85 protein-coding genes (2 of these 85 only partly in view) are annotated in these 115,343 nt (G+C 71.5%); 46 read left to right on the plus strand and 39 right to left on the minus strand.

All coding sequences use genetic code 11. From position 1 onward, the window contains the following. From Pla133_RS20185 to Pla133_RS20210, 6 genes are all read left to right on the plus strand, one after another. Window positions 1-1,133: the 3' portion of an aspartate aminotransferase family protein gene (locus Pla133_RS20185; protein ID WP_419191765.1), read on the plus strand. Its footprint begins 61 nt before the window's first position; the window shows 1,133 of its 1,194 coding nt (coding positions 62-1,194); its start codon lies beyond the left edge, outside the window; its stop codon occupies window positions 1,131-1,133. Further along, window positions 1,121-2,101, plus strand: coding sequence for an ornithine carbamoyltransferase (gene argF / locus Pla133_RS20190; protein WP_145068598.1), 981 nt, complete (start codon window positions 1,121-1,123; stop codon window positions 2,099-2,101). The genes Pla133_RS20185 and argF overlap by 13 nt, the downstream gene beginning before the upstream one ends. 42 nt (window positions 2,102-2,143) lie before the next feature. Next, window positions 2,144-3,367: an argininosuccinate synthase gene (locus Pla133_RS20195; protein ID WP_145068600.1), complete on the plus strand. Its 1,224-nt coding sequence runs from the start codon at window positions 2,144-2,146 to the stop codon at window positions 3,365-3,367. 47 nt (window positions 3,368-3,414) lie between these two features. After that, window positions 3,415-4,839, plus strand: a complete 1,425-nt coding sequence (argH, locus tag Pla133_RS20200) for an argininosuccinate lyase (RefSeq protein ID WP_145071009.1) — start codon at window positions 3,415-3,417, stop codon at window positions 4,837-4,839. A 2-nt stretch (window positions 4,840-4,841) separates the two neighbouring features. Continuing rightward, window positions 4,842-6,023 (plus strand): bifunctional glutamate N-acetyltransferase/amino-acid acetyltransferase ArgJ, encoded by a 1,182-nt coding sequence (gene argJ / locus Pla133_RS20205; protein WP_145068602.1) that lies wholly within the window; start codon window positions 4,842-4,844, stop codon window positions 6,021-6,023. 130 nt (window positions 6,024-6,153) lie between these two features. Continuing rightward, complete coding sequence (locus Pla133_RS20210; RefSeq protein WP_145068605.1) at window positions 6,154-7,305, plus strand: hypothetical protein; 1,152 nt, start codon at window positions 6,154-6,156, stop codon at window positions 7,303-7,305. On the opposite strand, the gene Pla133_RS20215 is transcribed toward Pla133_RS20210, so the two are convergent. Then, on the minus strand, window positions 7,272-10,118 hold the full coding sequence (locus Pla133_RS20215) for a YfhO family protein (RefSeq protein WP_145068607.1): 2,847 nt from the start codon (window positions 10,116-10,118) through the stop codon (window positions 7,272-7,274). The genes Pla133_RS20210 and Pla133_RS20215 overlap by 34 nt on opposite strands. A gap of 753 nt (window positions 10,119-10,871) precedes the next feature. On the opposite strand from Pla133_RS20215, the gene Pla133_RS26595 reads away from it, so the two are divergent. The 8 genes from Pla133_RS26595 (at window position 10,872) to Pla133_RS20255 (ending at window position 19,570) form a co-directional block, all read left to right on the plus strand. Continuing rightward, complete coding sequence (locus Pla133_RS26595) at window positions 10,872-11,738, plus strand: dolichyl-phosphate beta-glucosyltransferase (RefSeq protein WP_419191766.1); 867 nt, start codon at window positions 10,872-10,874, stop codon at window positions 11,736-11,738. A gap of 19 nt (window positions 11,739-11,757) precedes the next feature. Then, window positions 11,758-12,483, plus strand: coding sequence for a glycosyltransferase family 2 protein (locus Pla133_RS20225; RefSeq protein WP_145068611.1), 726 nt, complete (start codon window positions 11,758-11,760; stop codon window positions 12,481-12,483). Between the two features lie 304 nt (window positions 12,484-12,787). Further along, window positions 12,788-13,507: a response regulator transcription factor gene (locus Pla133_RS20230; RefSeq protein ID WP_145068613.1), complete on the plus strand. Its 720-nt coding sequence runs from the start codon at window positions 12,788-12,790 to the stop codon at window positions 13,505-13,507. A 149-nt stretch (window positions 13,508-13,656) separates the two neighbouring features. Continuing rightward, window positions 13,657-15,525 carry a sensor histidine kinase gene (locus tag Pla133_RS20235; protein WP_145068615.1) on the plus strand — a complete coding sequence of 623 codons (1,869 nt, stop codon included), beginning with the start codon at window positions 13,657-13,659 and terminating at the stop codon, window positions 15,523-15,525. Between the two features lie 246 nt (window positions 15,526-15,771). Beyond that, window positions 15,772-17,175: an FAD-dependent oxidoreductase gene (locus tag Pla133_RS20240; protein WP_145068617.1), complete on the plus strand. Its 1,404-nt coding sequence runs from the start codon at window positions 15,772-15,774 to the stop codon at window positions 17,173-17,175. Next, entirely contained in the window at window positions 17,172-18,095 is a 924-nt protein-coding gene (locus tag Pla133_RS20245; protein WP_145068619.1) for a class I SAM-dependent methyltransferase, read from the plus strand. Before Pla133_RS20240 ends, Pla133_RS20245 begins: the two co-directional genes overlap by 4 nt. Before the next feature lie 7 nt (window positions 18,096-18,102). Beyond that, on the plus strand, window positions 18,103-18,861 hold the full coding sequence (locus Pla133_RS20250; protein WP_145068621.1) for a class I SAM-dependent methyltransferase: 759 nt from the start codon (window positions 18,103-18,105) through the stop codon (window positions 18,859-18,861). A gap of 169 nt (window positions 18,862-19,030) precedes the next feature. Then, on the plus strand, window positions 19,031-19,570 hold the full coding sequence (locus Pla133_RS20255; protein WP_145068623.1) for a hypothetical protein: 540 nt from the start codon (window positions 19,031-19,033) through the stop codon (window positions 19,568-19,570). Between the two features lie 117 nt (window positions 19,571-19,687). Here Pla133_RS20255 and Pla133_RS20260 read toward each other — a convergent pair whose 3' ends face one another. The 13 genes from Pla133_RS20260 to Pla133_RS20320 form a co-directional block, all read right to left on the minus strand. Next, on the minus strand, window positions 19,688-21,577 hold the full coding sequence (locus Pla133_RS20260; RefSeq protein WP_145068625.1) for a hypothetical protein: 1,890 nt from the start codon (window positions 21,575-21,577) through the stop codon (window positions 19,688-19,690). 629 nt (window positions 21,578-22,206) lie between these two features. Next, on the minus strand, window positions 22,207-23,325 hold the full coding sequence (gene scpB / locus Pla133_RS20265) for an SMC-Scp complex subunit ScpB (protein WP_145068628.1): 1,119 nt from the start codon (window positions 23,323-23,325) through the stop codon (window positions 22,207-22,209). Between the two features lie 86 nt (window positions 23,326-23,411). Further along, window positions 23,412-24,437, minus strand: coding sequence for a peptidylprolyl isomerase (locus Pla133_RS20270; RefSeq protein WP_145068630.1), 1,026 nt, complete (start codon window positions 24,435-24,437; stop codon window positions 23,412-23,414). Then, a complete protein-coding gene (locus tag Pla133_RS20275) occupies window positions 24,437-26,083 on the minus strand; it encodes a hypothetical protein (RefSeq protein ID WP_145068632.1) in 1,647 nt (548 codons plus the stop codon). The genes Pla133_RS20270 and Pla133_RS20275 overlap by 1 nt, the downstream gene beginning before the upstream one ends. A 58-nt stretch (window positions 26,084-26,141) precedes the next feature. Continuing rightward, complete coding sequence (locus Pla133_RS20280; protein WP_145068633.1) at window positions 26,142-26,630, minus strand: type IV pilus modification PilV family protein; 489 nt, start codon at window positions 26,628-26,630, stop codon at window positions 26,142-26,144. Next, the gene (locus tag Pla133_RS20285; protein WP_145068635.1) at window positions 26,627-27,730 is read right to left on the minus strand and encodes a PulJ/GspJ family protein; all 1,104 of its coding nucleotides are present in this window, start codon (window positions 27,728-27,730) and stop codon (window positions 26,627-26,629) included. The genes Pla133_RS20280 and Pla133_RS20285 overlap by 4 nt, the downstream gene beginning before the upstream one ends. Beyond that, on the minus strand, window positions 27,730-32,985 hold the full coding sequence (locus tag Pla133_RS20290; RefSeq protein ID WP_145068637.1) for a hypothetical protein: 5,256 nt from the start codon (window positions 32,983-32,985) through the stop codon (window positions 27,730-27,732). The genes Pla133_RS20285 and Pla133_RS20290 overlap by 1 nt, the downstream gene beginning before the upstream one ends. A 128-nt stretch (window positions 32,986-33,113) precedes the next feature. Further along, window positions 33,114-34,154, minus strand: a complete 1,041-nt coding sequence (locus tag Pla133_RS20295; RefSeq protein WP_419191767.1) for a prepilin-type N-terminal cleavage/methylation domain-containing protein — start codon at window positions 34,152-34,154, stop codon at window positions 33,114-33,116. Between the two features lie 10 nt (window positions 34,155-34,164). Then, complete coding sequence (locus tag Pla133_RS20300; protein WP_145068643.1) at window positions 34,165-34,797, minus strand: type II secretion system protein; 633 nt, start codon at window positions 34,795-34,797, stop codon at window positions 34,165-34,167. A gap of 50 nt (window positions 34,798-34,847) precedes the next feature. Further along, the gene (locus Pla133_RS20305) at window positions 34,848-37,712 is read right to left on the minus strand and encodes a tetratricopeptide repeat protein (RefSeq protein WP_145068645.1); all 2,865 of its coding nucleotides are present in this window, start codon (window positions 37,710-37,712) and stop codon (window positions 34,848-34,850) included. Window positions 37,713-37,715: 3 nt separating this feature from the next. Beyond that, window positions 37,716-38,489, minus strand: a complete 774-nt coding sequence (locus tag Pla133_RS20310; protein ID WP_145068646.1) for a hypothetical protein — start codon at window positions 38,487-38,489, stop codon at window positions 37,716-37,718. Between the two features lie 9 nt (window positions 38,490-38,498). Beyond that, entirely contained in the window at window positions 38,499-40,157 is a 1,659-nt protein-coding gene (gene pilM, locus Pla133_RS20315) for a pilus assembly protein PilM (protein WP_145068648.1), read from the minus strand. Between the two features lie 207 nt (window positions 40,158-40,364). Next, entirely contained in the window at window positions 40,365-42,590 is a 2,226-nt protein-coding gene (locus tag Pla133_RS20320; RefSeq protein WP_419191768.1) for an FHA domain-containing protein, read from the minus strand. Between the two features lie 219 nt (window positions 42,591-42,809). Here Pla133_RS20320 and Pla133_RS20325 point away from each other — a divergent pair, with 219 nt between their 5' ends. Then, window positions 42,810-43,565 (plus strand): RsmE family RNA methyltransferase, encoded by a 756-nt coding sequence (locus tag Pla133_RS20325; protein ID WP_419191769.1) that lies wholly within the window; start codon window positions 42,810-42,812, stop codon window positions 43,563-43,565. A 592-nt stretch (window positions 43,566-44,157) separates the two neighbouring features. On the opposite strand, the gene Pla133_RS26600 is transcribed toward Pla133_RS20325, so the two are convergent. From Pla133_RS26600 to Pla133_RS20350, 5 genes are all read right to left on the minus strand, one after another. Next, window positions 44,158-44,871, minus strand: a complete 714-nt coding sequence (locus tag Pla133_RS26600) for a JAB domain-containing protein (protein ID WP_419191770.1) — start codon at window positions 44,869-44,871, stop codon at window positions 44,158-44,160. A 1,135-nt stretch (window positions 44,872-46,006) separates the two neighbouring features. Next, window positions 46,007-47,200, minus strand: a complete 1,194-nt coding sequence (locus Pla133_RS20335; protein ID WP_145068656.1) for a peptidase MA family metallohydrolase — start codon at window positions 47,198-47,200, stop codon at window positions 46,007-46,009. 9 nt (window positions 47,201-47,209) lie between these two features. After that, window positions 47,210-48,076 (minus strand): YkgJ family cysteine cluster protein, encoded by an 867-nt coding sequence (locus Pla133_RS20340; protein WP_145068658.1) that lies wholly within the window; start codon window positions 48,074-48,076, stop codon window positions 47,210-47,212. Then, window positions 48,073-49,134: a serine/threonine-protein kinase gene (locus Pla133_RS20345; RefSeq protein ID WP_419191771.1), complete on the minus strand. Its 1,062-nt coding sequence runs from the start codon at window positions 49,132-49,134 to the stop codon at window positions 48,073-48,075. Before Pla133_RS20345 ends, Pla133_RS20340 begins: the two co-directional genes overlap by 4 nt. A 244-nt stretch (window positions 49,135-49,378) precedes the next feature. Then, window positions 49,379-49,663: a DUF427 domain-containing protein gene (locus Pla133_RS20350; protein ID WP_145068662.1), complete on the minus strand. Its 285-nt coding sequence runs from the start codon at window positions 49,661-49,663 to the stop codon at window positions 49,379-49,381. A 267-nt stretch (window positions 49,664-49,930) separates the two neighbouring features. Here Pla133_RS20350 and Pla133_RS20355 point away from each other — a divergent pair, with 267 nt between their 5' ends. The 6 genes from Pla133_RS20355 to Pla133_RS20380 all read left to right on the plus strand — a co-directional run bounded on the left by Pla133_RS20355 (window position 49,931) and on the right by Pla133_RS20380 (window position 54,560). After that, window positions 49,931-51,295 carry a peptidylprolyl isomerase gene (locus Pla133_RS20355; protein ID WP_145068664.1) on the plus strand — a complete coding sequence of 455 codons (1,365 nt, stop codon included), beginning with the start codon at window positions 49,931-49,933 and terminating at the stop codon, window positions 51,293-51,295. Between the two features lie 211 nt (window positions 51,296-51,506). Then, window positions 51,507-52,088 carry a hypothetical protein gene (locus Pla133_RS20360; protein WP_145068666.1) on the plus strand — a complete coding sequence of 194 codons (582 nt, stop codon included), beginning with the start codon at window positions 51,507-51,509 and terminating at the stop codon, window positions 52,086-52,088. Between the two features lie 87 nt (window positions 52,089-52,175). Next, complete coding sequence (locus Pla133_RS20365) at window positions 52,176-52,469, plus strand: EutN/CcmL family microcompartment protein (RefSeq protein ID WP_145068668.1); 294 nt, start codon at window positions 52,176-52,178, stop codon at window positions 52,467-52,469. Between the two features lie 4 nt (window positions 52,470-52,473). Further along, on the plus strand, window positions 52,474-52,773 hold the full coding sequence (locus Pla133_RS20370; RefSeq protein ID WP_145068670.1) for a EutN/CcmL family microcompartment protein: 300 nt from the start codon (window positions 52,474-52,476) through the stop codon (window positions 52,771-52,773). After that, a complete protein-coding gene (locus tag Pla133_RS20375; protein ID WP_145068672.1) occupies window positions 52,773-53,093 on the plus strand; it encodes a EutN/CcmL family microcompartment protein in 321 nt (106 codons plus the stop codon). Before Pla133_RS20370 ends, Pla133_RS20375 begins: the two co-directional genes overlap by 1 nt. Window positions 53,094-53,459: 366 nt before the next feature. Then, window positions 53,460-54,560: a hypothetical protein gene (locus Pla133_RS20380; RefSeq protein ID WP_145068674.1), complete on the plus strand. Its 1,101-nt coding sequence runs from the start codon at window positions 53,460-53,462 to the stop codon at window positions 54,558-54,560. Window positions 54,561-54,592: 32 nt separating this feature from the next. On the opposite strand, the gene Pla133_RS20385 is transcribed toward Pla133_RS20380, so the two are convergent. Then, window positions 54,593-57,250: a bifunctional serine/threonine-protein kinase/formylglycine-generating enzyme family protein gene (locus tag Pla133_RS20385; RefSeq protein ID WP_145068677.1), complete on the minus strand. Its 2,658-nt coding sequence runs from the start codon at window positions 57,248-57,250 to the stop codon at window positions 54,593-54,595. Window positions 57,251-57,324: 74 nt separating this feature from the next. Between Pla133_RS20385 and Pla133_RS20390 the strand changes: the two genes are divergently transcribed. The 4 genes from Pla133_RS20390 (at window position 57,325) to Pla133_RS20405 (ending at window position 63,792) form a co-directional block, all read left to right on the plus strand. Continuing rightward, window positions 57,325-59,016: a M1 family metallopeptidase gene (locus tag Pla133_RS20390; protein WP_419191772.1), complete on the plus strand. Its 1,692-nt coding sequence runs from the start codon at window positions 57,325-57,327 to the stop codon at window positions 59,014-59,016. Between the two features lie 840 nt (window positions 59,017-59,856). Next, entirely contained in the window at window positions 59,857-60,594 is a 738-nt protein-coding gene (locus Pla133_RS20395; protein ID WP_145068681.1) for a class II aldolase/adducin family protein, read from the plus strand. A 3-nt stretch (window positions 60,595-60,597) separates the two neighbouring features. Then, window positions 60,598-61,341 (plus strand): hypothetical protein, encoded by a 744-nt coding sequence (locus Pla133_RS20400; protein ID WP_145068683.1) that lies wholly within the window; start codon window positions 60,598-60,600, stop codon window positions 61,339-61,341. Between the two features lie 9 nt (window positions 61,342-61,350). Continuing rightward, window positions 61,351-63,792: a sulfatase gene (locus Pla133_RS20405; RefSeq protein ID WP_145068685.1), complete on the plus strand. Its 2,442-nt coding sequence runs from the start codon at window positions 61,351-61,353 to the stop codon at window positions 63,790-63,792. A gap of 24 nt (window positions 63,793-63,816) precedes the next feature. On the opposite strand, the gene Pla133_RS20410 is transcribed toward Pla133_RS20405, so the two are convergent. From Pla133_RS20410 to Pla133_RS20430, 5 genes are all read right to left on the minus strand, one after another. Beyond that, window positions 63,817-64,101: a hypothetical protein gene (locus tag Pla133_RS20410; RefSeq protein ID WP_145068687.1), complete on the minus strand. Its 285-nt coding sequence runs from the start codon at window positions 64,099-64,101 to the stop codon at window positions 63,817-63,819. Next, entirely contained in the window at window positions 64,094-64,483 is a 390-nt protein-coding gene (locus Pla133_RS20415) for a hypothetical protein (protein WP_145068689.1), read from the minus strand. Before Pla133_RS20415 ends, Pla133_RS20410 begins: the two co-directional genes overlap by 8 nt. 7 nt (window positions 64,484-64,490) lie before the next feature. Further along, window positions 64,491-65,882: a glucose-6-phosphate isomerase gene (locus Pla133_RS20420; protein WP_145068691.1), complete on the minus strand. Its 1,392-nt coding sequence runs from the start codon at window positions 65,880-65,882 to the stop codon at window positions 64,491-64,493. 150 nt (window positions 65,883-66,032) lie between these two features. Continuing rightward, window positions 66,033-66,740: a zinc metallopeptidase gene (locus Pla133_RS20425; protein ID WP_145068693.1), complete on the minus strand. Its 708-nt coding sequence runs from the start codon at window positions 66,738-66,740 to the stop codon at window positions 66,033-66,035. Between the two features lie 254 nt (window positions 66,741-66,994). After that, entirely contained in the window at window positions 66,995-68,680 is a 1,686-nt protein-coding gene (locus Pla133_RS20430; RefSeq protein WP_145068695.1) for a formate--tetrahydrofolate ligase, read from the minus strand. Window positions 68,681-68,924: 244 nt separating this feature from the next. Here Pla133_RS20430 and Pla133_RS20435 point away from each other — a divergent pair, with 244 nt between their 5' ends. The 5 genes from Pla133_RS20435 (at window position 68,925) to Pla133_RS20450 (ending at window position 75,591) form a co-directional block, all read left to right on the plus strand. Next, entirely contained in the window at window positions 68,925-69,398 is a 474-nt protein-coding gene (locus Pla133_RS20435; RefSeq protein WP_419191773.1) for a helix-turn-helix domain-containing protein, read from the plus strand. A 220-nt stretch (window positions 69,399-69,618) separates the two neighbouring features. Then, on the plus strand, window positions 69,619-70,797 hold the full coding sequence (locus Pla133_RS20440) for a cysteine desulfurase family protein (RefSeq protein WP_145068700.1): 1,179 nt from the start codon (window positions 69,619-69,621) through the stop codon (window positions 70,795-70,797). Between the two features lie 112 nt (window positions 70,798-70,909). Beyond that, entirely contained in the window at window positions 70,910-71,467 is a 558-nt protein-coding gene (locus Pla133_RS26605) for a hypothetical protein (protein ID WP_419191774.1), read from the plus strand. 478 nt (window positions 71,468-71,945) lie between these two features. Beyond that, window positions 71,946-73,943 carry a carboxypeptidase-like regulatory domain-containing protein gene (locus Pla133_RS20445; protein ID WP_419191775.1) on the plus strand — a complete coding sequence of 666 codons (1,998 nt, stop codon included), beginning with the start codon at window positions 71,946-71,948 and terminating at the stop codon, window positions 73,941-73,943. A gap of 7 nt (window positions 73,944-73,950) precedes the next feature. Further along, window positions 73,951-75,591 (plus strand): carboxypeptidase-like regulatory domain-containing protein, encoded by a 1,641-nt coding sequence (locus Pla133_RS20450; RefSeq protein WP_145068703.1) that lies wholly within the window; start codon window positions 73,951-73,953, stop codon window positions 75,589-75,591. An 83-nt stretch (window positions 75,592-75,674) separates the two neighbouring features. On the opposite strand, the gene Pla133_RS20455 is transcribed toward Pla133_RS20450, so the two are convergent. Next, complete coding sequence (locus tag Pla133_RS20455; RefSeq protein ID WP_145068705.1) at window positions 75,675-77,246, minus strand: Kelch repeat-containing protein; 1,572 nt, start codon at window positions 77,244-77,246, stop codon at window positions 75,675-75,677. A 173-nt stretch (window positions 77,247-77,419) separates the two neighbouring features. Here Pla133_RS20455 and Pla133_RS20460 point away from each other — a divergent pair, with 173 nt between their 5' ends. Beyond that, on the plus strand, window positions 77,420-78,271 hold the full coding sequence (locus Pla133_RS20460; RefSeq protein ID WP_145068708.1) for a M48 family metalloprotease: 852 nt from the start codon (window positions 77,420-77,422) through the stop codon (window positions 78,269-78,271). 4 nt (window positions 78,272-78,275) lie between these two features. Here the strand turns inward: Pla133_RS20460 and Pla133_RS20465 are convergent, their stop codons facing one another. From Pla133_RS20465 to Pla133_RS20480, 4 genes are read right to left on the minus strand one after another with little or no spacing between them, the layout of a single operon-like run. After that, a complete protein-coding gene (locus Pla133_RS20465; protein ID WP_145068711.1) occupies window positions 78,276-79,064 on the minus strand; it encodes a sterol desaturase family protein in 789 nt (262 codons plus the stop codon). A 14-nt stretch (window positions 79,065-79,078) separates the two neighbouring features. Continuing rightward, complete coding sequence (locus Pla133_RS20470) at window positions 79,079-80,041, minus strand: rhodanese-like domain-containing protein (protein ID WP_145068713.1); 963 nt, start codon at window positions 80,039-80,041, stop codon at window positions 79,079-79,081. Window positions 80,042-80,091: 50 nt separating this feature from the next. Next, on the minus strand, window positions 80,092-81,495 hold the full coding sequence (locus Pla133_RS20475; protein WP_145068715.1) for a DUF1501 domain-containing protein: 1,404 nt from the start codon (window positions 81,493-81,495) through the stop codon (window positions 80,092-80,094). A 2-nt stretch (window positions 81,496-81,497) separates the two neighbouring features. Then, entirely contained in the window at window positions 81,498-85,007 is a 3,510-nt protein-coding gene (locus Pla133_RS20480) for a PSD1 and planctomycete cytochrome C domain-containing protein (protein ID WP_145068717.1), read from the minus strand. 185 nt (window positions 85,008-85,192) lie between these two features. On the opposite strand from Pla133_RS20480, the gene Pla133_RS20485 reads away from it, so the two are divergent. Continuing rightward, window positions 85,193-85,648 (plus strand): nuclear transport factor 2 family protein, encoded by a 456-nt coding sequence (locus Pla133_RS20485; RefSeq protein WP_145068719.1) that lies wholly within the window; start codon window positions 85,193-85,195, stop codon window positions 85,646-85,648. Window positions 85,649-85,678: 30 nt separating this feature from the next. On the opposite strand, the gene Pla133_RS20490 is transcribed toward Pla133_RS20485, so the two are convergent. From Pla133_RS20490 to Pla133_RS20505, 4 genes are all read right to left on the minus strand, one after another. Continuing rightward, on the minus strand, window positions 85,679-85,948 hold the full coding sequence (locus Pla133_RS20490; RefSeq protein ID WP_145068721.1) for a DUF4175 domain-containing protein: 270 nt from the start codon (window positions 85,946-85,948) through the stop codon (window positions 85,679-85,681). Window positions 85,949-86,062: 114 nt separating this feature from the next. After that, complete coding sequence (locus Pla133_RS26610; protein WP_419191776.1) at window positions 86,063-86,233, minus strand: hypothetical protein; 171 nt, start codon at window positions 86,231-86,233, stop codon at window positions 86,063-86,065. A gap of 278 nt (window positions 86,234-86,511) precedes the next feature. Then, on the minus strand, window positions 86,512-87,237 hold the full coding sequence (locus Pla133_RS20500; protein WP_145068723.1) for a CpsD/CapB family tyrosine-protein kinase: 726 nt from the start codon (window positions 87,235-87,237) through the stop codon (window positions 86,512-86,514). A gap of 113 nt (window positions 87,238-87,350) precedes the next feature. Further along, on the minus strand, window positions 87,351-89,477 hold the full coding sequence (locus Pla133_RS20505) for a hypothetical protein (RefSeq protein ID WP_145068725.1): 2,127 nt from the start codon (window positions 89,475-89,477) through the stop codon (window positions 87,351-87,353). A gap of 144 nt (window positions 89,478-89,621) precedes the next feature. Here Pla133_RS20505 and Pla133_RS20510 point away from each other — a divergent pair, with 144 nt between their 5' ends. The 5 genes from Pla133_RS20510 to Pla133_RS20530 are packed head-to-tail and all read left to right on the plus strand — an operon-like array spanning window position 89,622 to window position 95,285. Continuing rightward, a complete protein-coding gene (locus Pla133_RS20510; protein WP_145068727.1) occupies window positions 89,622-90,965 on the plus strand; it encodes an acetyl-CoA carboxylase biotin carboxylase subunit in 1,344 nt (447 codons plus the stop codon). Window positions 90,966-90,974: 9 nt separating this feature from the next. Then, the gene (locus Pla133_RS20515) at window positions 90,975-92,702 is read left to right on the plus strand and encodes an acyl-CoA carboxylase subunit beta (RefSeq protein WP_145068729.1); all 1,728 of its coding nucleotides are present in this window, start codon (window positions 90,975-90,977) and stop codon (window positions 92,700-92,702) included. Window positions 92,703-92,705: 3 nt separating this feature from the next. Continuing rightward, window positions 92,706-93,281 (plus strand): biotin/lipoyl attachment domain-containing protein, encoded by a 576-nt coding sequence (locus Pla133_RS20520; protein ID WP_145068731.1) that lies wholly within the window; start codon window positions 92,706-92,708, stop codon window positions 93,279-93,281. A 20-nt stretch (window positions 93,282-93,301) separates the two neighbouring features. Then, a complete protein-coding gene (locus Pla133_RS20525) occupies window positions 93,302-93,979 on the plus strand; it encodes a phosphoribosylanthranilate isomerase (protein WP_145068733.1) in 678 nt (225 codons plus the stop codon). Between the two features lie 19 nt (window positions 93,980-93,998). After that, window positions 93,999-95,285, plus strand: coding sequence for an alpha/beta hydrolase-fold protein (locus Pla133_RS20530; protein ID WP_419191777.1), 1,287 nt, complete (start codon window positions 93,999-94,001; stop codon window positions 95,283-95,285). A gap of 32 nt (window positions 95,286-95,317) precedes the next feature. Here the strand turns inward: Pla133_RS20530 and Pla133_RS20535 are convergent, their stop codons facing one another. The 3 genes from Pla133_RS20535 to Pla133_RS20545 form a co-directional block, all read right to left on the minus strand. Next, window positions 95,318-97,129, minus strand: coding sequence for a hypothetical protein (locus tag Pla133_RS20535; protein ID WP_145068737.1), 1,812 nt, complete (start codon window positions 97,127-97,129; stop codon window positions 95,318-95,320). A 147-nt stretch (window positions 97,130-97,276) separates the two neighbouring features. Then, a complete protein-coding gene (locus Pla133_RS20540; RefSeq protein ID WP_145068739.1) occupies window positions 97,277-98,722 on the minus strand; it encodes a TIGR01777 family oxidoreductase in 1,446 nt (481 codons plus the stop codon). A gap of 4 nt (window positions 98,723-98,726) precedes the next feature. Beyond that, window positions 98,727-99,470: an SDR family NAD(P)-dependent oxidoreductase gene (locus Pla133_RS20545; RefSeq protein WP_145068741.1), complete on the minus strand. Its 744-nt coding sequence runs from the start codon at window positions 99,468-99,470 to the stop codon at window positions 98,727-98,729. Window positions 99,471-99,559: 89 nt separating this feature from the next. Here Pla133_RS20545 and truD point away from each other — a divergent pair, with 89 nt between their 5' ends. From truD to acpS, 3 genes are all read left to right on the plus strand, one after another. Further along, window positions 99,560-100,822, plus strand: a complete 1,263-nt coding sequence (truD, locus tag Pla133_RS20550; RefSeq protein ID WP_145068743.1) for a tRNA pseudouridine(13) synthase TruD — start codon at window positions 99,560-99,562, stop codon at window positions 100,820-100,822. Window positions 100,823-100,958: 136 nt separating this feature from the next. After that, a complete protein-coding gene (locus Pla133_RS20555) occupies window positions 100,959-103,673 on the plus strand; it encodes a ThuA domain-containing protein (RefSeq protein WP_145068744.1) in 2,715 nt (904 codons plus the stop codon). A 5-nt stretch (window positions 103,674-103,678) separates the two neighbouring features. Continuing rightward, window positions 103,679-104,065, plus strand: a complete 387-nt coding sequence (acpS, locus tag Pla133_RS20560) for a holo-ACP synthase (RefSeq protein WP_419191778.1) — start codon at window positions 103,679-103,681, stop codon at window positions 104,063-104,065. A 39-nt stretch (window positions 104,066-104,104) separates the two neighbouring features. Here acpS and Pla133_RS20565 read toward each other — a convergent pair whose 3' ends face one another. Then, a complete protein-coding gene (locus Pla133_RS20565) occupies window positions 104,105-104,488 on the minus strand; it encodes a CoA-binding protein (protein WP_145068746.1) in 384 nt (127 codons plus the stop codon). Window positions 104,489-104,522: 34 nt separating this feature from the next. Here Pla133_RS20565 and nth point away from each other — a divergent pair, with 34 nt between their 5' ends. Both nth and Pla133_RS20575 read left to right on the plus strand, forming a co-directional pair. After that, window positions 104,523-105,224: an endonuclease III gene (nth, locus tag Pla133_RS20570; protein ID WP_145068748.1), complete on the plus strand. Its 702-nt coding sequence runs from the start codon at window positions 104,523-104,525 to the stop codon at window positions 105,222-105,224. Window positions 105,225-105,366: 142 nt separating this feature from the next. Next, window positions 105,367-105,813 carry a universal stress protein gene (locus tag Pla133_RS20575; RefSeq protein WP_145068750.1) on the plus strand — a complete coding sequence of 149 codons (447 nt, stop codon included), beginning with the start codon at window positions 105,367-105,369 and terminating at the stop codon, window positions 105,811-105,813. 36 nt (window positions 105,814-105,849) lie between these two features. Here the strand turns inward: Pla133_RS20575 and Pla133_RS20580 are convergent, their stop codons facing one another. Continuing rightward, window positions 105,850-107,763 (minus strand): hypothetical protein, encoded by a 1,914-nt coding sequence (locus tag Pla133_RS20580; protein ID WP_145068752.1) that lies wholly within the window; start codon window positions 107,761-107,763, stop codon window positions 105,850-105,852. Window positions 107,764-108,433: 670 nt separating this feature from the next. On the opposite strand from Pla133_RS20580, the gene Pla133_RS20585 reads away from it, so the two are divergent. The 4 genes from Pla133_RS20585 to Pla133_RS20600 form a co-directional block, all read left to right on the plus strand. After that, complete coding sequence (locus tag Pla133_RS20585) at window positions 108,434-109,936, plus strand: sulfatase (protein ID WP_419191779.1); 1,503 nt, start codon at window positions 108,434-108,436, stop codon at window positions 109,934-109,936. A 1-nt stretch (window position 109,937) separates the two neighbouring features. Beyond that, a complete protein-coding gene (locus Pla133_RS20590; RefSeq protein WP_145068756.1) occupies window positions 109,938-110,747 on the plus strand; it encodes a metallopeptidase family protein in 810 nt (269 codons plus the stop codon). A gap of 112 nt (window positions 110,748-110,859) precedes the next feature. Next, on the plus strand, window positions 110,860-113,364 hold the full coding sequence (locus tag Pla133_RS20595) for a beta-propeller fold lactonase family protein (protein ID WP_145068758.1): 2,505 nt from the start codon (window positions 110,860-110,862) through the stop codon (window positions 113,362-113,364). A gap of 61 nt (window positions 113,365-113,425) precedes the next feature. Next, a protein-coding gene (locus Pla133_RS20600) for a beta-propeller fold lactonase family protein (RefSeq protein ID WP_145068759.1) crosses the window boundary here: on the plus strand, window positions 113,426-115,343 show its 5' portion. Its footprint extends 485 nt past the window's final position; the window shows 1,918 of its 2,403 coding nt (coding positions 1-1,918); its start codon is at window positions 113,426-113,428; its stop codon lies off the right edge, out of view.

A 115,343-nucleotide genomic window follows, 5' to 3' on the forward strand; every position in this document is an offset into this window, starting at 1 on the left:
GCGCGCGGCTGGTGGACGGGCAGGGGCGCGAGTACATCGACCTGATGGGTGGCATCGCCGTGTCCGCCCTCGGCCACGCCCACCCGGCGCTGGTCGCGGCCCTCACCGACCAAATCGGGCGGGTGCTGCACACCTGCAACCTCTATCGCCACCCGTACACCGAGCAGGTGGCCGGGCTGCTCGCCAAGCACACGGGCCTGGAGGCGGCGTTCTTCTCGAACAGCGGCACCGAGGCCAACGAGTGCGCCCTGAAGGCCGCGCGGGCCCACCACCACCGCTTGGCGCAAGCGGCGGGAACGGCCCCGCGCACAGCCTTCCTGGCCTTGGAAGGCAGCTTCCACGGGCGGACCCTCGGCGCCCTCTCGGTGACCTGGACCGAGCGCTACCGGGCGCCGTTCGAACCCCTGATCCCGGGCTGCCACTTCGTGCCGGCCGGTGACGTCGACGCCTTGCAAGCGGCCCTCGAGCGCTTGCAGCCGGCGGCGCTGATCCTGGAGCCGATCCAGGGCGAGAGCGGCCTGCGGCCCCTGCCGGACGCGTACCTGCGGCGCGCGCGCGAGCTCTGCACGGCGACCGGAACGATCCTGATCCACGACGAGGTGCAGAGCGGCTGCGGGCGCACGGGCAGCTTCCTCGCGGCCCAGTCCGCGGGCGTCACGCCGGACATCGTGACCCTGGCCAAGCCCCTGGGCGCCGGCCTGCCGATCGGCGCGACGGTCGTGGCCGAGCACCTGGCCTGTTCCCTGGTCCCCGGCGACCACGGCTCGACCTTCGGCGGCGGGCCCCTGGCCCTGCGCGCCGCCCTGACCTTCCTGGAGCTGTGGGACGCGGGCGAGCTCGCCGCCGACGTCGCGGCCCGCGGCGCCGAACTGACGGCCGGCCTCGACCGCCTGGTCGCGCGCTTCGACCACGTCATCGAGCGGCGCGGCCGCGGCCTGATGCAAGGCCTGCGAATGGCCACGCCCGCGGGCGAGCTGAGCGCCCTCCTGCACCAGCGCGGCGTGCTGACCTGCACCGCCGGGGACAACGTGCTGCGCCTGTTGCCGCCCTACGTGATCGCGCCGACCGACCTCTCACTCGGCCTCGAGACCCTCGAAGCCTGCCTCACCGAGACGCAAACATGCCTGACCTGACTACGGCGACCCCGACTACGGCGACCCTCCCCACCGGAGACCTGATCTCCACCGCTCCGCTAGGCCCCGGCGACGTGGCCCGCATCTTCGACGTGGCCGCGCAGCTCAAGGCCGACCGCACCGGCTTCGGACACGTGCTGGCCGGAAAGAAGCTCGGCATGTTGTTCGAGAAGGAGAGCCTGCGCACGCGCTTCACCTTCGACATCGGCATGCAGGAGCTGGGCGGCAGCGCCGTCTTCCTGGACCACCGCCACGCGCGGCTGGGCTCGCGCGAGGCCATCAGCGACCTGGGTCGCAACCTCGAGCGTTGGGTCGACGGCGCCGTGCTGCGGGTCTACAAGCACCGCCACGTGGAGGAGTTCGCCGAGGCCTGCTCGGCGCCGGTGATCAACGGTCTGTCGGACCTCCTGCACCCGTGCCAGGCGCTGTCGGACTTCTTCACCCTGCGTGAACACTGGGGCACCCTCGCCGGTCGCAAGCTGGCCTACGTGGGCGACGGCAACAACACCTGCCACTCCCTGCTGCAGACCGGCGCGCGCCTGGGCGTGCACGTGACCGTGTGCTCGCCCGAGGGCTTCGAGCCCAACTCGCGGATCCTGAACGACGCCATGATCGCCGCCCGCGAGACCGGCGCCGAGATCCGCATCGTCGAGAACGCCCACGAGGGCGTGGCCGGGGCCGACGCGGTCTACACCGACGTGTGGGCCTCCATGGGCCAGGAGGACGAGATCGAGGAGCGCGCGGCGATCTTCAGCGCCTACCGCGTGGATCCGGAGATGATGGAGCGCGCGGCGCCCGACGCCCTGTTCATGCACTGCCTGCCCGCCCACCGGGGTGCCGAGGTGACCGCGGAGGTGATCGACGGACCGCGCTCGATCGTGTTCGACATCGCCGAGAACCGCCTGCACGTGCAGAAGGCGATCATGGCCATGCTGATGGCGCCCGACGCCGTCGCCGCCCTGGGCTGAGCGCCCCCCCCACCGACACTGCCCCTCTCGAAGACGACCCCCATGGACAAGCTCGTACTCGCATACTCCGGCGGACTGGACACCTCGATCGCTATCCCGTGGCTGCGTGAGCACTACGGGGTCGAGGTCCACGCGATCTGCGGCGACGTGGGTCAAGGCGAGGAGGAACTCGTCGGCCTGGAAGAGAAGGCCCTGGCCAGCGGCGCCGCCTCGGCGCGGGTGGTCGACCTGCGCGAGCGCTTCGTGACCCACTGCGTGTGGCCCGCCCTGCGCGCCCTGGCCACCTACGAAGGTCGCTACCTCTTGGGCACCAGCCTCGCGCGGCCAGTCCTGGCCGAGGCCCAGGTGGCCTTCGCCAAGGAGCTCGGCGCGCGCTACGTCTCCCACGGCTGCACGGGCAAGGGCAACGACCAGGTGCGCTTCGAGCTGGGCTTCATGACCCTGGGCCCGGAGCTCGAGATCATCGCCCCCTGGCGCGAGTGGGAGATCGAGAGCCGCGAGGACGCGATCGACTACGCCGAGAAGGCCGGCATCCCGATCACCGCCTCGCGCACCAAGATCTACAGCCGCGACCGCAACCTGTGGCACATCAGCCACGAGGGCGGGTCGCTCGAGGATCCCGGCACGGCGCCGCCGGACGACGTGTGGACCTGGACGGTCGACCCGCGCCAGGCTCCCGACGCGCCGCAGCGCGTGATGATCGACTTCGAGGCCGGGGTGCCCGTGGGCGCCTTCGGCGGGCAACTGGGCCCGGTCGCGCTGATCGAGCGCCTCAACGCCGTCGGTGCCGCCCACGGTGTGGGTCGCGTCGACATCGTCGAGAACCGCCTGGTCGGCATGAAGTCGCGCGGCGTCTACGAGACCCCGGGCGGCACGATTCTGTACGAGGCCCTGCGCAGCCTGCGCGCGTTGACCATGGAGCGTGACCTGTCGCGCACCTGCGAGCGGCTGGCCCTGGAGTACGCGGACGTGGTCTACACCGGCCGTTGGTTCCACCCCCTGCGCGAGTCCCTGGACGCCTTCTTCACCGCGGCCAACCGCGACGTGAGCGGGAGCGTCACGGTCGAGCTCTACAAGGGCCGCGCCACCACCGTCGCCTGCACCAGCACCAAGAGCCTCTATTCGGAGGACCTGGCCACCTTCGGTGTTGGCACCGGCTACGACCGGGTCGACAGCAAGGGCTTCGTGCGTCTGTACGGCCTGCCCGGTCAGGTCGCCGCGCGGGTGCACGGCACCGACTCCGAGCTGGACACGGTCCGGTCGTGAGCATGGACATCGGCATCGAATCCGGCGAGGGCCTGGCCGGCAGCCAAGTGGGCCTGTGGGGCGGGCGCTTCGCCAGCGGCCAGGACCCGCGTTTCCTGGCCTTCCAGGAGAGCCTCTCGATCGATCGGCGGCTGATCTTCGAAGACCTCGAGGTCAGTCGGGTCTGGGCCCGGGCGCTCGTGCCCGCGGGCGTGCTGGACGAGAACGAGGCCGAGAAGTTGGTCGCGGGCCTGGACGCCATCGAGCGCGAGGTGCGCGCCGATCCCCAGGTGCTGCTGCGCTCGGCCGCCGAGGACGTCCACTCCTTCGTCGAGGCGCGCCTGAACGCGGCCCTGGGCGATCTGGGGCGCCGGCTGCATACCGGACGCTCGCGCAACGATCAGGTCGCCACCGGCGTGCGGATGCACCTGCGCCGGGTCAGCGCCGGCCTGCAGGCGCGCCTGGGCGCCCTGCAGTTGGCCCTGGCGGAGTTGGCCGAGGGCACGAGCGACCTGGCCCTGCCCGGCTACACCCACATGCAGCGCGCCCAGCCGATCACGGCCGGCCACCACAGCCTGGCCTACGTGGAGATGTTCGAGCGCGACGCCCAGCGCCTGGGCGACGCCGCCGCGCGCATGGACCGCTGCCCCCTGGGCTGCGGCGCCCTCGCCGGCACGGCGTTCGAGATCGACCGCGAGGCCGTGGCCCGCGACCTGGGCTTCGGCGGAGGACCCTGTCGCAACAGCATCGACGCCGTCAGCGACCGCGACCACCTGTGCGAGCTGGTCTTCGCCGCCAGTCTGATCTCGGTACACCTCTCGCGCCTGGCCGAGGACTGGATCTTCTTCGCCACCAACGAAGCGGGCTTCCTCGAGCTCGACGACGCCGTGTGCACGGGCTCGAGCCTGATGCCGCAGAAGAAGAACCCGGACGCGTTGGAGTTGATCCGCGGTAAGTGCGGGCACGTGACCGGCGCGCTGCAGGCCCTGTTGACGATGCTGAAGGGCACGCCCCTGGCCTACAACCGCGACCTGCAGGAGGACAAGCGCGCCCTGTTCCTGGCCCTGGACGAGACCGCGGCCTGCCTCGAAGTGGCCGAGCTGTGCGTGCGCGGCGCCCGCTACGACGCCGAGCGCTGCCGTTCCGCCGCCACGACCGGCTACCTGAACGCGACCGACCTGGCCGACCTGCTGGTACGGGCGGGCGTGCCCTTCCGCACGGCCCACGAGCGCGCTGGCGTCGCGGTGCGTCGCGCGCTCGAGCTCGGCGTCGAACTCGAGGACCTGCCCGCGGCCCTGCGAACCCAGCTCCTGCCCGAGTTGGGCGAGGACCTGTCCGAAGCCCTCTCGATCGACGCCGTGCTCGCGCGGCGCTCCGTCGTCGGTGGCACCGCACCCGTGCGCGTGCACGCCGAGGCCGAGCGTTGGAAGACCGAGCTCGGAACGCGACTGCCCCAAGACCCGTCCCCCACCACCACCTCCGACCGAGCCTGACCATGCCGATGCCCAACGAAGACGATCTGCCGAGCGGCTTGCGCGCCGCCGCGGTCCAGTGCGGGATCCGCGCGCGCAAGAACTGCCTGGACCTGGGACTGCTGGTGACGGACGAGGCCCGGCCGGCGGCAGCGATCTACACCAAGAGCCTGCTGCTGGGTGCACACGTGAGCGTCTGTCGCGACCACCTGAGCCGCTCCGGCGGCCTCGTGCGCGCGGTGCTGGTCAACAGCGGCAACGCCAACTGCTCCACGGGCACGGCCGGGATCGAGGACAACCGTCGGGTGTGCGCGGCCCTGGCCGAGCTGATCGGCTGCCCGCCCGAGCAGGTGCTGTTCCTTTCGACCGGCGTGATCGGCGAGCGGCTGCCCGTGGACCGCGTGATGGATGCCCTGCCCCTTCTGACCTCGGCGGACGCCCAACACGGCGGCCACGCCTTCGCCCAGTCGATCCTGACCACCGACCTGGTGCCCAAGATCGTGCGCCGCGAGCTGCCCGGCGGCAGCCAAGTGGTCGGCATCGCCAAGGGCTCGGGGATGATCCATCCGAACATGGCGACCATGTTCGGGTTCCTCTTGACCGACGCGCCCCTGGGCAACGAACCCCTGAAGCTCCTGCGTCAGGTCAACGACCGCAGCTTCCAGCGCCTGACCGTCGACGGCGACACCTCGCCCAACGACACCGTCCTTCTGTGGAGCACCGCCGCCGACCAGGGCGCGCCCCGCGACCCGCAGCTGGCGGTCGTGCTCGAGGACGTGGCCGAGCGCCTGGCGCGCAAGATCGCGGTGGACGGCGAGGGCGCCACGCGCCTGGTGACCGTGCGCGTGATGGGCGCGCCGGACGAGGAGGCGGCCGTGGTGGTCGGGCGAACCATCGCGACCAGCCCCCTGACCAAGACCGCCGTGCACGGGCGCGACCCCAATTGGGGCCGCATCCTGGCCGCCGCCGCGCGCTCGGGGGTCGCCTTCGACCCGGCCCAGGCCCGCGTCACGATCGGGCGCGCCGAGGTCTACGCCAAGGGTCGGCCCCAGCCCGAGAACGAGGGCGAGGCCCACCGCCACATGCTCGAGGACAAGGAGATCCTGCTGGCCATCGATCTGGCGGCCGGGCCCGCCGAGGCCGACGTCTGGACCTGTGACCTGTCCGCGGACTACGTCCGGATCAACGCCGACTATCGCACTTGAGGTCGGACTCGAGGAGCGCGCCCGGGGCGCGCTCCTCGAGGGCTGCGCCCCGGGGACGCGCGCCAGATCGGCGCCAGAGGCGCCAAGATCGGCGGGCGGGGCGGCGTTGTGCCTGCGGAGGATTCCCACGATGCCGCTCGAAGCCATGTCCACCGCCCGCTTACGTCGATCCGAAATCCGCGCCGTGCGGATCTGCGCCCTCCTGCTGGTCGGAGTGGTTCCGCTCACGGGCTGCCGCTCCCACGGGGCCGAGCCGGCCCAGCTCGAAGCCCAAGCTAGCTCCCTGGCCTTCAGTGAGTTCGTGGTCGGGCCGGAGGTGCCCCTCGATCCGGCTCGCAACACGCTCTGGTCGGGCTCGATCAAGCTCGCGTGGGACGCCCTGGGCGACGAGTTGGGGAGGCCGCTCCAGGTCGTGGGCTCTGCCCCCTGGGCAGCGATCCTGGCGACGACCGAGTTCGACGCCGGCGACGTGGATCCGGACAGCGTGGTGGTACTGGCCGGACGGGCGGGGCCGTCCCTGGGCAGCGCGGTGACGCGCGCCCTGGCCGAGCGCGGCAGTCCGCCCGACCCCGAGTTCGACCAGGCCCTGGCCGACGCGCCCGCCGGGGCCCTGTTCGCCTACGCCGAGATCGCCAAGACCCTGGCCTTCGAGACGCGCTTCGACGACCTGGCCTCGGCGCCGCTGCCCTTCCAGGGTGCCGCCGAGGAGCAGCCGACCCTGGTCGACGCCTTCGGCATCGGCTCCTTCGACTGGCAGGACGCCAACCACAAGCGGCTGCACGAGATCCTGCGCTACCACGAGTCGCCCGATCGCGCCGAGTTCTGCGTGGTGCTCGAACCGAAGTCTGCGCGCGACCGGATCGTGCTCGCGCGCGTCGCGCCGGGCGCGACCCTGGGCGCGACTTGGGAGCGGGCCTGGGCCCTGATCGAGGGCAACCCGACGCACTCGCTCTCCGCCGGCGACCGCTTCGCCGCGCCGGAGATCGACTTCGATCTGAGCCACCGCTTCCGCGAGCTCGAGGGCCTGCCCTTGCTCTCGCCCGACGGCTCCCAGACCCCGCTGACCAACGTGCAACAGCGCCTGCGGCTCAAGCTCGACGAGGCCGGCATGGTGTTGCGTAGCCGCGCCTTCATGGGCGTCGGCTCGGCGGCGATCATCCAGCCCCGCGAGCTGGTCTTCGACCGGCCCTTCCTACTGGCCGCCTACGAGGAGGGCGCGGATGCGCCGTACCTCTTGGCCTGGATCGCTCACCCCGAGTTGCTGCTGCCGGCCGCGCCGTAGCGCGCGCGCAGTGCCAACGCCGTGGCGATGACCGCGGCCAGGGCCGTCAGGGCCAGACCGACGCTCAAGCTGCGCGGCTGGTAGCTGAAACGCACCAGTCGATCGCCGGCGCGCAGCCGAACCCCGCGGAAGATCGCGTCGACACGTTCGATCTCGCGCTCCTCCCCGTCGACTTCGCAGGTCCAGCCGGGGAAGAACTGGTCGGTCAACACCAGCAGTCCGTCGCCGTCGAGCTCGACCTCCACGTCGACCCCGTTGTTGGAGCTGGCGACGATCTGCGCGCGCGCGAGGCGAGCCGGCTCGTTCGGTACCCAATCGCCCTCGTAGATGGCCGTGGTGCGGGGGTCCCAGCCCGCGCCGCCGGCGGCGTCGAAGACCTCCGGTCGGATCGTGCTCGTGGCCACGAAGGCGCGCGGGAAGGGTTCGCGCGCGCGGTAGACGAAGGCCTCGGCGAACTGCGGCGCGCCCTCGCGCGGGCCGGCCACCAGCTCCCAGCCGGGATGCTCGAGCGGTGCGCCAAGCACCAGGTGCCCCACCCCGAGCAGCGCCCAAGCGGCTGAGTCCAGGTCGACCCCGCGCGCGTTCCAGGCGAGCAGCGCGTTCAGACCCGGCCGCATGGCGAAGTAGCGGTAGGCGTTGTACTCGGCCGGATCCATGCCGTCGTAGCCGTCCAGCGCACGCAGACCGCGCACCAGGCCCGTGTCGGGCACGAGCACGCCCGGATCGCCGAAGAAGCGCGACTGGCCCTGGGCGGCGAGCACGATGCGCTCGGTAGCCGTGGGCGGAAAGAGCTCCGCCGCCGGAACGACGGGGTTCACGCCCCGCGAGAACCACAGGCCGTGGGCGGCGGCGAGGGCTGGCACGAGCCAGGTCAGGCGACGCGGCAGGGGGATCAGAACCAGGAGCACCGCCAGGCCAATGAAGATCCAACTCGCCGGCCGGGCCGACCAGGGGCGCGTGACCTCGCTGACCGAGGCGAGTCGCACCTGGGCCGCGGTGGCCGAGCCGGGCAGGTACACGTGGGCCTCGAAGCGCCAGTAGCCCACCTCCAGTCGATTGACCTGCAGGTAGTTGGAGCGGAACCAACGCGCACCCGTGGGCGCGGCCGCCACGGCGGCGGGATCGCGTTGGAGCGCGACGCTCGAGGCTTCGGAGAAGAGCTCGGTCGGCACCTCGAGGGCCGCACCCGCGGTCTGGTCCTGGGGCGCGGCGACGATCGATATGCGCTCTACCGGAAGACCAGGGGCGATCCAGCCCTCGAGCCAGGTACCCGTGCGAGCCAGGCGCTCGTCCGGCGTGACCACGAAGGTGAGTTGCGAATCGGACTCGGGTCCGATGCGGTTCTGCCCGGACAGGGGCGCGGACGCCGCGGGCCGGCCCACGACCGCGGCCAGGGCCAGCGCCAACACCACTGCTGCCCGTCGCGCACGAGCCGGCGCCTGGTCCAGGGCCGAGCCGGCCGCGAGCGAGAGGGCCAGGGCGCTGACCGCTGCAAGCCGCACCGTTGCTCCCAAGCCCACCACCGGCAGGGTTCGCTTGAGTTCCAACAGGCCGGGAACCCGCAGCACCAGGGCCAGGGCCCCGAAGCCCAGGCACAGGCACAGCCCCCGTCGGCGCATGGCTCCGCGCGGCGAGAAGAGCGCGGCCAGGGCCGAGAGCAGCACCAGGGCGGGCAGCCAACTGCTGGCCTCCTCGGTGTAGGCCCGCGGCCCGATCCACCCGGCGAGGCCGTCGCCGGGCCGCCCGAAGCGGTCCGGGACGAGCGCCAGGAGCGCCGTGGCCGGCAGGCCGCTGTCGCGCAACAGGACCGCGCCCACGACGACCAGCGCCATGCCCGCCGCCGCGCGCCACATGGCGGTGACGTCGGTCGCCGCCCCGACCACAATCCGGCGCAGCCAAGCGATACCGCCCACGAGCAACCCGACTGCCAGCAGCGGCACGAGTTCGATCGACCCCCGCTCCACCGACGCCTCGCGCACCTCCTGGGCGCCCGAGCGCGACAGGTACTCGACGAACGGCAGCAGCACCGGCGCCGCCGCGAGGGAACCCAGGGCCAGTCCGCCCAGGGCGTGGAGCCCGGCGCGCCGGTCCTCGCGCAGGACGGCGAGGGCCCAGATGCCGGCGGCGGCGCCCACGTAGAAGGCCGTCTCCGGGTGTCCGCCCGCGATGGCTCCGAGCATCGCCGCGGCCGTGCCCAGACAGGCGCGCACCGGACGGGGACCGCGCGTGCCCTCGACGCCCAGCAGCACCCAGGGCAGAAAGGGCGTCACGTGGCCGAGGCTGTGGTTGAGCCACAACACGAGGTAGCCCGAGAGACCGAAGCCCACCGCCGCCAGGGCGGCCCCTGTCCAGCGCAGCCCGAGCACGCGCGCGAGCAGGTAGGCGCCCAGTCCCGCCAGGGCCAGCCGCGCCCAGGCCAAGAGGTCGATCGCGGCGTGGAAGCCCCGGGGTCCGCCCACGGCCTCGGCCAAAGCGAGGGCCGCCACCTGGGGATCGAGCACCCCCGCCTGGGGATTGCCCACCGCCGGCGCGCCGCAATAGACCAGCGGGCACCAAAGGGGCGCGTCCCCGGCCAGCCAGGAGCGCACGACCCAGCGATGGAAAGGATAGAAGACCAGCCCCTGGTCGGAGAGCTCCGGATTGCGCGGCCGCGTCAGGCTCGGGCCCGCGCCCGACGCGGACTCCGACGCCTCGACCGCCTGCCTCCACGGAGCCACCGCCGAGCCCGTGTCCACCGCCATGGCCACGGCATCCCCACCGGCCAAGAGACCCCCCCGCAACGGCCAGGCCGAAACGAGCAGGCAGGCGAGCACCGCGAGCAGGATCTCACGGGCGCGGAGAGGGGGCGGTGCAGGCAGGGCGGAGATGGGGGCTGGCCGGGCGAGCGGGCTCTCGCCAACTCGCTCCTGGGTCGGGTTTTCGGGCGATAGAGCGTAACCACCCGGCCCCGCGGACGGTCTTCTTCGGGTGCCCACCCGGGCGGGTGGGGGCGGTGGCTGGACAGGAGCTGCGGGGCGGAACCCGCGCGACTGGGGATGAGGACCGGGCCGGTGAAGAGGATCGTCGGAGCGGGCCGGCGGAGCCGAACGGCGGGACCGGCCAGCGGGGGCCGGCGAGGGGGGGCGGGGCGGCGGGACCGAACGGCGGAGCGGCACTTGCGGACCTGGACCGTAGGTCGGATCAGCCGTCGGATCTGCCGGTCGGGGCCGGCAGAGCTGAATCCGCGGAGCCGGGCTGCGGCACGGCACCCTCGAGAAGTGACCGCACCTTCGAGAAGTAGCCGCGGAGCGAGCGCAGCCGGAGGGACGCGCTGGATCAGCACCTCCCGACGGTCGGACGCCGCTCGATCGGTCTCGCGATCCACCACGGCTGGATCGAGGCGAGTCCGGCGCGACCGCGGAGGACGGTCGCAACACTCGAGCGCCGGGGACGCAACGCACCGGTCGACGAAAGCTCCAGTCGCCTCCGTCCGATGCAGGTCTGGTGTCCGCCCTCCGCGCGCGCGCGACGGAAACGCATCAACCGGGGCCGACGCCGGTGCCTCGGGCGGGCAGACTATCGGGGTCATGGCCGCCCAGGAGTCCGATGCCAGCGACGGCAACCCCGCCACGACCCCCTCTGCGGGGGGCGGTGCAGCCCGTGGGGCCGGTCCCTCGCGGGCACGACTGCGCGCGGTGCCGGCTGACGGCGAAGCGGCGCCCGATCCCGCCGAGCCGGCCCTGAGCGTGGTCCTGCCGATCTACCAGGAAGAGCCCGTGCTGGACGGCACGCTGACCGCCCTGGTGGCCTTCCTCGAGGACCTCGGTCGCAGCTTCGAGATCGTCGGGGTCGACGATGGCTCGCGCGATCGGTCCCTCGAGATCCTGCGGCGCTGGGCCGCGCGCGACCATCGCATTCGCGCGGAGGCGCTGCCCGTCAACCGCGGCAAGGGCGCAGCGGTGCGGGCCGGCGTGCTCGCCAGCCGCGGGCGGGCGGTGCTCTTCATGGACGCCGACCTCTCCACGCCGCTGGAGGAGATGCACGGCTTCCTCGGGGCGCTCGACTCCGGCTACGACGTGGTGCTCGGCAACCGCCGCGCGCCGGGGTCGAACATCGAGCGCCACCAACCGTGGATCCGCGAACTCTTGGGCAAGGGCTTCACCTTCGTGACGCGCCACCTGCTCGCGCCGGGAGTCCAGGACTTCACCTGTGGCTTCAAGGCCTTCAGGCGCGAGGCAGCCGAGCAGATCTTCGAGCGCTCGACCCTCGACGGCTGGGCCTTCGACGCCGAGCTGGTCGTGATCGCGAGCGCCAAGGGCTACAAGCTGGCCCAGGTCCCCGTGCGTTGGAGACACGACGACGACACCAAGGTCCGTCTCCTGCACGCGGTGTTCGGCTCGGCGCGCGAGCTGGTCGTGATCTTCTGGCGACGCCTGCGCGGCGAATACCGCTGAACCCTCCCCGCCCCGCCCCATGTTCCGCGGACACCGAGTAACCGTCGTGGTGCCGGCCTACAACGAGGAGGCGACCATCGCCGAGGTCGTGGCTGAGTTCCTGGCGCCCGAGTGCGTCGATCGGGTCCTGGTCGTCGACAACAACAGCCGCGACCGCACGGCCCAGCTCGCGGCGTCCGCCGGAGCCGACGTCATCGCGGAATCGGCGCCTGGCTACGGCTGCGCGATCCGTGCGGGGCTCGACCACTCCGTCGAATGCAGCGCCGACATCCTGGTGATCACCGAGGCCGACGGCTCCTTCCGCGGGGAGGACGTGTGGAAGTTGCTCTACTACCTGGTCGACTGCCAGATGGTGCTGGGCACGCGCACGACGCGGCAGATGGTCGAGCAGGGCGCGAACATGGACAAGAAGCTGCGTTGGGGCAACGTGGCCATGGCCAAGCTGCTGGAGCTGTTCTGGTACCTGCCGCACGAGCCGCGCCTGACCGACGTGGGCTGCACCTTCCGCGCCCTGTGGGCGGACTCGTGGCGCTCGATTCGGGCCGGGACCCGTGAACCGGGGCCCTCCTTCAGCCCCGAGATGATCTGCGCCGCCTACCAGCGCGGGATGCGCGTGATCGAGGTTCCGGTGCACTACGGCGCGCGCTTGGGCGGCGAGTCCAAGCACTCGGCCTCCCTGGCGAAGGTCTCCAAGACTGCCCTTGGCATGTTCAAGGCGATCTGCCGCAAGCGCTTCAGGGGTTGAGGGGCGCAGGCCGACGGAGACCCTCGGCCGGCTCGCCACTGGAAGCCGAAGTCCTGCGCATCCCCCGGACCCCGGTCGTCGCCCCGGAATCGGATGACGGGTAAGGGAAGTGCACGGGCGGCAGCCGAGTCCGGGCCGAGACCGGGGCCAGGCCCGGCACACTTGACGCCTCTCTTACGACGGCCACACTGGTCCGACCAGCGGGACAGTCGGAGCCCGTGCTAGGCTCCGTTCTGACCCGTCCCATCGCCTGTCACGCCGTCTCACATGCCCCCGCGCCGGAGCGGCTGTCACCGGGATACACATGACCGACACGACCAATGCCACGACGACCACCACCGGTCGCATCCTCATTGTCGAGGACGAGAAGGCCCTGGCCCTTGGGCTGCGTGACGCGCTCGCCCACTCCGGACACGAAGTCGAGATCTGTCACGACGGACTGACTGCCCTCGAGCAGCTCGCGAAGGCCGACTACGACCTGATGGTCCTCGACCTGATGCTGCCCGGAAAGAGCGGGCTCGACGTGCTGCGTGAGCTGCGCGACCGGGACTCGGACGTGCGCGTTCTGATCCTCACGGCCCTGGCCGACGAGGAGAGCCTGCTGATGGGTTTCCAGTTGGGCGCGGACGACTACGTCGCCAAGCCCTTCTCGGCCCGCGAGCTGGTGGCCCGCATCGAGGCCCAGTTCCGACGCCGGCAGATGGACCGCTCGCCGCCGAAACAGCTCGATCTGGCCGAGGGCATCACGGTCGACCTGTCGCGCCTGGAGGTCCATCGCGACGGCGAGATCGTGGCGCTCACGCCGCGCGAGGGTGACATCCTCGAGTACCTGATCCGCAACCACGAGCGCGTGGTGACCCGCGAGGACCTCCTGCTGCACGTGTGGCACTACCAGAACGCCAACGTGGAGACGCGCACGGTCGACATCCACATCGTCGGCCTGCGCCGCAAGGTGGAGCCCGATCCGGCCAAGCCGAGCCTGATCCAGACGGTCCGCGGCCGCGGCTACCGCTGGCATTCGTGAGGCTCCGCGGGGCATTCGAGGAGATCCTCCCCTGACATCGCGAGCAGCGCAGACCGGAGCCCACGAGCGCGTGGGTTCGCTGGACGGCGAGCACGCGAATCCAGGCTCACTCCGACGAGGGTCAGCAAACCGTATGTCCCTTGGTTGACATGCGAACTCCGAGTGCCTCGCGGCGTGCGCCGTACCTGCTGGGGGCCGTCACCTTCGCCGCCGTGGGAGGCCTGGCGTTGGTGCTCGGCGTGGCACTGGCCCGCTTTCACCGCGCCGACGTCGCGGCCGCGCGCCAGCACCCGATCGACGTCGCCAGGACCATCCGCGAGGAGTGGGGCGCACGCTTTCACGCTGCCCTCGCCCGGGAGCAGGCCCGCAGTCCTTTCGTGTTCGCGCCCGAGGTCCTGGCGCCGGTAGATCCCGACCACGCGATCGAACAGGACATCAGCCCCCTGGACTCGGCCGTCGGCGAGCCGGGGATCCTCGCCTATTTCGGCGAGGAGTTCCTGTCGCGCGACGTCGACGCCACCGCGCCGCGGTACTTCTTGGCGTCGCCGCACAGTGCGCCGAGTCGTCTGTCGGGCCTGCAGGCGGTCGCTGCCGGGCTGGTGTGGCGTTGGGCCAGCGCCAGCCCCGAGAGTCGCAAGCTCAACATGTCCCCCATGTCCGAGCACTCCGAGCGTGTGGTCGACGTGGCGACCTTCCTGGGCCAGAGCGGGCGGGCCGATGCGCGACAGATGCTGAGCGAACTCGAGCGGGCACGCAAGTCGACCTCGGGCGCAGGACTCACCAGCGGGCGCCTGATCCTGCGCCGCGGCCCTTCTCGCCTCGAGCTGCTGCCCAGCTCCGACGATGATTGGTACCCGACCTGCTGGTGGCAGATCAGGATCCGGCCCCCCGTGGGCGCGAGCGAGGGCCTCTCCGGCTTGAACGAACTGCGCAGCGCACTCACGCCGGACGGCGTCGATTTAATCCAAGGCGTGCTCTTCGACCTCGACTGGTGGGTCACCGACGGCCTCCTCGCCGTGTCCGAAGGGCTGTTGGACGAGGACGAGTCCCTACGCTTCGCGCCGGCCGAGCTGCCCGAGGACTCGGTTCACCAGGAACTCGACCTGCTGGCCGCGATGGACTGCGAGCGTCCGCCCGATGCCGCACCGGACACCGGCCGCGTGACCCTGGTCCGCGACCTCGGCCCGATGCGGCGAGCCCATCGGACCCAATGGACGCTGTACGCGGCCGGTCTCCTGGGAACTCTCGGGCTGGTCGGAGCCGTGATCGTGCCGACCACCCGCCGGCTCCAGCGCGACCTGCGCCGCGCCCAACGGACGGGGGACTTCGTGGCGGCCGTGACCCACGAGCTGCGGACTCCGATCTCGACCATCGCCCTGCATATCGAGATGCTGCTGGACGGCTGGGTCGAGGATCCGGATACCCGCGCCGAGTACTACCGGCGCATCGACGCCGAGACGGCGCGCCTGGCGCGGCTGGTCGAGCGGATCCTGGAGCAGAGTCGCCTGACCCGTGGCCGAACCGAAGCGCCGGGCACCGAGCCGGAGCCGGGCGACCTGTCCGAGGCGGTGCGGCGGCAGGTCTCGAGCCTCGAGGCGGGGGCGCCCGCCGGTGTGCCCGACCTCACCTTCGAGTTGGCCCAGGACCTGCCCGCCGTTCTGCTCAGCGATGAGGCGGTCGAGAGCGTGGTCACGAACCTGGTCGAGAACGCCCGCAAGTACGCGCCCTTCGACCCTGCGCTCGGCCCGCAGGGCCGCATCCTGGTCCGAACCAAGCATCAGGCGGGCGCCGTGGTGCTGGAGGTCTCCGACCGCGGCCCCGGGATCCCCGCCGGCGAGCAGGAGCGGATCTTCGAGGCCTTCTACCGCGTGGGGTCGGAGGCCACCCGCACGACGACCGGAACTGGCTTGGGCCTGCACCTGGTGGACCTCCAGGTTCGCAGTTTGGGTGGGCGCGTCGAAGCCCTCCCGCGCGAGGGCGGCGGCGCGGTCCTGCGCGTCACGCTCCCCGCCGTGTGAATCCGGCGCAAGGGCTCCCCCGCACGGTAGACTTGTGCGCTCGCCACGGGCTTCTGCCCCCCCCCCGCCGGCCTCAATCGCTTCGGGAGTCCGAAGCATGTCTCCGGGAGCCCCAAGGCAGCCCCGCGCGGCCGCGCCCCCTGGCGCGCGCCGCACGCACGTCCCCGATGGGCCAGCACCACCGGGGGGGGCCGCCCTGGCGGGGCGCACTCCACCCCCTCGACTCTCCCCCAGCTCCTCGCCCCGATGCACGTCGTTGTCCTCGGCGCCGGCCTTGCCGGCCTCGCCACCGCCTTTGAACTCAGCAAGGTGGGCATCAAGTGCACGGTCGTCGAACGTGACGACTTCGCAGGCGGCATGGCTTGCAGTTGGGAGAAGAACGGCTTCTGGCTCGACCACGGCCCGCACCGCTTCCACAGCCGTGACGAGGAGCTGATCCAGCACATCTACGAGGTGCTCGACAACGAGGTCGTGATCCGCGACCGCATGTCGCGCATCTACATGCAGGGCAAGTTCTTCGACTACCCGCTCAAGGCGATGAACGTCTTGAAGAGCCTGCCGCCGACGCTCTTGGTCAAGGCCATCGCGGACTACATGTGGATCCGGCTGCGTCAGGTCTTCAAGCCGATCCCGGACGACAACTTCGAGAACTGGGTGCTCAAGCGCTTCGGGCGCACGCTCTACGAGATGTTCTTCGGCACCTACACGTCCAAGGCGTGGAAGATGCCCTGCACCGAGATCAGCGCCGACTGGGCCAGCCAGCGCATCAGCCAGGCCAACCTGTTCGACACGATCAAGAAGACCCTCAACCCGCCGCGCGAGGGCGAGGTGCGCTCGCTCGTGAGCGAGTTCTGGTACCCGGCCAACGGCGGCATCGGTCAGATCGGTCGCAAGTACGCCGAGAAGATCCGCGAGATGGGCAACGAGGTCGCGCTCGAGACGCCCGTGGAGCGCATCGAGGTCGAGGACGGCGTGGCCAAGCGCGTCATCTGCCGCCAGGCCGACGGCAGCGAGCGCACGATCGAGTGCGACGAGATCGTCAACACCATCCCCCTCTCGCGCCTGCTCGAGTGCATGCGTCCGGAGATCGGGCCCGACGTCGTCGACGCCATCTCGAAGCTGCGCTACATCGGCATCGTCTTCGTCTACCTCGAGATCGACGAGCCGACGGTCTCGCCCGACCACTGGGTCTACCTGCCCGAGAAGCACCTCACGATCCACCGCATCAGCGAGTTCAAGAACTTCTCGGACGCCTCGGCGCCGGGCGACAAGACCGTGGTGTGCTGCGAGATCACCTGCAACGTCGGTGACGAGGACTGGAACATGGACCTCGAGCAGGGTGCCAAGGTCGCGATCGACGACCTGGTCACGGTCGGCCTGCTCAAGCCGGGCACGGCGCGCGGGATCGATCTGCACAAGCTGCCCTACGCTTACCCGGTCTACGACCTGACCTACAAAGAGAACCTCGACACGCTCAAGAAGGCGGTCAAGCAGGTCAAGAACATCCGCACCACCGGGCGCCAGGGGTTGTACCGCTACAACAACATGGACCACTCCATCGCCATGGGCCGCCGCACGGCGAAGACGGTGGCGAAGGGGGTCGATGCGCGCGCCGACGAGGTTGCGGCCGGCCAGGAGTACTTCGGTTGATCGAGCTTCCGGGGCTCGCACGCTCGATCCCCGAGACGGCCCTCCAGGACGTCCCCTGCGGACTTTGCGGCAGCGCGGCGCGCGAGACCAAGTTCACCGACGGCCCCTTCTCGGTGGTCACCTGTAGCGACTGCGGCCTGACCTACGTGACCCCCAGGCTCGCCGATGGCGCGTTGATCGACGAGGTCTACAACGAGGGCTACTGGTCCTCGTCGGCGGCCAAGGACCGCGGCTACACCGACTACCGCTCCGACGCGCCGCTGTACCTGCGTACCTACCGCAAGCGCTTGTCGGTCATCCGGCGACACTTCGCCAGGCCGGGCCGGGTGCTCGACGTGGGCTGCGCGGCGGGCTACTTCCTGTCGGTGATGCAGTCAGAGGGCTGGGACGTGACCGGCCTCGAGCCCTCGGACGCGATCCGGCCCCAGGCCGCCGAGCGGATCGGCGCGCAGAACGTTCGCGCGGGCCTCTTGGGTCAGGTGGACCTGCCCAAGGGCCACTACGACCTGATCACCTTCTGGGACGTGATCGAGCACATCCCCGACGTGGTCGGCGCCCTGAAGGTGGCGCGCGAGCACCTGGCCCCGGGCGGCAAGCTGCTGATCGAGACCCAGAACGTCGACAGCCGCGCGGCGGCAATGCTCGGCAAGGCCTGGCAGCACTACAAGCACGCCGAGCACATCTACCACTTCAACCCCAAGACCCTGGGGCGAGTGATGGACGAGGCCGGCTTCCAGGTGCTCGAGAACACGCCGCGATTGGGCGGCAAGTACGTGAGCCTGGGCTTCGTGGTGGAGCGCTCCCAGCGCCTGCACCCGGCCCTGTCCTTCGTGCTCAGCCCGCTCAAGCTGGTGGCGAAGTCGGCCGTCTACGTGAACCTGTTCGACGAGATGATCGTCGTCGCCGAACCGGCGAGCTGAGGGCCGCGTGGACGCCAAGGCCTACAGCCAGTTCCTGGAGCTGGAGCGCGACCACTGGTGGTTCCGCGGCCGCCGCTCGGTCTACTTCGGGCTCCTCTCCCACCACTTGCGGGGCCAGCGGCCGCAACGCGTCCTGGACCTTGGTTGCGGCATGGGCGGCTTCCTCGAGGGTCTGTCGGAGCTCGGCGGCGAGGTCTTTCCGTCGGACATCTCGATCGAAAGCCTCGACCGATGCCGCGAGCGCGGGTTCCCGGACGGCGTGGCCTCGAGCGGCTACTCCCTGCCCTACCGGGACGCGAGCTTCGACCTGGTCTGCATGTTCGACGCGATCGAACACATCCCCGACGACGAACGCGTGATGCGCGAGGTGGCGCGGGTCCTGAAGCCCGGTGGACGCATCTTCGTCTCGGTCCCCGCCTACCAGTTCCTCTACGCCAACAACGACCGCGTGGCCCAGCACGAGCGGCGCTACACCCGCGGCCGATTGGCTCGGGTCTTCCGTCAGGCCGGGCTCACGGTCGAGCGCAACACGCACTCGAACATCTTCCTGTTCCCGGTGATCCTCCCGGCGGTCCTCGCGATCAAGCTGCTCGAGACGATTACCGGCAAGGAAGCGGACTCGAACCACACCAACCTCTCCTGGCCGATCCCGCGCTTCGTGCACTCGATCTTCGCCGGGATCTTTGCCGCCGAACTGCCCTTCTCGAAGCGCTTCGACTGGCCCGTGGGCCATTCGATCGCCGCCATCGCCAAGCGGCCCGAGTGAGCGCGGCGGCGGCCCGGGCGCTCGGAAACCGTGCGATCGATCGTCGAAGGCGACCGCTGACCCGGGGCCTCACCGAAGGCCGAGAGGGCGGCGCCGCCCAAGGGGCCGGGCGGTCAGCACCTACCCCGGCAACCGGCGATCGCTCTATCCGAGTCGGTAGGATCTTGGGGTGACGACCGACGATCAATCGAGGAGGGAGCGCCGCCATTGGCTCGCACGCAACCCGGTCTTGGCCAGTTGCCTGGGCTGCGGCTGCATGGGCGCACTGCTCTTGGCTGGCCTCCTGGCCCTGGCCCCTATGGCATTCGATGACTCCACGATGCCCCCGATTGGAGTGGTTGGGGGCAGCGGCATCTCGGCCGAGACCCTGGCCGGGATCGAGTCGGTGGTGCCGCTCGAGCCGGGCGAGCGAGTGCTCTTCTTCTACTCCGCCGGCCTCTTCTCATACGGAGAGGACGGGAACCTGCTCACCGATCGTCGCGTGGTTTCCTGGACCGAAGAGGATGGCCAGCCACAGGTCGTGGCCTACCCCTGGAACGAGCTCATGGCCGTCGCCGTCGAGGACGAGGGCAACTGGCTGATGGATGCGATCTTCGCCGTGGAGGCCTTCGACGGCACGATCTTCTACCTCGCCTTCGCAGCGGACGAAGGCCTTCAGGAGGATGCGCTGCGAGAGCTGCGCTCGAGAATCGACGCGGCCAAGAAGTAGCCCCTGCCACCTTGGCGCTGCCAGCTCGCCCCCTCGAACAAGCCAGCCCGAACGCACGCGGGGCGTCGCGATTGCTCGCGACGCCCCGTGTTGCGTTGGTCGAATCCGCGCTGGAGCTCAGGGCTCGACGGACTCGTCCTTCTTCTTGTCGTCGTCGGTGATCAGCCAGAGCTTGTTGCGCTCGCGCAGGTTCTCGATCGACAGGGGATCGTTGATCTGCTTGTAGAAGCGCGCCATCTGCTTCTGCTGCTCCAGCAGTTGCTGGAACTGCTTGGCGGTCATCGCCGAGAGGTCGGGATCGCGCACGGAGTCGAGTCGCACCAGGTAGACGCGCTCGCCGTCGAAGCCCTTCAGCGGCTCGGAGACCTGGCCTGCCTCGAAGGTCGCGAACTCGCTGCGCGTGCGCAGGAAACGCTGGGCCGGATCCTCGTCCTCGATGTCGGTGAAGTCCGCGCTGCGATCCAAATCGCTCACGCGCTCGAGCGGCAGACCCGCCGTCTTGACCGCGTCCGAGAAGGTCTCGAAGTCGGCCGTCGCAACCTGGTCCTCACCGATGAGCCCAGTCATCGTGTCGCGCACCGCGTCCAAGGTCTCGGACGCCAACTCGACCGCGCGGGCGTCGGCCCAGGCCTCGAGGACCTTGCCGCGGATCTCCGCCAGGGGCGGAACGGTGGGCTCGACCAGCTCCAACATGCGCGCGACGGTCAGGGCCGTGGCGCCGATCGTCACCTCGGGAGTGAAGGCTCCGGGCGTCTTCATCTGCGCCAGGGCGCCGGCGATGTAGACCCCGCCGAGACCGTCCAGCTCACGCTGCTCGGTCTGGGTCAGGGGCTGCTCGGGAGCCAGGTAGTCCAGGCCCAGAAGCTCCGCCTCGGCGGCCAGGTCGATCTCCTCGCCGATCGCGACGCGCGCGTCGATGTCGGCGCGCCAGCCCATCAGGGCGTTCTTGATCGCGGCCTCCCGCAGACACTCCTCGCGCACATCCTCGAAAGGGAAGTAGATGCGGTTGGCGAAGTCCTCGGTCGAGCCATCCTCCGGCGGATCGAGCGGCACGGGCCGCTTGAAGCGCGCGAAGTAGGAGCGGTTGTAGTACTCCTGGGCGCGCGCCTCGAGGTCCGCGTCCTCGGCGTCCGGGTAGGCCGCGAGCAGGGCGTCGAAGTTGCGCGTGGGGTCGGTCAGGACCGCGCCGATCAGCTCGACCTTCTGGCGCTGGGGGCTGCGGTACTGGTTGCGCTCGAAGTCGGGGCGCTCGTCGAACCAGGCCTGCAGCGTGGCGTCGTCGGGATCCTCGCCGAAGGCGCGCTGACGCTCGTCCTCGATCGAAGTGTAGGTGTAGTCGAAGGTCCGCAGCTGGTGGCGATCCATCCAGGTGCGCTCGAGCTCCTCGACGTCGGGCATCGAGTCCATCGACGACAGGAGTGCGCGGTAGCGCTGCTGACGCAGCATCTTGCGCACGGTCTCCTCGAAGGCCTTGATGCCTCCGGGGATGCCGATCGAGTCGATCTGACGGCGGTACTGGGTCATCCCACCCAGGCCCTGGATCATCGTGACGAGTTGCTCGCGCAGCTCGGCGTCGCTGACCGCGATGCCCGCCGCCTCGGCCAGGGAGTCGGCCACCATGAAGCTGGCGACCTGCTCGGGCTCCATGTCGCGCTGCCCGGCGGTTACGGCCAGCGTCCGGCTCATGCGCTCGAAGTCGACCAGCTTGACCTTCTGGGGGCCGTCGATGGGGTGCTCCCAGCGCATGACGACGTTGGTCCCGCCGCCGCCGGAACGCATGGCGTAGAACGCGTCCGCGGCGAGGAACACGACCAGGAGGAAGATCAGCAGGAAGATCAGGAAGGCGTAGGTCAGGGGCGAGCGCCCCTTCGGCGTCTTCAACAGCTCTTCCGCCTCGAGGAAGTCCTGTTCGGACGGCTCGTGGTGTTCGCTGCCGTCGTCGGCCTTGGCCCGGGGGAGGACCTGCTGTTCCTTGCGCGGCGGCTGATTGCGCGACTTGCTGGACATGAAAGGCGACGTCGGCTCAAGCGACGTCGTGGGGCTGTCGTCGGAGTGGGGCCGCCGTCGCCCGAAGGACCCGGCCGAGTGCGCCACGGGGGCGAGCGGCGCGGGCCGATCCGGGGTGGGACGGCGCTTGATCGATCGCGGACGCAGGGGTCCGCCCGCCACGTCGGTCGAGGCTCTGACGCGCGCCCGTGGTCGGCGCAGGGCGCCCCCGCGGGGTCGGCGCCGGAGAGGATCTCTCGCGGCGGAAAGGGCGAGGAGTGTAGCCGGATACGCCGTGGCGGTCACGGCCCCTGGGGTCCTGGGGCGGGGTGGCCCGTGCCTACGACCCAGAGACATGAACCACCGCGGTCCCCCGCCCACCCCGGGGACGGTCGGCGCGGACAATGGTTACGCCCGAGCTGGCAGAAGTTCCGCGGCCGAGTCCGGGGCGAGGGGCCGCCGGTGCCGCCGGGGGGAGAGGTCGAGCCCGGAGGGATCGGATCGTCGAGCTTCAGCGCGGGCCGGGTTGCCCGCCTGGTCGGCAAGTCCCGGCTGCAGGGCCCAATTGCGGGCCCACGGAGCGGTCTGCACCAGACAGCCCTCGGCCGAATGCCCCGGGCAATGCCCGGGGGCCTCCCGGCGGGGCTGGCTCAGTCGCGAGCCAGCTCGGCGTCGCGGGGTAGCTCCTTCAGCCCGGACAGGCCGAAGCGATCGAGGAACTCGGACGTCGTCCCGTAGAGCAGGGGCGCGCCCGGTTGGTCGGCCCGGCCGGCGACGCGCACCAGGCGGCGGTCGACCAGGGTTCGCAGCATGGGGCCGGCCTGGACGCCGCGGATGGCCTCGATCTCGGCCTTCGTGACCGGCTGGCGGTAGGAGACGATCGCCAGGGTCTCGAGGGCCGCTTGGCTGATGCGCTCGGCCTTGCGGGCCTTCGCCAGGCGTTGGACCACCTCGGCCAGGGCCGGCTCCGTGAACAGGCGCCAGCCGCCGGCCACATCGCGACAGACGAAGGGCAGGCCGGCCGCCTCGAGACGGGCCTGGAGTTGACCCACGGCCGCGCGAATCTCGTCCTTGCCGACCTCCTCCACGAGTTCGCGCAGGCGATTCTCCGACAGGGGGTCGGGGGAGGCGAAGAGCAGGGCCGCAACCGAGCGGACGTTGGCGTCCAGCTGCTCGTCCTCGAGGAAGGGCACCAGCTCGGCCGCCGGAACCGGCTCGCCGGGCTGCTCGACGGCGCTGGCGACGTCCTCTTCGGCCTCGGCGTCGGGCAACTCCGCGCCCTCAGCGGCCTCGTCCCAGGCCTCGTCGGCGGAGCCGTCCCCGGCTGCACCATCGGCACCGGCTGCCGCCGTCAGAGCCTCGTCCCAGTCGGTCGCCGAGTCGGAATCGGCGTCTTGCTCGGTCTGCGCTCCCAGGTCGTCGTCGTCGTCGGTGTCGAACTCGTCGTCGGCGCCCTCCGTGTCAGCGCCGGCCTGCGCTGCCGGCGCCTCGTCGAGGTCGCTCTCATCGGCATCACCACCGTCGGAGTCGCTCTCCTGGAAGTCGCCGTCCTCGACAGGGCCGTCCTCGAGAGCGCCGTCCTCGACAGCACCGTCCTCGACAGCACCGTCCTCGACAGCGCCGTCCTCGACAGCGCCGTCACCCGCGACCTCCTCGTCCCCGGCACTCGCCTCCGCCTCCGCGGCGGCCTCGGCGTCTGCCCAGGGGTCGGTGGTGAGCTCTTGGTCGGCCTCGGGCTGGTCCGCTTCGTCCTTGGGGTCACCGCTCATGTTGCCGGCAGCATCGCCCCCGCCCACGGCCTCGGTCAAGCGCGCGGCCCCGCGCGGGCGCAAATGCCCGGCCGCGGCGCCACCGATCAGCGCAGGGGCTCGCGGACGAATTCGTGGAACGGCCGCACGTCCACACCGTGACGCCCTTCCATGGCGAGTTGCCAGACCAGGAACTCCTCCTCGGAGACCGGCTCGGCGAACAGGCTCTGCTCCACCGCCAGGCCGACGTCAGCCCAGGTTCCGCGCAGGGGTTGGGGACGATCTTCGACCTTCAAGAGCACCTTGGCCCCTTCCAGCTCGAGGGGTCCGCCGACCGCGCCGATCGGCGTCTGAAAGGCGAGGCGCGACAGGGGCGCGCGCTCGGCACGCGCCAGGAAGGGCACCAGCCCGCCCTGCTCGGCGGTGGCGTCGAGGCTGCGCTCGGTGGCCAGCTCCGCGAAGTCGCGGCCGGCCAGCAGCTCGGCCTGCACCGCTTCCACGGACGCGTCGTCGGCCAGGACGATCAGCCGCACGCGGGCGTACTCCGACCCCAAGGACCAGGCGCGGACCACGCGCTCGGTGACCAGCTCGCGCAGGGTGTCGGCCCGCAGGCGTTCGACAAACCGATCGGGGTCCAGGTCCAGGCCCATGCGCACGAACTGCTCGAAGGTCTCGCCCTCGCGCAGGTACGCCGCGCGAAAGCCCTCGAGGTGCTCGGCCGAGCGCTCCGCCACCAGTTCCGGGGGCAGGCGCAGGCCCAGGCGATCGGCCTCCATCTGGGCCAGGCGCGCGCCGATCAGCAGGTTGAGCGAGCGCTTGAGGGCCGGACTGTCGCGCTGCAGGAGGTTCTCGAGCAGGTCCGAAGCGGTGACTTCCCGTCCGCCGACCCAGGCCATCACCGGATCGGCGGACACTGCCGCCTGGGCGGCATCGTCCTGCCCGGCCGGGACCGACGCGGGGGGCTCGGCGGTGGCATCGCGCCCACCAGCGGTGACCGTCCCCTCGAGCAGGGGCGGCGGCCCCGGTGTCCGGTCGGTCGTGCGCGCCACCGGCGGGCTGGCGCAGCTCCAGAGCCCGAGGGCGGGCAGCAACAACGCCGCCGCCATCGGTCCGCGCAGGTGGGTCCGCCCCATCAGCGGTAGCTCACGCGTCGCGTCACGGCGACACCCGCGCACAGGGGGCATTCGATCAGGCGCGTGGAGTTGTTGCCCGAGCCGCTGCCGCCCATGTTCGCGTGCTCGTGGTAGCCGACGCCGCCGCACTCGCGACAGGGCCGCACGGTGGCGCGCGTCACGGTCATGTCCCCGCTCTGCTCGGCGTAGAACGACACGATCCACTGTGCGCGGCTGGCTCCGGTCCAGTTCTGCCAGAAGAGCTGGGGATCCTTGCCCTCCTCGGCGCCGCCGCCGGCCGATGCGACCTCCTGGTTGCGGAGGTAGCGCTGGATGCGGTCCTCGATCTTCTTGCGCTCTTCGCTGCGCGGATCGGTGGTGCTCTTGTCGTCCTCCGTGGTCTCCAGGCCGGCCCGCGCGCCCTCGCGACCGAGCAGCCAGGTCCCGGCGCCGTAGGTCGCCCGCTTGTTGCGCCGCGCCGCCCGCTCGCCCCACAGCTCGCGGATGCGCTCCGGGGAGACGTCGGTCTCGAAGCGCTGCAGGTCCTCGGTGACCCTGGCCACCACCTCCTGGGTCATGCCCTCCTCCATCCAGGCGAGCACGGCCTCGTAGTTGGTCTCGCGCCCCTTGTCCCGCGCCACCCGCAGGACCGCGTTGTGCCAGCGATCCTCGACCTCGGAGACCATGTCGCGCTCCCGATCGCGCAGGACCGACTTCTGCAGGTCGATCAGGTCCTCCGTCAGCGGGCTGTCGGGATACAGCTGCGGGAAGCGCCCGAGCAGCTCGACCGCCGCCGGGTACAGGTCCCGGGCGCGCAGTCGGTCGATCTCGTCCAGCATGTCGGCCTGCTCCTGGGCCTCCGCCCGCCGCGCGGCGCGGGCCAAGGAGGCTTCGAGGTCAGGGTGCTCGAAGGTGGGATCGACCTCGGCGATGGCCATGTAGTGCAGGTGCGCCCGGCGGAAGTCGAAGATCCGCTCGCAGTAGCGCGCCAGCTCGAAGTGCGCTTTGGCCGCCTCACTGCCACCGGTCAGGATGGCCGAGGCGTAGCGCCGTGCCTCGAGCTCGTACAACTCGTCACGGGTGTAGATCTGCCGTGCCGGCACCTGTTCTTGCAGGATCGTGCCCGCCAGGTTGGTGACCGGAACCTGCAGCAGACCGTTCGCGTTCTTGACCTCGATGTACTGGTCGGAGCGCGAGGTCATCATGCCTACCAACTCCTCGCCCGTCCGCAGCGGGATGCGCGAGGCGGTGACCATGACTTCCTGGTCGGAGAGGTCCACGTAGCCGAACAGGTCCTTCAGCTCGCCCTCCTGCCGCGGATCGAGGTAGCCCCAGGGCAGCACCACCTGGCCGCCATGGTCCAGGCGCTGCACCGTCAGCGCGTCGGGGTCGTGCTCGAGGATCCAACCCCAGACGATGCGCCCGTCGCGCATCCGCAGCTGGGTGACCGGCTCCGCGGGCACCGCGGGCGGCGCCAGCACGTTGTCTTGGTCGAGACCCTGCAGGGTGCTGGGTCGCCCATCGACCCGGTCGCCCGCGCTGGCCAGGCCCGCCTGCGACGTGGCTGATCCGGCCAGGATCGGCAGTCCGAGGGTCACACAGGCCAAGAGCCTGGCTGCGGCCCGTCGAGGGGAGTTGGTGTCGCCGGTTGCGTGGTGGTGGTCCATCGCTGAATCGATCTTCGGTTTGGTCTCGGTCGCGAACACGGGTTGGGGCTTTCAGAGGCTACGGACCCTGACCGCCCTGCGGGACGGCCGGCGGTCCGCTGCTGCCGAGCAGGGCCTGTCGCAGTCGTTCACCGAAGGGCACCTGTCGGGGCATGAGGGTCGCGAACGACAGCACTCGCTCGGAGCCACCGCGGCTCCAGGCAACGTCGATGTCGACCCGGTAGAGGATCGCGGCGGGCCCCTCGTGGTTCGGCTCCGGCACGGCGCTGGCGCTGTAGACCAGGCGATCGCTGCCGGGCACCGGGGCGTTCTCGATCGTGATCGGGGGCCCCACCGAGCCGTCTTCGAGGATGGGGAACAGGCGCTCCTCCAGGTCGGCCACGATGAACTCGAGCGAGCCCGCGGCCTCGGCGCGCCGCATGGCGTTCGACCCCAGACCGGCTCCGAAGGACAGGAGGCCCAACACCACGGACATCCCGATCAGCAGGATGCCCATGGCGAACACGACCTCGAGGATCGTGAAGCCGCCCTTGCGCGTGGTCTTCACAGGCTCCAATCCTCGCGGTGCATGGGGACCAGGACCTCGCGCACGAAGGTCCGTGAGAAACGCAGTTGCTCGCCCGCCTTGTGTGGCACCGGTCGCGTGCCCCGTTGGCCGCGCTCGACGGAGACGCGCGAACCATTGCTGGCCTTGACGCGCATCCACTCCTCGCCGAGCAGGACCAACTCGCCGTCGTTCGGCAGGTGATCGGGTTCCATCACGTCCAACTCGAGGTCGTCGGCGGCGACCGAGCTGGCCAGGCTGGTCCGACGGCGTGCGTCGTCGGGACGCTCGAACTCGAACTCGAAACGCATCCGCCGCGGCAGGAGCGGATCGCCGTCGTAGGACGGCATCCCGGGCCAGGCGCGGTTCTGGGGCGAGCGCTCGGCGTCGGGGCGCTGGAGGTTGCGCGCGTCCCAGCAGATCGCGGCGTCGCGCAGGTCGTCCCCCGCCTTCCAGCCGTCGCGCAGCACGGTGGTCTGGCCGGCGAACAGGAGCCGCCAATCGAGCACCCCCGCGGCCACCAGCTCGAGCTGGTCCGTGCGCGGGTAGCCGTTGCCGGCGAAGAACGTGCGGTCGAAGAACGAGGCCGAGCTCTGGTCCCCGAGCAGGCGCTCGCCGCGCAAGAGGCGCAGGGCGCCGTCGGCCAGCGCGCCCTCGGGCCGGTCGATCGGCACCAGGCACCAGACCACCTCGACCAGGGGCGTGGCCCCGCGCGGCGCCGCGCCGACCTCGCCCGCCTCGTCGAGGGGCGTGCGCAGCCCCAGTCGCAAGAGGTCCTCGGCGCTGGCGCGACGCACGAGCCGCAACCTGGGCAGGGGGCGATTGGCGATGCCGTCCCCGTCCACGTCGAACATGGCCCAGTCGTACAGGAGGTCGCCGTCGGAACCACCGGCCAGGTAGTCGAGGTCGCGCAAGAGCCATTCGGCAACGGACGTCTCGACCTCCATGCGTTCGCGGCCACGCTCGGCGTCCTGCCAGATCGAGAGGGTCGCATCCAAGACCTGGACCAGGGCCACCGAGAGCACCGCGAAGAGGCCCAGGGCGAGCACCAGCTCGACCAGGGTCAGACCGCGGCGCGCGGCACTCGCGAGCGGGGCCGCCATCACAGGTCGCTCCTCTCGAAGACCCGTCCGGGGGCGATGTAGTCGATCGCCACCTGCTCGATGACGGGCACGTCCTTCCAGCCCTGGGAGCCGGAGAGGGGGTCGAAGGCACCCTGCTCGAACTGGTGGAACAGTCGCAGCTCGACCCGACTGGCCTGGGCCCGCACCGGCGCCGGGCGGCCGGCGAGCTGATCGAGCCAGTAGCGCTTCAGCCCCGGGGTCTTCTCCGGATCGGCGTCCCAGGCCACGGTCGGGTCGGTGCGGATCATGAGCCCGGTCCGCACGCCACCGAAGGACGGCTCGGTCTGCTCGACCAACACCGAGCGCACCCAGGCGTCGGGCTGGGGCAGATCCAGCCCCAGGAACTGCAACTCGGGTGCGTCGCTGTCGTCGGGGTAGCGATCCCAGTAGCGCGTCTGGAAGTGGATCACGGGCGCACCTTCGGGGTGCGCGTCGGGCTCGGTGCCGAAGCGGCCGCGGAACAGGCCGGCCCCCTTGCCGTCCTGGGCGCCTGGCTCGGTCGAGCGCGCCGGCATCCCCAGGCCGTCGATCTTGTTGGTGTGGTGCAGCAGCTCCTCGCCGATCAGCACCGTGCCCTCGCGCGGCATGTCGGAGTTGTCGGAGACGAAGATGTCGGCGTCGTCGGCCGACATCGAAGAGGTCAGCTTGGAGACGCTGATGTGGTCGAGGAAGTGCACCGGCTCGCCGGGCACGTGGGCCTGGGCCTCGGTGCCGAGCAGACCGCGACCGAGCCCTTCGACCGAGAGCAGGAGCGACCCCTCCTCGGTCATGTCGGTGTAGGCCACGATCTCCGAGCCGATCCGCATCAGGCCGGCGTCCGTGTCGAAGCCCGAACCGCTGCCGAAGAGCCCGGTCCCCGGCACGTGACCGCGCACCGCGCGCAGACGGCTGACCGAGAGCAGCATCGCATCGTCCCCGTCGTCGAGCCCGGCGGACAGGATGTACGCCGCCCCGCGCAGGCTCTGCCCGGCCTGGACCTCCGTGCGCCGACGGAAGACCTCGTCCACCAACATCGCGACGGGATCCTCCGACTGGGCTACGTCGCCGCCGAGCGCGACCTGGGTCGCCAGGCGGGGCATCTCACCGGAGGGGAACTTGACCAGGCGCGAGATCCGGCGCGGGTCGACGCGGTCGGCGTTGGCGGGGTTGCCGTTGGGACCGAAGTCGGCCGAGGGCGCGCCGAAGACGCCCAGGGGCTCGCGCATGGCCACGTAACAGGGCCCGCTCAGGAAGCCCTCGTCGCTACGCAACAAGGGGGTGTCGGCGGTCACCGTCAGGTTGGGCCCGTCCTCCCAGGCGTACCGCAGGTAGCCGGCCGGGCGCACCGCGCGGTGGATCGTGCCCGGCGAGCCGATGTCCTCCACGTCCTCGTCGACCAGGAACACCGGGTCGCCGGCGCCGGGCCAACCCCAGCTGGGCTGGATGTGCTGCAGCTCGTCGACCTCACCGGCGACAGTGCGCCGATCGAAGACGCGGAAGACGGGCAGCACGTCGACGTCGGCGCTGTGCTCGAAGGAGTAGGTCCCGAGCACGCCGCGGTGCTGGAAGCCGGTGCGCACCGCGCGGGTGTAGACCAGGTCGTCCGCGATCTCGACCGCCTCGCTGCCACCGTGCTCGGGAGCCCAGAAGACGCCCGAGGAGATCTGCGCGGCCGACGGCGCGGGTTCGATAATCGCGGGTTCCGGCACCGCAGGCACCGTCGCCGCGAGCGGCTCGAGGGGCGCCGGCTCCGGCACGAAAGGACCGCCCACGCCCCCTTGGAGACTGCCGACCAGGCGCTCCTCGATGAACGTGATCTGGTTGAGCGCGGCGCTGAACAGTTCCAAGAGACCGAGGGGAGCGCTGCGTACGAGGTCGATGCCGCTGCCCGAGGTCTTGATCTCGTCATAGCGCACCCATTCGGACTTGCCACTGTCGACGCCCGTCTCGGTGATCTGGACGAACTCCGACTGGAAGGGCTGCGGCGGCAGCAGCGACTGGGCCGTTCCGGTCACGCCGATCGAGATCGGAGCGACGATCGTCTGCCACTCGATGCTCCGGTTGTGACGATTCGAGACGCTGTCGAAGCCCACGCTCGGGAAGCCCTGCGCGCCCAGGACCAGCTCCCAGTCGACGATGAAGGCCTTGGGCCCGCCGATCTTGCCCAGGAGGTCCACGGCCTGGTCTCCGAGCCGTGCAAGCTCGCTGGAGTCGACTCCGAAGCCGCCCTGGGGAATGGTCAGCACGTCACCGTCCACCCCCGAGTAGCGCACGATCTCGAGACCGCCCACGGGCGTCATCGTGTCGATCAGCTCGAGGAACTCCGGGTCTTCGATGGCCTCGTCGACGAAGTTCGTGACCCAGATGCGCTGCATCACGGCGGCGTAGCCGCCGTCGGGGCTGAAGGCGCTCATGACGTCGCCGGTGGATTGGCCGGCGTCCACCGGCGCCAGGCGCAGCCCGGTCACGTCGTTGTCGGCACTGTCCCAGCCGCGCCCGAACTGGAGCGCACCGGTCACGAACCCGCCCCCGGGCAGGGTCAACTCGATCTCGGCCGACAACAGGTCCCCCAGGGGGTTGCTGGTGCCCTCGAGGCCCACCACCCGACCGGCGGCGAAGGCGCCCAGGTCGCCGCGCAGCCGCAGTCCGCCCGCGGGCACGTTGCTGTCGATCGGCAGGCTGTAGCCGTACACGTGCACCGGCGTGCCGGCCGGGTAGCTCGTGTCCTTGAACAGTCCCTCGTTGTCGTAGGTGCCCGTGGCGGTCGGCGGAGCGATCTCGCGCGCCAGTCGGCCGCCGAAGCCGGCCAGCTCGCCGGAGTCGGTGAAGGCCACCTGCAGGGTGTCGTCGTCGAGCACGGTGGCCTCGATCACCTCGTCGCCGATGCGGATCGGCCCGAAGGGCGGGAAGCCCTCGGTCGACTCGACCTGGATCAGGCTGGCGTCGGTTCCCAGGGCCGAGGTCAGGCGCGTCATCCCCGGGGTGCGCGCCTTGGAAAAGCCGTCCACGCGCAGCAGCAGCTGGTCGGGGCGCGTGCCACTGACGGTCGCCTCCACGTGGGACCAGGTGTCGGCCGGCAGCGCGCCGGAATCCCCCAGCTCCAGGCGCGCCTCGGTGTACTCGGGGAAGGCGGTCGCGGGGTGGTCGCCGGGGCCGTCGAGGACCCGCAGCACGAGCTCGTTCGACTCCTCCTCCACGAACAGGGTCACGCGGTCGCCGTTGGGATCGTCGCCAGCGACGTCGAGCAGTCGCCCGGCGGTGGTCCCTGTCGGCTTGGCCCAGAAGGAGAGGGTGAAGGGCGCCAGGAGCCCGGCGTCGAACAGGCCCAGGGCGCTGGCGGAGCGTTGCCAGGGCTCTTCGGAGGTGTCGTGTCCCTCGAGGGCGGTCTCGTCCAGGTCGAAGTGGGTCACCGCGCCAGCCCGCGGCCCCTCTTCGTCCAGGCGCACGTGCCAGGGCTTGGCGAAGCCGCTCTCGTCGCGCGAGGGGAACAGGCTGCGCGCGAAGGGCACGGCCTGGTCGTCACCCAGGTCGAGCTCGCCGGTCATGAACTGCACCCGCGAACGCGGCGGGGGCGTCGAACCGTAGCCGGTGTCGTGCAGCGTGGTCGTGATCGGGCCCGTGCCCCAACCGGGGGCGGCGCGGCCCAGGCGCAGGGACTCGTCGAAGTCCTCCTGGGCCGTCCAAAGGCGCAAGAGATCCGTCTGCGGCGCGACCCACTCGATCTGGCGGCGACGACCGGCCAGGCGCTGCACGCCGCTGGGCGCGTTGACCGAGGCGCGCAGCTCGATGTCGTAGGTGTCGCGCGACGAGAAGGAGAAGGGCGCGGTCGAGAACTCGAGCGAGACGTCGGTGGCGCAGACGGCGTTGGTGTAGAGGGCCCGCGCGTCGTCCTGGCTGAGGAAGGGCGGATCGCGCTCTTCGAGCCGGGCCAGGAAACGCTCGAGGGCGGCCTGCTTCTGTTCCTCGCCGACGGCTGTCGACAGGGGCTTGACCTCGTCCCAGGAAGCGATCCCCGCGGCCGGTAGGACGATCCGCTGCAGGAAGTCCTCGAAGCCGACGAAGGGCCGTTGGGTCATGACCCGCACGGCCAGCTCCTCGGCCTCGGCGCGGGAGATGCGCTGGTTGACCCCCACCAGCTTCAGGTTCTCGAACAGCGCGCTGAGCACCTCGGGCGAAGCCGAGTTGATGTTGACCGGTCGCCGCGCGAGCACCAGCACCTCCGCCTCGCCAGCGTCGTAGCTGTTGACCACGGTCTCGGTCAGCACCGCGGCCCCACCGCCGGCGCCCCGCACCAGGCCCAGCTCACTGGTCCCGCCCTGGCGGATCATCACCGTGGTCCCGGGGTTCACCCACCGGCCGTCGGAGAGCAGCAGCCTGCAGTCCGTCCCCGCGTTCAGGTCGTTGAGCAGGCGCACGGGATACTGCCAACGATCCCCAGCGGCCACGCCCCCGTGCAGGGTCGTGGTACGCCCCAGGGTCGCGGTCAGGTCAGACAGCACGCGATCCTCGAGCACCGCCTGCAGATCGGGCTGGCCCAAGGACGGGTCCGACTCGGCCAGGGCTGCGGGGATGAAGGCCGGCAGCTCGCGGGCGATGTCACCCACGGTCAGCCCGCGCGCGTCCTGCATGCCGCGCGACATGCGCCACTGGGCCAGGCCCCAACCGTCGTAGCCGGTCACGACCGCGCCGGCCCCGTGGCCGGAGGCCAGCCAGAAACCGCAGGGCTCGGCGGTCCCGAACAACCCGCGAGTCATCCCGCCCAGCTTCGAGCCCTCGCGCGAGGTGTAGTTCACGAGCTCGCCCCCGATCCGCAACAGACCCGAGGAACGCAGGCCGCGACCTCCGGCCAGGTCGAACTCTTGCTTGCCGGCGTCGATCGGTTGGGTCAGGTAGCCGGCTTGACCGAGCAGATTCGCCAGCAGTAGGGGCGACGCGCTGTTCAGGTCGACCAGACCGGAGAGGTCGGTGACCTCGTGGCCCCACATGACCCCGTTGCGATCCGCCGCGTCCAGCAGCTCCGCCACGTCGCGGTCGTCCGGGTTCAGCTCTTCCGGCCCGTCGCTGAAGCGCGTCGAGTCGAGGGCCGGATGGGAGCGACCCAGGGCGTGACGCGCGTGTCGCGCCGCGGTGTCGAGGGCGATCCGCGTCTGCGTCTCGGACAAGAGCCGCGCGCTGGTCCGGTCCGTGTTGCTGGCGGTCCACAGGAACGGCGTGCACAGCACCAGCAGGGACACCAGCACGAGCAAGACGGTCACCAGGGCATAGCCGCCCCGGGCTCTCGCGTGTCCTGCCCTTGTCACTGGACCGTTCATGGAATGCTTCACGTCCGTCCTCTCGCCCCCGGCGCGGCCGAGCCTCGAAGTCAGCGCACTGGCTCGCACGCTCATTCGATCGCTCCGTAGGCCGAGACCTTGATCGAGTGCTGCTCACCGTCGGCGGTGATCACGGCCCACACCAACTCCCGCCCGTGGATCCGGCGATCGAGGCCGCCGTCGGCCTCGAAGCGCGCCGCGCTCGGGATGGCACCGACCCAGGTCGTGCCGTGGGGCAGGTCGAGGGGCTCTCCACGCTCATAGACCGCGAAGACCAACTCATCCACCATCCCCTGCAACGGGCGCGGCTTGCCGCCCACGACCAGGGGGCCCTTGATCTGCGGCAGGGCGTCCCCGAGCGGCAGGATCCCGACCGGGAAGCCGTCCACCAGCACGCGGAACTCGAAGCGGTCGTAGAGCAGGTCGACCCGGGTCCAGCGGTCGAAGGGCACACTGCCCGGCGGCAGGCGCAGGTCGACGCGGCCACCGCGCCGGCGCCCGCTGGGATCGTCGGCCACGCCGGGGACCAACCAGGCGGAGAGGCGGCCGCCGCGCTCGTACTCGAGCCCGGCCACGTCGCCCAGCCGCCAGATGGTCGCGTCCAGGTCGTCCGTGGGCCGGATCGCGACGCCGATCGAGAAGCCCTCGGTCACGTCGTACTCGCCGGAATCGTGGACCGGGATCACGAAGGCCGATTCGCCGCCCGTGCCCTGGAAGTCGAGGCCCTGGCCCAGGAAGCCGGGGGCGCTCTGGGGCGCGCCGACGCGGTACCCGAGCGGCTGGGTCGAGGGGCCGACTTCGTCTCCGTCCAGGAAGCCGCGCTCCATGTGCCAGCTCCCGCGCACGCGCGGCGTGTGGAGCACCAGCGCGGTGCCGCCGGCCTCGACCCGCAGCGCCGCTGGCAAGCCCTCCAGCTGGGCCGAGGTCTGGGCTGCGCGCATACCGCTGCGCAGGGCCGACTCGACCAAGGCACCGTCGTTGTTCGCCGTGGCGAAGACCCCCAGCCCCGCGCCGAAGATCATCGCCATGATCGCCATCACGAGCAGCAGCTCGAGCAGGGTCACCCCTGCCCGCGCGCGCGCGCCACTCCCGTGATGGTCGACCTGGATCAAGATCTGCGGCTCAGTTGCGACTGAAGGTCGTGATGTTGTCCTCGGGCGTCATGAAGCGCCCGTCGGGACCGGCCGAGATGAGCTGGTACTTGTTGTGCTGGAAGTAGCGCCGAGTGGTCTCGTTCTTGAACGCGCGAACCTCGTCGTCGAGCAGCTCGCCCGTCTCCTGGTCTTCCACCGTGTAACGCTGGGGCCGCTCGTAGTCGCGGTTGTGGAAGTAGGCGATGGGGTTGCCCCACTGGTCGGCGACCTCGAACAACTGACGGTCGGGGAAATCGGTGAACTGCTTCTTGCTGGAGTCGGCGTCCAGGTTGACCAGCTCGTCGGGGTCCAAGTCACCGCCGCCCTCCCAGCCGTTCGACCACAGGGACGCAACCAGCGCTTCGATCCCAACGTTGACGGCGTTGGCGCCGCCGGCGCTCTCCGGCAGGGTGCTGGCCGGGTAGCCGCCGAACTCCCGTTCGTAGGCATCGATGGCGGCGCTGAGTTGGGTCATCGAGACCTTCGTCAAGCGCACCTTGGCACTCTCCTCCGCGCCGCCCAGGGCGGTCACGAGCAGGCCGATCAGGATCCCGAGGATCACCACCACTGCCATCAGCTCCAGAAGCGTGAAGCCGGCGCGGTCGATTGTCTTGGTTGCCATGGGTCGTGGGTTGCCCGCCCGGCCCCGCGCGACGCGGGGCCGGAGCCGGGTCAGGTTCCGTGGATGCGTACGATCTCGACGTCGTCCATCGAGACCTCGACCCGCCGACCGGTGTCGCCCTCGGCGAACAACCCGATCAAAAGGGGCGAGTTGCCGCGCGCCAGGTTGGTCATGGGCACGTCCTCGAGCACGGGGATGCCGTCCATGAAGATCGTCACCACGGTGTCGGCCCCTTCGCCGGAGCGCTCGATCCGCAGGCGCACCCACTGGTCGGCGGGGAAGGGAAAGTCCTGGGCCGAGAGGTCGCGCCAGTCCGTCTGGCTGATGCCGGGGACTTCGGTCTTGATCTGACCCACCCCGTCGCGCGAGCGCGCCACGCCGGCGTAGGCCTGGACCCTGCGGCGCGCGCCCTCGCCCTGCTCGCGGGAGACGAAGATGCCAGCGCGCGCGTTGCTGTCGGCCGAGACCTTGATCGAAGCCTCGATGGCGATGAATTCGGAGGCCGCGTAGTCGCGGTAGAAGGTGGCCTCGCCGCTGGGGGTCTTGAAGTTGCCCGAGAGCACCAGCGTCCCGCCGCGCAGGGCCGCGGTCGGACCGGCGGACTCCTTGCGGCGCCAGCCGTTGCCCACGGTCGAGTACTCGAAGCCGTCGCTCCACACGTCCTTGGCCACGTGCTCGGCCAGGGCCGCCAGACGCTCGCGGGACCAGACCCGCACCGGGTCGTCCTCGGGCCGCGCGCGCAGGGCGTCGTCGATCGAGCGCAGTTGGATCAGCGCCTCCTCCACGTCGCCCAGGCGGTAGATCGTCCAGGCCCGGCCGCCCAGGGCCACGGGATCGGAGGGCGAGGCCGCGAGCGCGGCGTTGAAGGTGTCGCGCGCCCGCAGGAAGGCGCCCAGCTCGAGCAGGTTGATTCCGCGCAGGCCGAGCACGTCGGCCCGCGGATCGGCACCCAGGTGCGCCACGTCGGCCCCGAGAGCCACCCGCGCCAGACGCTCGTCAGCCAGCAGCATGGCGCGCTCGAAGTAGAGCTCGGCCGCGCCCGTGTTGCCCTCGCGCCAGTCGGCGATGCCCAGGCCCACCAGGGCGTCCTCGAGGTCCGACTCCAGCTCGAGCGCGCGCCGGAAGGTCGCCGCGGCCTCGAGGGTGTCGAAGCGCTCGAGCAACAGGCGCCCGCGCTGGTAAAGGGCCCAGACGTTCTCCGGGTCGGCCGACAGGGCCATCTCCGCGAAGTTCAGGGACTCGTCCCGATCCCCGGCGCGCTCGGCCACCCAGGACAGGGCGCAGCTCGCTTCGGCCACCCGCAGGGGATCCGCCTCGAGCGCCGCCGCCAGGTCACCCAAGGCCCGCTCCAGGTCGCCAGCCTCGGCCGCCAGCAGGCCACCAGCGAGGAGCAGATCGAAACCCAGGCTCTCGAAGCCCTCGGCCAGGTTCGCGTCGCCGTCCAGCAGCCAATCGGGCAGGGACAGGCGCGCCTCGTCGTTGCCGAGTAGGGCGCAGGAGGCCAAGCCGGCCAGGGCCTCCTGGGACTCTGGATCCGCACGCCAGGCGTCGCCGTAGACCTCGGTCGCCGTGGACACCTCACCCAGGGCCACCAGCACCGCCCCGTAGTCCAGGCGCACGCGCAGGCGCTCGCTGGCCAGGCGTGGGTCCTGGGGCAGGCGGGTGAATGCGTTGGCCAAGGCTTCGCGGGCTCCGACCAGGTCGCCGCGCTCGAGCAGGAACGAGCCCAGGGCCGCGTGGCCGAGCCACGAGCCGCGTTCGACCGCGACGGCGCTACGCAGGCGCGCCTCGGCCTCGTCGAACAGGCGGAAGCGAGCCTCGAGCCGTGCCAGACCCACGCGAACTTCCGCACGGTGGCCAAAGCGCTCCATCAGGGCCTCGTACTGTTCGAAGGCGCGCTCGAACTCGAAGCCCGCCTCGAAGACACGCGCCAGGCCCAGGCCGGCCCGCGGATCCTCGGTCAGGAACCCGGCGAGCCGCGTGTAGACGTCCTCGGCCATCTCGAGCGCGCCGTCGACCTCGAGCCGCAGGTCGATGCAGTCCGCGCCCAGGGCCAGCATCGGCTCGACCGACGCGGGCGTGGGCTGTTCGGGTAGGTCGTGGAAGCGCTGGTGCAGGTCGTTGGTGTCGTTGCGCGCCAGCTGGAAGTCGGTCAGGCGCTCGCGCTCGTACTCGATCGGCGGCGACCCGGGGAAACGCGGCACGCCGCGGTCGGCCTCGTACTCGACGAACTGGATCGGCTCTGAACGGCGATCGGCGTCGCGCAAACCGTAGGGGTACTCGTTCTCGATGCGCCCGAACTGCAGGTCCGCGCCCCCGTCGCGTCGGATCCAGTCGTAGAGCGACATGTAGGTCTGCTCCCGCAGACGGCGCTCCTCGGCATCGAGGAACTGGCTCTCGATCTTCTCGACCACGCCCTTGCCGGGCACGTCGAGGTAGCCGAGCTGGGCCAGCTGACCCAAGGTCTCGTCGTCCAGGTCCCCGCCGAAGGAGGACTCACCGAACCCGCCACTGAACCCGTCGGGCTCGAACTCGTCGACGGAGACGTCGAACAGCCCCTCGACCTCGGTCACCACCGGGTAGGTCGGCAACAGGCGCGAATAGACCCTCGGCGAAGGCCCCACTGGACCGGCCGGAGCCAGGGCACGCAGGGGCGGCAGCGGCGGCGGCTGGAAGCCGAGGGGATCCAAGGGTCGCGTGTCGCGCGGCGGCGAGAAGAGAGCGCGACGGAGGTCGTCCGCACCCCGCGCCAGGGAGGCGGAGGCCACGTCCGGCGACGTGAAACGCACCAGGTCGGGCGCTTCTGCGCCCCTGTCCCTCGAAGGGCGCGGCGGCGCATCCCGGGTCAGCACCAGGGCCCCGACGAGCGCGAGCGCGACACCGAAGACGATTTGCTCTTGGCGAATTTCGGCCATGGTTCAGCCCTCCCCGCGATCGGCGGTGTCGATGACCACGCGCGGCACCAGGTAGGTCACCTGGGCGCGGCACTGGTCCGAAGTGCCGCGCAGCGGCTCCATCTCGATCTCGTCCAGGACCAGCGCACGCCCCGTGCCGCTGCCGGCGTCTTCGAGCACCCGCAGCACGGCCAGGTCGTTCCCGCGCAGGTCGAACTGGACTCGCGTGCGCTCGATCGCCCCCGCGCCGTCCTTCGAACCCAGGCGCGGGTCGAGTCGGATGCGGACGTTGCGGACTTCGCCGACGCCCTCCTCGATGGCCCGCGACAGGACCCGCTCGACCAGGTCCAGCCCGTCCAGGTAGCGCTCCAGCTCGTCCTCGCGCGTGGGCGAGATCTCGGGCAGGCCGAAGCTCGGATCGAGCTCGACGTTGGCGCGACCCGCCGCCGGCAGCAGCTCGCCGCGCACGCGCGCCACCGCGTTGAGGTAGCGCTCGGGCGTGGTGGGCTCGTTCGGGTCGCGGAACTCGGGCCGGCCGCTGAAGCGCACGGCCGCGCTGAGCTGCTCGACCGCCCCGCGCAGGGCCTCGTTGTCCTCGCGTGCCAGGTCGCGATCCGCGGGAGAGTAGGCGGGCGCGCTGAGCTTGGCCTGCTGGCTCTTGCGCGAGGTCTGCGCCCGCTTCACGTCGGCGCCGACCGTCTTGGACACGATGGCCAAGCCGATCAGGAACGCCACCAGGCCGGCGGCCACCTGACCGACGAAGCCCTTGTTTTCCTGCCAGTAGTCGTCGAAGTCCATGGGATCAGCTCACCCGCCCTGGACGTTCTCGTCGTCGGGCTCGGTCGTGGCGTCGTCTTCGCGCTCGGCGAGCAGCGAGAGGGTCAGGTTGAAGCGGCGCTGATCGGGCGACAGGCCACCGCGCACGACAGCCGTGGGAAAGCCCACCTGGAGCGCGCCGAGCAGGCGCTGGAAGCGCGCCGTGTTGGGCTCGACGCCCTCCTCGGCCCGGCCCTCGATCGAGAGCACCGGGATCTTCTCGCCGCGGTCCGCGCCGAACTCCTCGTCGGTGGCGAAGGTGCTGGTCAGGTCCGTGATCCAGAAGCCATCGGGCAGGTGCCGGTCAAGCAGCCGCAGGGTGCGCGCCAACTGGGTACCTGAGGCGGCCATGCCGTAGAGCTCCCCGGCAACCGCCGCCAGCTCCTCGTTCTCGGCCATCAACTGCTCGGTCTCGCTGTTGACCCGCTCGCGGCTGCGAACCTGGGTCGACAGACGACTGATCTGCCCGCGCAGGTCGGTCAGCTCGGCTCGCTTCTCCACCACGGACCAGCCGATGTAGGCCAGGCCCACCACGGCAGCGGCGATCAGGAACGCCTTGCGCCCGAGGAACTCGCGCTTGCGCTGCAGCGCGGCCGGGACGATCTCGACCGAGTAGGCCTCGGGATCGCTGCCGGCGTGGGCCAGGCCCAGGGCGACCACCGACTCCAGCTCGTGCGCCTCGAGCGCGCGCTGGGCCTCCGGCGACAGCTTCGAGACGTCCACGACGGTGAACGGCTCGAAGGGCGCGACCGGCACCGACATGGCGCTCGACAGGTAGCGGTCGAGGCCCTTGAGCCGCGCACCCCCGCCGCAGATGAAGACCCGGTCCAGCTTGAGCGACGAAATCTTCACCTGGCTCTTGGCGAAGGCCAGGGTCGACTGAAGCAGGCCCAGGATCTGCCCGGCGGGCGCGAGCCCGGCGCGCGAGACCTTCTCCGCCGTCGAGTCCAGGTAGCGCGCGCCCGGCGTCAGGTCGACGGACTCCTGCTTGATCTTCTCGGCCCGCGCGGCGTCGCAGTTCAGACGGCTCGCGATGGCGTCGTCGAACAACTTCGAGCCGCCCGAGAGGTTGCGCGCGAAGACCAGGTCCGCGCCGCGCACCAGCACGACGTCGGTGTTCTCGTGGCCGATGTTCGCGAGCAGCACCGTGTCGTCCATGACCACGCCGAAGCGCAGCCAGGCGTTGTAGAGCGCCACCGCGTTGGGAGTGAAGGCGTCGAGCCTGCCGCCGACCGCGGCCAGGCCCTCCTCGTGGGCCTCGAGCAGGCTCTCCCGCGCCATCGCCAGGAGGACCACGTCCTCGCCCTCGATCTCGGGCATCTCCGGCAGGACGTTGAAGTCCGCCGCGACCTGGGCGTCGGAGGAGCCGCCGACCTCCTCCACCTCGAAGCGCATCAGCTTGCGAAGTTGCCAGTCCGCCAGGCGCGGGACGCGGCTGTAGCGCAGGTTGACCTCGCGGCCGGTGATGCCGACGCGGGCGCCGGTGGGCTTGAAGTCGGGCGCGGCCTGCTCCCAGGCACTGGCGACGTCGTCGGACCGATGGGTGCCGAAGGCGTAGTCGGTCGCCACGAAGGTGTTCCCCTTGGCGTGGCCGCGGAGGAACACCGCCGAGCGGTGGCCGATGTCGACGCCGGTCGAGGTGCGGGGCATGGTCGGTTGGATGGGTGTGGTGGCGCCGTGGGGCGGCAGGGGGCGAGTCGGCGGGGAGGATGTCCGGCGCCCTGCTCGGGTCTGGTGTTGCGCTCGGGCTGGGTTCCAGTCCGGGCCTGCGGGTCAGTCCCGCGCGGCGGGTGCGGTCACCCGTGCGGCGGGAAGGTGGGGATCGGGGGCCGTGGCGTCGCGCATGGGGTCCATCCCTCAGCCGTCGACGGCGTCGCGCACGCGGGCCGCGAGCTTCTCGAACTCGTGGCGCTCGAGCCAGCCGAGGATCGCCCGCTGACGCTCGGGCTCGCTTCCGGCGGCGGTCTCGAGGGCCGTGCGCTCGGCGCGGATTGCCGTCAGGAGGGCGTCGGCGCGCTCGAAGACCTCGCTCGCCTCGCGTCCTTCGCTGGGCCGATAGCGATCGGCCACGGCGCGGACGTCGCGTTCACAGCGCTCGTAGATGCCGGGCAGGGCGAAGAAGCGCGCGCGCTCGACCTCGTCGTCGACCGCTCGCAATTCTTCGAGTCCCTGGCCGATGATCTCGGCACGCGCCGCGTCGGCTTCGCGCACGAGACCCTGTTCGAAGGGGTAGTCGCGCAGCAGCTCGCCCCACAGGGCCAGCACGTCACCCAGTCGTCCGTCACGACCTGCGGCGCGAGCCCGCGTGGCGAGCTCGGTGGCGCCTTCGAGCTCGGCCTGGAAGGAGAGTTGCAGGGTGAAACCGCCGGCGCCGGCCAGGTCGATCTCGAGCCGCTGACGTCCGCCGCGCTCGCTCGCGCGCACGTCGACGGGTCGGTCGAACAGAAGGCGCGTGAGCTGCACGCCGCCGCCCAGGAGTACGGAGTCGACCCCGCTCGAGTCGAAGTCCCCCGAGCGCGCGCGATAGCCGTCGACGCCGGTCGTCGCCAGGGCGCGCCCGTCTTCGCCGATCAGCTCGGCCCGCGCCTCGATCCAGAGCTTGCCCGCCCCGCTGGCGTCGACCCGCACGCGCCCGTTGCCGTCGGACCGCAGCTGCATCGTCGCGCTGCTGGCGAGCGGGCTCTCACCCCTGCCGATGCGCGCGGTGAGCAGGATCTCGGCGATGTGCTGCAGGCGGAGCTCGGCGTTCCCGGGCGCGGCGGTGCCGAGCACGAAGTCCCCCACCGCGATCTCCACGGCGGCGGGCTCCGAGCTGACCACGATCGCCAGGTCGTCCACGGCGACCTCGCCGACATCCGAGTCCTCGTCGGTCGAGGGATCGGCGCTGCCGTCGCCGGCCGCAATGGTCAGTCGAGCCCGGTCGTAGCCGGCCGGAACCGCTGCGCGCACCTCGAGGCGTTCGTCGACGTCGACTTCGGGCGCCCCGCTCCAGATCGTGAAGGGGCTCTTGAGCCCGCTGGAATCGGAGATCTCGAGGCCCACGCGCGCCGTGGCCGATTCGGTCACGCGCACCGCAGCCGACGCGGCCAGGGTTCGACCGGCGAGGGCTCGTACCGGGGCCGTGGACGCGCGCACGCTGGCGCCACCGCTGGCGACGAAGCCCAAGCCGGACTGCCCGCTGGAGGCGTAGGCCCGGTCGGCCAGAAAGCGCCCTGCGCCGTCGGACTCGAGCAGGGACTCGGCGTCGTCGCCCTCGAGGTCGCCCCCCACGATCAGGTTGTCGGCGATCGCCAGGGGCTCCGCGCCGCCGGCACCGTCGTCCGCTTGGCCACCCGGATCGAGCAGCAGGAAAGCCGCCACGCCGATCCCGCCGAGCAACAGCGCGCCGACCGCGATCGTGACCAACGGAGAGCCGCGCTCGCGCCGGGAGCGCTCCAGGGCCGACTCGTCGATCGAGTGCAACTCGCCGGCCGAGGTGGGCGGGACCGATCGGGCCGCCGACGCGTCGGTCGGGAAGGTCTCCGGCGAGGGGCTCCCCGCACGGGCGGTGGGCTGGCCGGCGGGCTGGCCGGTGGGCGCCGCGGTTCGAGCCGGCAGGCTGGCCGCGGGCATGGACCGGCCGAGGGGTTCGGCGACCGGGATGGCGGGGATCGAAGGGGCTGAGCCGCCAAGGTCGATCTCGTCCTCGAGCATCGGCCCGCCGTCGTCGCCACCCAGGTCGATCTCGAGATCGATCTCGCCGGATCGGGGCCCGGCTGCCGGTGGCGCTGCCGACACCGCAGCCGACTCGGCGTCCGCCACGCTCAGCTCGACCTTTCCGATCCGCAGGGCCTGGCCCGGGGACACATGGCCGCGCTCGATGCGCTTGCCTTCGATCAGCGTGCCGTTGGTGCTGCCGAGGTCCTCGACCGCCAGGCCGTCGCCGTCGGGCCGCACGAGGGCATGGCGCCCCGAGACCGACGGATCGGCGATCACGAGGTCGTTGCCGTCGCGCCGCCCGATGAGCAGGCCGGAGCGGGGAACGGGGACGGACTCACCGCGGCGGTCGCCGCTCTCGAAGCGCAGGTTGAAGCGTTCAGTCATCGACTGTTGCGGCCGGATCGAAGGCCCCGGACTGGGGCCCATGACAATACAACCGCGCCCGCCCTCGGTTACGGCGGCGCGGTGCGTGCGTCCCAGGTTAGTGCAGGCCGCTCGCGCCGTCACGGCCCGGACGCCGGTCCGGGACTGGCCCCGGAGGCGAGGAAGGGGCAGGATCCGTCCGTGGCGCGCCGGGATTCGACGCAGCGGGGTCCCCGCGACTTGGGCCGATTCTTCGTGGAGTCGGCCACAGCCGGCCCCGCTGCCGACGGGAGCGTTCCGCGGCTCGAGGGGCAGGAAGTCGAGCACGCCTTGCGTGTCCTGCGCGCGCAGCCAGGCGATCTCCTGACCGGCCTCGACGGACGCGGCCACCGCTGGCCCCTGCGAGTGGTCCGCGCCGAGCGGCGCGATCTGGTCCTGGAGCCCGCCGGGGAGCCCGAACGGGAACCGGGTCCCGGAGAGCCGGGGGCCCCCTTGCCACCGATTCACGTCGCCGTGGCGCTGCCCCGCAGCGGTCGCCTGGAGCCCATGCTGGACCGCCTGACCCAACTCGGGGTCGCCCGCATCGAGCCCCTGCGATGCGCCTGGACCGGACCCGGCGAGCGCTGGCCCCGGCCGGAGCGCTTGACGCGGGTCCTGCGCGAGGCCACCAAGCAGTCTGGCCGCGCCTGGTTGCCAGAGCTTGCGGAGCCCGCGGAGGTCGAGCGCTGGCAGCCCCCGGGCGGGAGCGCCTGTGCCGTCCTGCACCCGACGGCCGAGCAGCCGCTCTTGTCCTGGGCCAGGGGGCTGACCGCGGCACCCGGCGACCCCATCTGCCTGGTCATCGGGCCCGAGGGCGGCTTCCAGACCCAGGAGCTGGAGGCGCTGGCGGCCTCCGGTGCCGCGCCGGTCCGCCTCGGCCCCCACGTGCTGCGGATCGAGACCGCTGCCGAGGCCGCTGCCAGCGTATTGATCGCCTGCCTGCTGGCCCCGGGCTGAGGCCGACGAGCGGCCGCCGCACGGCCGTCAGGACCAGAGGATCGGGCGGGACTTCCAGAAAAAGGAGAGGGCCAGCGCCCCCCAGCGCTGGCCCTCGCGTCCCGTACCCACGTTGGAGAGGAGCTTTCGATCCCCTCGCACAGGTGAGAGCCCCATCCGCCGGGGAACCGAACGATCGGAAGCCGAAGTCCCCCAAAGTAGCCCCGAGAATTCGCGAGCGGACCGGCCTCGAGTGCCCAGGCAGCCCCCAGGGGCCCCGTGAGACCGGTCCGAGTCCGGAATTCCTCTCCACTGTTCCCGCCCGATTGGCGGATCGCAGGGGATCCGGCGCCATGCTGCGGATGGAACGCCAGCCTCCCGAATGGGATGGGGCCGGCGCCCCCCGGCACCGGCCCCGATCACGTCCCAAACCCACGACAGAAGAGGCTTTCGCTGGTGGTTAGGCCGGCGGGCCTCGTTCCGTCAAAGGGCCCAGCCGGAGATCGTCGAGGTCCGAACGCGGGGTTCCGTGAACTCCTGGAAATTCTTGCCGGCGCGGGATCCGGTTGGGCCCGACTACTCCTTCGCGCCCCGAAACCGGCCTCCCAGCCTCTCAGAAGCCCATCCGGCGGCGGAGTGAGACATAGCGCCCATCTCCGAGGACCAGATGATCGAGCAGGGGAACCCCCAGGAGCCGCCCCACATCGAGGAGCCGGCGGGTCACCTCGCGGTCCTCGGAGCTGGGCTCGGGGTCCCCGCTGGGGTGGTTGTGGGCTACCAGAACGGCGGCGGCGCCCTCGCGGACTGCGGGCCCGAAGACCTCTCGGGGGTGGACCAAAGACGTGGTCAGGGTCCCTACCGCGACGCAGTGTCGCCGGATCAGACGGTGGCGCCCGTCGAGCAACAGCACCTGGAAGGTCTCTCGATCCAGGCCCCGGCACTCGGTCGACAGCAACTGGAAGGCCGCCTCTGGATCGGCCACCGAGGCTCGCGGATCCAGCCGCGACCGCTCCACCCGCCGGCCCAGCTCGAAGGCGGCGGCCAGCCTCTCCGCCGAGGCAAGGTCCAAGTCGAGCCGTCGCTCCAGATCCGCCGGCCGGGCGCGGGACAGGGCTCCCAGGTCCCCTTCCCCCAGGCGAATGCCGACTCCTCGGCCGGGGCCCCCACCGCCGCCAGCCGGTCCGGTCGCGTCGGAGCGCGCCCCAGATCGCTCGACCGCGCCGCCCCCGCAGACCAGCTCGATGAGCCCGATCAAGGAAGCGCCCTCGACGGTCTGCGCCGACCGACGGACCGCCTGGCTCCCTGCGTCCGAGACGATCTCGCCCAAGGGGGTCACGACCGGAGGAGCGCCGTCCGGAATGGCACCGTCCGGAATGGCACCGTCCGGAAGGGCACCGTCCGAAAGCGGAGCGCTCGGACGCGTAGCGTTCGCATCAGGGCCGGCGCTGTCGAAGCCGACCACACTCACCCGTAGCGCGCCCTGCCCTTCGCGATCCACGGTGCTTGGCTCGCTGTCGCTCTCGACGTCGGCGTGTGGCGCAAGACTCGTCACTACCGCCCGATCCACGGTCGCACAGGACTCGAGGGAATCGCACGTCTCCGGTGTTCGGTGCGGAGGTTGGGGCGCCGCGACCTGCTGCGGAATGACCTGCCGCGGGAAGGCACCGCCCGAGCCTTCGGCTGTACGACCAGACTCCGTCCCACTCCCGTCCGTTGCCCCGGACAGGGCGACCGTCGATCGAGTTCCACGTCGAGCCACAGCAGATGGACGGATCACGCGGTGCTCGGTTGCACCACATTCGGGATCAATCGCAATGGATGCGATTCGAGTGCAGCAATCGCGCGCGATCGGCGTTCACGGGTACGCGACGAGGCGTGATCCCGAGCCGGAGACGGTCGTTACTCGCCTTCATCCCGAGCTGGAGACATTTATGCGACGGCTTCACAGAAGGTGGGCAACAAGGTGGTATCCGCCGGCCGATCTACGTACTTGAAGGGTTAGTTCCCCATGGAGCAGCGATGATCGGTTTCACAACGACCTGCCTCGTCATCCTCGTGGGAGCTTGGGTAGCAGAAACTGCCTTGTTCCTCCTGAGCTACAGGTCCGCCGTCCTGGCCGAGGGTGGTGGAGTTTTGGACACCGCGACAACATCGGGTTCGATGCGGCCGGCACGCAACGAGGAGTGCGTGAAGCATCGAACTTGATGGGCGGGAACCTCCTGTAGCCGGGTTTCGGAGGCGCCTTCGGGCGCGATGTTCGGGCGGCCGCGCTCCTGACGCGGTCGCCCGCTCTTCGTTCGGGCGGACTGCGTTCGGGCGGACTGCGTTCGGGCGGAAGGTGCCTTCACCCGCCTGCGACTCGGGCGGACTGGACGATCGACCGTCCGAGATGCGGGCGCGGTACGAGAGACCGTTGGTGGGCCGGCGCGCATCGGGCCAGAACTCCAGCGCCGCGATCCAGCTCAGCGATCCAGCTCAGCTGCCAAATCTTCGAGCAGCCGCTCGAGCGGGTAGCCCAGGCGCTGCTCGAACTCCTCGGCGGCAGTTGAGCCCCTCGAGCTGGCGCTGACCAAGTCGGCGAGGAAACGCTCGCCGTGGAAGCGAACGATGTAGTCCACGAGCAGCAGCGACTCGGCGTAGGCGCGACTGATCGCCTCCGCTTCGCCCAGGGCACTGAAGCTCCCCGACAGGTCCGCGAGAGGCCGCAGGGGATGGCCACCCAGCCGCAGCTCGGCACTCCTCAGGTCCCGCTCGCGATCGCCGGCGCTCGCGCCATCGGCCTCGAGCCACTGGGCTACGCCCTCGTTCAACCAACCGGGAACCCCGCGGCCTCCGAGGCTGGCCACGAAGGCATGGGCCAGCTCGTGGCGAACCGTGCGCGTCCACGCACCCCGTTGGCTGCGGAGGTCGTCGACCAGGATGCGGATCACCCCGTCGAAGGCGCCGCCGGCCCAGTGGCCGAGCCCCGTCGCCTGGTGGAACTGATCGCGCTCGTACAGGACCACGCGAATGCGCTCGTCGGCGACTAGCACCGGATCGTGGCTGAAGAAGATCCAGAACTCGCCGTAGGCGCCTTCGAGCACGTCGACGACGTCCTGCCAACCGCCTACCAGATCGGTGCGATCCCCGTCGAAGGACAGGTTGAAGCGCATCGAATCGAAACCGGCGAAATCCTGCTCGACTGCGGCCATGCGCTCCCAGCGCTCGAGCAACTGCGCGATGGCCTCGTCGTCCGGATCGAGCTGCACCGCGCGGATGATGTCGGCCAGGGCCGCTTCGCGGTTGCCCCCCGCGCGGTCGTACTCGTAGGTCGCCCGGCGATAGAGCGCCCGGGCCAGGTTGCTGGCGAAGAGCTGCTGGTCGGGGCGCGCCTCGACACACTCCTCGAGCAGCGCGATCGCCTGGTCCAACTCGCCCTCGTCGAGCAGCCCGCAGGCCTCGTTGTTCTGCAGGGTCCACCGCCGCAGGTCGTCGTCGGCAGAGGCGTCCTGTTCGTCGACGGTGGCAGGGCGGCGGGAGGCCACGAGATCCGATCGCGGAGCCTCGATCGCGGCCCCCTCGGGTTGCAACCGCGGATCAGCGGACTCGCGCAGCGCGACCCACAGGCCACCGCCCATCAGCACCAGTCCCAGAAGCGTCGCGATGAATCCACGCACAGTCGTCTCTCAGTCTCCTTCCGGGGCTCCAGGTGTCAGTTCGTCGGCGACCCCGACCCCGCGCGCCGCCAGTAGAGCCGGAAACGGCGCGTAGGTGGGCGAGTAGCCGTGTTCGGCCTCGATCGCGCGGATGCGCCCGAGCAACTCCTCGTGCACGGCCTGGAGCGCGTCCTGGGTCTGGGGATCACAGAAGTACGTCCGACAACCCAGGGGTCTTCCCGCGCGGGCCGTGCAACGGCCGCCCACGTGGTACGGACAGCGTCCGGGGGCCGCGGGGGGTGGGGCCACGGGCCCGCGGTCGGCGGCGAAGTCGGCCTCCAGGGCGGTCGCGTAGAGGTCGTGCCCGGCCTCCTCGAAGCGGCAGCAGACGCCCCGCGCCAGGCACACCGACCCCGAGCGCTCGATCACCACCTCCAGCTCGGCGTACAGCGCCTCCAGGGCCGCGAAGGCCGCCTCGCGCGCGGCCCCGTCCACGATCGGCTCGATGCCGGGGCAGACCTCCCGGGCGCGTTCGAAGCCCCGCTCGTCCTCGAGCACGCTTTCCCAGTAGGGAAAGCGTCGGCAGTGGTCGGGCCGAGCGGCGTAGACGGTGCAGTGGTTGGTGCCCTCGAGCAGGGCGCAGCGGCCTCGGCCCCCGTCCTCGGTGCGCTCGCGCAGGGCCAGGCGCAGATCACCGCTCTCGGGGTGCGGCACCCGACGCAGGAAGGAACTGGCGAAGACTTCGACCCCCAGCCCGAGGGCCCCCGCCAGGGACGGGATCTCGGCCTCGTCGACCCACACGAATCCGTCGCCGGCGGTGCAACAACGACCGCTGCGTTGACAACGAAAGCGGAACGGACGCACGCCCGCCAGGCCGAGCTGCTGGTCGGCGCTCATCGCCGCCTGCGCCGCAGTCGCGACGGGCGCTGGGAGGGGGCCTTGAGATTGAGCGTCTCGCGACCCTCCACCTGCGCGCGCACGTCGGCGATCAGCTCGGTCCAGCTCTGGTAGCGGTCGTCCGCGTCCTTGGACATCATCTTCTCGACGAAGTACTGCACGTGGGGCGACAGCCCGCGCCCCTGCAGCTCCTTCGATTCGAGCGACGCGAAGATCTGCTTGGCGAGCACCTCGCGATCGTCCGAGCCCTCGAAGGGCAAGCGCCCGACGAGCAGGTGGAACAGGGTCACGCCCAGGCTGTAGATGTCCGAGCGCGAGTCCCCGCTCGCCGCGCCCGAGGCTTCCTCGGGCGACAGGTAGGCCACCGTGCCCGCGGCCGCACCGGGCGCGCTGGACTGGCCCTTGTCCGCGACCGCCAGCCCCAGGTCGATCAGCACCACGCGCCCGTCGCGGGCCAGCATCACGTTGCCGGGCTTCACATCGCGGTGCACGACTCCCTGGCGCTCGAGGTGTTCGAGCACGCGGGCCACCTCGAGCACGATCCGCAGGGCCTCGCCCTCCTCGAAGGGTTCGCCCTCATCGAGGTGCTCGAGCAGCGTGCGGCCCTCGATGGCCTCGAGTCGCATGAATACGGTCGCTCCGGCGCGGGCGGCCCCGTCGCAGGCCACCAGGTTCTCGTGCGGATGGGCGCACAGCAGCTTGGCCTCCGCCGCGAAGGCACGCAGGGCCGCCGGTTGCGCTGCCAGGTCCGGGCGCAGAACTTTGAGGGCGACGCGGCGCTTGCGGCGCAGGTCGGTGGCGGCCCAGACGTCCGCGGTGCCGCCGCGGCCGAGGCGCTCGATCAGTCGGTAGCCGGGGATCTCGGGCTGCTCGCCGCAGCGCGTGCGACGCAGCTCGTCGACTTCGGTCTCGGCGAGCCCGAGGGCCTGTGCGAACAGGGCCGCCGGCTCGCCCCCGGCGCGGATCCCGTCCATCAGACCCTCCGCCTGCTGAACGTCGAGCCGCCCGTGGTGCACGAGCAGCGCTAGGAACTCGGGGTCGGTGATGGGTTCGGACATGCCAATGGTCGGGGAACGAGCATAGACCTTGGAGCATCCGCCGGCCCCCCTGGCCTCGGCCCCCATCGACGACCGGAATTCGCGCTCGGCAGGCCCCACCGGCGTCCTGCACCCGCTGGCGGAGGCCTTCGACCCGGGTCGCACGCGCTGGGCGCGAGACTGCGATGACCGGCTAGTCGACGGAGACGGCGCCGTGTCAGGGACGAGCGGTCGAACTGGCGATCGGCCCCCTGGCACCGGCGGTTCAGCGCTCCACGGTGACCCCGCGCCAGAAGGCCACGTGGTCCTTGATCTTCGCCGCGGCCGATTTCGGGTCCCGATAGACCCAGGCGGCATCGTCGTTGCGCTGGCCGTCCACGACGAGGGAGTAGTAGCTGGCCGTCCCCTTCCAACCGCAGACAGTGGTCTTGGCGCTTTCTTGGAAGAACTCGCGCTCGAGGCTCTCGGGCGGGAAGTAGACGTTCCCGTCGACCTCCTCGAAGACGTCGGTCTCGGCCAGGACGGTGCCATTCCAGATAGCTCGGGGCATGGATCTGCGGGGGCGGGTGGGGACGGGGCGGCGACCGGCTGGGCCGGCGGGTAGGATCCCGCTCCCATGGGCTCGAACAAGCAAGATCGGAACCCCTGCCCGCGAGGATCGCGCCTGCTGACCTCGCTGGGCGCTCTCTTGGCATTGACCGCAGCTCCGCTCGGTAGCTGCATGGCCGCCGGGCTGCCGCCTGTGGCGACGGCGGTCGAGGCGCCGCCTCCCGAACCGCTGGCGGCTGCGGCGCCGACTTCTGTGATCGCCCCCACGGTGAGCCCCGCCCAGACCCGCCCTGCGCGGGCCGTCGAGGCCTCGGTAGCCCAGGACCTGCGTGGCGGGGCGATCCCGGCCCGCGCCGGGGACCTGGAGCTGACCTGGGAGGAGTTCGACCAGGCCCTCCTCAATCGCGAGGGCACGGGCGAGGTCGCCGAGGTGGCCCTGGTCGACCTGGGCGAGCGCGCCCTGCTCCGCAACCTCGCGGACGCCAAGGGCGTGCAGGTGACCGACGACGACCTGGCGGCGAGCTTCGCCGAGCTCGACGGCCAACTGAGAGAGGCCGGCGTGGAGGGTGGCTTGGCGGCCGAGCTCGAGCGCGCGGGGGTGCCGCTGGACGACTTCAAGGACCGCCTGCGCCTGCAGATCGTGCTCGAGCGCCTGGTCCGCAAGGACCTTGCGATCCCCGCCGACCGTCCCTGCCCCGCCGACCAACAGCAGCTTTGGCTCGACGCCAAGCTCGGCGAAGCCAAGCTCGAGCGACTGCCGCGGCCGTGGGCCGACGGCGTCGTAGCGCGCATGGGCGAGCGCGCGATCACCGGCACCGAGCTGGCCGCCGCCCTGCGCCAGCAATTGCCGTCCGAGGAGCTGCGCGAGTTGTGCTTCCAGGTCCTCTTGGCCAAGGCCGTCGAGGCGCGCCTGCCCGACCTGTCGGCCGAGGGACGCGCCGCCGCGATCGAGGCCGAGGTGGGCCGCCGCCGCGCCGAGGCCGAGGCCGACCCGCGCTACCAAGGCGTGGCCTTCGAGCGACTGCTCGAGGCGCGCGGCATGACCCTCGACTCCATGCGCCAGGACCCCGCCGTGCGCGTCGCCGCCCTTTCGACGCATTTCGTCGACACCTCCGAGGGCGATGCGGGGTTGCGCCGCACCTACGAAGCCGAGCGCGACTGGTTCGAGGACCGCTTCGGGCGCTCGGTCTCGACGCGCATCCTGTACCTGATCGCGGCCCCCGAACGCGGCCCCTTGACCCCGCGCAACTACTCCGACGCCACCGCGGTGCTGGTGGACCTCGCGACCCAGGTCACCGACGAGGACGCCTTCGACCGCCTGGCGCGGCTGCACTCCGAGGACGCCCTCTCGCGCGAGCGCGGCGGCTGGCTGGGATTCGTGGCCCGCGCCTCGGAGGGCGTGCCCGCTGCCCTGCGCGAGGAGATCTTCAACCAGGTCGACGCGGGCCAGAGCGGCCTGGTCGGCCCGGTGCGCCTGGACAACGGCATGGCCCTCTTGTGGCTCGGGGCGGTGCGCCCGTCGCCGCCCTGGGAGCGCATGCGGGAGAACGTCCACCGCGAGCTGCGACGCCGTTTTCTGGTCGAGACCCTGCCGCCGGAAACGGTCGTGACTTACCTCGACCCCGGGCGCTGAGCGCCGCCACGCCCGCCGCCGCCCACGGGTTGGCACGGGCTGGATGATGCGCTGCGTGGAGCTGGAACGTCGCTTGCTGCGGAGCTCGACCATCGCGCAGCGCCAACCTCGCTACACAACCACCGACGGCCCCCGATCGTTGCCCCGACGACTGCGCCTGCTCGCCCATGTTTCGGCGAGCCCCCCTCGACAACCTTTCTAGGCCGTCCCCATGGATTTCCTGACTGAACTCTGGCTGCCGATCCTGCTCGCCGCGGTGCTCGTCTTCGTCTACAGCTCGATCTCCCACATGGTGATCCAGTTCCACAAGAAGGACTACGACGGGATCCCGAACGAGGAGGCCGCGATCGCGTCCCTGCGCGCGGCGAAGCTGCCGCCGGGCAACTACGTGACGCCCTGGTGCGACTCCATGAAGGAGATGGGCACGCCGGAGTTCATGGCGAAGTGGAAAGAGGGGCCGGTGGCCTTCCTGGTGGTGCGCCCCAATGGACCGCCGAACATGGGCGTCTTCCTGGGCTCGTGGTTCGCCTACTGCATCGTGGTCGCCGCGGTCGTGGCCTACATCACGCGCCTGGGCCTGGACCCGGGTGCGGACTACCTGAAGGTCTTCCAACTCGCCGGCGCGGTGACCTTCGTCGCCTACGGCATGTCGTCGGTCCCCGAGTCGATCTGGAAGGGCCAGCGCTGGTCGACCACCCTGCGCTTCGCGATCGACGGCCTGGTCTACGCCCTGCTCAGCGGCGGGGTCTTCGGCTGGCTGTGGCCCTCGGCAACGGGGATCGTCGCCGGCTGAGCGACGCGGATCGGCGCGCGCCGCGACGGCGGCCCGCCGATCGGCTAACCTGACCGCCTCCCCGCTCCCCCTGGAGGGGACCCCACCATGCTCATCGCCAAGGTCGTCGGAAGCGTCGTCGCCACTCGCAAGGACGAGAAGCTGGAGCAGCAGAAGCTGCTCGTCTGCCAGGTCCACGACCACAAGGGCTCGCCGGTCGAGCAGTACGTGGTCGCCGTCGACTCGGTCGGTGCAGGTCCGGGCGACGTGGTGCTGTACGCCACCGGTTCCTCCGCGCGCCAGACCCACCTGACCGAGGGCAAGCCCTGCGACGCGGTGATCATGGCCGTGGTCGACTCGTGGGACCTCGGCGGCGAGAACGTCTACGAGAAGTGGGCCTGAGTCCATGTACCTGGCGCGCGTGATCGGCCGCCTGGTGGCGAGCCAGAGCTACGAGGGACTCGCGCGAGTGCCCTACCAACTCATCCAGCCCCTGGACGAGAACGGCGCGCCGATGGGCGCGACCCTGGTCGCTTGCACGGCGATCTCCAGCGGCCCGGGCGACCTGGTGACCTACGTCGACGGCCGCGAGGCGGCCCTGGCACTCGAAGAGACCTTCGTGCCGGTCGACGCGACCATCCTGGGCTTCGTCGAGCAGGCCACGCGCCTGGGCGAGATCATCGGGCGCGAGGAGGCCCCGGCCTGATGTTCCTGGCCGACGTGATCGGAACGGTGGTGGCGCCGGTGCAGCACCCGAGCCTCGAGGGGCGCACGCAGTTGCTGCTGCGGCCCCTGTCCCCGACGGGCGAGGCCGCGGGCAAGACCCGCGTGGCGATCGACCACGTGGGCGCCGGGGTCGGCGACCGGGTGATCGTGATCGACGAGGGCAACAGCGGCCGACAATTGCTCGGGGGCGCCGAGCTGCCGATCAAGACGATCGTGGTCGGGATCGTCGACGCCATCGAGCACCTGGGCAAGGTGGTCTACGACCATCGCGCCCATCCGCCGCTCGAGCGGCGCAGCTGACCCCCTGCCAGCGGCAACGCAGCCGCCGGGGTGAGCACGCCCGTAGGGTGAGCCCGCCAACGCTGGGACGGACTCGGCGCCAGCCCCTGAATCCCGAGCACCCAGCCCGGTCGCCAGCGTCACTGCTCGGCCGCTCGGCGGCAGCTGCCGGGAACGGGCCGTCGCCCGCAGGGCGCGCCGACGGCCCCTGTCCGCAGCGATGCTCGCCAGGAAACGCAACGCCGCAGGCGGCGGCCAGGGCCAGGCGAGTTTCGGAGCGATCGTGATCCAGGACACTAGCATGGGCCAGCCGGTCCAGCGCGACTCGGCCGGCCTGACCGGCAGTCGCCCAGCGGCGCCCCGTCCCCACGAAACCCGGCGCACTCGATGCACTACCGATTCCCACTCGCCTTCCTGGCCGCATTTGCGGCGCTCGGCTCCCTCGAGCTCCACGCCAGCCCCACTGCCGGTGCGCGCGTTGGCGATGCGCCACTTACCATCCAGCGCGAGTACGCCTCCGATGGCGGACTCTCCCTCGCTGTTGCGGGTGGTCAGCCAGGGGACATCGCCATCCTGGTCGTCGCGGCGACCACCGCTTCCGCCGAGCAGGCGATGGAGCGACTGCCGCTCCTGTCGGACTGCGCAGTAACCCTGATACCGGTCGGGCCGTTCGACTCGTCCGGTACGACGACGGCTCGGGTTCACGTTCCGCTCGATTCTGCGCGGGACACCGCGTCTATGCAGCTGGCGGCCTTTTCCTTCACCGGCGGTCACTCGCCCGCCCCCCATTCGACCGCACCGCCGCAGTCCCTCTGGGGCTCGGGTCTCCAGCCGGGCACGGCGCCCAGCCACCGCGCGGACGGAATCAAAGTGACGCTCTTGCAGAACGTGGCCAACGACGGGGGCGCCTGCGGCGAGACCGGACTGCCGAATGAGATGGTCGGCATGCTGATTCCCGACCACCTGCATCCGACGAGTTGGTACACGCTCGACCCAGGCGCGACGATGGTCGAGTTCCCGGACGGGCAGGCCCTGATCACCGCACAGGTGCATCACATCTACTCACCGGCGCTGCGATTCGAAGTGCTGATCACACTCGGGGGCCGCCTCGAGGCCGGCGACATCGGCTATCCCTGTGCCGGAACGCCCTACTACAAGTTCGGGCCCCTGGCCCAGTGCCCGTCCTACCTGAGTGGCCAGGGTGGACCGATCGATCCGATCAAGTGGCGCTGCTACCAGAGCATGTCGGGCTCGCTGGTCGGCGTTGACGATCTGGCGGGTGCGTACGGGACCCTGATCCCATTCGAAGCCGCCTTCCAGGCGGGTGAAGCCGCCAACGACAAGAACCTCGCTCATGGAGCTTCGGGCTGGTTCAGCGTCACCTACACCAGCCAACCGTTCAACGGACCGCCGCTGCCTGCCGAAGTGAACATGCTCGTCGAGCTCTTCGCCGACTTCGTACCGCATGCAGGCCTGGGCCAGCTCTGATCAGGCCTTGACGCGGGAGCGTCCGGCTCCCGTCAGCGGAGGGACAGCGCCGGCCGGACTCCGAGGATCCCCTCGTGGAACGTCGGCGTGGCGGAGTCTCGATACGCCGATCGGGCCTTGTCCGGCACGCTAAGGAAGCACCCGCCCCGAGTCGGATGGGTCGGGGAGTCGCCAGGTTCGACAGCAGGGCTGGCCGGCTCGGCCGGAGTCGTGCGGTAGAGATCCGAACAAAACTCCCAGACGTTTCCGTGCATGTCGTGCAAGCCGAAGGCGTTGGGCCGGAAGCTACCGACGGGCGAGTGCCGCAGACGGACTGTTTCGGCTTTGATGTTCGCCGCATCGCCGTCCGTCAGGCTGGACTCTTTCGCTCCGGTGCTCCATGGCGTCTGCGTCCCCGCTCGGCAGGCATATTCCCACTGAGCCTCACTGGGCATGCCCAGGCCGAAGCGGTCGAGGACCTGGTTGCAGTCCACCCAGCTCACGTGCTCGACCGGATGCCTCGGGTCGACGCCGTGTTCGACGCCCTGGAATCCGCTCGGGTTGTAGCCGGCGAGCCGCGACCACTGAGCCTGGGTCAACTCGTACTTGGAGAGCAGGAATGGCGCCACCGTGACGAACCGCACCGGCCCTTCGTTCTCACGCGCCGACTGGTGGTAGTTGGGCGCGTCCGGGGCATCAGCTTGCGCGCCCATCCAAAAGGTCCCACCGGGGACCAGGACCAGCACGACGCCACTCCCGTCCTCGACGACGATCTCTCCGAGTTCGCTCCGTCGAGGTTCGGCCCCACTCAGGACGTGCCAGAACTCCCAGAGCCCCGATTCGCGGTCGCGACCGATCGGAACCAGACCCCAGATCGGCTCGAGCTCGAGGCCGGAGTACGCGTCGGCCGTTGAGATGGAGCGTCGTGCCTGCTCCCAGCGCACCGCCCAACTCCCCCCGGGGGCCGACTCCCGCGCGATTCGCTCGCACGCTTCCAGGCGTCGAGGCATGCTCCAGCCGTGGGCGACAGAGATGGCGTCAGGTGCAGCGGCAAAGAGTCCGAGCGGTGCGAGTTCGAAGGCCTCGAGCTGCTCCACGAGTTCGGTCAGGTTCGAGTGCCACCACTTCTCCGCGCGTCCGGCGTCGGTCGCGGGAAACACCCAGCCCGCCCCCTCGGTCGTGCTCGGCCCGGACAGGGCACGACCCTCGAGCGCCTCGAGCCGAGCGCGCTCGCGCGGCAGACGATCGACGACCTCCTGCGCCGACTCGATCCACTGGCCGAATTCGTCGATGCGATCGCCGGTGATCGGCCAGAGCTGGTCCGCCACGCGCTCGAGGTCCCGAAGGTCCTCCAGGGCCGACAGGGACTGAATCTCCTCCCAACGACGGTCGGCGATACGAGCCTGAATCGCCGCGTTCGACCCGACAAGGATCAGTGCCAGTGCTCCCAGAGCGCCGATCGACCCGGCGGCACTCGCCGTGGGATGACGACGCACGAACTTGCGGACCTTGCTCGGCAGCCGCGCGGGCCGCGCGTGGATCGGCCGGTGCTCGAGGAAGCGGCGGAGGTCCTTCGCGAACTCGGCGGCTGTCTGGTACCGGTGCTGGGGCTCCTTCTCGAGCGCCTTCCCACAGATCACGGCCAACTCCTCCGGACAGCGTGATCGAACGCGCGACGGACGGGGCGGCTCCGTGTTCAGGATCTGGTCGGCGATCTGCTGCACCGTGTCGCCGTCGAATGGACGGCGCAGGGCGAGCAACTCGTAGAGCACGACCCCGAGTGAGAAGATGTCGGTTCGTTCGTCGAGGCCCGCGCGCTTGCGCCGCACCTGCTCAGGGCTCATGTAGGCCCACGTCCCGGCCAGCTCGCCGACGAATGAAGGGAACGAGTCGCCCTTGATCCGCGCGAGGCCGAAATCGGTGAGCTTGGGTGTCCCGGTCAGGGCGGTAGTAACGTCGCCATCACCCGCGTTCGTGTCGAGCAGCACGTTGGCCGGCTTGACGTCGCGGTGAATCACTCCGAGGCCGTGGGCCGCACCGAGCCCGTCGGCAAGCTGTGCCACGATCTCCGCGGCTCGCCGGTAGTAGCCGGGCGGAACGACCTCGGCGGCGCAGATCTTGGCGAGCAAGCCCTTCAGGTCCCAGCCTCCGTCGATCAAGTCCTGGGCGATCCAGGCCACCCCCTCGTCACGTCCGAAGTCGAGGGTCCTGACGATGTTCGGATGACTCAGGCGACCGCCCGCGCGGGCTTCGCGAGCGAAGAGCTCGAGGCTCCGGGCCTCCACCCGCTCCGGCAGGACCAGCTTGAGGGCGACGACGCGGCGCAGGTTCTCGTCGAATGCTTGCCACACCTGCCCCATCCCGCCGCGTGCGACGAAGGCGCCCAAGGTAAAGTGCGCCAGGCGGTCGCCTTGCGCGAAGGCGCGCGGCGCTGGCCCGCCTCCGCCACCCCGATTCGACGGCCCCACCGGCGAGTCGGACGGCCCGTAGGCGGCCGCCGGCAGGGCAGCCGCGAGGAGCCTGCCTGCGTCGTGCCAAGCCTCCAGGGCCGCGCGGGCCGCGCTCGTCAGGTCAGCGTCGACCCGAGCCTCGGGGTGAACGGCGATCCACGCCTCGAATCCTTCGCGGTCCCCATCCGGATGGGCCGCCAGGAAACTGGCGACGAGTCGTTCACCGGGCGAGGCACTCGATTCGGTGGATTCGTCGTTCATGGCCAGCGGAGCCGCGGGAGCTGCCCGAGATGGTAGGTCACGGCGCGCGGCCCGCCGTCGATAGGATCTGCGGGATGAGCTGCCTCTCGATTGCCGCCGCCGTCATTCTCGCAACGCCCCCCCTGGCCCCGTCGGCCCCCCAGGAAGCCCAGGACTCTGGCGGGCCCCTCGATGCGGAGCGGGCCTGCTACGACGTGCTGCGCTACGACCTGTCGATCCAGGTCGACCCGCAGCAGGAGCGGATCCTGGGTTCGAACCGCATCACCGCCCGACTCCTGTCGACCACGGACCGCATCCGCGTCGACCTCGACCGGCGGTTGGCCGTGCACGACGTGTCGATGAACGACATCGGTCACGTCGACGCAGTGGGCTACGTCGACGTGAACGACGTCGTCACCGGTGGCGAGCGCACCGAGGACTTCTTCTTCGTTCCGATCGCGGGCGTGTCGCCCGGAGATGTCTTCACGATCGACATCAACTACGGCGGGTCACCCCGGGAAGCGGTGCGCGCTCCCTGGGACGGCGGTTTCGTGTGGGCCCAGACTCCCAGCGGTGCGCCGTGGATAGCGACGGCCTGCCAGGGCGAGGGCGCCGACCTCTGGTGGCCGTGCAAGGACCACCCTTCGGACGAGCCGGACTCGATGGGCATCGACGTCGAGGTGCCGGACCCGCTCGTCGTGGCCACCAACGGCCGCCTGCTCGGCACCTGGCCCGCAGCCCGCCCTGGACACACCATCCATCGCTGGGAGGTTTCGACCCCCATCAACAACTACGGCGTGGCCCTGAACATCGCTCCCTACGTACGCCTGGAGCACCTCTACACCAGCGTCACCGGCGAGCGCTTCCCCTTCTACTTCTGGGTCCTGCCGGAGGACGAGGCCAAGGGGCGCGCGATCCTCCCGGAGTTCGCCGGACACATGCGGCAGCTGGAGGAGCTCTGCGGCCCCTATCCCTTCCGCGCGGACAAGTACGGCGTGGTGCAGACGCCGCACCTGGGCATGGAGCACCAGTCGATCATCGCCTACGGCAACCGCTTCGCCGGGGACCCGAACTTCGAGTACGACTGGCTGCACCACCACGAGCTGTCCCACGAGTGGTGGGGCAACATGGTCACCGCGCGCGACTGGAACGACTTCTGGATCCACGAGGGCATCGGCACCTACGTGCAGGCCCTCTACCTAGAACAGCGCTTCGGCCCCGAGGCCTACCGCCAGAAGATGGCCGCAGACCGCCGCCGCATCGCCAACACCGGCCCCGTGGCGCCGCGCGGCTCGAAGAGCACGGGCTGGATGTACCTGGGCCGACCCGGCAACGGCTCGCCCGGCGGCGACATCTACTTCAAGGGCTCCTGGGTCTGCCACGAGCTGCGCTGGCTCCTCGGCGACGACGAGTTCTTCCACGTCCTGCGGCGCTGGGCCTACCCCGACCCCGCCCTCGAGCTCGTCACCGACGGCGCCCAGTGCCGCTTCACCACCACCGACGAGCTACTCGAGATCGCGAACCGCGAGACCGGCCGCGACCTCGCCTGGTACTTCGAAGTCGCCCTGCGCCGAGCAGCCCTCCCGACCCTCGAGACCCAACGCGACGGCACCAGCCTGACCCTGCGCTGGAGCACCCCGGACGACCTGCCCTACCCCATGCCCGTCGAACTCGACCTCGACGGCCACCGCCGCACCGTCCCGATCCCCCCCGAAGGCACCACCATCGACGTCGGCCAAGCCAAGCTCACCATCGACCCCGACGACTGGCTCCTGGGCGCCGAGTAACCCCAACCGAGCCCGCCCGACCGGCGCCCCCGCATCCGCCAGCCCCCCCCTCTCGGCCCGAGCAGCCCGATTGCTCCAACGGCACCAGCCGTTGGGCCCATAGCACCGCTGGGCCCAAAGCACCGCAGCCCGATTTGCTCCAACGGCACCAGCCGTTCGGCCCATAGCACCGCAGCCCGATTTGCTCCAACGGCACCAGCCGTTCGGCCCATCGCACCGCAGCCCGATTTGCTCCAACGGCACCAGCCGTTCGGCCCATAGCACCGCAGCCCGATTTGCTCCAACGGCACCAGCCGTTCGGCCCATAGCACCGCAGCCCGATTTGCTCCAACGGCGCCAGCCGTTGGGCCAACAACAGCCCTCTAATTTGCGTCGGCGAAGCCGACCAAATTAGAGGCCCGCCGTCGAAACGGCGAGCCGAGGGGTGCCGAAGCACCGACCGTTGCAAGGGCGGCCGGTGCTCCGGGCAGTTGGATCGGTCCCGCCCGGCGTAAGCCGAGCGCGACCTCTCCGGTGCCACAGGCGAGCCTGTGGCGAGGCCGCCGATCCGCTCTCCCCAGCGATCGGCAGCCACCAGAGCCCCGCGGGGGCGAAACTCCGGAGTAGGGGTGTCGGTCCGGCTCGTCTCCCCACGAGCTGGCCCTCGCCCTTCCTGGGGACTGAACGCATTTGGGGAGACTTCAGACGGGCCAAATCGAAGTTTTTCGTCCCTGCCTCCCGGGCCAGCTCGGCTCGGCCGCGCGTTCGATGGGACCCAGGGACGCCCGGGTCGCGCGAGGAGCCCGCGAGCGCCTGGGGTAGACTCCTGCCCGCCCGATCCCACCTGGACCGAGCCCTCCCATGGACGCCGAAGGAACCCCCGTCAAACACCCCTGGTCCGTGGAAGAGAGCCGCCTACGCGAGGCCCTCTGCCGCATCGGAGCCCTCTGCTACCAGAAGGGCTTCATCGTCGGCGCCGACGGGAACCTCTCCGCGCGCCTGTCGGACGGGACGGTGCTGATCACGCCGGCCGGGGCCATGAAGGGCTTCCTCCAGCCGCACCACCTGGCCCACATCGACATGCAGGGCCGCGTCCTGGACGAGGGCCCCCGCTGCTCGACCGAGACCGGCATCCACCTGACGGCCTACCGCGAGCGGCCCGACGTGCGCGCCATGGTCCACGCCCACCCGCCCCACGCGGTGGCCATGACCATCGCCGGGATCGACCTGCAGGTGCCGATCATCCCGGAGATCGTGGTCACGATCGGCGGCATCCCGACGACCCCCATGGCCACGCCGGGGACCGAAGAGCTGCCCGAGTCGATCCGCGAGACGATCCGCTGCTCGGACACGCTGATCATGAAGAACCACGGGTCGGTCTGCGTCGGACCGAACCTCTTGGACGCCTTCAAGAAGCTCGACATGATCGAGCACACGGCGAAGATCCTGTGGCTCGCGCACGTGGCGCGCGGCGGCCTCGAGCCCCTCCCCGCCGACGCGGTCGAGAAGCTCCTGGCCACCCGCAAGATGCTCGGGATCGGCGGGCGCAACACGCTCGAGAACCGCTGCGGTCTGCCCGACGGCTACCACGACCGCTGACCCGTGAGCGACGTCGCCCAGATCACCGCCCTCGACAAGCGGCTGGTGCACGACACGATCCTGCGCCTCTCCTGGCGCGTCGCGGAGCGCTTCCCCGGCTCAGGCCTCTCGGGCGTGGCCCAGGGCCTCTTGTCGGCCTCCGAGGAGACCGACGAGGTGGTCGCCTGGATCGAGCGGCCCAACTGGCTGCGCCGCATCCTGGCCTCGACCGTGATCGCCTTCTTCGCGCTGATCCTGGTCGGCGCCCTGGGCGCCACGGCCCTCTCCATCGGCGACTGGCTCGACTCGACCTCGGAGTTCGCCGAGGTGGTGATGGTCGTCGAGTCACTGACCAACGAGCTATTGCTGATCAGCGCCGCGGTGCTCTACCTGGTCACCGCCGAGCGCCGCGCCAAGCGCAATCGCGTGATCCACGCCGTCAATCGCCTGCGCTCGATCGCCCACGTGATCGACGCCCACCAACTGACCAAGGACCCCGCGGCCATCGCCAACGCCGGCCGCCGCACGGAGCACTCGCCCGCGCGCGATCTCGCGCCGGGCGAGCTCGCGCGGTACCTCGATTACTGCTCCGAGCTGCTCTCGATGGTCGCCAAGCTGGGCTTCCTCTACGTGCAGCGCTTCGACGACAGCGACGCCAACCACGCGGTCAACGAGCTCGAAGTCCTCTGCACCGGGCTCAGCCGCAAGATCTGGCAGAAGCTAATGGTGCTCGATATGCACCTTGTCGACCCCTCACAGCGCCCATAGGATCCGACAATGCGCCGCCTACTCGCCCCCCTCGCCCTGCTCGCGATCGTCTCCGGTTGTGGGTCGAAGCCCGAGCGTGCCTTGACCCCCCAGGAGCTGGCTCGGATGAGCCGACTCGAGCGGCTCGAGATGATCGATTGGGAGTCGGGCCATCCGATCATCGACTCCCTGCTCGACGGGATCGAGGTCGCCCGACTCGAGGTGGCCAAGGAGATCACCCAGTGGCGCGCGAGTGGCGGCACGACCTGGCGCAACGACGAAGGGCGGTTGGTCGTGCGTGCCGACGAGGGCGGCGACCGCGTCGTGGTCGATCGCGGCGGGCTGAACCTCAAGGGGACGTCCGTCGACGCGCTGTTGATCGACGTCGAGGTGGTGGAGCCGGCCGAGGTGCGCGTCGTGACCTTCACTCAGCCCGAGAAGGGCGGCAAGGTCGAGCCCCGCGAGCACAAGCTCTCCGTCCCCGCCGGCGGACACCGATTGGACATCCCCCTGGCCGAGGCCGGCGTGCTCAGCGCCCTGCGGATCGACCTGCCGAACCTCGCCTCCCTGGGCTCGATCGGCGCCAACCGTCGTCAGTTCGATCTGGCCGCTTCGCCCACCATGGGACCCCACGGCTACGTGGACGTTGGCCTGGGATACCTCGAGCGCAACGCCAAGGAGCGCAAGGACATCAAGGCCGAGTCGCGGCGCGGCGTTCCGCTCTTGCCCGGCAAGTTCCAGCTCGCGCTCTACGAGGGCGGCGGTCACCCGCTGCTGTTCAGCGCCCTGGCCCTCTCCAAGGGAGCGGTGGCCGCCGGTGACACGGTCGAGATCGAGGTGCTGGCGCGCGAGGCCGTGGACGCCGACCCGTCCAGCGGGACCAAGGTCATCCACCGACAGACGCTCAAGGCCTCGAAGGACAGCAACCTGTGGTTCCCCTTCAAGGTCGAGCTGCCCGGCGGCCCCGGCGAGAGCTGGGAGGTCTTCTTCCGCGCCACGGGCGGCAAGGCCGATCGCGTCAACGCCATCGTCGCCGCGCCGGTGCTGGTGCGCTGTGACGTGCCGCGCCCGCCGGACCTGGTGCTGGTGACCGCCGACACCCTGCGCGCGGACCACATCGGCGCCAACCGCAAGGCCCTGGGGCTGGGGCCCCTGCCGGGACTGGCGACGCCGTTCATCGACTCCCTGGCGGCGGCCGGGGTGAACTTCGTCGACGCCATGGCGGCCAGCAACGCCACCAGCCCGTCGCACTCGACCATCCTGACCGGCCTGTACGCCCGCGACCACCGCGTGCGCAACAACGAGCGCGTGCTCGACGAGCAGGCCGTGACCCTGGCCGAGCTGATTCGGGACGACTACTACTGCGTCGCGTCGGTCACCGCGCGCCACCTGAATTCACCGGCTTCCGGCCTGGGCCAGGGATTCGACCTTTTCTACGAGGTCCCCCTGCCGATCGAGGGCGGCTGGACCTTCGGCATTCCGAAGACCCTGGACGACCTGCCGCCGGTCAACCTCGACGACTACAACCAGCGCGGCGCCGCCTTCGCCAACCCGCGCCTGGAGCAGTTCCTGGCCGAGTCGGGCGAGCTGCCGCTGTTCCTGTGGACGCACTACTTCGACCCCCACTCGCCCTATGTGGTGCGCGACGAGATCGCGGAGAAGTACCTGTTGCCCGAGGACCCCAGCCAGCCGCCGTTCCTGCAGCAGATCGCCGAGGCCCGGGCCAAGTACCGCGGGCTCGACGTGGAGCCCGAAATGGCGCTGCAGATGTTCCTGATCGACGTGCCGGCCCTGGCCTTCACGGCGCCCTACCACAGCATCGATCGGCTCAAGTCCCTCTACGCCGCCGGGATCACCCAGTACGACACGGACCTCTCGGAGCTGTTCGCGAAGCTCGAGTCCCAGGACCGCGATCCGATCGTGGTCTTCACCGCCGACCACGGTGAGTCCCTGGGCGAGCGCGACATCTGGTTCGGTCACGAGGGCACCTACGACAACACCCTGCGCGTGCCGCTGATCATCGGCGGTCCCGGGATCGAGGGCGGGCGCGTCGATCGCGCTCCGGTCAGCACCGTCGACATCGTCCCCACCCTGCTCGGGCTGCTCGACATCGAGGGGCCCGAGTACCTGCCGGGAGTCGACATCCTCACGTCGCCGCCGCCCGCGGACCGCAGGCGCTGGTTCCAACACGCGGGCGACCTCACCGTCGGCTTCCGCGAGGGCGACCGCCACGCCTTCATGATCACCCGCGACCACCTGATCGGCACCTACCAGAAGCCCCAGGCGCGGGGCGCGGTGGTGGTCGAGGTCGACGGCGAGGCGGTCGAAGTCAGCGAAGAGGAGGCCAAGCAGGTCACCGACGAGATCCGCGACTGGATGTTCGCGCCGGTGATCAACCTCCACGAGCTGAACGTGCAGCTCTCCGCCAGCGACCGAGCCGGCCTGCGGGCGCTCGGCTACGCCGGCGACTGACCGGGACCATCGCGCTCGGGTCGCCTACAGCGCGTGGGCGGCCGTCCACCACAGCCCCACGATCACCAGGATCAGGGACAGGTTGACGGCGTCGAGCACCGTCGCGCGCAGGGCGATCCGCAGGGCCGCGCGGTGCAGCACGCCGCGCGGCAGGCCCAGCTCCTCGAAGTGCTCCCCCAGTTGGCCGAGCACGACCAGGCCGCGCCGAAGCCCGCGCAGGGTCCAGAAGGCCGCCAGGCTCAGGGTCACCGCCCGCACGAAGGCATAGGGCTCGGGCAGCCAACCAGCCGGGCTGCCGCCGTCAACCACCGGCGCCCTGCCCCAACAGCGACGCGATCCAGGCCAGGGCGGCGTAGAGCAGACTCGCTGCCACCAAGACCAGGAGCGACAGGCGCACCTCGCGCTTCTTGACCTCGACCGAGCGCTCGATCAGGCGCTCGATGCGTTCGGTCTCCTCGACCAGGGCCCGGCGCAGGGCCGCGGTGGCCAGCTCCTCGAGCTCGCTGCGTCGCTCGTCGAACGCTCCGGTGAGCACGTCCTTGGCACCCTTCTTCAGGCCGGAATCGCGCACTTTGCGCAGGGCCTCGACCAGCCGCGGGCGCTTCTTGCGCCGGCCTTCGCCCGGGGGCAGGACCTCGCTCGCCGGGGGCGGCGGGTCCTCACCGGCTCGCTGGTCGGAGTCCGCGCCCATCTGCTCCTCAAACGACGCGGGGCGCGCCGCCCGAGCGCGCCTCGATCTGCGCGCGGCGCTGTTCGTAGCCCGCGCGACCCATCAACGCGTAGGCGGCGACCTTGCCGGCCTCGACCCCGGGTTGGTCGAAGGCGTCGATGCGGTAGTGCTCGCCCATCATCGCCACCGAGACCTCGAGCAGGTACATGAGCTGCCCGACGGTGTGGGCGCTGACCTTGTCGACTTCCAGCGTGACGTTGGGCCGCCGCGCCTCGGTCAGAGCGATGCGCGTGCCGTCGCGCTCCGCCTGGAACAGCTCGCGCAGGGTGTGTCCGCCGAGGTAGGCCGCGCCCTCGAGGTCGGGGAAGGCGGTGGGAATCGGCACCTCGTGGTCGGGGGCGGCCACCGAGAGCAGGGTGAACCACTTGTCGAAGGGCCCTTCGACGTAGAGCTGGACCTGGCTGTGCTGGTCAGTGACGCCCACCGCGCGCACCGGCGTCGGTCCCACGAAGACCTCGGAGCCGTCGCGCCCCAGGCGCTTGCCGATCGACTCGCCCAGGAGCTGGGCGTACCAGTCGGCGCAGTCCTTGAGCCGGTGGCTGTAGGACATGGTCACCGCGATCGGCTTGGCGCGCAGGTTGTGGAGGCCGAACTGCAAGGCGGCGTGGATTGCGGCTGGGTTGTCGGCGAAGTCCGCGCCCTTGACGCGCTCGTCCATGGCGGCGGCGCCCGCGAGCAGGCTCTTGATGTCGATGCCGACCAAGGCCGAGGACAAGAGGCCCACTGGCGACAGCACGCTGAAGCGGCCGCCGACGCCGTCGGGGACCACGAAGGACTGGTAGCCCTCGCGCTTCACGATCTCGCGCAGGACGCCGTGCTCGGCGTCGGTGGTCACGACGATGTGACGGCGGTGCTCCTGCTCGCCCACGGCGTCGATCAGCCGCTGGCGGAAGATCAGGAACTGGCTCATGGTCTCGGCCGTCCCGCCGGACTTCGAGATCACGTTGAAGAGCGTCCGCGCGGGGTCGATGTGCTCGAGGAACTCGCCGATCAGCTCGGGGTCCACGTTGTCGAGCACGAACAGGCGCGGTGTGCCCGCCGGCGGATGCAGATTGTGGTACGGGCTGCCCAGGGCCGTCTGCAGCGCGGTGTTGCCCAGGGCCGAGCCACCGATCCCCAGCACCACGACGTTCTCGAACTGCTCGCGCACCGAGGCCACGTAGGCTTCGATCGAGTCGTGGACCGCGGTCTCGTAGGGCAGGTCCATCCAGCGCAGCTCGTTCGCGCGACGGGCCTGGATCGCCGCCAGGGCCGGACCCGCGGCCGCAGCCGCCGCGGCGAGGTCGGCCTCGGTCAGACCGTGTTCGGCGCCGACCACATCGGCCAGGGCATTGGTGTAGTCGAGTCGGATGGCGCTCATCGGAAGGCAGGCTCGGGAGGCAGGCTCATTGCGGCTGGGGGCGACTCGCGGCCGCCCGCGCGGGGTGGCGCATTAGACGCCGGCGGGGCGGGAGCGCCCAAACGAAAGCTCTCCCGCCCCGCACCGAGGGTCCACGGCCCGCTCGCGTGCTCAGTCGCTGCGGTTCATCCCGGTGAACTGCAGGATCAAGTAGGCCAACTGCAGGAGCGAGCCGGCCGCGGCGGCCACGTAGGTCAGCGCCGCGGCGCCCAGCACGGTCTCGACCCCCTGCGCCTCTTCGGTGGTGGACACGATCCCGGTCGAGGCCAAGACGGCCTTGGCCCGCCGGCTGGCGTCGAACTCGACCGGAAGAGTCACGAGTTGGAACAGCACCAACAGCCCGAACAGCCCGATGCCCAGGGCCATGACCGGCTTGCCCAGGCCGGCGCCGGCGAAGGTCAGCATCGCGCCGACCATGAAGACGACGCCCCACAGGCCCGAGCCGATCTGGACCGCCGGCACCAGCGTCGAGCGCATGCCGAGCCAGGCGTAGGACTCCACATGTTGGATCGCGTGGCCGGCCTCGTGGGCCGCAACCGCGATCGAGGAGACCGAGCGGCCGTCGTAGACCGCGGGCGACAGGCGCAGGGTGCGCGAGGTCGGGTCGTAGTGGTCGGAGAGGAAGCCCTGGTGACGCTCGATGGTCACGTCGAGGGCTCCGCCGGCCCGCGCCACGGCCGCGGCCGCCTGGGCCCCGGTCATGCCGCTGCGCACGCCGACTTGTTGGTACTTGGCGAAGGCGCGCTTGACCCGCGCCGAGGCCAGGAGCGAGAGCCCCAGGGCCACGAGAGTGACGAAGATCCAGCCGAAGGAGAACATCGTTAGCTGTTGTTGGGGAGGCCGCCGCGCAGCTTGCAGTCCCCCACGGATGCGAGCTCGCGGCGTAACGCTCCCATACGTCGAGAGCAGCTCGAGTGGGAGGGCAAATCCGGCGGGAGAGGTGCGGTGGCGGGACGTACGGTGGCGGGATCATTTGTCCCAGCGGGGCGCAGGGCTGCCGGCGTTGCCGGCAGCCCTGCGCCCCGCTGGGACAAATGATCCCGCCACCGTACGTCCCGCCACCGCACCTCCCCCTACATCCCGGTCACGTTCCCGTCGGCGTCCAGGTCGATGTCCAGGTACGCGGGCGTCCGCCCCATGCCGGGCATGGTCATGATGTCCCCGGCCAGGACCACCACGAAGCCTGCGCCCGCCTGCAGCCGCAGCTCGTTCACGGGGAACTCGAAACCCGTCGGCCGTCCGCGCAGCTTCGGATCGTGGCTGAGGCTGTACTGGGTCTTGGCCATGCAGATCGGCAGGCCGCCGTGCCCCGCGGACTCCAGACGCCCGAGCTGCTCCGCCGCGCGGGCCTCGAAGCACACGCTGCCGGCTCCGTAGACGCCGGTCGCGAGGGCCTCGATCTTGGTCTTGAGCGGCGCTTTCGGCGCGTAGGCCCCTCGCAGCTGCACCGCCCCACCCGCGGACGCGGCGACCACCGCCTCCGCCAGGGCCCGGCCGCCCTCCCCACCGCGCGCGAAGACCTCCGACTCGGCCACCGCCACCGCGCCACCGGCCTCGGCCTGGCGTCGGATCGTCGCCAACTCCTCGGGGTGGTCGGTGGGGAAACGGTTGATCGCCACCACGCAGGGGATGCCGAAGGCCGTCAGGTTGGCCAGGTGCGCCTCGAGGTTCGCGCAGCCGGCCTCGACCGCTTCCACGTCGCACTCCGCCATCTCGGGCGGCAGGGGCCGACCGGCGCGCACCTTGTACTTACCCGAGTGCACCTTGAGTGCGCGCACCGTGACCACCACCACCGCGGCGGCCGGCGGCATCCCGGACACCGGCACCTTGATGTCGACGAACTTCTCGGCCCCCATGTCGGCGCCGAAGCCGGCCTCGGTCACCACGTAGTCGCAGATGCGCCCGGCCAGGCGGTCGGCCACCACCGAGCAGTTGCCGTGGGCGATGTTCGCGAAGGGACCGGTGTGGACCAGGGCGGGCGTGCCCTCCGTGGTCTGTACCAGGGTCGGGTCGAGGGCGTCCTTGAGAATCGCCGCCATCGCGCCGGCGGCGCCGATCTCCTCGGCCGTGATGGCCTTCCCGGAGAGCGTCTCGCCGACGACGATCGAACCCAGCCGGCGACGCATGTCGGCCAGGTCGGTCGACAGGGCCAAGATCGCCATGACCTCCGAGGCCGAGGTGATGTCGAAGGCCGCGTCGCGCGGGATGCCGTTCTTCGAACCACCCAGGCCCGTGCGGACCTGCCGCAGGGCGCGGTCGTTGATGTCGACGACCCGGCGCCAGGTGACCCGCTCGGGATCCATGTGGAGCGGGTTGTCCATGGCGATCGAGGTGTCGATCGCCGCCGCGAGCAGGTTGTTGGCGGCCGCGACCGCGTGGAAGTCGCCGGTCAGGTGCAGGTCGATCTCGACCCGCGGCTCGACGCAGGAGCGCCCCCCGCCGGTGCCTCCGCCCTTGATGCCGAAGATCGGCCCCATCGACGGCTGGCGCACGGTGCACACGGCGCGGTGGCCGATGTGTTGCAGGGCCTGGGCCAGGCCGATCGTGTGGACCGTCTTGCCCTCGCCGAGGACCGTCGGATTGATCGCCGTGACCAGGATCAGGCGAGCGCCGGTGGGCGGATCCCCGGCTGCGAGGCGATGGTCGAGCTTGGCCTTGTAGTGGCCGTAGGGCTCGACCGAATCCGGGGACAGGTCGAGTTGGGCCGCCACCTCCGCGATGGGTCGCAGGTTCCCGTCGCGCTGCGCTTTTGTCCTCATGCCCAGAGTCTGCCGATCGTCCCCGCTGGGGCCCAGGGGCCGCCGGGTCCGCGCCCGCCGCGGGTCGGGGCGAGGGCCTTCGAGCGACCCGTTCCGGGGACGCCCACGGACCCGCGGCGCAGGGGATTCAACTCTCCCCCTTCCGTTGGGGTAGGAGTATCGGCGGAGTCGGGGTAGCTTCTATTCAAGAGGCAGGCCTCCCGATGCCCACCCTGGCGAGCGCCTCGCCTACCCGATGTCACCCATGACCGACCGCGAAGAGCTGCTCAAGATTGGCGAGTTCGCCCGCCTGGCCGGGACGAACCTGCGCACCCTGCGCTACTACGAGGAGCTGGGGCTGATGCACCCGGCCTCCCGCAGCGAGGGCGGCTTCCGGTATTACCGGCGCACCGACCTCAATCGGCTCAACATGATCCGCAACCTGCAGGAGCTCGGCCTGCAGTTGGAGCGTATCGGCGAACTGCTCGAAACCCGCACCAAGGGCCTCTCGCGCGGCGAATTCGTGAATCGCGTGCGCCGCGCCCTGGCGGAGCAGGACCGGCTCATCGCCGACCGCGTCGAACAACTCCAGGCCCAGCGGGCGAAGCTCGCCGAGGCCTCGTGCAAGCTCGGGCTATGCGAGGGGTGCGAGCACTTCCCGAACCCCGAGAACAACTTCTGCGAGCCCTGCCAGAACTCCGGCGAGGTGCTGCCCGAGCACCTGTCGGCCCTGTTCTAGGCCGCGGTCCGGTCCGCGACGGCCCCGGATCGACGGGGCTCCCGCCGTGGTCACGCCCTGACGCGATGTGCCCACCTCGGGCTCGCCCGTCCAATCCCTGACTCCCCGGCCCCGACGTCCCCAGGGACAGCTAGACTGCTGGCCGTTTTTTCGGCCCGGAGCGGAGCGCGGCGGTGCCGCCCGGCGCTCCCCGAGCCGACCCTCGGCCACCGATCTCGCCATGAGTTCCGAACCCGTCTACCTCGACAACAACGCCACGACCCGCGTCCACGACGAGGTCCTCGAGGCGCTCCTGCCCTGGCTCAAGGGCGGTTACGGCAACCCCTCGAGTGCCCACTGCATGGGTCAGCCGGCCGCGCGGGCGATCGCCAAGGCCCGCTCCCAGGTGGCCCGCCTGGTCGGAGCCCGCAGCCCGCGCGAGATCGTGTTCACCTCCGGCGGCACCGAGAGCATCAACAGCGCGATCCGCTCCGGCCTGCGCTTTCGCCCCGAGCGGCGACGGCTGGTGACCAGCACCGTCGAGCACAGCGCCACCGCCAACCCGGCCCGCCGCCTGGTGGACAAGGGCTTCGACGTGGTCTTCGCCACGGTCGACCACGCGGGTCGCCTGGACACCGAAGCCGTGCTGGCGGCCATCGACGAGACCTGCGCGATGGTCACGCTCCTGTGGGGCAACAACGAGACCGGCGCGGTCGTGCCCCTCGAAGACCTGGCGCGCATCGGCGAGCGCGCCCGCGAGGTCGGCGCCGCCTTCCACCTGGACGCAGTCCAGGTCGCTGGCAAGCAGCCCATCTGCGTGCAGTCCCTGCCGGTCGACATGGTCTCGATCAGCGCCCACAAGTTCCACGGGCCCAAGGGCGTCGGCGCCATCTGGGTGCGCGGCGGCGTCGACTACGCCGCCCACGTGGAGGGCGGGACCCAGGAGGAGGGCCGCCGCGGCGGAACGCTCAACACCCCCGGCATCGTGGGCCTGGGCGCCGCCGCCGCCCTGGCCGCGGACTACGCTGCCGACGGGGCCGCGCAGGCCGCCACCCGCGCCCGGCGGGACCGCCTGGAGCAGGGCCTCGTGGCCGCCATTCCCGAAGCGACGGTCAACGGCGCCGGCGGCCCGCGGGTCGCGAACACCTCGAACATCTCCTTCCCCGGCGTGCGCGGGGACGCCCTCTTGCTCTTGCTCTCGGAACTCGGCCTGTGCGTTTCGACCGGCTCCGCCTGCAGCACTGGTAAGAAGGCCCCCAGCCACGTGCTGCTCGGGATGGGCGTACCCGCCGACCTGGCCGGGGGCTCGATCCGCCTGTCCCTCTCGCGCTTCACCACCGACGCCGATATCGACGCGGCCCTGGAGCGCATCCCGGCCGCGGTCGTCCAGCTGCGCGAGATGGCCCCCAGCACCCCCTGAGGTCCCGATCCGGGCCCATTTCGCACTCGAATACCGACGGCTCGGCCGACCCCCGGGCGCGGACTGAGTTAGCCTTGCGCGGCGAATCCCCGTCGGATCCCGCCCCCCCACCATGAGCGACCGAGCGACCACCGTCTACCGCGTCAAGACGAGCGGCTTCTGGAACACCCGTCACGAGTTCTCCGAGGAGACCGATGAGGGCCTCCAGCGGATCGGCGTGCTGACCGTCAAGCGCGGCAAGCTGATCGTCGTCGAGGGCGACTACCAACCCGAGAAGGGCGAGGTGCTCGAGTTCCGGCGCGATCCGGGCCTGTCGCGCAGCCAGTTCTCCCTGTGGACCGACGGCCGCGAGTGGCTCGGCTCCTCCCTGCGCTGGTCGACGGTGGAGCGCCGCGTGGACCTGTTCACCGGCAACAAGCCCCTGCGCCTCCTGCCGATCGAGGGCCTGCGCTTCGGCTGGTCGCTGTATGCGCCGAAGTCGGGCGAGGTGGCCCGCATCGAGGCCAGCCCCTACCTGGGCCGCTCGGCCAAGGTCGAGGTCTATCGGCGCCTGGACTTCCCGCTGCTCATGTTCGCCTACTTCTTGGGGTCGCAGATCTACCCCGAGTCCTTCCTGCCGGGCCCCCAGCCCGACAAGGTCAAGGCCGCGGCGGCCGCCACGGCGGTCTGAGCTCGCTGGTCCGTCGGAGATTGCTCCGCCGGCTGCTCTACCAGCGCGGTCGGGGCGACGGCCAAGCGCGTCCCCTGCGCGAACCATCGCCCCCAGCTGCCCGGCCCTCCGTTCGGCTGCGCTACCCACGCGGACCCGATCCGGATCGCTCCCGGAGTCTGACCGTTCCCCGCTCCGAGCGGCCCAACCCTGGTCCGGGACGGCCCGCGAGGCCGAATCGCGGCCCTGGCGCCCACGTGGCCGGGAATCGGGCCGTAGTCTTTCGGGCCTGGGAACCGATCCACGGGTCTGGGCCGTCTCGGGAAGAACCCGCCCGGCCGATCGTCCCAGCCCGTCGGTCGAAGGCCGACTCCCATCCGCCCGAACCGACTCGACCAGCACCTGCCACGCTCCCGGCCGGGCCCGCTGGCCAGCAAGAACACCGCCTCCGCACTCCCCCAAGGGAACCGCGGAGGCCGACCCAACGCCCCATCCGACCATGCGCTCTGCAGTCGTCATCGCCCTGGTGCTCCTCGGAGTCACCGCCCTCTACTTCGCCCTGGCGCCCGATGCCGCGACCGGCGACATCGACAGCGGGGCCGCCCTGCCGGGCGTGACCGCAGCCCTGCCGACCCGCGACTCGGGCCCGGTGACGACCGCGCCGGTGGGCGAGGTCACGCCGACCCGCGTGCAGCAGGCGCAGGTACAAGAATCGATGCGCGTGACCGTCGAGGGCCAGGGCAGCTTCGACAGCGGGCTGACCGGCACCGTCACCGACCCCGACGGCAACCCCGTCGAGGGCGCCATGGTGACCCTGCGCGACGACACCGGCCTGGGGACTGGCGGCGACCTGGCCCCCTTCCTGGCCCTGGCGGGAGCCCAGGTCGACCAAGGCGAGATCTGGACCGCGTCCACGAACAACCTGGGCCTCTACAGCTTGAGCGGCATGGAGCCGGGCAACGGCTACACGCTGGTCGTGGAGCACGAGGACTTCGCCCCCAAGGAGGTCGCGCTGGTCGAGGTGCTCGCCGAGGGCCGCAAGACCTACGACATCCGCCTCGACGCCGGGTACATGATCCACGGCTACGTCTTCGACCACTCGACGGCCACGCGGCTGATGGGTGCCGAGTTGACGCTGGTGCCGCTGATGTTCGCGCAACTGCCGCCGGACGATCCCAAGCTCCAGGCACAGAAGCGCACGGCCACGACCAACGAAGAGGGCTACTACCGCATCGAGAACGTCTCTGCGGGCATGCGCCAACTGACGGCGATGGCCAGCGGCTTCGGCGCGGTGACGATCGGCAACCTGAACGTCATCGGCGACAAGAAGATGGTCAACCAGGACTTCCGCCTGGAGCCCGGCACCCTGATCGCCGGGCAGGTGGTGCAGCGCGACGGCAGCCCGGTAGCCGGCGCGCGCGTGCAAGCCCTGAGCTACGGCGGGCAGAAGAGCTCGCGCGGCGAGGCCCTCTCGGGCGCCGACGGGCGCTTCGAGGTGGTCGACCTGATGGAAGGCACCTACTCGGTCTTCGCCGAAGCGGAGGGCTGGGACGTGGCCCGCGTCAACCGCGTCGAGGCCGGTGACACGGGTGTGCGCCTCGAGATGGACCTCCTGGGCGGTGTGAGCGGCCGCGTCATCGCGGACTCGCGCCCGGCCACGAACTTCACGGTCGCCCTGCGGATGCTCAACCCGCACACCGCTACGCCGGGTCGGCCGATGAAGTCGGCCAACTTCACCGGGCGCACCGACGGCACCTTCTCCCTGGCCGGCGTCGGTCCCGGGCGCTACATCGTCGAGGGCCGGGCCAACGGCTTCGCGCCGACCTTCTCCGACCAGTTCGAGGTCGTCAAGGGCGAGTCCACCAGCGGCATCCAGGTCAACCTGACCCGCGGCGGCGGCATCGTCGGGCGTGTCCTCGACCGCGACGGCGAGCCTGTCTCGGGCGCACGCGTCACGACCTACGACAACACCTATGTACGCAACGCGCTGAGTCAGGTCTTCGACGCGCTGATGCCGCGGGTCACCACCGAGGCCAACGGTCGCACGGACAGCGAGGGTTACTTCGAGTTGGCGCTGCTGTCGCCCGACGTCTACCAGTTGATGATCGAGCACCCCTCGTTCACGACCAAGACACTCAAGGACGTGCGCGTCGTCTCCGCCGAGGAGCCCACGGACATCGGCACGATCGAAGTGCGCGTCGGCTCGACCTTGATTGGCACGGTCTACGACAGCTCCGGCGCCCCCCTGGCAGGAGGCACCGTGACCGTCAGCGGCAACTCCGACGCACCCGGCGTCGCCTACAACACCCGCACGGCGGCCAATGGCGCCTACGTGATCCGCAACATCGTTCCCGGCCGCTACACGGTGCATGCCCAGCGTCCGATGGAGCAGGGCGGCAGCCCCTTCGAGGGCATCGTCGACATGAACCGCTCGCGTCGCGAGGTGGTCCTCTCCGAGGATCGCGAGTTCAGCCAAGACCTGTACCTGGGCGGGTGATCCCACCTTGCGCGCGGGGCCCCTGCTCTCGCTGACCGCCGCCGCCGGTGCGGTGGCGGTCGGCCTGCTCTTGCTCGGACCGGGGGGCACCGATCAACCCGGCGTCGATCGATCCGAGGCCGCGCTCGTCGAGGACCCTGTGCCGTCGCCCGAGCCGCCGTCACCGGCGCCCTTCTCCGTCGCGATCCCGGCCGCGGCGCCGGTCGAGGCCGAGGCGAACCGCGCCGCGCAAGCGCCGGGGACGCGAGTCCCCCACACCCTGCAGAGCCTGCACGGCCGCGTCTCGGCGCCCGCCGGCCTGACCGCCGGCGTGCGCGCGCGGGTGATCGACTCCCGGGGTGAGGCCTGCACCTGGGTCGCGGCCGACGGCGCGGGAAACCTGGTCTTGGAGCTGAGTCGACCGGTCGAGCGGGCCCGGATCGAGTTCGACCACCCGGCCCTGGCGCCCCTGTTCCTCGAGCCCTTCGACGTGCCCCTGGGCGAGCGCCGCGGCTTCGGCCTGGCGCGCATGGTCCCGGCGCGGACCGTCAGCGGCTCGGCCCGCTTGCTCGATGGCGCGCCGGCCGCCGGCGCCGAGGTCTTCGTCCTGCCGCCCCCGGGGCGCCTGGACAGCGGCGTGCCCCCGGTCACGGCGGACGGCGCCGGCGACTTCACCCTCAGCGGCGTGCCCCCTCGCCACGGCGGGCTGTTGTTCCTGCACCCCGGCGCCGCGGCCTACTTGGCGGAGGTTCCTCCGCCCACCGAGCCCCTGGTGGCCGAGCTGTTCGAGACCGAGCGGCGGATCGAGGTCCTGGTGCTCGACGAGTTGGACCAGCCCCTGGGGGGCGTCGCGGTCGAGCTCCACAGCGGCGCCCTCGTCCTGCGCCGTACCGTCACCGACGACGAGGGCCGCGCTGGCTTCGGTCCGCTTCCGGAGCTGGCCTTGGAAGTCTCGGCCGAGACCGACGAGCGCCCCCGCGTCGAGGTCGGGGGCGTCGTGCCCCGTGCAGACCCCGGCGCGGTCGAGCTTGTGCTCGAACCCGGTGACGATCCCGAGGACGCCGACGACGAGCCACAGCCCCGCGGTCACGACCGCGGCTGGCTCGGCTACGAGTTGACCGACGCACAAGGACAGGCCCTGCCGGGCGCCCTGCTCGAGCTGTGGGACCGGCCGCCCGGTGCACCCGAGCGCTTCGAGCTGCCGGGCCGTCGCGAGGAGCCCCTGCGCGCGGCCTTCGCCGATCAGCGCGGCTGGGCCCTGTGGCAGGACCTGGACGACGGACCCTGGTGGATGGTGGCGCGCGCGGCGGGTCAGTTGCCCGCGGTGGTCGGACCCGAGCGCGCCCGCGAGGACGACCCCGAGCCGCCGCTACTGAGCTTGGAACCAGCCGCGACCTTGCGCGGGATCGTGATCGCGGTGGACGGCAGCCCGGTCATGTCCACCCCCGTGGACCTGACCAGCTCCGCCGACCGCGGTGCACCGCTGCGATTGCGTCTTCTGACCGATCGACGCGGCCGCTTCGAGGCCCCGGCCCTACCGCTCGGCAACTGGACCGCCCGCGCCCTGGCGCCGCCGGGTTTCGAGGCCCTGGGTACCAGCGAGAACGAGTTGCTCGAGCTCACGGCCGGTGAGGTCGCGGAGATCGAGTTGATCCTCACGGGGAACTGAGCCCGCTTCATCGGGCGGGGTCTCGGGTAGGCGTTCGTCTTGTGCCTGGCACCTGACGAACGCCTACCCGGCGCCACGAGCGCTCAGGGCAGGAACGTCTCGGCGCTGAAGTCGAGCAGCGTGCCGCCGGACACCGAGTCATACGGCGCACCGGTGATCGACAGGCGCAGGCCGTCCTCGATCGACGCGATGGCCGGAATCACGCGCGGCATGACCATCGGCGCAGTGCTCCAACCGCCGAAGGTGATGGCCGAGGTCTCGACCAGGTTCGCCGGCACACCGCTGGACGTCGCCGCGTCCACCGCTGCCAAGCCACCGGCCACGCACACGCGGTTGCCCGCGACGGCGAAGGCCTCGGCGTAGGCGCGGGGCTGGGCCAGGGACGTGACGTTGGCCCAGGTGTTCGAGCCCGGGTCGTACACGCGGGCCGAGTTGAGCGTGGAGATGCCCAGGCTCAGGAAGTCGATCGTGCCGCCGCCGGCCACGAAGACGCGGCCGTCGGGCAGGGTCACCTGGGCGTGCAGGGCGCGCGCGCCGGAGAAGCTGGCCGCACCCGACATGGAGTTGTTGGCCGGGTTGTAGATGCGGCAGTCCGCGGTGATGCTCGGCACGGCACCGATGAAGATGACCTGGGTCACCTCGAGGCCGCCCGTGAGCAGCACGCGACCGTCGTTCAACTTCGTGGCCCGGTGCCCGCCGCGGGGGTTGGGGAAGTTCGGTCCGGCGCTCCAGTTGTTGGCGACCGGGTTGTAGACGATCGTGCTGTTCAGCACGTTGTTGAGGCCCGCCAGGGGATCGGCCAGGTCGAAGCCGCTGGCTCCGCCGGCGACGAACACGCGCCCGTCGTTCAACAGCGTCGCCGTGTGCAAGAGGCGCGGCGTGGGCATGTTCGCGATCGGCGACAGGGTGTTCGTCACCGGGTCGTAGATCTCGCCGGAGGCCAGGGGCGCGGCAGCCGCGTCGCTACCACCCAGCAGCAGCACTCGACCGTCGCCGAGCAGAGTCGCGGTGTGCGCCGCGCGCTCGGTGGACATCACCGCCGACGAGGTCGTGAAGCCCTGGTCCTGGGGATCGAACAGGTACAAGAGGTTGCCGGGCACCGTGGCCCCGAAGCTGTCCACCCCGCCACCGCCGGCCAGCAGCACGCGCCCGTCCGGCAGAGTGGTCGCGGTGTGGCCGGACAGGGCCGCGGGCAGGTCGCCCACGGTCAGGGTCGCGTTGCCCGGCGCGCTGAGGGCGAAGGCCGTGCGGTTGGTCACGTCGTCGACCAGGGTCGTCGTTCCCGGAAGGGTGATCGCCTGGGTGAACAGCTCCAAGCCCTGGAGCGCCGGGTCGGGGGGCAGGAGGTAGTTGGTCGATGCGTTCCCCAGGGGATCGATGACGCCGAAGGTCCACACGCTCTGCAGGTCGAGGCCAATGCCGAGCAACCGGGTGTCGACCGGGTCGATCAGCGCCAGGGGCAGCGGGCCGGTCTGGAACGACGGCATCAGGAAGAAGAACTGACCGGAGTTGGCGCCGCTCAGGTCGAAGTCGACGCTGCCGCCGAGGATGCCTTGGGTGCGGGTCAGCTGGGCTTGGGGCGCGGCGAGGGCCGCGCCGGCCAGGAGGGTCACCGAAGCGCAGCCGAGGGCCGCGTGGGAGAGGGGGAAGCGCATGGAGTTCTCGTCCTCGATTGGGAGGGACCCGCGTCGACCGATGTGGTCGCGCGGACGGGGGGCAGAACGGCCCGGGGGCCTCGCGGCGGCCGATGCCGCGTAGATGGAGTGGAACACACCCGGGCCGTAGGCGGGAGGGTCCTGGGGCGCCCCGAGCCCGTAAGCTGCCGCCCGTGGCCGACCGTCAGCTCGATCTCTTCGCCGGCCCGCCCCCCCTCACGCCGGTGCGCGGCGAGGCCAACGCGGATCCGATCGCAAGCGCCGAAGTCGCGCCGCCGACGCCCACAGGGCCGGCCCCCTACCCCCCGAATCTGTGGGCCGAGGCCGTCGGAGGGATCTTGGAAGCGCCGGTCGAAGTGGTCTACGGCCGCTCGCGCCGGCTCCCGGTCCAGCTCGAGCGCCGCGGCGGCAGGGGCGGCCCACGCTATCGCCTGCGCCTGCACCACATGTTCGCCGAGGCTCCCGAGCAGGCCCGCGCGGATCTCTTGGCCTGGCTGCGGGCGGGCCGGCGCGCCCGCGCCGCGTCCGCGCGCCTGGACGCCTGGATCGCCGCCGGCCTCGCGGCCCTGCCCCCCGCGCCGCGCCGATCGATGACCCTCTCGTCCGAGGGCGACGTCCACGACCTCGCGCAGATCACCCGGGCCGTGGTCGAAGACCCCAGCGCCGGCCCCGTGCGACGGCTCGCCCCCCTCCCCCCCGTCGGTTGGGGACGCTGGCCGACCCGCGCTCCGCGGCGCCGGATCCAGCTCGGCGCCTTCGACGCCGCCGCGCGCGCCGTGCGCATCCACCCGGTCCTCGACGACGCCGCCGCGCCGCGATCGGTGCTCGAGTACGTGGTCTTCCACGAGCTGCTGCACGCCGCCGTGGGCAACGCCGACGGCCGCCTGCACCACGGCCCCACTTTCAGCGCCGCCGAGCGGGCCTTCGACGGCACCGCCGCGGCCAACGCCTGGATCGACGCGCGGACCCCGGCGCTGATCGAGAAGGTCGCGCGGCGGGTGCGGCGCGGTCGCCGGCGCGGTTGAGCCCCTACTCGCTCGCGCGCCGGGTCAACGGGAACACGAGCTGCGCGGGCACGCTGCGCGGCATCTCACCGTCGCTCGGGTAGCCGATGCGCTCCGGTGCGCGGTCTGTGGGCCAGTAGGCGGTGCCGAAGAGCCAGTCCCACACCGACAGCACGATCCCGAAGTTCTTGGCCACGCCGCCCTCACTCGAGGCGTCGTGGTGCCACAGGTGCATGCGCGGGCTGTTGAACAGGTAGGCCAGCGGGCCGATGCCGAGGTCGATGTTCGAGTGGTTGAAGTGGCCCCAAGCGGTTCCGAAGACCGCGGCGGCGAAGAGCGGGCCGGGCGCTCCGCCAAGGAGCGACAGGGGCAACCACAACAACGAGCTGTAGACGACGATCTCGACCCAATGGAAGCGGAAGGAAGCGATCCAGTCCATCTGGTGCACCGAGTGGTGGACCTTGTGGAACTGCCACAACAGCGGAACGCGGTGCAGCAGGTTGTGGACGCACCACTGCAGGAAGTCGGAGACGACCAGGTAGGAGCAGAACTGTAGGGTCGGGTGTAGGGCGCCGAGGCCGGTGCCGGGCTGGGCGAAGGGGAGCCACGGCTCGAGCAACTCGCGCAGGCCCAGGCTCACGGTCCCCACCGTTCCGCCCACGATCACGGCGTAGAAGTGCCCGTTGAAGGCCAGGTAGAACAGGTCGTTCCCGAGTTGTGGCCGCAGCGCCGGTTGCTCGCGCCGCGCGGGGCGCAAGCGCTCGAGCAGGACGAAGACCAGGCTCACACCCACGAGCCAGTGCCAATAGGTCATCACGGGCAGCCGGGCTAGCGGAAGGACTCCGGCCACAGGTCGCGGCCCAGGAGCTGTCCCCAGTCGCGGTCGAAGGGGTGCACGTGCGGAACGGTGGAGCCGCCCCGGAAGACCGCGTGGCCCCGGTTGGCCCACTGGAAGATCGAGCCCTCGAGGTTGCGAACGCGGGTGAAGCCCGCGGCGCCGAGCGCCTCGGCCAGGTCGCTCGAGCGCCAGCCCACCGAGCAGTAGGTCACGACCTCGGTGTCCTGCGGAAGTCCCTCCAGCTCGGCCAGGGCCCGCTCGAGGGTCGCGGCCCGGCGCGCGCCGGGCAGGTGGCTGGTGGCGTACTCGTCGGGCTCGCGCACGTCGAGCAGCACCGGCGGGCGGCGCGCGGAGCCCAGGCGCGCGGCGAGGGCGGCCACGCTCATCTGGTGCGCCCGGGGGAAGCGCCCGCGGATCTGCTGCTCGAGCGCCGAGCGACGCTCGGGCTCGGGGCCGAACACGTAGTCCCGCGCGAGCTGCTCGAGGGCGCTGCCCTCCACCAGGCCGATGCGGCGCGCCTCCGCGAGAGCCGCCTCCCACTCGAGCCCCTCGTCGAGCACGCGCCAGACGAGCCAGACGGCGGCGGACTTCGACGGATCGCCGGACCACAGCCAGAGGGTCGTCCCGTCGAAGTCGACGACCGCGTCGGGTTCGACGCCCGTCCACCGCGCAACCGGATCGCAGGTGTCGACGTGGGCTCGCAGGATGCCGCGCAGCTCGAGCAGCCTCCGGCGGTCGAGCTCGCCGCCCTGATCGAGGTCGAGCTCCGCATCCGTGTCCGACCCGAGCTCGATCCGTTGACTGAGGTGAGGACCGACGGCGACGCCGATCCACCCGGCGCGGAACGCCGCTCCGGGCGTCACGCACTCCACGAGCTCGCCGAGCGGCAGCGGCTCCACCCCCCGCACCCCGCGGACCTGTCCCGCGACGATCAAGGCCAATGTGGACGCCACCAACCGCCAGGCGGAGCGCTCGATCGAACGACGAGGTCCCGCGCCCCGCTTCACGCCAACAACTCCGGCACCACGTGCCCGTGTACGTCGGTCAGCCGCATCTCGCGACCCCCGAAGTTGACCGTCAGGCGCGTGTGGTCGACTCCGAGCAGGTGCAGCATGGTCGCGTGGAGGTCGTAGATCTCCAGGGGCCGCTCCACGGCCTTGTAGCCGAAGTCGTCGGTGGCGCCGACCACACTGCCGCCGCGCACGCCGCCGCCGGCCAACCAGATCGAGAAGCCGAAGGGGTTGTGGTCGCGCCCGTCGGTGCCCTGGGCGAAGGGCGTGCGGCCGAATTCGCCGGCGAAGACCACCAGGGTGTCGGCGAGCAGGCCGCGGCTCTCGAGATCCGCCAGGAGCCCCGCGATCGGCCGATCGACGGCGCGCGCATTCTTCTCGTGGGCCTGCTTCAGGTCCGAGTGCTGGTCCCAGCGGTCGCAGCCGCCGATGGCCGGGCAGGTCAGCTCCACGAAGCGCACGCCGCGCTCGACCAGGCGACGCGCAAGCAAGCACTGGCTGGCGTAGGTGCGCGTAGGCTCGAATTCGTCGTCGAGGCCGTAGAGCGCGCGGGTTGCGGCGCTCTCGCCCGACAGGTCCGCCAGCTCCGGCACCGCCGCCTGCATGCGGAAGGCCAGCTCGCAGTTGGCGATGGCCGACTCGACCGCGTCCGCGCGGCCCGTGCGCGCGTTGAAGCCCTCGTCCAGGCGCGCCAACAGGTCGAGCTTGCGCCGCTGGACCTCGTCCGCGCGCTCCAGCGGACGCACGTTGGCCACCGGCTCGGGCCCCGGCCGCATGACCGAGCCCTCGAAAGTCGCCGGCAGGAAGCCGCTGCCGAAGCACTGCTGGCCGCCCGGCGGCGTCAGGCCGCCGTCGAGAACGACATAGCCGGGCAGGTTCTCGGACTCCGAGCCCAGGCCGTAGGTGACCCAGGCGCCCATGGACGGACGCCCGGAGAGCCCCAGCCCCGTGTGCAGGAAGTAGTTGGCGTTGGTGTGCTCGCTGAAGGGCGAGGTCATCGAGCGCACCACGCACAGCTTGTCCGCGTGGGCCCCGACGTTGCGGAACAGGTCGGAGACCTCGAGCCCGCTCTCCCCGTAGCGCCGGAACTCCCAGGGGCTCGCGAGGGTGTTGCCGTTGTTGTCGAACTGGGTGGCCTCCATGGCCATGCCGAAGGGCTGGCCGTGCTCGGCGGTCAGGCGCGGCTTGGGGTCGAAGGTGTCGACCTGGCTCGGGCCGCCGTCCATGTAGAGGAAGATCACCCGCTTGGCCCGCGGCGCGTGGTGCAGTGCGGGCCCGTCCGGCCCCTGGCGTCCGAACGCGCGCTGGCCGAAGAGCGCGCTGAACGCCAGGGCGCCAAAGCCCATGCTGGCCCGCCCGAGCAGCTCGCGGCGGCCGATGTGGAAGGGGCACTGCATGGCTACTCGATGAACGAGAACTCCTTGGACTGCAAGAGCACGTGGGCCAGGTCGGCCAAGGCCAGGTCGACGGCCGCGAAGTCGGCGGCCTCGGTGGGCGAGGGCGCGCGCTGGAGCGCGAGCTCGAACAGGGCGACGATTCGCGCCCCGGGCGCGCTGGTCTCGCCCCCCGCGCGCTCCAGGGCGCGCGCCGCGAGCCGCTCGGCCTGGTCGTGCACGAAGGGGTCGTTCATCAGGGCCAGGGACTGGGCCGGCACATTCGAGCGGGCGCGCAGGCCCCGCGTCGAGTGCGGGTCCGGGCAGTCGAAGATGCGCAGCAAGGGCGTCGGAAAGTTGCGCCGCACCTCGAGGTAGATGCTGCGGCGCCCGTCGCCGTCGCGCGGTCCGCTGTGGCCCGGCCGGCCGCGCCCCTGCTGGAATTCGGTCAGGTGCACCGCGACGCTGCGTCCGAAGCGGGCCGGATCCAGGCGACCGGAGACCGCCAGCAGGGCGTCGCGCAGGGACTCCGCGTCCAGGCGCCGGGGCCTGCGGATCGAGAGCAGCGTGTTGGACGGATCGACGGCGAGCAGCTCGGCACTCGGCTCCACGCAGGCCGTGCGGTAGGCGCGACTGAGCACGAGTTCGCGCACCAGCGCCTTGGTCGACCAGTCGAGCTCGCCGCGAAAGCGCAGCGACAGGTGGTCGAGCAGCTCGGGGTGGCTCGGCGGCTCGCCGAGCAGGCCGAAGTCGTCGGGCGTGGGCACCAGGCCGCGCCCGAAGAGCTGCTGCCAGATGCGGTTCACGGGAACACGCGCCGCGACGGGGTTCGACTCCGACAGCAGCGCCTCGGCCAGGGCCAGGCGTCCGCTGCCGGCGGCGTCGCCGAGGGGCTCGCCGCCCCCGAACAGGCCCGGGAAGCGCCGCGGCGCCGGCTCCATCGGCTGGGCCGAGTCGCCGCGGTGGAAGACGAACTCGTCCTCGCCGTCGCCGTCGGCCATGGCCAGGGCGCGCAGCGGCCGCGGCAGCTCGGCCTCGCGCCCGGCGAAGGCCGCCGGGAGCTCGTGGGGCAGCTCGACCAGGCCCTCGGCCAGGGCCCAGGCCACCAGAGCCGCCCCCTGCCCGTCGGCCTCGCCGCCGAGGAAGCGCGCCACCGCCCGGCCCGCCGCCCGCGCGTCGGCTCCGAGCACTTCGCCGGCAGCGGGGGCAGGCGCCGCCACGTCGCTCCAGCGGGGTCGTCCGACGCGGATGGAGCCGTCCGTGCGGTCGTCGTGGATCTCGTAGTGGGCGCGGTGGCCGATCCACTTCGACAGGTCGTGGCTGAGCACGATCCAACCGGGTGCGTCGACCACGTGCCGCGCGCTCTCGAACAAGAGCGCGTTGAACTCGTCCAGGGTGTAGCCGTCGACGATCACCCGCAGGGTGCCCCGCCCGCGCGCCGGCACGAGCAGGAAGGGTGCGGTGATCTCGAAGGTGGGCGAGCGCAGCACGCCCAGCAGGGCGTCGGAGACCAGCCCCGAGTCGAACTCCGCGTCCCCGGCGGGCTCCAGCCGCGCGGCCGGCGAGCGCCACAGGACCGGCTCGCCCTCGGGGCGCTCGAAGGCCCAGCCCGTGGGCGTCCAGTCGCCCCGCCGGCCCCACGGCGCGGCGCGACCGGGCGCCAGGGGTCCCGCCTCGCGCGGCAGCCGCGCCGCGCTCGCCACCCAACGCTCCACGGTCGAGAGCTCCAGATCGAACTGAGACGCCACGACCTCCATCGAGCGGCGCAATGGCTGCTCGAGATCGGGCGCGTCGCTGAGCACGAAGTGGTCGGCGCGAATGTTGCCCCAGCCCCCCTCGACCTGGTCGAAGACTTCGATGCGCCCGCGCTCACCGCGCAGCTCGTCGAGGTCGAAGCTGTGCGGGATCAGCTCCAGGGAGTTGTGACCCGTGGCTTCGCGGGCGACTTGCCCGTCGACCAGCAGCCGCACGCCGGTCCCGCTGGGGTGGTTGCCGCCGCCGATCAGGAAGTGCAGCCGGCGGCGATCGAGCAGGAACTCGTCCGAGCGCAGCACCCCCCGGCGCAGGTCGGTCTGCACCGAGCTCTCGTTCGGACCCCGCGCGTGGCTGTTGGCGAAGCCAGCGCCCCGCGCCGTCCCGCTGGCGCGGAGGGGATCGGTGCCGGCCAACCACGGCGCCGGTCCGAAGGCATCGCCCTCGACCTCGAAGCCCGACCAGTCACCGCCGTCGAAGTCGAACAGCATGCGGTCGGGCGCGGGGCCGCGCTCGCCGGGCCGGCGCGAGCCACCGACCACCTCCTGCGCCGCCCGCAAGCCGCGCCGCACCCGTTCGCCGAGCTCGTCGGCGCGCTGCGCCGCCAGCGCGTGGAGCTGCTCCCGCGCGTTCGCGTCCAGGTCCCGCAGGCCGGCCGCACCCTGGCCGACCGCGCCCCGAGGATCGAGGAAGGCCAACTGCCGCCGCGAGCTCTGCACGAAGCCCGCCAGGCCGTAGTACTCCGACTGCAGGATCGGATCGAACTTGTGGTCGTGGCAGCGGGCGCAGCTGATCGTCGTCGCCAGGAAGGATTTGCTCAGCACGTCGATCTGGTTGTCGATGCGCTGGGCCTCGTCGGCGCGCACGTCCACCGGAGCGTGGGTGCCCTGGGACAGCCACCACCAGCCGGTGCCGCGGATCGACGCGTTGGCCCCGTCCACGGGGTCCACGCGCGGCTCGGCGAGCAGGTCGCCGGCCAGGTGCTCGCGGACCAGGTCGTCGTAGGGAACGTCGTCCTCGAACGCACGGATGACGTAGTCGCGGTAGCGCCAGGCCTCGGGGATCGGGTAGTCGAACTCGTGGGCGTAGGTCTCCGCGAAGCGCATCAGGTCCAGCCAGTGGCGGGCCTGGCGCTCGGCGTAGTGGGGCGAGGCAAGCAGGCGATCGACCTGGCGCTCCCAGGCCCCGGGCGCGTTGTCGGACTCGAAGGCGGCGACTTCTTTCGGCGTCGGCGGCAGGCCGACGAGGTCGAAGGACGCGCGGCGCAGGAGCGCGCGCCGATCGGCCTCCGGCGCCGGCGCGAGCCCGGCGGCGTCGATCGCGGCGAAGACGAAGCGATCCACCGGGTTCGTGTCCCAGGCCGGGTCGCTGGCGCGCGGCGGCGCGACGGCTCGCGGGGCCTGGAGGGACCAGTGGCGCTCGTAGTGCGCGCCCTCTTCGATCCAGCGCTCGAGCAACTCGATCTCCCCCTCGGTCAGCGGCTCGCCCTCCGGGGGCATGCGGTCGCGCGGATCGAGCTCGCGGACCTTCTCGACCAGCACGCTGAAGTCCGGATCCCCAGGCACGATCGCCGCGCCCAGGCCGTGGGGCCGCTCGAAGGTCGCCCCGTCGAAGGTGTCCAGGCGCACGCCCGCCTCGCGCGTGCTCGGGTCGAAGCCGTGGCAGGGCAGGCACGAGCGGGCCAGGATCGGCCGCACCTGATCGCCGAAGTCGACCGGCAGCTCCTGCGCCGGAGCGGGGAGGGGCAGCAGTGCGAGGCAGAGGATCGAGAGGGCGAATCTCACGCCGCCGAGGATAGTGGCGTGGGACGTACGGTGGCGTGGGGCGTACGGTGGCGGGACCCTTTGTCCCAGCGGGGCGCAGAATTGCCGGCAACGCCGGCAGTTCTGCGCCCCGCTGGGACAAAGGGTCCCGCCACCGTACGCCCCACGCCACCGTACGTCCCACGCCGGACGCTAGTCTCCCCGCCATGGACATCCAGGCCCAGGTCACGCGGGAGATCGAGGAGATCCACGTCGCCTTCACCGAGTGGTTCAGCGCCCGAACTCCCGCCGACGACGCGACCTTCGAGCGCCTGGTCGCGAGCCGCTTCGAACCCGGATTCACGATCGTCCCGCCCGACGGCCGCGCCGTGGCCGAGGAAGAGCTGCTCGACGGGCTGCGCGGTGCCCACGGCGCGGACGCGGGGCTCTCGATCCAGATCCGCGAGGTTCGCGTGCGACACGACCTCGGCGACCTCGTGATCGCCACCTACGAGGAGTGGCAGAGCTCCGACCGACCGGGGCGCCCGCCCCTCACCGGGCGCACATCCACCGCCGTCCTGCGCCGGCGCGTGGAGGGGTGGGGCTGGGTCCACGTGCACGAAACCTGGTTGCCGACCACCGAGCTGAGCGGGCGACCCTTCGAGCAGGGCAGCGTCGGGTAGGCGTTCCTACGGTGCCCGGGCGTGCGAGCCTCAGTCGACGAACAGCTCCACGTTCAGACCGAACGTCAACCACCAGGACACGACGCCACTGAGCATGGCGACACCACCGATCCGCAGCAGCGCGAGTTCGCTCGTCAACCCAGCGAGGGGAAGGAGCAAGAAGCCCCCGACCACGAGCGCCATCTGAACGATCACCGACCAGAACAGCGCAGGGAAGGCCCATCCGACGTCCCGATCGAGGAGTACCGAGGTGTTGAGCCAGACCACGAACAGGAGTTCCACCGCGATCGTGATCCACACGGCCCGTCCGATCCACCCGGGCCAGCGAGCCGGCGGACGGCGGACCGGGCGGCGGGTAGGGCCCTCGTCCATGGGGGCGACCCTATCGATTCGAGTTCGATCGGTGGCGGGCGATCACGCCAGGAACGGCGCCGCCACGACGACGCCCGGAACGAACAAGAGCAGGCCGGCGGCCAACGCGACGAAGCCGGTCCGCAGAAGCCTCAGCTCATCGGTCAACGCCGCTGCGAGCCAAAGCGCGAGCCAAGTGCCGACGAGGGCGGGGGGCAAGAACACGGCGATCATGGTCGACGGTCCATACGAGGGCTTCGACGAGTCGAAACCGAGAACGGCGATGCACCAAACGAGTGCGAGGAGATCGAGGCCGATCAGGAGCCACAGCCCGCGCACGATCTGAACGGGCCAACGCGCAGGAGGGCGGCGAAGAGCGCGGTTCGACGTGCGTTCGTTCACGAGACTGACCCTAGCGGCCGGGCAGTCGTTCGTACGGTGCCAGGCATAAATCGGACCTACTGCCCATTTCGGACCTACTGCCCATTTCGGACCTACTGCCCATTTCGGACCTACTGATAGTCGTAGGCGGGCGCGAAGGTCTTCGCGCCGAGCAAGCACACGCCGAGCACGTTGCCGCCCGCGCTCTCGAGCTGCGAGACGACCTCTTCGACCAGGTGCTTGGGCGTCGCCGTCAGCTTGACCACCAGCAGGATCCCGTCCGACACCGACCCCACCACGCTCGCGTCCGTGAAGGCGTGCGCCGGCGCCGAGTCGATGATCACGTAGTCGTAGCGCTGCTTGAGCGCGTGCAGGATCGTCTTCAGACGATCGATCCGCAGCACCTTCGACGGGTTCGCGGGCGGCGTGCCGGCGCCCATCACGTCGAGGCCCTCCTCGGAGGTCTTGCGGATCGCGCGCTCCAGGCCGAGTTTGCCCTGCAGGACCTCCGCCAGGCCCTGGGCCCGCGGAAGCTCGAGGTACTCCTCGATCGACGGGCGGCGCAGGTCGGCCTCGATCACGATCACCCGCGCGCGGGGCCGCTCGCAGATGGCCAGGGCCAGGTTGAGCGAGGCCACCGACTTGCCCTCGTTGGGCAGGGGGCTCGTCACCATCACCGTGCGCGGCGCCCCGTCGGGGTTGAGGGCCTCCACCGACGAGCGCAGCCGGCGGTAGTGCTCGGCCAGGTCCGAACGGGGCTCGCGGATGACCACGAGCTCCTCGCGGTCGATCGGGATCTCACGTCCCGCCTCGGGATCGGGCGGAAGGAGTTCGGGCTTGTTTCGCTTGCGGGCCATGGCGCGTTGGAGCTGCAACCGTCATCGGCGGTCGCGCAGGGCAGAGCATAGGGAATCAACCGCCCGCGGCATCCATCGAGGACCGGCCGAGACACACCGGTGACGGGCGCGAGTCAGCCGCCGGGAGGCAAACGGTCGATCGGCACGGCCGTGGGCGGCTCCAAGTGCAGGGGCGGCGGACCGGGAATCCCGGGCCAGTCGCCGCCCAGGACCGCCTGGGCCGCGGGGGTGCGCGAGTCCTCCCGCGCCGCGCGCCGGGCGCGGGAGCGCAGGGCCAGGGCCTCCACGTCGCGCTCGCCGGCCAGGAGTGCCAGCACCACCTGCCCGAGGGCCTCGACCACCGTGGGGTCGTGGAGCGCGGGGTCGGTCACGCCCAGCTCCAGCCGGGCCAGCAACAGGTCCTGGGCCCGCAGGCCCACCGGCCCGGTGCCCAGGTCGGCGAGCAGGCGCGGGTCGACCTGGTCCTTGCCCAGGGCGGCGATGGCGTCGGTCAGCACCCCGCCGTGGGCCACGGCTTCGAGGCGTCCGCAGCGCGCCGCGAGCTCGGCCCCCGACCGCTCGAGGTCGGGGCGCGAGCGCACGAGCTCGAGCGCCCCGTCCACGGCCGGCCCCCGATCCAGGGCCACGTCCCCGAGCAGGGTCCCCATGTCGTCGAGCAGCCGCTGTCGCCTCGCGGGCGACAGGATCGCGGCGTCATCGAGCTCGGTCGCGAGGGCCTGGGGCCCGAGGTCCATGCGGCCGTCAGCCACCAGCCAAGCGGCGCGCACCGCCCGGGCCAGGTCCGACGCCCCCGGCGGAAGAGGCTCGAGCCCGAGGTCCGCGCCACTTCGCAGGAGCGCTCGCAGCAGCTCCCGCGCCTCGCCCAATCCGCGGCAGCTTCCGAGCAGGCCCGGGGTCCGGCTCGGGGACGGCGCCGAGGGCTCGGAGCCCACCGCCGCCGCCCAGGCCGCGAGGGCCCGGCGCTGCAGCTCGCCCGCCGCTGGATCGTCCAGGCCCCGCAAGTCGTCGGTGAGCAGCGCACCTGCGACCGCCCGCAAACGCGGGTGGGGCACGCCCAGCTCCCCCGCCACGCCCAGGGCCAGCCAGGTCCAACGCGGACGGCGCGGCCCGCAGTCCGCCAGCAGCACCTCTATCGCCGAGCTCCCGTCGGCCAGGCGCGCGCCGGCCTGGCCCAGCGCCGCCCCCACCTCCTCGGGGGTCACGTGGGCCAGGGGGTCCTCTTCGACGCGCGGCGCTTCGAGCTCGGCCTGGGTCGGCGCGACGCCGGCCCGCTCGACCCGCAGGCGCAGGGCCGCGCACAACTCGCGGTAGCGCACCGGGTCCAAGAGCGCCGGCGACAGGCTCCCGCGCCGCGCCGCCACCACCAGCCCGGCCAGGGCCGCCGGGTCGGCGCTCGCCACCCAGCGCCGCCCGAGCCAATCCAGGGCCGCGGGCCAACCGCACTCGCCCAGGGCCCGCGCTCCGCGCGCCGCCACCGGACCCACCCGGGACTGGGCGTCGCGCATCCAGCGCGCGATCTGGGCATCGGGCGGATCGATCCCGACCAGCTCCGGCCGGGTCAGCCGCACGAAGACCACCTGGGCCAGCTCCGACTGGTCCTCGTCGATCACGAAGGCTGCGTCCATCCCGATCGCGCGGGTCGCGACGAGCCCGTCCAGCAGCTCGGTCCAAGTGCCCTCCAGGGACTCCCAGGCGCCGGGCGCGGCGATCGGCGTCGAGCGCAGGGCGGGGTCGATCACGATCGCGACCGGCGGCTGGGCGTGCTCGAACAGGGCGTCGAGGGCCTGGGCCAGGCTGATCCCACCCTCCAGGCGGAAGCGCGCGGTGCGCTGGCGCCCCGCCTGGCGCGCGAGGGCCCCGGCCAGGGGTTCGGCCCGCAGGGGCTGGGCCTGCAGACCCTCGCGCCAGCGTCCCAGGGCAGCCAGGATCGCCCATTCGCCCACCTCGCGCAGGCGCACGCGCAGGTCGGCGGCCAGGGCGGCGGCCAGGCCCATGTGCTCATCCCGCGAGCCCAGGGCTGCGGCAATCCGCAGGCGCTGTTCCGCGCCGGCGACCTCGAGGATCGCCCCCAGGTCACCCAGGTCCTCGGGGCGAAGCTGCGCCGCCAACTCGCGCTCGGCGCGCCAACGCTCCGCCGCCTGGGGCGCGGTCAGGCGCTCCACGAGTCGGTCCAGGCCGTCGTCGGGCCGCGAGAGGGGCCCGGCGGTCGCGAGGACCAGAAGAAACGCGCCCGCCCACATGCCCGCAGGGTAACCGCGGGCCGGGCCGGTTGGACCGAGCGCCGTTCCGGTGCCGAGCACGATCCGGGTAGTCTCTTCGGCCCCCACCGCGCCGCGCCCGCCGCGCGCGAGCCCCCGCCACCTCCCCCCACGATCCCCGCCGCCTTGTTCCACCGCCTCCTGATCGCGAACCGCGGCGAGGTCGCCGTCCGCATCGCGCGCGCCGCCCGCCAGCTGGGCATCTCGCCCATCGGCGTGACCTCGACCGCCGATCGCGACGGCTCGTGGACCGAGTACATGGACGAGGTCGTGTGCCTGGGCCCCGCCGCGGCGCGCGAGAGCTACCTGTCGCGCGAGCGCATCCTGCAAGCCGCGCTGCAGACCCACTCCACCGCCTTGCACCCGGGCTGGGGCTTCCTGGCCGAGGACGCGCGCTTCGCGGCCCTGTGCCGCCAGCACGGCATCGCCTTCGTCGGGCCCTCGGCCGCGTTGATCGCTCGCATGGGCGCCAAGTCCCCCGCCAAGCGCGCCATGCGCGAGGCCGGGCTCGAGGTGATCCCCGGCTCCGACGGTCCTGTCGACGACCTCGAGACGGCCGTCGCCGTCGCCGAGGAGGCCGGCTACCCGGTGATCCTCAAGGCCGACCTGGGCGGCGGCGGGCGCGGCATGCGCCGCTGCGACTCGAAGGCCGATCTGCAGGCCGCCTTCAACGCCGCCCGCGCCGAGGCCGAGGCCTCCTTCGGGTCCGCGTCGGTCTACCTCGAGAAGTTCCTGACCGGCGGCCGCCACATCGAGGTGCAGATCCTGGCCGACGCCCACGGCAACGCGATCCACCTGGGTGAGCGCGACTGCTCGGTGCAGAGAAAGCACCAGAAGCTGATCGAGGAGTCGCCGTCGCCGGCCCTGTCGGACGCCGAGCGCCTCGAGCTGGGCGCGCGCGCCGCCGCCGCCGCCCGCGCGGTCGGCTACCAGAACGCCGGCACGATCGAGTTCCTGCGCGCCGCCGACGGGCCGATCTACTTCATGGAGATGAACACGCGGCTGCAGGTGGAGCACCCGGTGACCGAGATGGTCACCGGCGTCGACCTGGCCGTGGCCCAGCTCGAGATCGCCGCCAACCGGCCGCTGACCCTGCGCCAGGGGGACGTGCGCTTCGATGGCCACGCGATCGAGTGCCGCATCAACGCCGAGGACCCGAGCTGCGACTTCCGGCCCTCGCCGGGCAAGCTCGAGCGCTTCGAGATCCCCACCGACCGCGGCCCCGGCCGCGTGCGCGTCGAGACCCACCTGCGCGCGGGCGACACGGTCTCGCCCCACTACGACTCCTTGATCGCCAAGATCATCGCCCACGGTTCAGATCGCAGTGAAGCGATCGCGACCATGCTGGCCGCCCTCGAGGGCGCCGAGATCACGGGCGTCGAGACCACCGTCCCGCTGCACCGCGCCGTGCTCTCCAGCGACGCGTTCGCGAGCGGCGACTACGACACGACCACCCTGCCCGGCTGGTAGGCCCGCCCCATGGCAAGAGTTCCCCTCTCCCCGATCGGCCGGGCGCGCGAGCAGGTGCTCGACGCCGCCAGCTACACCAAGAACCGCGCCGACGCGGCCACGCGCAACGGCGTCTTGGCCGAGCGTCGCGCCGCCGTGGCCGCCGGCTGGGGCGAGAAGTACGCCGAGCGCGTGCACGCCAAGGGCAAGCTCACGGCGCGCGAGCGCATCGAGGCCCTGATCGACGCCGGCAGCCAGACCTTCGAGGTCGGCACCTTCGTCAACTTCGGGCGCAAGTTCGGCAAGCTCGAGAGCCCCGGCGCCGGGGTCGTGACCGTCTTCGCGCGCATCGCCGAGCGCTGGACGATCGTGATCGCCAACGACAACACGGTGGCCTCGGGCTCCTGGTGGCCGCTCAGCTCGGAGAAGATCCAACGCGCCCAGGAGATGGCCCTGCGCCTGCGGCTGCCGGTGGTCTACCTGGTGGACTGCTCCGGCCTGTTCCTGCCCGAACAGTCGCGCTCCTTCCCCGGCCGCACCGGCGCCGGGCACATCTTCAAGAAGAACGCCGAGCTGTCGGCGGCCGGGGTGCCGCAGATCGCGGGCGTCTTCGGCGACTGCATCGCGGGTGGCGGCTACATGCCGATCATCTCCGACCGCGTCTACATGACCGAGCAGGCCTACATGGTCATCGCCGGCGCGGCGCTGATCAAAGGCGCCAAGAGCCTCAAGCTCTCGAGCCTCGACATCGGCGGCCCCGAGGTCCACGTGCACCAGTCCGGCTGCGCCGACGTGCGCGTGCCCGACGACGGCACGGCCCTGGCGATGATCCGCGCGGAGGTCGGGCGCACGCCCAGCTCCGGCGCGCCCTTCCACTGCCACGGCGAGGACCCGGCCGACCCGGCCTTCTCGCCCACCGAACTGAGCGGCCTGGTCCCCGGCGATCACCGCATGGGCTTCGCCGCCGAGGAGGTCCTGGCGCGGCTGGTGGACCACAGCCTGTTCTGGGAGATCTGGCCCGAGCGCGGCACCGAGATGATCGTCGGCGTGGGCCGTGTGGGCGGGCTCTACATGGGCTTCGTGATCAACCGCCAGGGCCTGATCGACGACCCCGAGCACCACGGCGCAAAGAAGCCCGCGGCGATCCTCTACAAGGAGGGCATCGCCAAAGTCGCCGCCTTCAGTCGCGCCTGCAACGACGACGGCATCCCGCTGGTCTGGCTGCAGGACATCTCGGGCTTCGACATCGGCGTCGAGGCCGAGCGCCTGGGCCTCTTGGGCTACGGCTCGTCGCTGATCTACTCCAACAGCACCAACACGGTGCCGATGTTCACGGTCCTGCTGCGCAAGGCCTCCGGCGCCGGTTACTACGCCATGGCGGGGCATCCCTACGAGCCGGTGGTCCAGCTCTCGACCACCCTGACGCGCCAGTCCGTGATGGAGGGCCGCACCCTGGCCATCGCGACCTACAACACCAAGCTCGACGACGACTTCGAGATCGAGGTCGAGGACGCCCAGGAGCGCGCCGAGATCGAAGCCGGCATGCGCGCGGTGGAGCAGCGCATCGAGGGCGACATGGACCCCTACAAGTCGGCGGCGCAGATGGACACCGACGAGATCGTGCGCTTCGACGAGCTGCGCTCCTGGATGGAGCTCTTCGCCCAGGCCTCGTACCAGGCCTCGGGCTACCGGCGCGTGAAGAACCCGCGCATCTGGTCCCTGCACGACCTGGACGCCCTCTCGATCCCGCGCGGCTGAACCATGAAGCTCACCGTCGAAATGCTCGCCCGCCAGGTCGAGGGTCGCGTGCAACTGCTCGCGCCCGGCGTCGGCCTGTTCTCCGACGCGGCCCGCCCCGGTCGGATCCTGGTGCCCGGCGACGAGGCCGGGGTGCTGAACACCCTCGACGTCCCCGCGCACCTGGTCGTGCCCGCGGGGGTCGCCGGCCGCGTGATCACCGAGCTGCCCGAGCGGGTCCATTCCCCCGTGGACTACGAGGCCGTGCTCTACGAGCTCGAGCTGGTCGGCGAGCAGCTCGTACCCGAGGCCCACGCCGACGCGGCCGCCCTGGACGCGGACGGCATGGTCGTGCGCGCCCACCACGCCGGCCGCTTCTGGCGCCGCCCGTCGCCGGACATGCCCTTCTTCGCCGAGGTCGACACGGTCCTGACCGAGGGCGACGCAGTGGGCCTGTTGGAGGTCATGAAGACCTTCAACCACGTGCTGTACCGCGCCACAGGCGGCCTGCCGCCCCGGGCCCGGGTGACGCGCGTGCTGGTCGAGGACGGCGGCGAGGTCGAGGACGGCCAGGCGCTCTTGGTGGTCGAGCCGGCCTGAGCCACGCGCCCGCCGAAGCGATGCAACTTCAGCCACTGCGCACGCGCGTCAAGATCTGCTGCATCGCCTCGATCGACGAGGCGCGCACGGCCATCGCAGCCGGGGCCGATGCCCTGGGGCTGGTGGCAGCCATGCCCTCGGGGCCGGGGGTGATCGACGAGGACACCATCCGCGCCATCGCGCGCGCGGTGCCGCCGCCGGTCGCGACCTTCCTGCTCACCGCGCGCACGGAGGCCGCGGACATCGCCGAGCACGCCCGCGAGGCCGGCACCAGTTGCGTGCAGGTGGTGAACCACGTGGACCCGGACGAGTGCGCGCGTCTGCGCGAGCTGCTAGCGCCCGCGGTGCGGCTGGTGCAGGTGATCCACGTGACCGGCGAGGACGCACTGGCCCTGGCGCGCGACTACGCGCCGCACGCCGACGCGCTGCTCTTGGACTCGGGGCGACCGGACCTACCGACGCCGGAACTGGGCGGCACGGGCCGCGCCCACGACTGGTCGATCAGCGCGCGCCTGGTGGCCGAGGTGGAGTGCCCCGTGTTCCTGGCCGGGGGCCTGCACCCGGGCAACGTCGCGCGGGCGATCGATGCGGTCCGCCCCCACGGGCTCGATCTGTGCTCGGGAGTTCGCAGCGCAGGGGCTCTGGACTCCGATCTGCTGGCCCGCTTCATGGGCGCAGTGGCCGGCGCGGGCCGTTGAGGCCGCGGGACTCGTGACCATGCATCGATCCTCACCCGACAGGACCAGTTGGTCCCGCGGCAGTCGGCGCGTTGCCCGGCTGCGCGCCATCCTGTGGTCCACCGCGGTCGTGCTCGTCCCCTGCGGGTCCTGCGCGGATCCGATCGGAGCGCCACAGGTCGCGGTGGTCGGCACCTTCGACCCCCACCGAGACCTGATCGCGCAGCTCGAACAGGTCGCGGCGATCGACGACGCCGAGCGGCGCGACGCGGCCCTCGAGACGTTGTGGGCCGAGGCGAGGGCCCAGGGCCGCATCCCGTGGTGCTCGGGCGAGCGCGCGGTGTTCCTGTACCGTGGCCCGGCGACCTCGGTGGCGGTCGCCGGGGACCACAACGGCTGGAGCCCGGACGCCGCGCCCCTGCGGCGGCTCGAGCCCCTCGACCTGTGGCTGCGCCAGGAGCGCTTCGCCAGCGACGCCCGCCTGGACTACAAGTTCGTGGTCGACGGCACCGACTGGATCCTCGACCCGGCGAACCCGAGCGTGCAGTGGTCCGGCTTCGGGCCCAACTCGCAGCTCGCCATGCCGGACTACGAGCCCTCGCAGTGGATCGCGCCCCGGACGACGACGCCCCCCGGCACGACTTCGGGCGAGCTCTTCTTCGACAGCGCCCACCTCGGTCGCCGCGTCGTCTACCGCGTGCACACCCCGGCTCCAAAGTTGCGTGGCGACGGGCCCCTGGCAGTGCTGTTCGTGACCGACGGCCACGAGTACCTCGATCCGCGCCTGGGGGCCCTGGCCAGCGTCCACGACAACCTCCTGGCGGCGGGGCTGATCCGGCCGGTGCTGCTCGTGTTCATCGACCCGCGGTCGGAGGGCGTGAACCTGCGCGGCCAGGAGCTGGCGGACGATCCGCGCCTGGGCCGCGCGCTGACCCAGGAACTGCTGCCGATCCTGGAGCGGACCTTCGAGCTGGCCGAGCGCGCCGAGGAACGCGGGATCCTCGGCACGTCCCTGGGCGGACTGGCCGCGCTCATGATCGGCGCCCGTGAGCGCGAGACGATCGGGCTCACGGCGATCCAGTCCCCGGCCCTGTGGTTTGCGCCGGACGCCGTGTCCGAGGCCTTCGCCGACGGCGTGCGGCCGCCCGCACGTGTGTTCCTCTCCTTCGGCAGGATCCGGGACGGGGCCGACGACGTGGGCGAGCTCATGCGGCGCTTCGGCGACGGCGTGCCGGTCACCGTGCGCATCGAGAACGAGGGCCACTCCTGGGGCCAGTGGAGAGCCCTGGTCGACGATGTCCTGATCACCCTCTTCCCCGCAGGCTGAGGCGTGCGGCACGCCCGGCGATCGGCTCCTGTTCAGCGTTCCGTCGCAGCGACCTCGAAGTCGACCCGCTCGAGTCGGGGCACCAAGTCCTCGCGGCCGATCCAGTGCAGGTAGGCGATCAGGTCGGCCCGAGCGGCCCGCGCGACCTCGCCGGGGCCGGCGCCTTGCAGTCCGACCACGAGCACGACCAACGCGCTCTCGTACTCGCGGCGGGCAACGGCGCGGTCGAACTGCCGCGAGACCTCCGCGGCCTGGGGTCCGAGCTCCGCCAGGGCGGCGTGGGCCCGGCGCCAGCGGTGGTCGGGCCGCTCGAAGTCGATCACGTCGACGTCGATCGCGACCGTGATCCGCTCCGGATGGCTGGCGCCGCGCCCCAGGGGCCCGATCACCCGAATGGGCAGATCGGGGAAGCGCAGGCGCACCCACGAGCGCACGGATTGACCCGAGAGCACCGAGGGCGAGATCACCCGCGGGCCCTCGCGCAAGAGCGGTCCGCGCAGGGGCACGCCGTCGAGCCACAGGCTGTCCCCCGGTCGCGCGGCCAGGATCTGCGGCTCGAGGCGCCCCAGGAACTCTCGCTCCATGGCCGAGCCCGAGGCCCACTGCTCCGCACGTGACGTCGCCCGAGCGGCGCCGACCTCGAGGGTCAGGACCGCGGCGCTCGGAGCCAGACACAGGGCCAGGGCAGCCGCGGGCGCGAGGCCCAGGCTGAACCAACCGGCGCGGCGCCGCTCGCGCTCGCGCCAAGCCTCGAGCAGACCGCCCAGGGCCAGGCTCGCGAGCAGGGTGAAGCCCGCCAGGGGCAGGTAGGCGTGCCATTCGCGCCAGCCGCTGCGCAGCAGCGGGATGATTCCGGCGACCAGGCTGAGGATCAGTCCGGCCGCGATCCAAGCGGCGGTGGCGGCGCGGTGCGCGCGCGCCGCGCGCAAGCGCAGGAGGCAGGCCGCGGCGACCCCGAGCCAGGTGACCAGGGCCAGGGGCGCGAACCAATCGGCCGCGGCGACCTCCGGCACCGGGAGCAGGACGAAGCGCAGCAGCTCCAACAGCTCGCTCGACCTCCAGTCGCGCAGCGCCGCCATCGGTTGCGGCCCGATTGCGGTCAGACGCAGGCAGGCCATGGCCACGAATCCCGCGAGGATCGGCGCGAGGCGTCGTCCGGCGTCCGCCAGCCGGCCGCGCAGACCCCGGGCACCGCTCGCTCCGACGCACAGGACCAGCGCCAGGGGCAGCAGCAGCACCGAGGTCTCCTTGACCCCGAAGGCAAGGAACGTGGTGACCGCGAGCACGACGGCGCGCCCCGCACCGAAACGCTCGGCGAGGGCGAGCGTCAGCGATGTCGCCAACAGCAACAGCAACAACGGATCGTTGCCCCGCGCCGAGGCCGGCACGATCTGCCAGGCGATCGGATGGGCCAGGAACAGGCCGGCGGGGATCGCGGCGACCCAAGGGCCGAGGGCCAGTCCCGCCCGCGCCGCCAAGCGCCGGATCAAGAACCACAGGGCCAACGCCGCCGCGCCGTAGGTGGCGATCTGCACCACTTGGTAGCCCACGGGGTTCATTCCGCACACAGAGTGCGTCAAGCCCAGAACCAGCGCGTGGGTCGGGCGGTGCAGGGCATCCGCGAACACGCCGCCCATGAAGGGCTGGACCAACAGGTGCAGCGCGTCGAGCGGCCCGTCCAACTGCGCGCTGGCCACGAGGGGCCAGGAGTCGTGCTCGAGCACGGCGTAGCGGGTGCTCTTGCCGTACAGCAGCACGGTCAAGAGGGCGAGGCCGAGAGCGGCGCTCCACGCAGGGGCGCGCCGCGCGGACTGCGCGGTTGCAAAGCGAGTTGATGGGTCCAACGGGGGAAATCCGCGGGAAGGTGAACGGGCCGGGGCAAACGGCCGCACACCTGGACACTGGTAACGCCTCGCTTCGACGTTACGTGGACATTCGCGATCGACGGCTGCGACCGCGAGCTTCCTCGTTCGGCGTCCCCAGGGCCCCGATCAGGTCCGACCGAGGACGTGGCGCAGGGCCGACTCGAGTTCGGAGTGCCTGAACCGGTAGCCGGAACCGTTCAACCGCTTCGGGACCACCCGCGTGCTGGCCATCAGAGCCTCGTCAACCATGTCCCCGAGGACGACTCGCAGGGCCGGCGGCGGAACCGGCAAGAGCGCCGGGCGCGAGAGAACACGGCCCAGGGTGCGCGAGAACTCGAGGTTGGTCAGGTCCTGGGGCGCACAGAAGTTGATCGGCCCGACCTGCTGCTCGTCGGCGATGCAGAACAGCATCGCACCCAGCACGTCGTCGATCCCGATCCAGGGCATGTAGTGGCTACCGCTGCCCAGGGGTCCACCGAGGCCGAGTTGGAAGGGCAGCAGCAACTTGCCCAGGGCGCCGCCCGCCGGCGAGAGCACGACCCCCAGGCGCGGATGGATGACGCGCACGCCCGCCTCCCGCGCCGGGTCGGCGGCGGCCTCCCATTCGCGCGCGACATCGGCCAGGAAACCCGTACCCGCGGCGGACGACTCGTCGAGCGTCTCCTCCCCGCGATCGCCGTAGAAGCCCACGGCCGAGGTCGAGAGCATCACGCGCGGCGGTCTGGGCGCCGCGGCCAGTGCCCCGGCCAAGGCGCGGGTCCCGTCGACGCGGCTGTCCAGGATCAGTCGCTTGCGTTCGTCGCTCCAACGCTTGTCGGCGATGCCCGCCCCGGCCAGGTGCACGACCACGTCGTAGCCGGACACCGACTCGGGGTCGACCTCGCCGGCGGCCGGATCCCAACGCACTTCGTCGTCGGTCCGCGCCGCACGGCGCACGAGGCGGTGAACGCTGTGCCCGCCGGTGGTGAGGAAGGCGCACAGGGCGCTGCCGACCAAGCCCGAGGCGCCGGAGACGAGCACGCGCAGGGGCCACTGCCCGCGCGGCTCGAGCAACGCGCGCGCGCGGGCGTGGTCAGCCAGGTCGGCGGCCGTGGTCGCGTGGCGGTAGTCGAACATGCGCCGCAACTTCGAGCGCACGAGGCTCCCGCCGAACAGGGGCCCCACGGGCGCGAGGGGCAGCAGATAGCGGATCGAGTCCACCATCCGACAGGCGTTCGCCCCGCGCTCCTCGAAGCGGTGCTCGTGACGCCAATGGGCGAAGGGGCCCGAGAGTTGGCTGTCGACGAAGCCGCGCGGCGGGTCGTAGCCGGAGTGCTGCGCGACCATCTTCAGGCGCAGGGGCGGCTTGCCCACCCGCAGCTCGACGGTGGTGCCGTCGCAGATGCCCTCGCCGCGACGCTCGATCACCTCGGCCGGGTCGAAGGGCGGCGTCAGGCGCTCGAAGGCCCCGGGCCGGTCGTGCCAGGCGAAGGCCTCCTCGCGCGACACCGGCAGGTCCACGGCGCGCTCGAAGGACACCGCCCCCGCGGGTGCGTCGGGATGTCCGCTCACGGGTGCGCCTGTTGAATTCATGGCCCTAGCCTCGCGGTCGCAGGTCGCCCAGACCACCGTCGACCCCGATCACCTGCCCGGTCACCCAGGACTGGTTCGGGTCCAGCACCCAGGCCAGGGCCGAGGCCACGTCCTGCGCGTTGCCGATGCGACCCAGGGGGTGCATCGCCCGACTGGCCTCGAGGGAGGCCGCATTCGCGACCAGGCGCGCGGCCAGGGGCGTGTCCACGAGCCCCGGCGCGATCACGTTGACCCGAATGCCGCGCGGGGCGTAGGTGGCGGCCGCCGAGCGACCCAAGCCGATCACGCCGGCCTTGGCGGCCGCGATGGCCTCGTGGTTCGAGAGGCCGACGCGCGCCGCGGCCGAGGCCACCAGGGCGATCGAGCCGCCGCCGCGCAGCATCTGCTTGGCGCCCGAACGCACCACGTGGAAGGCCGTGTCGAGGTTGAGGCGCAGGGTCTGCGACCACTCCTCGGGGCTGGTGGAGTGGGCCGGCTTGAGCAGGATCGAGCCCACGCAGCACGCGGCGCCGGTCACGCCGCCCGGGAGCCCCGCGGCCTCGTCGAAGAGCTCGTCCACGGCGGCGGCGTCGGTCGCCTCGCAGACGCGCCAGGGCTGGTCGAGCCTGGCGCCGAGTGCTTCGAGCGCCTCCTCTCCCCGGGCTGCAAGCAGCAGACTTCGGCCGTCGGCCACGAGCCGCTCGGCCAGGGCCGCCCCGATGCCGCCCGTGGCGCCGAGGATCACACAGGTTCCGGAGTCTTCGTTCATGGTTCGATCGATCGGTCGGCGTGCTTGCCGCGCGGCGGGCGCGAGCACACTCTTGGGCCCCGGCCCGGAGCGGATTCCAGGCCCCGATCATGGAACCGCACCCGCACCCCGAACTCGCGCCGTCCCTGCCCCGCCTGCTGCCCGCCGATCGCGCGGTGGCAATGGTCGCGCGCAGGGTCCACGAGGACTTCCAGGTCGAGGAGCGCCCGCTCGAGGCCCCGTCGGGCAGCGGCGACTTCCTGTGGGTCCGCGTCGAGAAGCGCGGGCTGACGACGACCCAGGCCGTGGCGGACCTGGCGCGACGCTGCGGCGTGCCGCCGCGCCAGGTGCGCCACGCCGGGTTGAAGGACGCCCGCGCGGTCACGCGCCAGTGGCTGTCCGTCGAAGGCGTGCGGCGCGAGCCGAGCGAGGGCGCGCTCAGCGATCGGGCGCGGATCCTCGAGGTCACGCGCCATCGCCGGCCCCTTGACCGCGGAGATCTGGCCGGCAACGCCTTCCGCTTGAAGCTGCGCGAGGTTCCCGCGGGCGGCGCCGCGCGGCTGCGCGAGGGCCTCGAAGAGTTGGCCCGGCGCGGTCTGCCGGCGGCTTTCGGCCTGCAGCGCTTCGGCGCACGCGGCGACACGGGGGCGATCGGCCTGGCGGTGCTGCGTGAGGACTGGGCCCGCGCCGCGGCCTTGATCGCCGGCACGCCGGGAGAGCACGACAGCGGTCCGGTGCGCGAGGCGCGCGAGCTGTTCGAAGCGCGCAGCTTCGCCGCCGCCCAGGAGGCCTTCCCGCGCGGCTACGAGACCAGCGCCCAGCTCGCCCGCGCCATGGCCACCAACCGCGGGCGGCCGAAGAACGCCCTGCGGTCACTCGGCGCGGAGGCCCTGTCGTTCTACGTGGCCGCGGCCCAGTCCCTGGTCTTCAACCGCGTGCTGGCCGCGCGCCTGCCGGAGCTCGAACAGCTTCTGCCCGGCGACGAGCTCGAGCCCATCGACGGCGGCCGCCGCTTCGCCATCGACGACCCGACGCAGCACCAGGCCGCCTCGGACGCCGCCGAACTCACCGCGACCGGCCCCCTGCCGGGCCCGCGCGGGAAGCTGGCCCAGGGCCAGGCCGGCGAGCTCGAGCGCGCGGCCCTGGCGGAGTTGGGGACCACGCCCGAACTCTTCGACGCCGCCGGCCGCTTCCGCCAGCGCGGCGCACGGCGTCCCCTGCGGATGCGCCTGCGCGAGCCCGAGGTCAACGAGGGCGACGACGAGAGTGGTGCCTTCGCCGAGCTGTGCTTCGTGCTCCCCGCCGGCGGCTACGCCACGGGCGTGCTCGACGAGCTGGGCCAGGACCAGCTCCAACTCGTCGAGCGCGACTGACCCCACGCGTCGCTGGGTAGGCGTTCGTGCCTGGCACCGTACGAACGCCTACCCAGCGGCTTGGTCCGCCCCCCCCTACGACCGCGCCGATCGGGGGCGCGAGCGCTAGGCTCTGGGGAAACCCCCGGTCTCCCCCATGCTCCATCTCATCGCCGCCGTCCTGCCGCTCCTCCAGTCCGCCCCCGACCGCGCCGAGCTCGAGCCCGGGGTCGACATGCGCCTGTACCAGGCCGACCGCCCCCTGGAGCGCGTCCACGAGCCGGTCCCCGACGCGAGCCCCAACGTCCACGAACGGCGCGACCGCATCGAGTGGACCACCGAGGAGAGCTTCGGCGGACTGACCGACAACTTCGTGGCCGTGGTTACGGCCTGGCTCGACGTCCCCGCGCAGGGGAGCTACGAGTTCCGCATCACCAGCGACGACGGCTCGATGCTGCTGATCGACGAAGAGCGCCTGATCTGGAACGGCGGCCTCCACGCGCCCCAGCCCCGCGAGGGCAAGCTCGAGCTCGACGCCGGTCTGCACGCGCTCAAGGTGTTCATGTTCGAGGCGGTCGGCGGACAGTACCTGTCCCTCGAGTGGCGCCCGCCGGGGGCCGAGGACTTCGCGATCGTGCCCACCGAGGTCCTGTGGACGGAGGCCGGCGTGACCCGCGTGGTCTCGCCCGGTCCCAAGCAGATGGCCGACGACCTCGACGGGCTTCGCGCCGGCGACGGCCTGCCCCTGGAATCGGTGCACCCGCGCTGGCGCCTGGAGACGATCCACCCCGAGGGCTTCGACCCGATGGTCGGGGCCCTGGCCTGGCTGCCCGACGGGCGCCTGGCGGTGGCGACCTTCGAGCCGAAGAACAACGGGGTGCGCACCGACGAGCCCAACGGCACGGTCTGGGCCCTGTCCGGCTGGGACGGCGGCGACCCCGAGGCGATCGGCGTCGAGAAGATCGCCGACGGGCTGTTCCACCCGCTCGGCATGCAGTTCATCCAGGGCTGGCTGTACGTGGCCGAGCGCGACGCGATCACGCGCCGCCGCGACGGCGACGGGGACGGCTTCTTCGAGACGCGCGAGGTCTTCGCCCACGGCTGGATCGCCGACAACTACCACCACTTCACCTTCTGCCTCGAACCCTTCGAGCGCGAGCTGTGGGTCAGCCTGTCCACGTCGATCGGCACCGACGGCGACGTGGGCGGTGACTCGATCGTGGCCCTGAACGGTCCCAACCCGCCCGACCGCGGCACGCTGATGAAGATCGACGTGGACTCGGGCGCGGTGACCTACGTGGCCGGCGGCTTCCGCACGCCCAACGGCGTGCTGCCCCTGGGAGACGGGACGGCGCTCGTGGGCGACAACCAGGGCGCGTGGAAGCCGGCCAACCGCATCGACCTGGCGCGACCGGGCGGCTTCTACGGCTACTACAACGAGACGCGGGTCGCGACCAAGCAGCACCCCGAGGGCGGGGCGCCGTCCCTGTTCTCCGATCGACGCCCGAGCCCGCCCGCCCTGTGGTTGCCCCAGGGCGAGATCGCCTCGTCCCCCACCGCCATGGTCTGGGCCCCGCGCCACGGTCCGTTCCAGGGTCAGGTGCTGATCGGCGACGTGAAGCTGGGCGGCATTCGGCGCGCCTTCTTCGAGGAGGTCGAGGGTCAGCTCCAGGGCGCCGCCTTCCGCTTCTGTCAGGGCTTCGAGGGTGGCGTCAATCGCCTGTTGTGGGCGCCCGACCGCTCGCTGATCGTCGGCATGACGGGCGAGTCGGCCACCTGGAGCTGGCGCGGCACCCGCACCGGCTTGCAACGGCTGGTACCCACGGGCGTGGAGACCTTCGAGTTCCATTCGATCAGCGCCACGCCCGGCGGCTTTCGGCTGCGCTTCACCGACGTCGTCGATCCGGCGCAAGCGGTGAATCTGGGCCGCTACCAGGTGCGTCACTGGCGCTACGAGGCGACGCCCGAGTACGGCGGTTCGAAGCTCGACGAGGGCGACCTCGGGGTGACGGCTGCGAGACTCCTGCCCAGTGGCCGCGAGGTGGAGCTGACCGTGCCCGGCCTACGCGAGGGCACCGTGGTCTGGATCCGCGCCGACTTGCAAGCCAAGGACGGCACCAAGATCTGGTCGCCGGAGAGTTGGTACACCTTGAACCGCGTGCCCGGCCGCGAGCTGCCCGCGCCGCCGCCGGTCGAGGAGCGAGGCGTGCTCGTCTTCAGCCGCACCGCGGGCTTCCGCCACGGCTCGATCCCCGCCGGTATCGCGCGATTGGAAGCCGTCGCCGGCGAGCTGGGCCTGCCCTTCGAGGCCACCGAGGACGCCAGCGCCTTCGCGGACGACAACCTGGCGCGCTTCCGCGCGGTGGTCTTCCTGAACACCACCGGCGACGTGCTCAACCTCGGCCAAGAGGCAGCGTTCGAGCGCTGGATACGCGCCGGCGGCGGTTTCATGGGCGTGCACGCGGCCTCCGACACCGAGTACGACTGGCCCTTCTACCGCCAGTTGATCGGGGCCCACTTCCTGAGCCATCCGGCGATCCAAGCGGCCGCGGTCGACGTGCTCGACCACGATCACCCTTCCACGCGCCACCTGGACGGCCGCTGGGTCCGCACCGACGAGTGGTACGACTTCCGGGCCGAACCCTCGAGTCAGTTCAGCGTGCTGCTCGAGCTCGACGAGTCCAGCTACGAGGGTGAGCGCATGGTGGCCGACGGCCACGGCGCTTCGCACCCGATCGCGTGGTTCCGCGAGCTCGGCCTGGCGCGCTGCTTCTACACCGGCGGCGGACACACCGACGCGGCCTATGACGAGCCCGATTTCGTCCAGCACCTGCGCGGAGCCCTGGCCTGGGTCGCGCGGCTGGAGGACTGAGCCCCTTGGCCGTCGTCGCCCTCGGGATGGACCTGACCCGGATCGATCGCCTGCAGGCGACCATGGACCGTCGCGGCCAGCGCTTCCTCGATCGCATCTTCACCGCCGGCGAGCAGGCCTACTGCGAGCGCCGCGCCGCCCGCCGCGCGACCCACTACGCCGGTCGCTTCGCGGTCAAGGAGGCGGTCATGAAGGTGCTGGGCACCGGTTGGCGCCGCGGCGTGCGCTGGGTCGACATCGAGGTCACCCGCGAGCCGGGTCAGGCGCCCCAGGTCAGCCTGCACGGGCGCTGCGCCGAGATCGCGGCCGAGCGGGGCATCGCTCGGATCCACATCACGATCACCCACGACGACCCGCTGGCCGCCGCGGTCGCGGTGGGCGAGTCCGCTTGAGGGCTTCGGCGGCGCGCGTCGCCGCGGCCGATTCGGACCTCAGCGCAGCTCGACCAGCACGCAGGGGCCGCCCGCGATGACCTCGAGGCCGAGCTCCCGCGCACGGGCGATGGCGGCGGGACTCTCGGCACCGGGCTGCATCCAGATGCGCTCGATGCCGGCCGCGGCCGCCTCTTCGACCAGGCGTTCGGTGACCCGAGGCGGGGTGATGATCGACAGCCCCCACACGGGCTCGGGCAGGTTGGCCAGGGTCCGCGCGACCGCCAGGCCCTCGACCTCGGTCTCGGTCGGGTGGACCGGGATGGCCCGCTTGCCGTGGGCCAGGTAGTGGCGCAGCACGCGGTTGCCGAACTTGGAGCGGTCGTTGGACGCTCCGGCGACGGCGAAGACCTCGCCGGAGAGGAACTCGTCTGTGCTGGCCATGGGCGCGCCATCCTACGTCGCTACCATCGGCGCCATGAAACGGGCCGAGAAGGCGCAGCGGATCCAGGCCATCCTGGACGAGCTCTATCCGGAAACGCCGGTCCCCCTGGACCACACCGACGCCTACACCCTTTTGATCGCGGTGCTGCTCTCGGCCCAGTGCACGGACGAGCGGGTCAACCAGGTCACGCCGGCCCTCTTCGCCCGCGCCGCGACGCCCGCGGCGATGGTGCGCCTGACGCCCGAGGAGATCCGCGAGATCATCAAGCCCTGCGGCCTTTCGCCCCAGAAGAGCCGGGCCATCCACCGACTCTCGGAGATGCTCTTGGAGGACCACGGAGGGCAGGTCCCGGGCAGCATCGAGGAGCTCGAGCGCCTGCCCGGCGTGGGACACAAGACCGCCAGCGTGGTCGTGGCCCAGGCCTTCGGGGTGCCGGCCTTCCCGGTCGACACCCACATCCACCGGCTCGCCGCCCGCTGGGGACTGAGCGCGGCGCGGAACGTGGAGCAGACCGAGCGCGACCTGAAGCAGCTCTTCCCACGCGAGACGTGGAACGCCGTGCACCTGCAGATCATCTTCTTCGGGCGTGAGCACTGCCCGGCGCGGGGTCACGTGCTGGAGGACTGCCCGATCTGCTCCTGGGCGGCCAGCAAGGCCCGCGCCCAGGCCGAACGCCGCGCGGGCACGGGCAAGGGCGTCGAGACCCGGTCGGCCCGCCCCCGCAGTCGTCGCTGACCTCGCCTCGAACTTCGCACCTGGCACTCGACGGCGCACCAGACGAATAGAGGATTCACGGATCCGGTATGCTCGGCGCCCAGATCCGGACCACCGCGCCCGAGAGCGGCGCCTCACCTCGCCCCACACGACCTCGCACCCCATGAAGCTCGCCAAGATCCTGTTGACCAGCGACCTGTCCGAGGAGTCCCTGCGCGCCTTCGCGCCGGTGGCAGAGCTCGCAGCGGAGCGCGGCGCGACCATCGAGCTCTTGCACGTGGTCGACGACGTGCCGATCCCGCCCGCCGGCGCGCCCCTCGCGCCGCCGCTCCACGCCCCCGACTTGAGTGCTTCGGTCGAGGCGGCCAAGCGCAAGCTCGACGAGCAGCGCCTGGCCCTGGACCCCGCGCTCACGGTCGAGACCAACGTGCTCGTGGCCGCCACTCCGGCCGAGGCCATCTGCGAGCACGCCACCACCAGCGGCGCGGACCTGATCGCCATGTCGACCCACGGCCGGACGGGCTTCCGCCGCTTCGTCCTGGGTTCGATCACCGAGGGCGTGGTGCGTCACGCCCACGTGCCGGTGCTGATCTTCCCGCGCATCAAGTAGCGCGCGGGGAGGCGCTCGCGCGGCAGCCGGCGCCGACTACCGCTCGCGCGACGTGAACGAGCCGTCGCGCGGGTCGAAGAGGTACGCGGGCGGGTCGCCCAGGACCCGCAGCAGCTCCCGATTGGCGGCCCCACGGTCGGCGGCGAAGATCAGGGCTGGAATTGCGCTCGACAGCGCGAGCTGCGCCGGCGGAGCCAGGAAGGCGCGCTTGCGCGACGGCTCGTCCGCCAGCCGGACGAACACGACGCCGCGCTCGACCCCCGCCGCCGCGGCCGCGATCTGGGGTGCCCGTCGCAGGTCGGCCTCCGCGCGAGCCACCAGGCCGTGGCTTGTAGCGAGCAGCAGCGCCCCCGCGGCCGCCGCGACGAGCACCACCCGCCCGACCGCGGGCCCGGCGAAGCGCTCGATCCGATCGATGCCCTGGGCCGAAGCGCAGGCGAGTAGCGGGAAGGCCTCGACCCAGTACAGCGGCCCGGCCCAGGGCAGCCCGTGGAAGCTGAGCAGGGCGTAGAACGCGGCCAGGGCCAGGGGCACGCCGATCACCAACCAGCGTCGGCGCGGCACCAGCCAAGCCCCGATCAGGGCCAGGCCGGCACTCGCGCCGAAGCCGTGCAGCCACAGGGTCAGCCGCGAGAGGCCCAGGCTCGTATTCCCCCAAGCGAGGTTGGCGTTGACGAGGCCCCAGCGGTCGTCGGGCGAGATCTCGCGGGCGTAGAGCGTGTAGCCGTTGAGCAGGGCCTCGCCGGTGGTCGCGCGGTTGTAGAACAGGAGCGCCAGCAGCCAGGGCAGGGCGCCCAGTGCCGTGGGCAAGCCGGCGGCGACGAGGCGCCGCGGCCGCGCGCAGATCGCGACCAGCGGTGGCAGGGCGAGGGCCACGGCGGTCCCGGGCCGCGCCAGGGCACACAGGCCCAGGGCCAAGCCGGCGGCCAGGCTCCAAGCGACGGTCCGACGGCGATCGGCGCGTTCGTCGGCGTCCAGGGCGAGGACCACCGCCACCAGGAAGGCCAGGCCCGTGGGCAGGGACGTGCCGTGGGAGAGCCACAGCCCGCCGAGCACCAGGGGCGTGGGCGCGAGGGCAAAGAGCCAAGCGGCGAGCACGGGCCGCCGCACTCCCAGCCTGCGCGCGAGCAGGAAGACGAGCGCCGGACCGAGCAGCCAGCCCAGGCGCACGAACAACAGGGGCGAGCCCAGCGCTCCCCCGGCCGCGAGGACCAGGGCGTGGCCGGGTGGGTACTTCGAGAAGACGCGCTCGCCGACCCAGACCTGCCTCGCCGGGAAGAAGTCGGTCCAAGCGCCGCCGGGCAGGCTCGCGCGACCGAGCTCGAAGACCTGGGCCTGGTAGCGATAGGACCAGCCGTCGTTGGTCAGCGGCAGGCCATCGAGGAACACCGACGACCACAGGTAGGCGCCGACCGCGGCGACCAGGCCTGCGGCGATGACCGAGGGCCAGGGCGACCCGGCCGCAGCCGGAGTCACCGCGCGGCCAGGTCCGTGGCGCAGCGACATCGGCTCGAGAGCGATCGCGGACAGCACCAGAGCGAGCAGCGCCAGGCCGCGCAGGGCGTCCTCGACCTCCAGATAGTGGGGCGCGCCGACGAACGAGCGACCGGCCACGAACTCGAGCAGGCCCGGATCCAGGGCGAAGAACCCCAGTGCCGCCAATCCCAGGGCGAGGCCCGCGCGCGATGCGCCGCGAAGCTGCAAGCGGGGCGCGAGGGCCCTCGCGAGGACCAGGCCGGCGACCGCGGCCAGGACCGCCCAGAGTCCTCGCAGGAGGCTCCCGACGCGGTCGAGCATGGCCACCAGGGCATCGCCGGCGAGGCTCGCGAGGGGCTTGCCCCACAGGGCGACCTCGAAGGTCCGCTGTGTGCCCGGGATCGAATCGAAGGCGTAGCGCGCGCGCAGCCCGAGCAGCAGCGCGGCGAGTGCGACTGCGAGGGCGGCCAGCACCCACCGACCAAGACCGGGCCTGGTCGGGACGCCGGGCGCTCCGCCGGTCGCGAGGGAGTCGGTTGGATCGGTTCTCGAGCGGCCTCGGTCACCGTCGAGCTGGATGCGGTCCTCGTGAGCCATCGCCGAGCCGCATCATGCGACCCCCGCGGCTGTCAGGCGAGGACCCGGCGAGGCCGTGGGGCGCGCGACGGAGGCAGGGTGCAGGGCAAGGGCACAGTGCAGGGCAAGGGCACAGTGCAGGGCAAGGGCACAGTGCAGGGCAAGGGCACAGTGCAGGACAAGGGCACGGTGCGGGGCGGCGCGCACCGTGGCGCGCCCGCTGGCTATCACGACGGCGGGCATGGCGGGGTGCACCGCGGCGAACTCGGCGGCGAACTCGGCGGCGAACTCGGCGGAGGGCCCGGCGCGAGGGCCCGGCGGAAGACTCCACGAACGGTTCCGCGGACAGCTCGGCGCAGGAACTGGCGAGGGCCGAAGCGGATCGATCAGCATGGGACAGTCGCCGCGACCGCCCCTGGCCGCGGTCGCGACCACCAACCAGCGCGCGCGAGACCCCTTTAACCACCGCGGTCCCCCGCCCACCCAAGGGGGACGGACGAGCCCGCGAACGGTTACACCCCCGACTGCAATTCCAGGCTCGAGGGCGGGGGGGCTATGCTGCGACGCGATGCCTGCTTCCAGCCGAATCCCCGGGGTCCTGCGTGCGCGGAGCCTGGGTCTGGTCGCCGCCTGTGGTCTCGCGGCGGGGTGCGGGGCCGATGCTCCGGCGCAGGCGAAGAACGTGCTCTTGATCTCGGTCGACTCCCTGCGGTTGGACCACGTGGGGCTCCACGGTCGCAAGAACCCCCACGCCCCGGGCCAGTCGACCACGCCCACCTTCGACGCCCTCGCCGCCCGCGGGGTCCACTTCGCCAACGCGCGCAGCACGACGTCGTGGACCCTGCCGTCCCACGCCTCCCTGCTGACGGGTCTGCCCGACCACCTGCACGGGCTGGTGGAGAACCGCGGTCGCCTGCATCCGGACCTCACGACACTGGCCGAGCTCCTGGGCGACGCGGGCTTCACCACGGCCGGCTTCTGGTCCGGGCCCAACCTGCACCCGACCTTCGGCTTCGGCCAGGGCTTCGAGAACTACGTCGACTGCTCCCAACTCGGGCTCGAACGCGACCTCTTCGCCGACGCAGCGGAGGCCGATTTGGGCGCCTACCAGTCGGTCCACCAGGGCTCGCACCAGGCGATCACAACCCCCGCCGTGCTGGCCGGCGCCCTGGAATTCGTCGCGGGCGCGGTGGCTTCGGGTCAGCCGTTCTTCTGCTTCACGCACTGGTGGGATCCCCACTACGACTACCTGCCGCCGGCGGCCTACCGCGCGGCCTGGACCGACCCGACCTACGCGGGGCCCTTCATCGGCGTGCACCAGGAGGAGAAGCGCCTGCCCGCCAGCCCGGCCGACGTGGTGCACCTGCGCGAGCTCTACGACGCGGAGATCCGCGCCACGGACGACGGCATCGGGCAGTTGCTCGACGACCTCGACGAGCTCGGGGCCCTGGCGCAGACGCTGGTGGTCTACACGGCGGACCACGGCGAGGAGTTCTACGAGCACGGCCGCTGGGGCCACCAACGCACCCTCGAAGAGGAGGTCGTGCGAATCCCGATGGCCATGGCGGGGCCGGGGGTTCCGGTCGGGGTCGAGGTCACGGGCCGCGCGCAGTTGCAGGACGTCTACCCCACGGTGGCCGACCTGTTGGGGCTCGAGGTGCCGGGCTACATCGACGGACGCAACCTGCGCGAGCTGTGGGCGGATCCGGACGAGCCCGGTCGGCCGGCGATCCTGGCCCTCGACGTCGCCCACCGGGAGATTCGCCTCTCGGCCCTGACCGACGGGCACGTGCGCGCGGAGCTGGACCACCTCACCGGGCAGGTCACGATCCACGACCTCGCGCGGCCCGGACGCCCGGGGGTGACCCTGGAGAACGCGCGTCCGGAGCAGCGCTTCGCGGCCGACGCGCTGCTGCGTGAGTTGGCGCGGATGGAACTCGCGCGGCCGAACTTGCCCGGCGGCGGCGAGCGGCAGAGTTCGCAGATGTCGGCGGAACTGATCGAGCAACTCGAGGCCCTCGGCTACTCGATCGGCGAGGGCGAGCCTGAGAACGGCGACCGGGACGACTGACATGATGACCCCGCACGACGAGGGCAGGGCGCTGGATGCGGCCTGGGAGGCCGTGGACGGCGGCGACCCAGAGGGCGCGCTCGTGGCGCTGGAGCCGCTCTCGGCCCGGGGCGACGCGCCACCGGAGGCGGCTCTGATCGCCTGCCTGGCCTGGCTCGACCTGGGGGAGCCGTTGCGGGCCCAGGCGCTGCTCGCGGTGGCGGCTCCGGGGATCGAGGAGGACGACCTGGACCTGCGTTGGGCGACGGCGTCCGTGGACCTCGCCCTGTGGCGGGTCGCCGAGGCCCGCGAGGGCTTCGAGAGCATCGCCTCCGAGGAGCCCTCCCCGGCGGCGCTGATGCGCCTGGCCCTGGCCGAGGACCTGCTCGGCAATCCGGAGGCCGCCGACCGGGCCATGGAACGGGCCGCAGCCGTCGACTCCGACCTGGCTCTGACCCCGCGCCTGTCCGGCGACGACTTCGAGTCCGTCGTCCAGCGCGCCGCGCGGGAGCTGCCGCCGCCGTTCCACGATCGTCTGGACGAGATCGCCGTGGTCATCGATCCGGTGCCGTCCCTCGAGTTGGGGCGCTCGCAGCCGGCGGATACGCCGCCGGATGCCCTGGGCCTGTTCGTCGGCCCCTCGGACCTGGATCGGCACCCCGAACTCTCCGGCGTGCCCTCGCCCACCATCTACCTCTACCAGCGGAACATCGAGCGGGCCTGCCGCTCGGTCGAGGAGCTGGAGGCGGAGATCCGCATCACCCTGCTGCACGAGTTCGGGCACGCGCTCGGGTTCGACGAGGACGGCGTCGACGCCTTGGGCCTCGGCTGACGGCGCGTCCACGGCAGTCGCCCGTGGCAGGGGTTCACGGAGCTAATACCTGAGCCGCCCACCGCCCTGTTGGGCGAGCGATAGGATTTGAGGGCACCCCAGTGTCCCGCCCATGCTCCCCACGCTCGCCCTCCTACTCTCGCCCGCCGTCCTGGCCCCTCTACCCCAGGTCGACCCGCAACTGTCCCTGGTTTCCGTCGCCAAGGTCGGCGAGGGGCTCGACTATCAACTGGACGGTACGCTCGCCGGACCCGGCGTGCCGGAGTTCCTGCTGATCGACTTCTCTGTCTTGCCCTTCCCGGTGAACCTGGGCGACGTCGGTGTGCTGCACCTCGCGGCTTCGCCACTGCTGTCGATCATCCAAGGCAACGGCAGCCACGTCTGGAACCTCAGCGTTCCGAACGAGCCGGTGCTGACGGGCTTGACCGTGCACGCCCAGGGGCTGGGCTTCGTGTTCGACGGGGTCTCGGGCATCCTGCGCCTGTCCAACTTGGTCAGCGTGGTGCTCGCCGCGCCCGATCCGTCGCCGCGCTTCGCCTTCGTCGCCAACGAGAACGACGACACCGTCTCGCTGCTCCTGGTGAAGCCCTCCACCGCGAAGTTGCGCCACGCGGGCTATCGAGTCGTCGGCGACCGCCCCATCGATCTCGTCGCGGCATCCGATTCGTACCTCTACGTGCTCTGCGCGGGAGCGAAGCAGGTGCAGGGCTTCGCGGTCGATCCGGTCAACGGCAGCCTCGCGCCCCTGCCTGTCGCTGCCCTCGGCGCCGGGGCCGACCCGCGCGATATGGTGATCGATCCGGGCAACAACCACCTCTACGTCAGCGACGCCGCGAGCGATGCGATCTTCGGCTACGCGATCGCAGGCAACGGCTCGCTGGTCGCCTTGCCTGGAAGTCCCTTCACGGTGTCGGGCAGCGGCATCGGCGCCCAGGGCGTCGCGGGCCTGGCGATCGACGAGCAGGACCGCTTCCTGATGGCGACCTGCAGCCTCACGAACAAGCTGTCGGTCTTCAATATCGACGCCGGGGGCCTGCCCTACGGCGAGCAGACCGGCAACACCGGCGCCGGCCCGATCTCGGTCGCGGCCCTGTACCAGGACGATCCCGAGCCGCGGGCGATCGTGGTGAGCCAAGCGGCAGGCATCGCCAACAGCTACTTGATCGCCCCCGACGGCAAGCCGGCCTTGGCCGGTTTCGCGTCCCTCGGCGCGACTTCGAACCCGGTGCAGGTCACCGCCGGCAGGTTCGCGAGTGCTGATGTCGCGTACGTCTGCAGCGAGGCGTTCGACACCGTTGTCCGCATTCCGCTGACCTCCCAGGGAGCCCTGGGCGCGGCCACGGTCGAGCTGGTTGGCGACGGCCCCCAGGGGCTGCTGCTCGCCCCCGACGCCGACTTCGCCATCGCGGTCTACGGCAACCTGAACGAACTCTCGTCGGCGACCATCGCCAGCGACGGCTCACTGACCCCCATCGCGCCGGCCGAGTCGCCCACCGACCGGATCCGCGCGCGCTCGGGGCCGCGGGCAGTGGAAGTTGTGCGCGGGAACGGCGGAGCATCCTGGAGCAGTGATCGCGTCTACGTCGCGTCGCGTCTGTCCAAGCAGCTCTCGCAGTTCAGCATCGACGGCACCGCGTCGATCGTGGCACCGCTGCTGCCGGCTTCGGCCGCCACGGCCGGTCAGCCGAACGACGTGGCCGTGCATCCGCGTCAGGACTACGCCTACGTCGCCAACTACCTGCAGAGCGGTGGCGCCGACCTGCAAGTCTTCGACATCTCGATCAACGGGCAGGCGGTCCTGACCCAGTCCCTGGACCTCGGTACCAGTGGCGAGTCGAGCCAATGGACCGTCGAAGCGGGCCCCGGCGGGCAACTGGTGATCGCCGCGGACACCTCGGGCTCTCAGGTCGTTCCGCTGCTGGTGGGTCCGGGCGGCGTCTTGACCGCCGGTCTGCCCGCGGCCACGGGCGCCGTGCCGCGGGGCGCAACGATCGACCCGACCGGACGCTTCTACTACATCGCCAACAGCCTCGACGGGACCCTGTCGCAGTACGCGCTCGATCCGGCCAGCGGGCAGATGTCGCCCCTGGTGCCGCCGACGGTGACGACCGGCGCAGCGCCGTTCGCCGTGGCAGCGGACCCCACCGGGCGCTTCATCTACGTGGTCAACCAGGCCGGCAACACGATCTCGGGCTACGCCATCACTCCCCAGACCGGCGTCCTGACGGCGATCGCGGGCTCGCCCTTCGCCACCGGGGCCAAGCCCTCGGCCCTGGCGATCGACCCCTCGGGCCGCTTCCTGGTCTGCGCCAACGAGTTCGACCGGACCTTGACGCGATTCGCACTGAATCTGAATGCCAGCGACGGGATTGCCGACGGCAGCCTGATCGCCTTGGGGGCGGTGCCCGTCATCGACCTGCCCAGGGGGGTAGCATTCACAGCCTCGGGCAAGCACCTGCTCGTCAGCCTGGACGTGACCACCGTCGGCGGGGGCGCCGTCGACCGCTTGGCGACCTACATCTTCAACGCCGGGGCCGGGGCCATCCTGACCCTGGTCGACGAGGACGCGACCGGGCTGCAGCCGCGCGGCATCGCGACCCGCGACCGAATCCACTAGCCCGACGCGGCGTCGTCGCTCCCACCCAGGCCCGACCGGACCCCTTCCCACGATCTCCCCGATGCTCCTCCCCCTGCTCCTCGGCCTCGCCGCGGCGGGGCCCGCGCCTCAGACGACGGTTCCCCAGCTCTCCGTCTCGGGGAGTGGGGCGATCGGGCAGCCCCTGGTCTACGTGGCGTCGGGCCTGACCAGCCTGCCGCCCCTGCCCGAGTTCCTCATCTTCGACGTGGCGGTCGTCAACCCGCCGCTGCCGATCGGGAGCTTCGGCGACCTGTACCTGGCCGGCACTCCGGTCCTGTTCAGCCTGCCCGGCGACGGCTCGTTCACCTGGTCGGTCAACGTCCCGAACGACGCGGGCCTGGTCGGGTTGACGTTCCACGCCCAGGCCCTGGGGCTGGTGTTCGACGGGATCGGCGGGGCACTCAAGCTCTCCAGCCTCGCGTCGGTGACCGTCGTCGCCAACGGCCCCGGTGCGAGCCGCATGCTCGCCGTCGCCAACATCGGCGACGGGACGATCGGGTTCCTGGGGCTCAACGCGGACGGCGCGCGCCATCTGGGCTACGCCCCCACCGATTCGGTGCCCCAGGCCTTGGCCGCCGCCCCCGATGGCAAGCACGTCTACGTCGCCGACGTCGCGGGCGGGCTCGTGCGCTCCTTCGCGGTCGACCAGGACGCCGGCAAGTGGACCGAGCTCCAAGCCGTGCCGGCGGGAGGCGGGCCGAGCGCGGTGCTCGTGAGCATCGACGGCAAGAACCTGTACGTCGCCAACGCCTCGTCCGACGACATCAGCCAGTTCTCGATCGACGCCCAGGGCCTGCCCCATCCGCTGGTGCCCTCGGTGACCCTCGGCGGCGTGCGGCCGACATCGCTGGCCGCGCACCCCGACGGGGATTGGATCTTCGCGGCCGCGGCGACTTCCGGCCAGGTCGGTGCCTACGCGGTGAATCCGTCGACGGGGGCGCTGACGCTGAGCGCGGTCGCCGTGGTCGGCGGGAACCCGGCCGGAATGGTCGTGTCGCCGGACGGGACTCGAGTCCACATTCTGCGCCGGTCGGAGGGCAAGCTGCGGACATTGGCCTTCGACCCCTTCACGGGCACGTTCGGGAGCAACGTGGGCCCGGACGTGAGCGTCGGTAGCGGTGTCACTTCGATCGCGATCGACCCGAGCGGGCGCTTCGTGTACCTGACGGACGCTTCGACGACGTCCTTGGAGCAGTACGCGATCATGGCCTCCAACGGGGCCCCCGAGGCGACGGCCACGTCCTCGACCGCGACCGGCCTAGGGCCCGTGCGGGTGCGGGTGGATCCCCGCGGGGAGCGCGCGGTGGTGGTCTGCGGGGCCGACAATCAGCTGTGGTTGTTCGAGTTGGATCCGATCAGCGGTGTCCCCACGCCGATGCACCACCTGGTGCAGCGCAACGTGCCCGCGGACGCCGTCTTCCTCACGGGGCCGGACGAGATCGAGTACACCTCGCGATTGCTGCTCGCCGGGCACCGGGATTCCAACGAGGTGCGCAGCTACCAGCTCGACGCCGCGACGGGGTCGCTGATCGACCTGGGCGGCGGCATCAATGCAACCGGAGGCAGCCCGCGGGGCTTGGCGCTCGACCGCGCCACGGGACTGGCCCTGAGCGCCAACTTCACGGGGAACAACCTCTCTGCCTTCGACCTCAACGTCGACAACGGCAACCTCGCACAGGTGGGTTCGACGGCTTCGGTGGCCACGCCCTACGACGTGGCGGTGGAACCCAGTGGACGTTTCGCCTTCGCCAGCGAGGCCGGGGGCAACTCGATCGCGGGCTTCGTCACCGCCTTCGGCACGGCACCGACCCTGGTCGGGTCGACGCCCATGCCTGCATCGAGTGTTCCGAGGGGCATCGCGGTGGATCCCACGGGCCGATTCCTGGTCGCGACGGCCTCGATCACCAGTCGGGTGCACACCTACCGCATCTCGGCGGTCGACGGCGCCCTCGAGTCGA

Source organism: Engelhardtia mirabilis (genome assembly GCF_007748095.1).
Lineage (GTDB): Bacteria > Planctomycetota > UBA1135 > UBA1135.

Coding starts and splice junctions, on each gene's coding strand:
- nth (WP_145068748.1), top strand. CDS start 104,523: ATGAAACGGGCCGAGAAGGCGCAGCGGATCCAGGCCATCCTGGACGAG.
- Pla133_RS20405 (WP_145068685.1), top strand. CDS start 61,351: ATGCGCCGCCTACTCGCCCCCCTCGCCCTGCTCGCGATCGTCTCCGGT.
- scpB (WP_145068628.1), bottom strand. CDS start 23,325: ATGAGCGGTGACCCCAAGGACGAAGCGGACCAGCCCGAGGCCGACCAA.
- Pla133_RS20565 (WP_145068746.1), bottom strand. CDS start 104,488: ATGGCCAGCACAGACGAGTTCCTCTCCGGCGAGGTCTTCGCCGTCGCC.
- Pla133_RS20530 (WP_419191777.1), top strand. CDS start 93,999: ATGCATCGATCCTCACCCGACAGGACCAGTTGGTCCCGCGGCAGTCGG.
- Pla133_RS20395 (WP_145068681.1), top strand. CDS start 59,857: ATGGACGCCGAAGGAACCCCCGTCAAACACCCCTGGTCCGTGGAAGAG.
- Pla133_RS20520 (WP_145068731.1), top strand. CDS start 92,706: ATGAAGCTCACCGTCGAAATGCTCGCCCGCCAGGTCGAGGGTCGCGTG.
- pilM (WP_145068648.1), bottom strand. CDS start 40,157: ATGCCCCGCACCTCGACCGGCGTCGACATCGGCCACCGCTCGGCGGTG.
- argJ (WP_145068602.1), top strand. CDS start 4,842: ATGCCGATGCCCAACGAAGACGATCTGCCGAGCGGCTTGCGCGCCGCC.
- Pla133_RS20210 (WP_145068605.1), top strand. CDS start 6,154: ATGCCGCTCGAAGCCATGTCCACCGCCCGCTTACGTCGATCCGAAATC.
- Pla133_RS20360 (WP_145068666.1), top strand. CDS start 51,507: ATGGATTTCCTGACTGAACTCTGGCTGCCGATCCTGCTCGCCGCGGTG.
- Pla133_RS20270 (WP_145068630.1), bottom strand. CDS start 24,437: ATGGGGCGGACCCACCTGCGCGGACCGATGGCGGCGGCGTTGTTGCTG.
- Pla133_RS20485 (WP_145068719.1), top strand. CDS start 85,193: ATGGACATCCAGGCCCAGGTCACGCGGGAGATCGAGGAGATCCACGTC.
- Pla133_RS20350 (WP_145068662.1), bottom strand. CDS start 49,663: ATGCCCCGAGCTATCTGGAATGGCACCGTCCTGGCCGAGACCGACGTC.
- Pla133_RS20590 (WP_145068756.1), top strand. CDS start 109,938: ATGATGACCCCGCACGACGAGGGCAGGGCGCTGGATGCGGCCTGGGAG.
- Pla133_RS20390 (WP_419191772.1), top strand. CDS start 57,325: ATGAGCTGCCTCTCGATTGCCGCCGCCGTCATTCTCGCAACGCCCCCC.
- Pla133_RS20475 (WP_145068715.1), bottom strand. CDS start 81,495: ATGCAGTGCCCCTTCCACATCGGCCGCCGCGAGCTGCTCGGGCGGGCC.
- Pla133_RS20515 (WP_145068729.1), top strand. CDS start 90,975: ATGGCAAGAGTTCCCCTCTCCCCGATCGGCCGGGCGCGCGAGCAGGTG.
- Pla133_RS20275 (WP_145068632.1), bottom strand. CDS start 26,083: ATGGACCACCACCACGCAACCGGCGACACCAACTCCCCTCGACGGGCC.
- argF (WP_145068598.1), top strand. CDS start 1,121: ATGCCTGACCTGACTACGGCGACCCCGACTACGGCGACCCTCCCCACC.
- Pla133_RS20430 (WP_145068695.1), bottom strand. CDS start 68,680: ATGAGGACAAAAGCGCAGCGCGACGGGAACCTGCGACCCATCGCGGAG.
- Pla133_RS20380 (WP_145068674.1), top strand. CDS start 53,460: ATGCACTACCGATTCCCACTCGCCTTCCTGGCCGCATTTGCGGCGCTC.
- Pla133_RS20455 (WP_145068705.1), bottom strand. CDS start 77,246: ATGCGCTTCCCCCTCTCCCACGCGGCCCTCGGCTGCGCTTCGGTGACC.
- Pla133_RS20555 (WP_145068744.1), top strand. CDS start 100,959: ATGCTCCATCTCATCGCCGCCGTCCTGCCGCTCCTCCAGTCCGCCCCC.
- Pla133_RS20225 (WP_145068611.1), top strand. CDS start 11,758: ATGTTCCGCGGACACCGAGTAACCGTCGTGGTGCCGGCCTACAACGAG.
- Pla133_RS20435 (WP_419191773.1), top strand. CDS start 68,925: ATGACCGACCGCGAAGAGCTGCTCAAGATTGGCGAGTTCGCCCGCCTG.
- Pla133_RS26595 (WP_419191766.1), top strand. CDS start 10,872: ATGGCCGCCCAGGAGTCCGATGCCAGCGACGGCAACCCCGCCACGACC.
- Pla133_RS20385 (WP_145068677.1), bottom strand. CDS start 57,250: ATGAACGACGAATCCACCGAATCGAGTGCCTCGCCCGGTGAACGACTC.
- Pla133_RS20340 (WP_145068658.1), bottom strand. CDS start 48,076: ATGAGCGCCGACCAGCAGCTCGGCCTGGCGGGCGTGCGTCCGTTCCGC.
- Pla133_RS26610 (WP_419191776.1), bottom strand. CDS start 86,233: ATGATCGCCGTGTTCTTGCCCCCCGCCCTCGTCGGCACTTGGCTCGCG.
- Pla133_RS20425 (WP_145068693.1), bottom strand. CDS start 66,740: ATGTTCTCCTTCGGCTGGATCTTCGTCACTCTCGTGGCCCTGGGGCTC.
- Pla133_RS20375 (WP_145068672.1), top strand. CDS start 52,773: ATGTTCCTGGCCGACGTGATCGGAACGGTGGTGGCGCCGGTGCAGCAC.
- Pla133_RS20500 (WP_145068723.1), bottom strand. CDS start 87,237: ATGGCCCGCAAGCGAAACAAGCCCGAACTCCTTCCGCCCGATCCCGAG.
- Pla133_RS20575 (WP_145068750.1), top strand. CDS start 105,367: ATGAAGCTCGCCAAGATCCTGTTGACCAGCGACCTGTCCGAGGAGTCC.
- Pla133_RS20525 (WP_145068733.1), top strand. CDS start 93,302: ATGCAACTTCAGCCACTGCGCACGCGCGTCAAGATCTGCTGCATCGCC.
- Pla133_RS20305 (WP_145068645.1), bottom strand. CDS start 37,712: ATGGCCGAAATTCGCCAAGAGCAAATCGTCTTCGGTGTCGCGCTCGCG.
- Pla133_RS20285 (WP_145068635.1), bottom strand. CDS start 27,730: ATGGCGGCCCCGCTCGCGAGTGCCGCGCGCCGCGGTCTGACCCTGGTC.
- Pla133_RS20195 (WP_145068600.1), top strand. CDS start 2,144: ATGGACAAGCTCGTACTCGCATACTCCGGCGGACTGGACACCTCGATC.
- Pla133_RS20310 (WP_145068646.1), bottom strand. CDS start 38,489: ATGGACTTCGACGACTACTGGCAGGAAAACAAGGGCTTCGTCGGTCAG.
- Pla133_RS20545 (WP_145068741.1), bottom strand. CDS start 99,470: ATGAACGAAGACTCCGGAACCTGTGTGATCCTCGGCGCCACGGGCGGC.
- Pla133_RS20320 (WP_419191768.1), bottom strand. CDS start 42,590: ATGACTGAACGCTTCAACCTGCGCTTCGAGAGCGGCGACCGCCGCGGT.
- Pla133_RS20345 (WP_419191771.1), bottom strand. CDS start 49,134: ATGTCCGAACCCATCACCGACCCCGAGTTCCTAGCGCTGCTCGTGCAC.
- Pla133_RS20365 (WP_145068668.1), top strand. CDS start 52,176: ATGCTCATCGCCAAGGTCGTCGGAAGCGTCGTCGCCACTCGCAAGGAC.
- Pla133_RS20370 (WP_145068670.1), top strand. CDS start 52,474: ATGTACCTGGCGCGCGTGATCGGCCGCCTGGTGGCGAGCCAGAGCTAC.
- Pla133_RS20230 (WP_145068613.1), top strand. CDS start 12,788: ATGACCGACACGACCAATGCCACGACGACCACCACCGGTCGCATCCTC.
- Pla133_RS20300 (WP_145068643.1), bottom strand. CDS start 34,797: ATGGCAACCAAGACAATCGACCGCGCCGGCTTCACGCTTCTGGAGCTG.
- Pla133_RS20585 (WP_419191779.1), top strand. CDS start 108,434: ATGCCTGCTTCCAGCCGAATCCCCGGGGTCCTGCGTGCGCGGAGCCTG.
- truD (WP_145068743.1), top strand. CDS start 99,560: ATGGAACCGCACCCGCACCCCGAACTCGCGCCGTCCCTGCCCCGCCTG.
- Pla133_RS26605 (WP_419191774.1), top strand. CDS start 70,910: ATGAGCGACCGAGCGACCACCGTCTACCGCGTCAAGACGAGCGGCTTC.
- Pla133_RS20465 (WP_145068711.1), bottom strand. CDS start 79,064: ATGACCTATTGGCACTGGCTCGTGGGTGTGAGCCTGGTCTTCGTCCTG.
- Pla133_RS20440 (WP_145068700.1), top strand. CDS start 69,619: ATGAGTTCCGAACCCGTCTACCTCGACAACAACGCCACGACCCGCGTC.
- Pla133_RS20260 (WP_145068625.1), bottom strand. CDS start 21,577: ATGTCCAGCAAGTCGCGCAATCAGCCGCCGCGCAAGGAACAGCAGGTC.
- Pla133_RS20445 (WP_419191775.1), top strand. CDS start 71,946: ATGCGCTCTGCAGTCGTCATCGCCCTGGTGCTCCTCGGAGTCACCGCC.
- Pla133_RS20415 (WP_145068689.1), bottom strand. CDS start 64,483: ATGGGCGCGGACTCCGACCAGCGAGCCGGTGAGGACCCGCCGCCCCCG.
- Pla133_RS20505 (WP_145068725.1), bottom strand. CDS start 89,477: ATGTGGGCGGGCGCGTTTCTTCTGGTCCTCGCGACCGCCGGGCCCCTC.
- Pla133_RS20420 (WP_145068691.1), bottom strand. CDS start 65,882: ATGAGCGCCATCCGACTCGACTACACCAATGCCCTGGCCGATGTGGTC.
- Pla133_RS20595 (WP_145068758.1), top strand. CDS start 110,860: ATGCTCCCCACGCTCGCCCTCCTACTCTCGCCCGCCGTCCTGGCCCCT.
- Pla133_RS20240 (WP_145068617.1), top strand. CDS start 15,772: ATGCACGTCGTTGTCCTCGGCGCCGGCCTTGCCGGCCTCGCCACCGCC.
- Pla133_RS20540 (WP_145068739.1), bottom strand. CDS start 98,722: ATGAATTCAACAGGCGCACCCGTGAGCGGACATCCCGACGCACCCGCG.
- Pla133_RS20235 (WP_145068615.1), top strand. CDS start 13,657: ATGCGAACTCCGAGTGCCTCGCGGCGTGCGCCGTACCTGCTGGGGGCC.